This window comes from Streptomyces sp. NPDC050658 (assembly GCF_044457025.1).
In the GTDB taxonomy this organism is placed as follows: domain Bacteria; phylum Actinomycetota; class Actinomycetes; order Streptomycetales; family Streptomycetaceae; genus Streptomyces.
Map to the genome: position 1 here is coordinate 57,351 of NZ_JBITGM010000006.1, position 113,498 is coordinate 170,848.

The window sequence follows — 113,498 nt, forward strand, 5'->3', positions numbered from 1 at the left end:
CGGGCACTGTACAAAGGAATTGGCATTAGCCGATGCTTAGCGCAAAACAGTGCTCATAACAGCCGGACAGTCGGCATCACCGCACGTCAACGCGGTGCAGCCGCACGAAGGGACCGATATTCGTGGCGCAGCGTGTCGTAGTCACTCTCTTTGACGACATCGACGGCGGGGAAGCGGCGGAGACCATCGCTTTCGGTCTGGACGGCAAGTCGTACGAGATCGACCTCAATCAAACCAATGCCAAGAAACTGCGCACGGCGCTCGCCCCGTACCTGGACGCCGCCCGCAAGCAGTCGAAGTCCGGCAAGGCCTTCCGGCACACGGCGGTGACCCCCGACCCGGCGGCCGTCCGCGCCTGGGCCCGCTCAAACCAGATGGACGTGCCGCCGCGCGGCCGCATCCCGAAGAAGGTCTACGAGGCCTTCGAGGCGGCCAACTGAGCCTTGGCCCGTGGCCGCGCCGACCTGGTCCGACAGCCGGCCAGGAGGGCCCCTCGGCAACCGACTTGACCTGCACCCCCGCAGGTCGGCTAAAGTCTGGAGCACGCCGAGGGGCGAGGCCGAAAGGCTAGAACCTCACGGGGTCTTGCGGGTGTAGTTCAGTAGTAGAACATCCCCCTTCCAGGGGGAAGGCGCAGTGTGCAATTCCTGTCACCCGCTCTGCATCGCTTACCGACCACTCTTCTGGGTGCGGTAGGCTGGTGCTCGCACCGATCAGTGAGAGCTGGTCGGAGGCAATGCGAACGTAGCTCAGTTGGTAGAGCGCAACCTTGCCAAGGTTGAGGTCGCGAGTTCGAACCTCGTCGTTCGCTCCATTGAAGAAGGCCCCGGTCATCACGACCGGGGCCTTCTTCGTGCATCTGACGCGGTGATGTTTTCGTGGAGGTGGCTCAGGGGTGGTCGGCCGGGTGCGGGGGATGCGACGGGGCTGGCACGGGCTCAGCAAGATCGAGAAGGTCGAGCTGCAGAGCCTGGCCATGTGGCATGCGATGCCGTGGATCTTCTTCCTCAGCTGGGGTCTGCTTCCGCTGGGCGTCAGCATGCGGAACGATCCCCTGCCGCTGACGCTCGGCTGGACGCTGATCGTGGTGGCCGCGCTGCAGTGCCTGCACTGCAACCGCACCCTGCGGCGCTCCCTCGACCACTATCTGAAGCGGGCCGAGCTGCCGCGCCGCGACCTCGCCGTATCGCGCGGGCTCATGATCACCATGGTGGCGCTCGCCGTCGCCCTCCAGGCCGTCGACGGCGTCACGGAGGGGATGCTCGGCTTCGCGACGCTCTTCCTGGCCGTCCCCTACGGGCAGTCGCTCGCCTTCGCCGTGCCGGTCCGTTCCTTCTTCCTGCGCTTCGCGGTGCTCGACGCGGTGATGGTGGCGGCGTTCGCCGCCGCCGGAATGCGCGGCCCGCAGCTCGCCGGGCTCGCCGCGTTCATCGCCTTCGCCGCCGTCCTCGCCGCGCTCTCCTCGCGCTGCGGCGCCTGGAACCTCTCCGTGATGTGGGAGGCCGACCGGGCCCGCGAGATCGCCGACCGGGCCCGTGAGGTCGAGGCGCGGCTCGCGGTCGCCGAGGAACGGCTGCGGTTCGGGCGGGACCTGCACGACGTGATGGGGCGCAACCTCGCGGTCATCGCGCTGAAGAGCGAGCTGGCCGAGCAGTTGGCGCGGCGCGGGCGTGAGGAGGCGTTCGAGCAGCTGGCCGAGGTGCAGCGGATCGCGCGGGAGTCGCAGCGGGAGGTGCGGGAAGTGGTGCGGGGGTATCGCGACGCGGACCTCGCCGTCGAACTCGCGGGGGCGCAAGGGGTGCTGGCGGCCGCGGGCATCGACTGCCGGGTCGTCGGGGCGGGCGTGGCCGAGGGGTTGCCGGCGGCCGTGCAGTCCGCGTTCGGGTGGGTTGTGCGGGAGGCGGCGACGAACGTGTTGCGGCACGGGGACGCGGGGTGGTGTGTCGTCACGCTGGCCGGCGCCGAAGGGCGTACGACGTTGTCCGTGGAGAACGATGGGGTGCCAGAAGGTTCCGTCGCCCGGGCCGGGTCCGGGCTCGCGGGGCTTCGGGAGCGGTTGGCCGCGGTGGACGGAGTGCTGGACTTCGCGTCCGGCGGAGGGAAGTTCCGTCTGTCGGCGGAGGTTCGGCTGTTGTCTGCGGAGGTTCCGCCGTTGTCTGCGAAGGTTCCGCCGTCGTCGGCAGAGGTTTCGCTGGCCGGTGCACGGGGCCCTGAAGTGAAGCGTAGGACGGAGACCGCGGGATGACCCTTCGTGTACTGCTCGCCGACGACGAGCATCTGATCCGTGGCGCGCTCGCCGCGCTGCTCGCGCTCGAGGACGATCTCGTCGTGGTCGCCGAGGCCGCTTCCGGGCCCGAGGCGCTCGCCATGGCGCGTGCGCACCGGCCCGATGTGGCCGTGCTCGACCTGGAGATGCCCGGCGCCGACGGTGTGAGTGTGGCCACATCGCTGCGGGACGAACTGCCCGACTGCCGGACCATGATCGTGACGAGTCATGGCAGACCGGGACATCTCAAGCGGGCGCTCGCGGCGGGGGTGCGGGGCTTCGTGCCGAAGACCGTCAGCGCCCAGGACCTCGCCGAGATCATCCGCACCGTGCACGCCGGAAACCGTTATGTGGACCCGGAGTTGGCCGCCGACGCGATCGCCGCCGGGGACTCCCCGCTGACCGCCCGCGAGGCCGAGGTCCTCGAACTCGCCGCCGACGGGGCGCCCGTCGCGGAGATCGCCGAGCGGGCCGCGCTCTCCCAGGGGACGGTCCGGAACTATCTCTCCTCCGCGGCCAGCAAACTCGGTGCCGAGAACCGGCATGCCGCAGTGCGACTCGCACGCGCCCGAGGTTGGGTATAGTTGTCCTCGCGCTTCGGCGCAGCGCGGACGTAGCTCAGTTGGTAGAGCGCAACCTTGCCAAGGTTGAGGTCGCCAGTTCGAACCTGGTCGTCCGCTCCACGGAGAAAACCCCCGGTGCCTCTCGGCGCCGGGGGTTTCCTCATGTGCGGGGCGGCTACCAGGCGGTGCCCGTCAGACGCTCGTACGCCTCGATGTACTTGGCGCGCGTGGCGTCCACCACGTCCTGCGGGAGCGGGGGCGGCGGCTGCTCGCTCTTGCGGTCCCAGCCGGAAGCCGGGGACGTCAGCCAGTCGCGGACGAACTGCTTGTCGAAGGACGGCTGGGCGCGGCCCGGCTGCCACTGGTCGGCAGGCCAGAAGCGGGACGAGTCCGGGGTCAGGACCTCGTCGGCGATGATCAACTGCGTGCCCTCGTAGCCGAACTCGAACTTCGTGTCGGCGAGGATGACGCCCCGCTCACGGGCGATGTCACGCGCCCGGCCGTAGACCGCGAGGGTCGCCTGACGGAGCTGGGCCGCCGTGTCCGCGCCGACCTGGCGGGCGACTTCCTCGTACGACACGTTCTCGTCGTGCTCGCCGACCTCGGCCTTCGTGGCGGGCGTGAAGATCGGCGCGGGCAGCTCGGAGCCGTCGCTCAGGCCGTCGGGCAGCGCGAGGCCGCAGACGGTGCGGCTGGCGTTGTACTCGACCAGGCCGGAGCCGGTCAGATAGCCGCGGGCCACGCACTCGACCGGGACCATTTCGAGGGACTTGCAGACCGTCGTACGGCCTTCCCAGTCGGCGGGGGCGCCGGCCGGGACGTCCGTGGAGATGACATGGTTCGGGACGAGGTCGGCGAGCTGGTCGAACCACCACAGGGAGAGCCGCGTGAGGACCCTGCCCTTGTCGGGGATCTCCGTGGGCAGCACCCAGTCGTAGGCCGACATGCGGTCGCTCGCGACCATGACGAGGTCGCCCGCCTCGTTCCGGTACAGGTCGCGCACCTTGCCGGTGTGCACATGCACCAGGCCCGGGACCTCTACGGGCTCGGGCTTTTCTACGAATCCGGACACGGTTCCTCCCCGTGGTTCTGGCCAAGTCCTGTCGATTCTCCCGTATCGGGTGACGGGTTTTGGCCATGGGCTGCCGTGGGGGTGCGTGGGCTTGGCCTCAGTGGGAACGGAACCACCTCAGTGGGAACGGGACCACCTCAGTCCCGTTTGCAGATGCGGTCCAGGAGGTTGGCCGTCGCGCGCTGGACTCGGGAGTCCACATGGCCGGGGCGGTCGAGCGCCGGGGACCAGGCGAAGGTGCCCGACGCGAAGACCAGGGCGCCGGAGGGGGCGCGGTAGAGCGACGACTCCTGGTGGCGCGTGGCGCCCTCGCTGTCCTCGTACGGGGAGTGGGCCAGGAGGATGCGGCCCTGGTGCTCGGGCAGGGCGGTGCGCGGGAAGTAGCGGTCGGCCTCGCCGGCGACCAGGCCCTCGATCTCGTCGCCCTCGTGCGCGCCCGTCGCCTCCCAGAGCCAGTGGTCGGCATTGCGTACGACGAGGGGGGCGGGCTCCGGGACGCGGCCCGCGTACTGGATGCCGAGCAGCTCCTGCTCCGCCTTGTCCTGCTCGCGCCAGAGGGCGGGCCTGCCGGGGCCGTGCCGCTTGCGGCAGGTCAGCAGGCGGTCCTCGACGCCGGACGGGGACGGGCCCAACTCCACCTGCCAGTACATGGTGTTGGCGGAGAGGAAGACGAGGGATGTGCCGTGCTCGCGGGCCAGCTCCGTGGTGCGGCGCATGTTCGTCGACCAGTACTCGTCGTGGCCCGGGAAGACCAGGCCCCGGTAGCGCGTCGGGTCGATGCGGCCCGCGTGCAGGTCGCGGGTGTCGGCGTACGCGAGGTCGTAGCCGTACCGCTCGGCCCAGCGGATGAAGTCGTAGGCGTGGCCCACGTGCAGGGGCAGGCCCGCGCCCGCGTACGGGCGGTCGAAGGAGACCGTGTGCGCGGCCTCGCTCTCGCCGAGGAGGCGGCCCTTCTCGTCCCACGCGTGATAGAGGCTGGCGCCCGTGCGGCCGTCCTCCGGATAGAGGTTGTACGCCTGCCAGGTGATGTCCGGGAGCAGGAGCAGCAGATCGGCGGGGTGGCTGTCGCGGACCGTGAAAGGGACGTGCGAGCGGTAGCCGTCGGCGGTGGTGAGGACCGCCACGTACGCCCCGATGTTCCAGTAACTCGGGATCTGCAGCCGCCAGGAGAGCCACCAGTGGTGGCAGGAGACCGTGCGGTCGGCGGTGAGCGGGGGCGGCTGGACGATGCCGGAGAGACGGGGGCTCGTGGTGATCTTCGATGCCCCGTCGCCGCCGTAGTGCCCGATCCGGTAGATGTCGACGCTGAACTGCTGCGGCGGGTCCACCGTCACGTGGAAGTCGATCGCCTCGCCGGGGGCCGCGGCGCCGGTGGAGGTGAAGCCCTTGATCTGGCCGTGTACGTCGTCGGCGGTGCGCGGGCCGTTCGTCCGGGTGCGGTCGCGGGGCGCGGGGATGTTCCGCGCACCGGGGGCCGGGGCGTGGTCGATGTACCAGGGGACGACCTGGCCCGTGTCGTCGAAGTAGTGCTCGGCGCCGCGGAGCCACGGGAGCGGGCCCTGGCCGAAGGGGTCGGTCACGGCGTGCGCCAGGGCGCCCGATTCCCACCTGCGGATCTGCTCCGACCCCATGTGTGTACCCCTCCCTCACTCCCCCGAGACGGTGCTGCGCCGTGCTGGCTCTTTGCTGTGCGGTGCCGTGTTCCGTGCGGTGCTCTGTGCCGTGCGCCGGTGCTGGTGACAGGTGCTGCTGACATGTCCGGTCCGGCGGTCGGTCCCAGCACATCACATTACGCACGCACTCCGTCACCGTTCGTCGCTAATTGACGGGAACGGAACGAGGGGTTCCGGGTGGGGTGGAGAAGCGTGGCGAGGGAATGGAGGGGCCGGGCGTCCAGAGGGCCGGGCGTCCAGAGGGCCGGGCGTCCAGAGGGCCGGGCGTCCAGAGGGTCGGGCGGGGGGGCCGCCGGGTCAGACCAGGCGGACCGGCTTCTCCGGGCGGACGCCGAGGCGGGCCAGCCAGCCCTTCAGGGGCACCGGGTCGCCGTCCTCCACCAGGCTCAGGACATGCGGCGTCAGGTCCTTCGCGCGCTCGCCGTCGACCAGGAGGGATGGACCGTCCAGCCAGTCGAGGCCCGGCGCCGCGCCCGCGGTGTCCACGGCCGCGCAGCAGACCAGCGCCGTGACGTGGTCCGCGAGCAACTCGCGGCCCGAACGCGGCGGTTGGAGCGGGAAGAGGGGCAGCATCCCGTCGTCCCAGAGCGCGTCGTCCGGCCCCTGTCCCGCCGGGGCGGGGCGCGGCGGGGCGGTGGCTTCCTCGCGGGCCAGCTCGGCGGTGAGGCCGGCGGCGAGGAGGCTGCCGGGGGCTTCGGGGTTTTCGGAGGGTTCGGGGTGCTCGGGGCTCTCGGGGTGCTCGGAGATTCCGGGGATCTCAGCGGACTCGGAGGGTTCGGGGTGCTCGGCGGACTCGGAGGGTTCGGGGTGCTCGGCGGACTCGGAGGGTTCGGGGTGCTCGGCGGTGGCCTCTTCGGGATCGGCGGGGGCCGGTGCCTCCGTGCCCGGCTCCGTGCCGGCCGTCGTCAGGTGGTCCAAGACCCGGCCGAGGGTGGGGCCCTTGGCGTCGGTGGCCGTCGGGTCCGTGGCGTGGCCGACGCCCAGGGAGTCCAGGACTCGGTGCAGCCGGGCCGCGTCCGTACGCCATTTACGGTCGACGACCTCGTCCGGATACTCCTGCCAGGCCACCGGCGCCCAGCCGGGACCCGGCTCAGCGGGGCCGCCGTGGAAGAGGCGGGCGGCGAGCAGCGAAGCCGCCTCGTCCACCGAACCCGGCTCCTCCAGGAGGTCACAGGCGGGGCGCTCGCCCAGTCGGGACGCGAAGCCCTCGGCCAGGCGGTCCCTGCGGGACAGCTCGGTCAGCGCGGAGACGACTCCCGCGTCGAGCCGCGAGGGCCAGCGGCCCATTCGCCAGGCGGGCAGCGCGACCTTGGTGAGCAGGCGGTCCCAGCCCGCGTACGCGAGCCCCACCTGCTCCTGGGCGACGATCCGCACGCCATAGTCCACGGCCTGCGCGCGCTCGGCCGCCGCTGCCGCGACACCCCGCTCCATCTCGCTCGCATGCCCCCGGCAGCTGCGCAGGAGCAGCCGCGTCACCCAGCCGACACCGCCGAGGAGCCAGCGCACGAGGGGGCCGCGGCCGGGGGCGGAGGTGACCGCGACCGCCGCGTCGAGCCCGCGCACGAAGCGCCGGGCCGCGGCTATGTCGGGGTGCGCCGAAGGTCCCGTACCGGCCACGACCGGGGCGAGGACCGCGCGCAGCTCGCCGACCCGCATCCACCACAGGAAGGGGGAGCCGATGACCAGCACGGGGGCCTCGGGGGGCTGGCGGCGCGGGGCCGGGCGGCCGTCCCGCACGCCGTTGACCTCGGCCTCCGGTGGGCCCTGACTCTGCGCGGGTGGGCCGTGCGCGGGGTGGGTGCGGTCCTCCAGCCAGCTGTCGCAGTCCGGGGTGAGCGCTATCGCGGAGGGCGCGGGGACGTCGAGGCGGTCGGCCAGGTCCCGCACCAGCCTGTACAGATCGGGGGCCGAGCTCTCGGCGATCGGGACCGTGGGGCTGACGGCGGGCCTGGAGCGGGCGACGACGAGCGCGATGCCCGCGGCGGCGAGCAGCACGACGACGGCGACGGCCGTCACGATGCCGCGCGCGACGTCCCAACTCCCGCCGGTCAGCTGGCCCGTGACCCCGCCGGCGAGGAGCACGACGGCGACGGCCGCCGGCAGCAGTGCGACGGCGAGGGCCCTGCTGCGGATGCGCAGCACGGCCAGCGCCTGGGAACGCGCGGACTGCGCGCCCACCTCCACGCCCGTACCTGACACGACCTACGTCACCCCCTGCTGCCTCGTCCGCCTGCTGCCCGGCCGCCGGCGGGGACCGGGGCCGAGGGCGGACGGCAGCCGCCGATGGATTTGCTCACTCCCCCACTGTGGCACCCGCCACTGACATCGCAATGCCGGTGGTCTGTTTGGCTATGGGCACCTGAACCGCTTGCGCCGCACCCTAGTTGGGGTGTCGGGCATCGTCAGCCGGATGGGCCAGCGGTCACTCGATGGAATGGCTTTGGGTAAAGGTGGATGACGATCAGGCCCCGGATCCAGTGTCAGATCCGGGGCCTGTCGGGTGGTGTGCCGGGTGCGATCGGCGCCCTGCGGCTACGCCTCCGCTGCCGCCTTCGCCGCGATGTCCGTGCGGTGCTGGGAGCCGTCGAGGCGGATGCGGGACAGCGCGGTGTACGCGCGCTCGCGGGCCGCGGTCAGGTCCGTGCCGGTCGCTGTGACGGACAGCACACGGCCGCCCGCGCTGACGACCGCGTCGCCGTCGCGCTTCGTCCCGGCGTGCAGGACGTACGCGTCCGGGGCATCCTGCGCCACGACATCGGCGAGGCCCTCGATGGGGTCGCCGGTGCGCGGGGTCTCCGGGTAGTTGTGCGAGGCGATGACGACCGTGACCGCCGCGTCGTCGCTCCAGCGCAGCGCGGGCAAGTCGGCGAGGGTGCCGTTCGCCGAGGCGAGCAGGACGCCGGCCAGCGGAGTCTTCAGGCGGGCGAGGACGACCTGCGTCTCGGGGTCGCCGAAGCGGGCGTTGAACTCGATGACGCGTACGCCGCGCGTGGTGATCGCCAGGCCCGCGTAGAGCAGCCCGGAGAAGGGGGTGCCCCGGCGACGCAGTTCGTCGACGGTCGGCTGGAGCACGCTCTCCATGACCTCGTCGACCAGCTTCGGGTCGGCCCACGGGAGGGGCGAGTACGCGCCCATGCCGCCCGTGTTCGGCCCCTCGTCCCCGTCGAGCGCGCGCTTGAAGTCCTGGGCGGGCTGGAGCGGGACGACGGTGACGCCGTCCGTGATGGCGAAGAGGGAGACCTCGGGGCCGTCGAGGAACTCCTCGATGACCACGCGGTCGCAGGCGAGGGCGTGCGCGCGGGCCGCCTCGATGTCGCCGGTGACGACGACACCCTTGCCGGCGGCGAGACCGTCGTCCTTGACGACGTACGGAGCACCGAACGCGTCGAGGGCTTCGTCGATCTCCTCGGGGGTCGTGCAGACGTAGGACCGGGCGGTGGGCACCTGGGCGCCCGCCATCACGTCCTTGGCGAAGGCCTTGGAGCCCTCGAGCTGGGCGGCCTTTCCGGACGGCCCGAAGCAGGGGATGCCGGCGGCGCGTACGGCGTCGGCGACTCCGGCGACGAGGGGCGCCTCCGGGCCGACCACCACGAGCTCGGCACCGAGCTCGGTGGCGAGCGCGGCCACCGCGGCGCCGTCGAGGGCGTCGACCGGGTGCAGCTCGGCCACGTCCGCGATGCCGGCGTTGCCGGGGGCGCAGTGCAGGGCGGAGACGGCGGGGTCGAGGGACAGAGAGCGGCACAGGGCGTGTTCGCGGGCACCACTGCCGATGACGAGGACCTTCACGGCGCCAGCCTAACCGGGGCGGGGCCCCGTCTTTGTACGGGAGCCTGAGTGAGGGCTTCGGGGGCGGTTGTACGTTCCTCCAGAACCGGGGGTGAATCGCTTCCCGGCGTGCCGCCGTGTCAGGCGCACTGGCCCGCCCGGCCGATTGCCCGGCAGTGATCGAGCGATCGAGCCATCGGGGGTGGAGTCCGCGGAGTGCAGAGGGCGGACGGCCGTGAGGGCGTGGTGAACGTCCGCGGCGCGGCGCGCAGGGCAGGCAGGCAGGCTCCGGGCCACCAGCCAGCCGCCCGCCCGCCGAGGGCGCCTTACGGCTCGTTCGTGTACTCCTCGACGATCGTCGCGCCCAGTTCGCGGACGATCAGGTCGTGGCCCGAGAGGGCCGACTCGACCAGGTCGGGGTCGTCGTCGGCCGGGGTGTCGTCCTCCGGAGAGACATGCTCCGGGGCCGGACGGGAGGGTGCCGGGGACAGCGTGGGGGCCGGGGCCTGGGCCTGGGCGGGCTGGGGCTGGGCAGGGGCGGCCGGCTGCGGGGCCAGCTGCTGCGGGGCGGGGCGCGGTGCCGCGGGGGCGCCGCCTCCGAAGTTGGTCGCGGCGGGCGGCGGTGCCGAGCCGCCGGAGGGGTCGACGATCGCCTCGACCTTCCACTGCACCCCGAACTGCTCCGTCAGCGCCTGCCGCAGCACGTCCTCGCTGCCGCTGCTCGCGAAGTTGTCCCGCGCTCCGGCGTTGACGAAGCCGACCTGCAGGGTCGTCCCGTCGAACCCCGCCACCTGCGCGTTCTGGCTCAGCAGGATCCAGGTGAACCGGCGGCGGTTCTTCACCGCCTCCAGGATGTTGGGCCACAGGGTGCGCGGGTCCGGGCCGCCCGCGGGTGCGGGGGCGGCGGGCATCGGCGCGGGGGTCGCGGCGGGCGCGGGCGCGGGTGCGGCGGGGGAAGGCGTCGGAGTCGGGGCCGGGGCGCCGCTGCCCGCCGAAGCGGCCGTGGGCCAGCCGCCCGGACGCGGCGCCGCCGCCTCCGAAGGTGCGGGCGCGGCCGCCGGACCGCTGCCCGGGGCCGAGGCCGTCGGCCAGCCACCCGGCCGCCGCTCACCGGCCGGAGCGGCGGGAGCGGAAGCGGGTGCGGGCGCGGGTGCGGGCGCGGGAGCAGCGGGTGCGGGCTGGGCGGGAGCCACGGGTGCGGCCGGAGCAGCGGGAGCGGGAGCCTCCGGAGCAGCCCCCCGGACAGCCGCACGCGCGGCGGCGGGCCCGCCCCCCGGCGGAACCGGAGGAACCGGCGGCCCCGCGGGCGCACCGCCCCCGGGCATCGCCACGCCGGCCTGCTGCACGCCCGCATGGGCCTCGGGCCCGGGGACGTACCCCATGGCGGGCCCCTGACCGCCGCCCGCCATGAAGTTCCCGCCCCGCTCGAGGCGGTCGAGCCTGGCCATGACGGAGCGCTCGTCGTCGTACGCGGCCGGAAGCAGCACACGCGCACAGATCAATTCCAACTGGAGCCGGGGCGAGGTGGCCCCCCGCATCTCCGTGAGCCCTTCGTTCACGAGGTCCGCGGCGCGGCTCAGCTCGGCGCCTCCGAAGACGCCCGCCTGGGCCTGCATTCGCTCGACGACGTCGGCGGGGGCGTCGATGAGCCCCTTCTCGGCGGCGTCCGGCACCGCGGCGAGGATCACCAGGTCGCGCAGCCGCTCCAGGAGATCGGCGACGAACCGACGCGGGTCGTTGCCGCCCTCGATGACACGGTCGACGACCTCGAAGGCGGCCGCGCCGTCACCGGAGGCGAAGGCCTCGACCACGGAGTCGAGCAGCGAGCCGTCGGTGTACCCGAGAAGGGAGGTCGCCATGGCGTATGTCACACCTGCGTCACCGGCGCCGGCCAGCAGCTGGTCCATGACGGACATGGAGTCACGCACGGAACCGGCACCGGCCCGCACGACGAGCGGGAAGACCCCGTCCTCGACGGACATGGCCTCGCGCCCGCAGACCTCCGCGAGGTACTCCCGCAGCGTCCCCGGCGGCACCAGCCGGAACGGATAGTGATGCGTACGCGACCGGATGGTCCCGATGACCTTCTCGGGCTCGGTCGTCGCGAAGATGAACTTGAGGTGCTCCGGGGGCTCCTCGACCACCTTCAGCAGGGCGTTGAAGCCCGCCGAGGTGACCATGTGGGCCTCGTCGATGATGTAGATCTTGTAGCGACTGCTGGCCGGGCCGAAGAAGGCCTTCTCCCGCAGGTCACGCGCATCGTCCACACCACCGTGCGATGCGGCGTCGATCTCGATGACGTCGATGGACCCCGGCCCGTTCCTCGCCAGGTCGCGGCAGGACTGGCACTCGCCGCAGGGCGTCGGGGTGGGACCCTGCTCACAGTTCAGACAGCGCGCGAGGATGCGCGCGCTGGTCGTCTTGCCGCAGCCGCGCGGACCACTGAACAGGTACGCGTGATTGACCCGGTTGTTTCGCAGCGCCTGCTGCAGCGGGTCGGTTACATGCTCCTGCCCGATGACCTCGGCGAACGACTCCGGGCGATAACGGCGGTACAGCGCGAGAGACGACACGCATACGAGGTTAATGGCGACCACTGACAACCAGGACCGCCCCAACGCAAAGCGCCCCCCACGCACCCGCCAGAGCCAACCTACCCTTGCTGCCTTCCGGCCCTGGGGGAGTTCAGTCAGATAGCGCCACGTGAGGGGCTGGCCCCCACAGTAGCGGATCCCCCGCCCCGGAAGCGAAGCCGGTCCCGCCCGTGAACGCCCCCGACGACGATCACGACGCCCACCTCGGGATCGTGTTCGCGAGCACCCCTCAGCGTCTTGTATTGTTTGCGGCGGAGGATTCGCCTAGTGGCCTAGGGCGCACGCTTGGAAAGCGTGTTGGGGGCAACCCCTCACGAGTTCGAATCTCGTATCCTCCGCCAGTGCCTCGGCACGAATCGAAGGGCCCCACCGTTCGCGGTGGGGCCCTTCGACGTTCCCCGGCTTCGTTCCCCGGCTTCGTTCCCCGGCTTTCGTTCTTCGGCCTTCGTTCCTCGGCCTTCGTTCCTCGGCTACCTTCCTGCCGCCCTCGCCCGCGCCTCCGCCACCGTCTTCAGCTCGCTCAGCCACGCCTCCAGGCCCGTCGCAAGGATCTTGGTGGCCTCGGGGACGTTCGCTTCGACCTGGGGGCCCGTGTGGGTCTCCTCCGTGGTCACGCGTACGCCGCCGCCCTTGACCTTCGTGAAGTTCCATACGTGGATGCCGTCGATGTGCAGGCCCTCGCCGACTCCGGGGCCGGTCCAGCGGATGCAGGTGTTGTGCTTGAGCTGCTCGACGGTGGAGGTGATGTCGAGGCTCGTCGCGGGGGTCGAGGGGTTGGGCGGGATCGGGGTCGTCCAACGGAATGCCGAGCCCTTGCGGAACGGGCCGTCGTCGAGGCGTTCGGCCGACTGGACCGGGGTCTGCCAGGACGGCCAGCGCTCCACGTCCGTCTGGAGCTTCCAGATCGTGCTCAGCGGGGCGTGGATCACCTTCTCGGTGCGGTGGCGGACCTGGGCGTCGGGGTCCACGCCGGCGCCTCGGCAGGTGACCGGCTTGTGGTGCGGGGCCGGGGTGGCGGCCGCCTGGGGTGCCGTCGCGGCCAGGACTCCGGCCGTCAACGGGATCGTCAGCAGGGCGCTGGTGGTGCGGAACTTGGGCATGGCTGTCCCCTTTGCGGACATGGCTGTCCCCTTGTCGGTGGTCAGGTGAGGGTGGGTGCGCTGCTCGCACTCCGTGCACTTCTTGGCGCCACCGATGACGTTAGTGACGGTGCCGGAGATTTGGCAGTGTCAGAATTTCTTCACGGGGGGTCCCCTTTAGGGGCCTGCGTCGTACCGTCGGTCTGTGTCCGGAGACGAGCGGCCCAGCGCACCACTCCCCTTGCGCCAGCGGCGTCGCGCCGCCGCCACCCGGGAGATCCTTGACGCCGCCGAGGCGCAGATCGTCGCGCAGGGGCCCGCCGCCCTTTCCATGCGGGCCGTCGCGCGGCAGCTCGGGATGACCGTGCAGGCGCTCTATCACTACTTCCCCAGTCGGGACGCCCTCGTCACCGCGCTCGTCGCCAAGGCGTACGAAGACCTCGCCGACGCCGTGCAGGGGGCGCTCGAGGCCTTGCCGTCCGGAGGCTCCGCGCTGCCTCGACTCGTCGTCGCCGCCGAGGGGTATCGACAATGGGCCATCGGCCATCCCGAGCGGTTCCAGCTGCTCTACGGGACGCCGTTGCGGGGCTACGCGGCGCCCGTCGACGGTGCCACCACCACGGCCATGCGGCGGATGAGCGCGCTGTTCCAGCGGGAGTTGTTCGACGGGTTCAGCCAAGCGCAGCTCGCCGCGGCCGAGACTCCCGCGCTCTCGGCCGCGCTCCGGGCCCACTTCGAGCAGCTTCCGCCGGGAGGCGGCCTGGGTGATCTGCCGCCGCCCGCGACCGCGCTCCTGCTGAGCGCGTGGGGGCATCTGCACGGCCTGGTCGTTCTGGAGGTGTTCGGGCACACCTCGTTCATCGGCGACCACCAGGGCGAGGTCTTCCGCATCGCCATGCGGAATCTGCTGGAGGACGTCCGGCGGCGGGTCCCGCCACCGCCGCCGGACGAGGAGGAGGATTCCTGACCTCCAAAGGGCGTTATTCGCCCACGAAGAAGCTGTCGTGCTTCACCAGGAAGTCCGCGAACTCCTTGCCGCCCCGCTGGGCCATCTCCGCCACCTGCTCGAAGTACTCCTCACGCGGTGCGCCCGGCGAGAAGAGCATGATCATGGAGGCGGGTTCGTCGCTGTCGTTCTTGAAGGCGTGCAGTCCGCCCACGGGCACGTAGAGGAAGTCGCCGGCGCCCGCCTTGACCCAGCGTTCGCCGTCGTAGAGGTCGACGTGGCCGGAGAGGACGAAGAACGACTCCGAGATCGACTTGTGGAAGTGGGTGCTCGGGCCGGGGGCGTTCGCGCCCAGGTCCACTTTGTAGAGGCCGAATTCGCCTCCGGTGGAGGCGTGCGTCGCGAGGTAGTGGGTGCGGTTCCCGCCGGCCCCGACCAGCTCGGGCTCCTGGTCGGCGGACCTGAACACCGCGTTGACCTCGCCCTTTTCACCCAGATAGCGCGGCTCCGGATACGACATCTTTCCGCTCCTTCATTCACGAGGCAGGCAGCGGTGGGCAGTTGACCCCCCGCCGGGTGCCGACCCTATCCACCGCCCCCGCCCCGTCCCGTAAGCAGAACGCAAGGGATGGGCGGCGGAGTTAAGCTGGGCTGCATGCTTGATATCCGGCGCATGCAGGTGCTCAGGGCGGTCGTCACCAGCGGCTCCGTCACCGCCGCCGCGCGGAATCTGGGCTATACGCCCTCCGCGGTCAGCCAGCAGATGGCGGCCCTGGAGAAGGAGGCCGGCATCGCCCTCCTGGAGCGGACCGGCCGCGGGGTGCGGCCGACGGATGCCGGGCGGCTGCTCACCGAGTACGCCGTGGCGATCGGCAAGCACGTCGCCGAGGCGGAGACCGCCCTCGCCGAGCTGCGGGCCGGGCGGACGGGGCGGGTCTCCATGCGGTACTTCACCACCGCGGGCACGGCCCTGGTGGCGCCCGCGATCGCCGCGCTGCGGCGCGAACAGCCAGGGGTCACCGTCGAGTTGAAGCTCTCCGACCCCGACGACCCGATGCCGGACGTGCGGGACCGGCGGGCCGACCTCGCGCTCGTGGTCCGCCCCGGCGGCCAACTCGACGTGGACGGCGTGCGGTTCATCCATCTCCTGGACGACCGCTATGACGCCGTACTGCCCGCGGGGCACCGGCTCGCCGCCAAGCCCCTGCTCGAACTCACCGATCTCGCCGACGAACCCTGGGTCGCCAGCGAATCGCCGGGCCCCTGCCTCGACCCGATCCTCGAAGCGTGCGGATCGGCCGGGTACAGCCCGGACTTCGTGGTGGAGAGCGGGGACTACGCCACGGCTCAGGGCTTCGTCGCCGCCGGTCTGGGCGTCAGCCTCGTCCCCCGGCTCGGCCTCGACGCCCGGCACGCCGGAGTCGTCGTACGCCCGGTCCACAACCCGGTGCCGGTCCGCTCGATCTACGCGGCGGTACGCGGTGGAGCGCCCGGCAGCAGCCCGGTGCTGCGGGGTCTCGTCGGCGCCCTGCGGGACGCGGTCGCTCAGCTGGATCCGGCGGCGCGGGCAGATATCGGGGACGGCGCCGCGTAACACCGCACGGCGACACTCCGCTCCGGGCCCCACCACTGCTCGCCCGCGCCGAGGAAGCGCCAGCCCGCACGCTCGTACAGGGCGATGGCCGAAGTGCCGTACGCGACGACGTCCAGGACCGCGTGCAGCCCCAGCTCCCCGGCCTCCGCCGCCGCCCGCTCCAGGAGCCGCGCCCCGATCCCGTGCCCGCGGGCCTCCGGCGCGACGAAGAGACGGCTGACCATGGCGGTCGTCCCGCTCGGCCCACCGCCCCCGCTCCACAGACCCGGCGCCACGTCGTCCGACGCGCTGCGGCCGAGCACGACGTGCCCGGCGATCCGGCCGTCCAGCTCGGCGACCCAGGCCCCGACGGGGTCGGCCGTGACCAGCCAGTCGGCGGGCCGCTCGGGCCAGTCGGTCGGGTAGCCGTCGGCCACGTGCACCTCCGCGAGCGCGCGCACGCAGGCGTCGAGGTCCGACGTGCGGCGGGGGCGGACGGCGAGAACCGGGGTTCGACTCATCGACGTATGCAAGCACATGGCCGGTCCGGTTCAACTGTCGGCGTCGCGCGCTATGGTCAGGAACAGACAGAGCCTGCATGACACGGGGGAGGCGGCCGCGAAGTGGCGCCGGATGAGGCTGTGATCGGTTGTACCGGTGAACTCGTCATCGGTACGCGCGGATCCGCGGGCCCGGGTGAGGTCCTCGTACGGATCCGAGGGGGTTCCGAGACGTTCCTCGCCTGGTCCGACGAGCCGTTGCCGCACGGGGCGTCCGTGCTCGTCATCGAGTCGCGCGGCAGCCGCCAGGTCGATGTCATCAAGTGGGCGGACCCGTTGGAGGCGTTGACCGGCGACGGCGCCGGCGGCGCCGGTTGAGGAGTCGTTCCATGTTCGGTTACCGCGTGCCCGCCCCTGACCAGGCGATGCTGATCTCCGGTGGGAGAAGGGGACTTGGGGGCGCCCCGTTCCGGGTGGTGACGGGGCACGGCAAGTTCGTGCTTCCCATCTTCCGCAAGACACGCTTCCTTACGTTGTCGATGTGCGAGGCGGAGGTCGTCGAGAACTGCGTGACCCGGCAGGGCATCGCCCTGAGCGTGCGTGCCGTCATCGCCTTCAAGGTCGGCAACGACACGGAGAGCATCGTCAACGCCGGGCAGCGCTTCCTCTCCGACCAGGACCAGATGTCCGTCCTGACGGGCCGCATCTTCGCCGGTCATCTGCGGTCCATCATCGGCTCGATGACCGTCGAGGAGATCGTCACCGAGCGGCAGAAGCTGGCGACGGAGGTCCTGGACACCTCGAAGTCGGAGATGGCGAAGATCGGCCTGCACGTGGACTCGCTGCAGATCCAGTCGATCGACGACGGCGACACGGGCTACATCGACGCCATGTCGGCCCCGCACAAGGCGGCCATCCAGCGCCAGGCGCAGATCGCCCAGGCGCAGGCCACGCAGGCCGCGGCGGAGGCCGAGCAGGAGGCGGCGCGCAACCAGGCCCAGTACGCGCGGCAGACCGCGATCGTGCAGGCCGAGTACTCCGCCGAGGTCGAGCGCGCCCAGGCCAAGGCCGCCCAGGCGGGCCCCCTCGCGGAGGCGCACGCCCAGCAGGAGGTGCTCGACGCGCGGACCGAACTGGCCGAGCGCGCCGCCCAGTTGCGCCAGCAGCAGCTGGTCGCCGAGGTCGTGAAGCCGGCCGAGGCGGACGCCGAGCGCATCCGGGTGCTCGCCCTAGCCGAGGCCGAGCGGATGAAGATCCAGGCGGAGGCGGCGGCGTCGTACGACCGTGTCGCGCTCGACCGGATGCTGATCGACCAGCTGCCGCTGATCGTGAAGGAGGCGGCTGCGGGTCTCTCCGGCGCCAACGTCAACGTACTGAACGGGGCGGACGGGCTCGGCGAGATAGCGGCCGGACTCGTCGGCCAGGGACTGACGATCCTGGAGTCGGTGCGGAACAACCTGGGCTCACCCGCGTCCGGCCAGCCGGTCTCGCCCGGCCAGCTCGCCTCGCCCTCGTCCGACGGGCAGAGCGCGTCCAACGGACGCGGCGAGGGCCGCGTCGAGATCGAGTAGCCCTCGCCGTCCGCCGCTCGCGCTACGCGGCCTCGGCCTGCGCCGCCTTCACCGCTTCCCGCAGGTGGTCCTCGTCGGCCTGGCTGAGCGAGGTCTTCACCAGCTGGCCGCCGAAGGGGGTGAGCTGCGGGATCACCTTGTCCTCCGCGACCTGCTTGACCAGGACGAAGAGCGCGGCGGCGCCCGGCCGGAGATTCTCGGCGAGCTCCTTCATGAACTTGTCGTCCACGCCGGTGTCGGTGACCGCGCCACCGGCCGCGCCGGCCGCGGCGCCGACCGCCATGCCGACGAGCGGCACCAGGAAGAGCATGCCGATGAGGCCGCCCCACAGCGCGCCGCCCGTCGCACCGACCGCCGTGTGGTTGACGGCCTGGTGCAGCTTGATCTTGCCGTCGTCGCGGCGCTCCACGACGGCGGCGTCCTCCAGTTCGACGAGGTGTTCCTTGGAGAGGCTGAAGAGCTTCTCGCGGACCTGGTTGGCGGTGTCGAGGTCGTTGTAGGCGATGACGAACAGATTGCTCATGCGGAGGGCTCCCTGCGGACGACTCCCTGCGGACTGCAGACGGGCAATGCGGCTCGGCGCAACGTGACGCGACGCGGCGCGATGCGATGCGACGCGGCGCGATGCGACCGCATTGCCCGACTTTATGACGAATGACGGGACCCCGCCCGCTCAGCCTGGACCCGCCGCTCAGCCCGTGAGCTCGTCCACCGTGCCCAGCTGCTGCCAGCGGCCCTTCACCCTGCGGTCCACCCACACCGGCCGGTCCACCGCCTGGTTCGACTTGAAGGCGTACGACCCGAGGAGCCCGTCCACCTTCTGCCGGGACAGCGCCGCCCGGAGGTCCGCGCGGGCCCGGTCGGCGTCCGGCTTCGGGCCGAGCTTGCCCGCCAGGCCCTGCGCCACCAGCAGCGTCGCGTCGTACAGCTCGGCGGCGCCCCGCTCCTTGAGCAGCTCCTTCAGCTCCGGCGACTTGGGACAGAGCCCGGGGAACTCCTCGCAGTCCGGCTTCTGGCCCTCGTCGCGGTAGCTGCGGAACCGCACCGTGCCGTCCGGCAGCTGCCGGTCGTGCTTGGCGTACATCTCCCGCTCGTCCAGGACGTCGCAGGCGCTCGCGTAGGCGTCGTGCACCGCCAGGAACGTCCCCTGCCGCCGCAGGTCCGGCGCCCAGGACTCCTCGGGGCCGGTCCGCAGGTCCCTCAGGACGACCGCGTCCGGTCGCCGCTTCGCCACGTCGCGGTCGATCTCGTACGTCTCCAGGTCGCCGGGGTCGCTGTCGGTGGCGAGCGCCTTCACTCCCGCCGCGCGCAGCCCGTAGCCGAGGACGGGACGTTCCTTGCCCTCGTCCTGCCAGTAGTTGTCGTCGCCGATCAGCACCTTGCGCACGCCGTACGCGCCGGTGAGGTAGCGCCCGGCGGCCTTACCCACCGTGGCGTCGTCGGCGACCGTGTTGAACTCGGCGGTCGGGTCCGCCCAGCCGCCGTCGCAGGTGTCGACGACCGCCATCTGCTCCCGGTAGTCGGAGTAGTCGCCGATCGCGCCGACCAGCGCGAGCATGCCGGGCTGCTGGGTGAGCAGCTCTTCGGCGGGGGTGTCCTGATAGTCCTCGACCGGCACGACGCGGACGGGCAGCTTCTTGCCCGACCGCCGCTCGGCCTCCTCCAGGGCGGCCTCGACGATCCGCTTCCGCACCTTCGGGATCCGCCCCTTCTCGTCGTCGCCCCAGTCGTAGGCGACACCGATGCTGTACCCGCCCTCGGGCCCCTTCGCCGCAGGCGCGGGAGCGGCCCCCGCGGCCCCCGCGGCCCCCGCGTCGTCCGTGCCGGAGCCCTCCGAGTCCGAGCCGATCCCGATGCCCACGGGTACGCCGACGACGAGGAGGGCGGCGAGAGCGGCGAGGAGGGTGCGGCGGGGGACACGGGGGACACGGGGGCGGTCGCGCGTGGGGACGGGGGCGGAGGCGGGGGCGGGGGCTTTCGCGACGGCCGGGGAAGGCGGAGGCGGGACAGCGGCCTTGGAGACCGGGACGGCGCCTTCGGAGACCGGCACGGCGTCCTCGGGAGCGGGCCCCGCGGCCTCCTCACCTGCGGTGCGCGCCGCCATCGCCTCGATCCGCCCGACCACGGCACCCGCGTCCGCCGGCCGCCCGCCGACCTCCTTGGCCATCAGGCCGAGGATCAACCGGTCGATGTCCGGGCCGAGTTCGGCCCTGGCGCGGCTCGGGCGCAGGGGCTCGTCGTGCAGGTGGTTGTACATGACGCCGGCCGCGTCGCCGACGAACGGGGGCCGTCCGACGAGGAGTTCGTACAGCACGCACCCGACGGCGTACAGATCGGTGCGCCCGTCGCCCGGTTCCTGCCGGAACCGCTCGGGTGCCATGTAGAGAACGCTGCCGAAGGGGAGCTGTCCGGTCCGGGTGAGATCCGGGTCGGTGGCGCGGGCCTCGGTGAAGCGGGCGATGCCGAAGTCGACGACCTTGGCGACGGATTCCGGCCCTTCCCCGGTGACCATGATGTTGGCGGGCTTGATGTCCCGGTGGACGATGCCGGCCTCGTGCGCGGCGGCGAGGCCACGGCAGACGTCGGCGGTCCACCGCAGCGCGTCGTCGACACAGACCCGGCCGCGCTCGCGCAGCACCTCGCTCAGGGTGCGGCCCTCGACGAGGGTCATCACCAGATACGGGCTTCCCTCGTCCACGCCGTGGTCGTGCACGGCGGCGACGTACGGACTGTCCAGTGCGGCGGCGACGCGGGCCTCGCGGCGGAACCGGGCGACGAGTTCTTCCTGGTCGGGGCTCTGCGCACGCTCCGGAAGCAGCAGTTTGACCGCCACGTCGCGGCCGAGCCGCTCGTCCGTGGCACGCCAGACCTCGCCCATGCCGCCCGAACCGAGCAGTTCGATCAGTACGTATCTGTCGCTGAGCCGCCGCCCCCGCACCGCCGTACTCCCCTCCGCAGATCAGGGCCAGAGAGTACCCGGCAGACGTGCCGGGGCCGGGGCCTGTCGTGCGAAGCGCGGGCCCGCGCGGGATCATCGAGCCATGGACGTGACCCTTCACCTTGCCCAGCAGCCGGAAGCGGACGAACTGCTGGGGCGCAGTCCGCTGGCGGCGCTCGTCGGAATGCTGCTGGACCAGCAGGTGCCGATGGAGTGGGCGTTCTCGGGCCCGTACACGATCGCGCAGCGGCTCGGCGCCGATGATCTGGACGCGCACGAGATCGCGGCGTACGACCCCGAGGCGTTCGCGGCGCTGCTCTCCACCAAGCCGGCGGTGCACCGCTATCCCGGTTCGATGGCGAAGCGGGTGCAGCAGCTGTGCCAGTACCTCGTCGAGCACTACGACGGTGACCCCGCCGCCGTGTGGGAGGGCGTGGCCAGCGGCAAGGAACTCCTCAAGCGCCTGAACGAACTCCCCGGCTTCGGCAAGCAGAAGGCGCAGATCTTCCTGGCGCTGCTGGGCAAGCAGCTGGGCGTACGTCCCAGTGGCTGGCGGGAGGCGGCGGGGGCGTACGGCGAGGCGGGTTCGTACCGCTCGGTCGCCGACATCAAGGGTCCGGAGTCCCTGCAGAAGGTCCGCGCCCACAAGCAGGAGATGAAGGCGGCGGCGAAGGCGGCTGCCGCCAAGTAGCAGGTGCCCGCTAGCGGCGGCGCCGCGCCGTGCCGAAGACCGAGCGGGAGATCTCCCTGCCGATCTGCGTGCCCAGGGAGCGGGCCAGGGACTTGAACATCCCGCTGCCGACGACCTGTTCGACCATGGACCCGGACTCCTTCGGCTGCGCGCGCTGCTCCGGCTTCTGCGGCTTCCGCGCCGGCTCCTCGGCCTGCTCCGCCTCCGGCCTGGCCGCCAGCCTCTCGTACGCCGACTCCCGGTCCACCGCCTCCGCGTACGTCCCGTACAGCGGCGAGGCCTTCACGGCGGCCGCCAGGGCCTGTGCCGGGACCGGTCCCATCAGGGACTCCGGTGCCCGCAGCCGGGTCACGGCGACCGGTGTCGGCGCGCCCTTCTCGCTCATGACGGTGACGGCGGCCTCGCCGGTCCCCATCGAGGTGAGGGTCTCCTCCAGGTCGTACGCCGAATTCGGGAACGTCCGCACCGTCGCCTTCAACGCCTTCTGGTCGTCCGGCGTGAACGCCCGCAGCGCGTGCTGGACGCGGTTGCCGAGCTGGGCGAGGACGTCGCCGGGTACGTCCTTCGGGGTCTGCGTCACGAAGAAGACGCCGACGCCCTTGGAGCGGATCAGCCGCACCGTCTGCGTGATGGCCTCCAGGAAGGCCTTGGAGGCCCCGTTGAAGAGCAGATGTGCCTCGTCGAAGAAGAAGACCAGCTTCGGCTTGTCGAGGTCGCCCACCTCGGGCAGGTCGTTGTAGAGGTCGGCGAGGAGCCACATCAGGAACGTCGAGAAGAGCTGCGGCTTGTCCTGGACGGCCGGGAGTTCCAGCACCGACACGGTGCCCCGCCCGTCCTGCGCCATCCGCAGGAACTCGGCGGTGTCGAACTCCGGCTCCCCGAAGAACTCCCCCATGCCCTGCGCCTCGAAGGCGGTGAGCGCCCGCAGGATCACCCCTGCCGTGACCGTCGACAGGCCCCCGATGCCCTTCAGCTCCGGCTTGCCCTCGTCCGAGGTCAGGAAGGTGACCACGGCCCGCAGATCCTTCAGGTCGACGAGTTCGAGGCCCTTCTGGTCGGCGTAGTGGAAGATCAGGCCGAGCGACTGCTCCTGGGTCTGGTTGAGCTGCAGGACCTTCGAGAGCAGCACCGGACCGAAGCTGGTGATGGTCGACCGCACCGGAATCCCGGTGCCGATCCCGCCCAGCGCGTAGAACTCGCTCGGGAAGCCCGTCGCCTCCCAGGCCTGCCCCACCTCCCGCGCCCGCCCCGCGACCTTCTCGCCGGCCTCGCCGGGCGCCGAGATCCCCGACACATCGCCCTTGATGTCCGCGAGGAACACCGGGACGCCCTGCGCGGACAGCTGCTCCGCGATGAGCTGGAGGGTCTTGGTCTTGCCGGTGCCGGTCGCGCCCGCGACGAGCCCGTGCCGGTTGAGCATCGACAGGGGGATGCGGATCTGCGCGTCGCCCAGGCACCGCCCGTCCCACATCAGCGCGCCCAGATCGAGCGCGGGCCCGCTGAAGGCGTACCCGGAGACGATCTCCAGGGCCTCCTGGGGCAGGGCGCCACCCCCGGCCGGAGCGCCCCCACCGGAAGATCCAGTTCCGGATGTCACCCCCGTGACGGGCGAAGACTCGTTGGAGGGGTTCGCGACCCCCGTCGTGGACGGCGTCGGCTGGCTGTCGCTCACTTCGGCCCCTGTTCCCGGCTTGGGTGTTCCCGGTTTGCCCCGGTTTCCGGCGGCATTTCCCAGCGTCGCACTCCGTCGCCGAGGCTGCGCCCGGTGAGCCTTGCCCGGTAGGCTTTCCGTGTGATCTTCAAGCGCATCGGAAACGGCCGGCCGTACCCCGACCACGGCCGGGAAAGCACCCGGCAGTGGGCGGACGTCGCGCCGCGCCCGGTCCGCCTCGATCAGCTCGTGACGACCAAGGGCCAGCTGGACCTAGAGACGCTCCTCGCGGAGGACTCGACGTTCTACGGCGACCTCTTCGCGCACGTGGTGAAGTGGCAGGGCGACCTCTACCTGGAGGACGGGCTGCACCGCGCGGTGCGCGCGGCGCTCCAGCAGCGCCAGGTGCTGCACGCCCGCGTCCTCGAACTGGGCTGATCCCTGCCGGGGCGCCCCCGCGGCGTCCCGTATTGGCCCTTTCGGGTTGGACTGCGCCCGAGTCAATGATCATTTAGTAGGCATCACGGCGTCGCCGCACTACGCTGCGCCCATGAGCATGCTCACTCCCCCCGGCATGGGCGGCAAGTACCGCATCACGGGGGCCAAATATCCGCGTATGCGCCGGAACCGCGGCCGCCGCAGGATCGTGCTCGCGGTCGTCGCGTCCGTCGTCGCGGCCGGACTGATCGGCTGGGGAACGCTGCAGCTCATCGACGTCTTCACGGGCGGCGACAAGGCCACCGCCGCGGGCTCCCGCGCCGACTGCGACCCCAAGGCCGCGCCCTCGGCGAAGCCGCCCGCCCCCAAGCCGCTGCCCAAGCCCGGCCAGATCAAGGTCAACGTCTTCAACGCCACGCCCCGCGGCGGCCTCGCCAAGGACACCGCGGACGAGCTGAAGAAGCGCGGCTTCGCCATCGGCAAGGTGGGCAACGCGACCAAGGAGTTCGACAAGAAGGTCAAGGGCACCGGGATACTGCTCGGCGCCAAGACCGCCGCCCAGACCGCGATCCCGGTGCTCGGCACCCAGGTCGTCGGCGCCGCGCCGCGCACCGACGCCCGCAAGGGCGGCGAGATCGACCTCATCCTCGGTACGCAGTTCAAGGATCTGGCAAAGAAAGAGGACGCCGACAAGGCCCTGGCCGCACTGGCCAAGCCCAAGCCGACGCCCTCGACGTCCGGCGGCAAGAAGAACTGCTGAGCGGGATGCCCGGGAAGGACCGCTGAGCTACTCCGCGGTCCCGTACATCCGGTCGCCCGCGTCGCCGAGCCCCGGCACGATGTACCCGTTCTCGTTGAGCCGCTCGTCGACCGACGCCGTCACGACCGTGACCGGCGTGCCCGCGAGCTCGCGCTCCATGACCTCGACGCCCTCGGGCGCGGCGAGCAGCACCACGGCGGTGACATCGTCGGCGCCGCGCTTGATCAGCTCCTGGATCGCCGCGACGAGCGTGCCGCCCGTGGCCAGCATCGGGTCCAGGACATAGACCTGGCGCCCGGAGAGGTCCTCCGGCATCCGCGTCGCGTACGTGGACGCCTGCAGCGTCTCCTCGTCGCGGATCATCCCGAGAAAGCCCACCTCGGCGGTCGGAAGCAGCCGCACCATGCCGTCCAGCATGCCGAGCCCGGCCCGGAGGATCGGCACGACGAGGGGGCGGGGGTGGGACAGCTTGACGCCCGTCGTCGCCGTGACCGGGGTCTCGATGTCGACCTGCTCGGTGCGCACGTCCCTGGTGGCCTCGTACGCGAGCAGGGTGACCAGCTCGTCGGCGAGGCGCCGGAAGGTCGGGGAGTCGGTGCGCTTGTCGCGCAGCGTGGTGAGTTTGTGCGCCACCAGCGGGTGGTCGACGACGTGGATCCGCATGCCCTCAACAGTAACCGCGCCCCGCACCCCCCGGACTCCCCCGCGCTCCGACCGCCCCTCGGTGGCATCAAACCCGCCATCCGGGGGAAAGTGGACGTACGACCTGGGGTGGTGTGGCCTATGGCGGACCAAGAGCCGGAGCGCGCAGCCGACGGGACGTCGCGCGACGCCCCCGAGAGCGACCTCGAGACCGAGGCGGAGCGCCGGCGCCGCCGCGCCCAGTTCCTGAGCGAACTGGCCGAGGCGCGCGAACTCCGCGACCGCGTGAAGCCGCGCCGCGCCCGGGCGGCACGCATGCGTCAGCAGATGCGTATGCGTACGTTCCGCTGGTAGCCGCCGCCTCTCGGACAGGCATCCGGGAGCGGTCCGGGAAACGCGACGCGGACACAGCGGCCGGAAGACCTCTCCTCACGGCGTTGTTTCTGCCACGATTCCGAGTGGGCGGGGCATGGCACCGCACTCCCCCGCTCCCCGAACTCGCCGGGGGGACACCCAGACCGTCAACCGGCACTGTCTATGACCAGTGGGAGAGTCACGGTGTACTTCGCCGCACTGCTCGCGCGCACCGAAGACGGGTGGGAAGCGAGCGACACGGAGCTCGACGATGTGGAGACCCTGTCGGATCTGGCCGACCTGGCCCGTGAGGCAACGGTCGACCACGACGACGACACAGTGCTCGTCTTCATCGAACAGGAGGACGCGTGGTTCGGCGTCGTCCGCGTGGACGGTGAGGAGGACCCTCGTATCTACGTCTCGGACGCGGCCGCGGCCGCCCGCAGTTCGTACGGCGAGATCCTGCTCACCGACGAGATGCTCGGCCGCGACCCGGGCGACGACCCGGCCGACGAACTCGACGCCCTCGACCTCGACGGCACGGAGGACGGCGAGCCGGAGGCCTCCGCCGACCAGGACGGCGGCGAGGGGGACGGCGGCGACGCGGTGCCCTCGGGACCGCTCGGCGACACGGAGATCCTCGCCGACCTCGGCGTACCGAAGAAGGAGCTGCTCGCCCTGGAGAGCGGCGACGCGCTCGGCGAGATCGCCGAGATCCTCGGGGCGGCGGAGGTGCTGGAGACCGTCCGCTAGGTTCCCCGTGTGACCGACCCGATCCACCCTGTCCCTGATTCCGAGACCGACCCCGTACGCGCCCCCTGGCGGGCGCCCATGCGGCTCGCCCTCGCCGAGGCCGAGCTCGCCGTGCGGGGCGGCGACGTGCCCGTCGGCGCCGTCGTGCTGTCCCCGGACGGCACGACGGTGCTCGCGACGGGCCACAACGAACGCGAGGCGACCGGCGACCCGACGGCGCACGCGGAGGTGCTCGCCATCCGCGGGGCCGCGCGGGCTCTGAGAGATTCAGCGGCGCGCAGCGCCTCCGGCAAGGGCGGTGGCGGGAGACGGGTGGGCGAGTGGCGGCTGACCGGCTGCACGCTCGTCGTCACCCTGGAGCCCTGCACGATGTGCGCGGGCGCGCTCGTCCAGGCGCGCGTCGACCGCGTCGTCTACGGCGCGCGGGACGAGAAGGCCGGCGCCGTGGGATCGCTCTGGGACGTCGTACGCGATCGACGGCTCAACCACCGTCCCGAGGTGATCCACGGGGTGCTGGAGCAGGAGGCCGCCGGGCAGCTCACGCGGTTCTTCCGGGAGCGCTGAGGCGGTCCCCGGAGAACGGATTTCAGACCACGGGCACCTTTGGGCTAGAGTTCCTCTCGGTAGCGTGTCCGAGCGGCCGAAGGAGCTCGCCTCGAAAGCGAGTGTGGGGAAACTCACCGAGGGTTCAAATCCCTCCGCTACCGCTCTCGACACGAAGGGCCCCGTCCGATGGACGGGGCCCTTCGTCGTACGTGCGCAAGCCGGGCGGGGAAAGTCAGGCCGGGGGAAGCGGCATCGGGGGGACAAGCCGCTCCCCCCGATGAGGACTGGAACCCTCAAGTCAGCGCCGTCATCCGGGGGGAAGCCGACGGCGCCTGACCCCGCAGTGGGGCCAGTCCCGTGCCCGCGGATTCCTGCCAGATCCGCCGGGGCACATCACCCATCCTGCTCCGGTCCGAACCGGGACGGGCCGGGCAAAGGGCCTGTGCCATGGGGCCGTTGGTCCTTAAAGGCCCGGTGAAGACGGGCCGGGTTAGACTCTCGCCCGTCACAGAGGTCACACGGGGCGCGGGTAAGGGGAGGCCAGAAGCGTGGCGGTGCAGTGGAAAAAGGTCGGTCTCTTCGCGGTCGTCGTCTTCGTCCTGTACGTGATCATCACTGACCCGGCCAAGGCCGCCGACTACGTGCAGATAGGCTTCGAGGCGGTCTCTAGTGCCGCTCAGAGCATCGGCGACTTCATGACGTGGGTCGCCAACGGAGGCAAGGACTGAGCGGCCGGGGCCGCCGGTCCACCCCGTCTGCCCAGGAGCCCGCATGATCCGCCATCTGGTCCTCTTCAAGCTCAACGACGGCGTACAGCGCGACGAGCCGCGCGTCGTCGAGGGCGTCAAGGCCTTCCGCGCCCTGGGCGGGCAGATCCCCGAGCTGAAGTTCTGGGAGTGCGACTGGAACATCACCGACCGGCCCATCGCGTACGACTTCGCCATCAACTCGGCGGTCGAGGACACCGATGCGTTGAAGCGGTACATCGAACACCCGGCCCACCAGGCGGGCGTCGCCCAGTGGCGGGAGTTCGCCACGTGGGTGATCGCGGACTACGAGTTCTGATCCGACCGCCAATAAGTGGCCCCTCACCGGAACGGTGAGGGGCCACTTCGCGTCTTATGCCTCAACTTGCCCCTCAACACGTAGTTATCGGGTGCTTGCACACAGTGCACATGTCTTGTGATGCTATGACCGCTTTTGACGGATGAGTTGACCGAGGTCGACTGGGCTTGACCGAGAAGGGGTGGCGTTGACCGTGCCGGCCAGTACTGCGCCTGAAGCACCACCCATCACGACCACGCCGAGCACCCGCGGCGCCGACACCCGAGCCCTGACCCAGGTGCTCTTCGGCGAGCTCAAGGGGCTCGAACCGGGCAGCCCCGAGCACGGCCGCGTGCGCGGCGCGCTCATCGAGGCCAATCTGCCGCTGGTGCGGTACGCGGCGGCCCGCTTCCGCAGCCGCAACGAGCCGATGGAGGACGTCGTCCAGGTCGGCACGATCGGTCTGATCAACGCCATCGACCGCTTCGACCCCGAGCGCGGCGTGCAGTTCCCGACCTTCGCGATGCCCACCGTGGTCGGCGAGATCAAGCGGTACTTCCGGGACAACGTACGAACGGTCCACGTCCCGCGCCGTCTTCACGAGCTCTGGGTGCAGGTCACCGGGGCCACCGAGGACCTCACCACGGCGTTCGGGCGCTCGCCCACGACCGCCGAGATCGCCGAGCGGCTGCGCATCACCGAGGAGGAGGTCCTGGCCTGCATCGAGGCCGGACGCTCGTACCACGCAACGTCGTTGGAGGCGGCCCAGGAGGGCGACGGGCTGCCGGGACTGCTTGACCGGCTCGGCTACGAGGACCCCGCGCTCGACGGCGTCGAGCACCGCGACCTCGTCCGCCATCTCCTCGTCCAACTGCCCGAGCGCGAACAGCGGATCCTGCTGCTTCGCTACTACAGCAATCTGACGCAGTCACAGATCAGCGCCGAACTGGGCGTCTCCCAGATGCATGTGTCGCGGCTGCTCGCCAGGAGCTTCGCGCGGCTGCGGTCGGCGAATCGGATCGAGGCGTAGATCCGCATACCGGATCGAGGCGTAACCGGATCGGGTGGAGCGCGCTCCACCCGGTTCTCTGCGTTTTCGCGCCCCGAAATCCTCCGCACCCCCTCTCTCCTGCGGTGATGTCACCCTTCTTTGTCGACAAGTAACTACAGCGTGTTGCCGACATGTGACATTCTGCTGGAACCGCGTTTGCCGGAGCCCCACGACCGGTATTCAGGTGGAGGCTGCGTTCCTCCGACGGGAGCGTCGCCGTGACCGTCCGCGACCTCAAGGGGGTGGCATGTCCGCAGACCAGGGCAGCTCGAAGGTGCTCACGCTCACGAAGAGCGAATCCGCGCCCGACGCGCTTGTGGCCGAAGCCGTAGCCGGGGCTTCCGAAGTCATCGACACACGCACCCTGTCCCGCTCCCTCTTCCTGCGGCTCGCCGCACTCGACCAGGACAGCCCGGAGCGCGTCTATGTGCGCGACACGCTGATCGAGCTGAACCTCCCCCTCGTCCGGTACGCGGCGGCCCGCTTCCGCAGCCGCAACGAACCGATGGAGGACATCGTCCAGGTCGGCACGATCGGCCTGATCAAGGCGATCGACCGCTTCGACTGCGAACGCGGCGTGGAGTTCCCGACGTTCGCGATGCCGACCGTCGTCGGTGAGATCAAGCGCTTCTTCCGCGACACGAGTTGGTCGGTGCGCGTCCCGCGCCGTCTCCAGGAGCTGCGGCTCGCGCTCACCAAGACCAGCGACGAGCTGGCCCAGCGGCTCGACCGCTCCCCGACGGTGCCGGAGCTCGCCAAGGCGCTCGGGGTGTCCGAGGAGGACGTGGTCGACGGCCTGGCGGTGGGGAACGCGTACACCGCGTCCTCGCTGGACTCGCCGGCCCCCGAGGACGACGGCGGCGAGGGCTCCCTCGCGGACCGTCTCGGGTACGAGGACAGCGCCCTGGAAGGCGTCGAGTACCGCGAGTCGCTGAAGCCTCTGCTCGCCAAGCTGCCGCCGCGCGAGCGCCGCATCATCATGCTGCGGTTCTTCGCGAACATGACGCAGTCGCAGATCGGCGAGGAGGTCGGCATCTCCCAGATGCACGTCTCCCGGCTGCTCACCCGGACGCTCTCGCAGCTGCGGGAAGGGCTGATCGCCGACTGAGGCGCCGGACCGGGGTTCAATGCGCCACGGAGTGACCGGTGTTGCTGACGGGGTTCCTAAGTGACGGACCGTCAGCCACACTGGCGCGATGCGACGTGGCGTACGGAACGTAGCGGCTGCGCTGTGCCTGGGTGGTCTGGTGAGCGCCTGCGGCAGCGCGGGCGAGGGCCGGGTGGCCACCGGGGCGGCTGCGGCGAGCCCTGAGCGGGCGGCGGGAACTGGCGTGGCGCCCACCGGGGACGTGGAGATCGTCCCGCTGGACGAGGCTCCCGCGAAGTCGCCGGACCCCAAGGGCAGTGGCTCCGAAGCACCGGAGAAGGCCGACGGGCCCGATGGCGGCGCGCCGTCCGGCGCCAGGTCGTCAGGCGCCAAGTCGCCCGGCGGCAAGGACGGTTCGGGCAGCCCGGCCACGGCTGGCGGTTCGCCTCCGGCCAGTGGCGGCGACAACTCCAGTCGTACGGAAGGGCCTTCGGCGAGCCCTGATCCGTCCGCGCCCGGCAGCGCGGAGCCCTCGGGGCCCGCGAAACTGAGCTTCGGTGAGCCCGAGTTGAAGCCTGCCGACGAGCGGTGGTGCGAGAAGGTGGGCGTCACCTTTCGCAACACCGGTGGAACGGCGGTGCGTTCGGGGAGGGTCACCTTTGAGACGCACGTCATCGGGGCGCTCGGCGTCGACTGGGCGACGCTTGAATCCACGGAGAAGCTGCCGGCGCCCATCGGTGCCGGAAAGTCCGTGACGAAGAGCTGGAACGTGTGCGTGGACGCGTGGCGGGTGCCGCTGGGCATGCATGTGGAGACTCGGGACGTCTCCGTGGAGTGGAAGTAGGGGCCGGGCGGTTCTCGTGGCGCGGGCCGTCTGTGGTTGCTCGCGCCCACGCGGCGGAGCCGCACATGTCACAGCCCCGCGCCCCTAAAGGGGCGCCCCCGGCAGGGGCGCGGGCCCCTGCTGAAGCGGTGACGCTACTTGAGCGCCAGCCACGCCACTCCCGCCACCACCGCGATCGCCACCACGATTCCGATGATCAGGCCGATGCGCGGGCCCGCCGGTGCGGACGCCTGCTGCTGGCGGCGGCCCGCCGGCTCCTCGTCCACGAAAGCGCGGAACATCTGCGTGCTGCCGGCGGGGTCGGGGTTGCCCTGGGGACCCTGGGGGTTGTGTGCCATGGAGAAGGACCCTAGCGAATCCTCCGCTCCCGGCCCAACCCCCTCTGGCCAGGGACTTTACGAGCGGGGTCCCAGACCTTTGCCGACTCTTTAGGGCCTTGGTCCGATTTTAGTTTGCCTGCGGCAACCAACTGTCTCTATCGTTGCCCTAAGCAACAACATAGGAGGTGCCGTGGCCGCGCAGCGTCAGTACGAGGAGCTGGCCCGACAGCTCAGCGCCATCGGTGCCGTGAAGCGTGGCCTGGGACGGGAACTTCCGGCCGACTGCCCCGGCGGATCCGCCGCCGTACTCTTCCTGCTCGACCGGCACGGAGAGATGCGGATGAGCAGGCTCGCCGAGCTGCTCGCCGTGGACATGTCGGTGACCAGCCGCCATGTCGCGCACGTCGCGGAGAAGGAGTGGATCCACCGGGATCCCGACCCCGCCGACAAGCGCTCCCGGATCCTGCGCCTCACGCCCCGGGGCAAGGCCAAGGTCCATGAGCTGAACGATCTGTCGATCAAGACGCTCACCCACTACTTGCATGACTGGTCCGACGACGAGGTCGTCCAGCTCAGCACGCTGCTCGCGCGACTGCGCGACAGCTTCGGGGACTGCCGCGCGGCTTCGGCCCGGCTCCCCCAGGTCTCCGAAGAGACCCCCCGAGAGACCACCCGTACACCCGCGTAACGAAGAGGAAGCCCATGGCAACAACCACACCAACCGGTGTGCGGGGCAGCCACGCCAAGCACGGGGCGCAGGAGAGCGGCGCCCCCATGACGCACCGCCAGATCATGGAGGCCCTGTCCGGCCTGCTGCTCGGCATGTTCGTCGCGATCCTGTCGTCGACGATCGTGTCCAACGCCCTGCCCGAAATCATCGGCGACCTCGGCGGCGGCCAGTCCGCCTACACCTGGGTCGTCACCGCCTCGCTGCTCGCGATGACGGCGACCACGCCCCTGTGGGGCAAGCTCGCGGACCTCTTCAGCAAGAAGGCCCTGGTCCAGATAGCCCTGATCATCTACGTGCTCGGCTCGGTCGTCGCCGGTCTCTCGCAGAACGCCGGGATGCTGATCGCCTGCCGTGTCGTCCAGGGCATCGGCGTGGGCGGTCTCTCCGCCCTCGCGCAGATCGTGATGGCCGCGATGATCTCCCCGCGCGAGCGCGGGCGTTACTCCGGCTACCTCGGCGCGACCTTCGCCGTCGCCACCGTCGGCGGTCCGCTGCTCGGCGGTGTCATCACCGACACCGACTGGCTCGGCTGGCGCTGGTGCTTCTACGTCGGCGTGCCCTTCGCGATCATCGCGCTCATCGTCCTCCAGAAGACCCTGAAGCTCCCCGTCGTGAAGCGGGACGTCAAGGTCGACTGGGCCGGCGCCTTCTTCATCTCGGCCGCCGTCTCGCTGCTCCTGGTCTGGGTCACCTTCGCCGGTGACAAGTACGACTGGATGTCCTGGCAGACGGGCGCGATGGTCGGCGGTTCGGTCGTCCTCGGCCTGATCTTCCTGCTCGTCGAGTCCAAGGCGAGCGAGCCGATCATCCCGCTGCGGCTCTTCCGCAACCGCACCATCACCCTGGCCTCGCTCGCCTCGCTCTTCGTGGGTGTCGCGATGTTCGCGGGCACGGTGTTCTTCAGCCAGTACTTCCAGCTGGCGCGCGACAAGTCGCCGACGATGTCCGGCGTCATGACGATCCCGATGATCGGCGGTCTGTTCGTCTCCTCGACGGTCTCCGGCCAGATCATCACCAAGACCGGCAAGTGGAAGGCCTGGCTGGTCTCCGGCGGTGTGCTGCTGACCGCGGGTCTGGGTCTGCTCGGCACGATGCGGTACGACACCGAGTACTGGCACATCGCGATCTACATGGCGATCATGGGCCTCGGCGTCGGCATGATGATGCAGAACCTGGTCCTCGCCACGCAGAACCAGGTCGCTCCCGAGGACCTCGGCTCCGCGAGCTCCGTCGTCACCTTCTTCCGTTCCCTCGGCGGCGCCATCGGCGTCTCGGCGCTCGGCGCCGTGATGTCGACGCGCATCACCGACTACGTGAAGGACGGCCTGGAGGACCTCGGCCCGAAGGCCGCGGCCATGGGGCACGGCGGTACCGGTGGCGGCGGCATCCCGGACCTGGACGCCCTCCCCGCCCCCTTCCGCACGGTCATGGAGAGCGCCTACGGGCACGGCATCGCCGACGTCTTCCTGATCGCCGCGCCGATGGCGCTGATCGCCTTCCTGATCACGCTCTTCATCAAGGAGGTCCCGCTGCGTACGTCGGGTGCGCTGGCCCAGGCCGCCGAGTCCTCGGAGACCGAGGCCCCGGCCCCGGCCGCCGCCACCGGCGTCGAGCAGGAGCCGGTCCTCGCCTCCGTCGCCGCGCACACGGAGACGGGCCCCGAGGGCACGCAGAAGCTCGCCGCGGTCGCCTCGTCGGCCACGGATGACGCACCGCTCCAGACCACGGGCGGCGGAACTCCGGTACGCGGCTTCGTCCGGGGCGCGGAGAGCACTCCGGTGCCGCGGGCCGCGGTCACGCTGATCTCCCTCGGGGGACGGCAGCTGGGCCGTGCGGTGGCGCAGGGCGACGGTTCCTACGCCGTCGACGCGCCGGGAGCGGGTTCGTACGTACTGATCGCCTCTGCCGACGGCTTCCAGCCGCAGGCGTCGACGATCGTCGTGGCGGACGAGCCTCTCGCGTACGACATCCTGCTGAGCGGCACCAGCGGCCTGAGCGGTGTGGTGCGGGCGTCGGACGGGAAGCTGCCGGTGGCCGGCGCGATGGTCATCGTGACAGACGTCCGCGGCGATGTCCTCGCCACCGGACTCACCACCGACCAGGGCGAGTTCACCTTCGCCGAGCTGGTGCCCGGCCAGGTCACCATCGCGGTGAACGCCGCGGGCCACCGCCCGATGGCGCTGCCCGTCGAGGTCGGCGCGGTCGGTGTCACGCGGGTCGAGGTCGAGCTGAACGCCGGTTCGCAGGTGCTCGGCACCGTGCGGGCCAAGGGCGGTCCGCTGAACGACGCGCGGGTCACGCTGGTGGACGCGGCGGGCAACGTCGTCGCCACCGCCACCACGGGGTCGGACGGGGCGTACGCCTTCACCGACCTGGACAGCGGCGAGTACACGGTCATCGCGACCGGCTACCCGCCGGTGGCCACCGGCCTGACCGTCGCCGGTGAGGGTGTCGGCGATCACGACATCGAACTCGCCCACCCGGGCGAGTAGTTCAGACCCCGGCCGATGCGCGCGCCACGAGCGGGGCGCGCGCACCGGCCGGTGTGGAAAGGGCCCCCGGGTCGGCGGTGACGCACACGGCAGGGGACGGCCGTGTCACCGCCGCCGGGGGCCGCACCATTTCTTGAGGCTTGGCAAGGAGAAAAACGGGATGGGACTCACTGCGCGGATCCGGACGCGTGACGGCTGGGCGGTATCCCACGCCGTCGTCACGCTCACCGACATGACGGGTACGCAGGTGCTGCGGGCCGCGGCCGACGAGGAGGGCGCGGTGCGCGACGCCACGGCGCTTCCCCCCGGCCCCTACACGGTGATCGTCACCGCGGTCGGGTACGCCCCCGTGGCCTCGACCGCGCTGGTCACCGCGAGCGGCCGGGCGGAGGTCGGGGCGATCGTCCTGGCCCGGCAGGGCGGCACGGAGCTGCCGCCGCCGGGGCCGTGGGCCATCGACCCGGCGCACTCCACGGTGGGGGCGACGGCCCAGCACCTGGGGATCACGAGCGTGCACGGCCGGTTCACGGAGTTCTCGGGCCGGGTGGAGATCGCCGAGGACGTGGAGAAGTCACGGGTCGAGGCGACGATCCGCTCCTCCTCCATCGACACGGGCAACGGCATGCGGGACGGCCACCTGAAGTCCCCCGACTTCCTGGACGTCGACCAGTACCCCGAACTGACCTACCGCTCCACGGGTCTCACCCCCGCGGGTCCGGACCGCTGGACGGTCCACGGCGAGCTGACCATGCACGGCGTCGTACGCCCCGTCGACCTGGACCTGAGCTATCTCGGCACCGGGGCGGACCCCTGGGGCGGCACGCGGGCGGCGTTCCGCGCGACGGCGGAACTCCGCAGGGAGGACTTCGCGATGAACTACAACCAGGTGGTCCAGGCGGGCATCTCGGCGATCGGCACGACCCTCCGGGTGGAGCTGGACATCCAGACGGTGCAGGGCGAGTCGCTGCCGCAGGGGTAGTCGGAGCGGCCGGACCCGGCCGCCCGCTACAGCATCGCCTCGATGCCCGCGATCATCAGGTCGACGGCCACCGTGAAGTCCAGCTCCCACATCTCCTCGACCGTCTTGCCGCCCCGCGCCTCCATCAGGTCGGAGGAGCTGCGCAGGGTCTCCTCCAGCGCAGGGTCGGCGTACAGCGCGCCCATCGCCTCGTTGAAGTACTCCTCCGGGGTCATACCGGCCGCCGCGCACCGGGCGAGGTAGTGACCCTGGACGGTGCCGAAGCCGTACACGAACTGGAAGACCGCGGCGATCGCGCCGGCGTGCTTGGCGGGCGGCAGGCCGGTGCCCCGGACCACCGCCTGCACCGCCAGGGAGAACTTGATCCAGTTGGGCCCGATGTTCAGGAAGTTGCCGACCAGCGGCGACACCCAGGCGTGCCGGACCAGCAACGTCCGGTACTCCTGGGCCAGTTCCCGCAGCGTCTCGCGCCACCGCTCGGGGTCGACGGCCGCCGGGTCCGGAAGCCGCATCTCCCCCGCCGCCATGTCCAGGGCCAGCTCCAGCAGGTCGTCCTTGGTGTCGACGTACCAATAGACACTCATCGCCGTGACGTTGAGCTCGGCCGCCAGGCGCCGCATGGAGAACTTGGCCAGGCCCTCCTCGTCCAGGAGGCGGACCGTGGCCTCGGTGATGCGGTCACGGTCCAGGCCCGACGGCTGATCGCTCCTGCGGCCCGCGCCGTTCCGGGGGGCCTTGCCCGCCAGCCAGACGCTGGTCCGCGCGGGGTGCTTCGCGCGGTCGGCTGCCTTCACCATGGCGCACCTTCCTGGTCCTGAACTCTTCTGCCGGTGGTCCAAATGCGATGCTATGCGGACGCCGTCCCCGCAGAGTCTGCCCGCTCCGCCCGCCGGAGCAACGCGGCCGCGAGGACACCACCGGCGAAAACGGCCACCGCGCCCACCAGCTGGCTGGTCTCCAGGCCGGAGGAGAACGCGTCGGCGATCTCCGCCCGCTCACCCGCCGACGAGGCCGCCGCGAGCGCCGCCGGCAGCGAGGCCGCCGACACGGCCACGAGCGAGGCGAACTTGGAGTTGAGGACCGCGCCGAGGACGGCCACGCCCAGACCGTTGCCGAACTCCGCGAGCGTGCCGTTGATACCGGCGCCCACGCCCGCCTTCTCCGGCGGGATCGCGCTCATGATGGCGTTGGCCATGGCCGGCATGGCGAGCGCGATGCCCGCGCCCATCATGATGAGCCCGGCCAGCATCCCGGCGTAGTTGTCGCCGCCGAGCACGGCGATGGCGACGAGCCCCGCCGACAGCAGCGTCATGCCGATGAGAATGGTCGCGGGCGTGCTCGTCTTCTTCAGGAGCCGCGCGCCGAGCCCGGTGAAGTTGAGCGCGATGACGGTGACCGCGAGCGGCGCCGTCCGCAGGCCCGCCTCGAGCGGTTCGTATCCGAGGACGAACTGGAGGTGCTGGGTCAGCAGGAACAGCGAGCCGCCCATGCCGAACGCGACCAGGATCGCGCCCGCGACGGCACCGATGAAGCGCTGGTTGCGGAAGAAGTGCATGTCCAGCATCGGGTACGGGATGTGCAGCTCCCACCAGGCGAACACGGCGAGGACGACGACACCGACCGCGGCCGCGACCAGCACCTGCGACGACGACCAGCCGTGCTCCGGGCCGGAGATGATCGCGTACACGACCGACGCCATGCCGATGGTGGAGAGCAGTGCGCCGAGCAGGTCGGGCCGGTCGCCCTGTGGGTTCTTGGACTCGGGGACCAGCTTGAGGACGGCGACCAGGCCGATGACCGCGACCGGGATGTTGATCAGGAAGATCGCGCCCCACCAGAAGTGATTGAGCATGACGCCGCCGACCAGCGGTCCGATCGCGAAACCGAGGGAGTTGACGGTCGACCAGAGGCCGATCGCCTTCATCCGCTCGCTGTCGTCGAAGAGCTGCACGATGACGGCGAGCGTGGTGGTCATCAGGAGCGCGCCGCCGATGCCCATCCCGGCCCGCGCGGCGATGAGCTGCGTCGACGACTGGGCGAGCCCCGCGACCAGCGAGCCCACGCCGAACAGCGCGAGGCCCGCGGCCAGCATCTTCTTGCGGCCGTAGCGGTCGGCCGCGCTGCCCGCGGTGAGCAGCAGGCCGGACTGGACGAGCGAGTAGGCGTTGATCATCCACTGGATGTCCGACGTCGACGCGTCCAGCTCCTCGGTGAGGGAGGGGATCGCGACGTTCAGGACGGTGTTGTCCAGGAGAACGGTGAGCGTGGCGAGGCAGATGACGCCGAGGACGATCCAGCGCTGGGGGTGTGGCTGGGGGGTGGTGGGGGTCTCGGCGGCCGTCGTTGCCGTCATTCCCTCTCCTTCTGCTTATACGGCGTACGGGAAGTCGGTGATGTACACCGTAAAGCACTTCCCGTACGCCGTACAAGGGGATTTCCGGAGCGGGGCCGAGGTGGCGGAGGCGGGCCCGTCAGCTCTTGGGCTGCGTCAGGTCGTAGAACGTGGCGCTGCCGACCGTGACCTTCTCGAAGGTGTCCTCCACCCAGGAGCTGATCTTGGACGAGGTGCCGCTGTCGCCGCCCATGCCGCCTCCCATGCCGCCTCCCATGCCGCCTCCGCCGGAGATGAAGTAGTGGATCCTGCCGTCCTCCACGTACTGCTTGAACTGGGCGAGGGTCGGTGCCGGGTCGCTGCCGTTGAAGCCGCCGATCGCCATCACCGGTTCGCCGGTGGCCAGCTGGTAGCTCGCCGCGTTCTGCGAGCCGATCGCGGCCGCGGCCCAGGTGTAGTCGTCGGCGTCGGCCTCCAGGAGCCGCTGCGCCTTGGTGCTGACCTGGGCGCCGTTGAGGAGGCCGCCGATGCCGCCGCCTCCGCCGCGTTCGGCGGTGCCGCCACCGGGGAGGCCGCCCTGCTGGCCCTGCTGGCCCTGCTGGCCCGGGGGCTGGTTGCCGGTCTGGCCTCCCTGGCCGGGCGGCTGGCCCATGCCGCCGCCCTGCTGACCGCCCTGCTGACCGCCCTGGCCGTTCTGCCCCGGCGGCTGCATCCCGCCAGCGCCTCCGCCGGGGCCGCCGCCACCGGGCCGGCCGCCACCGCCGCCACCGGGACCACCCCCAGGTCCGCCCATGCCCCCCGCCGCGGCAGGCCCCGCCGTCACGATCGACCCGGTGTGCGCGCTGTTCACGGTGGAGAGCGTGTACGCCACCGGGCCCGCGACCGAAGCCGCGAAGCTCAACCCGATCGCGGCGACCGCAAGTTGACGCCCGAGCCGTGCGGCGAGCAGCAGCCCCAGCGCACCCGCGAGGCCGCCGATCAGCACAGCCCAGCGCAGCCACGGCAGATAGTCCGGGGTGCGGCCGAGAAGGACGTACCCCCAGACCGCCGTACCCGCCACGGCCGCGCCGAGCAGCGCGCCCGCCCACCACTTGGCCCGCTCCTCCCACAGGACCGTGGTGCCCATGCCGATCAGCGCCGCGATGTAGGGGGCGAGGGCGACCGTGTAGTACTGGTGGAAGATGCCCGCCATGAAGCTGAAGACGGCCGCCGTCATCAGGAGCGAGCCGCCCCACGCCACGAACGCCGAGCGCGTGGCGTCGGTCCTGCGGGCCTTCCAGGTGAGGACGATGCCGCCGACGAGCAGGATCAGCGCGGCGGGAAGCAGCCACGAGATCTGGCTGCCGATCTCGGAGTTGAACATCCGGCCGATGCCGGTCTCGCCCCACTGACCGCCACCGCCACCGCCTCCGCCGGGACCGCCCCCGCCGCCGACGCTGCCGGTCTCCTCGCCGTTGATGCGGCCGAGGCCGTTGTAGCCGAAGGTCAGCTCCAGGAAGGAGTTGTTCTGGGAGCCGCCGATGTACGGGCGTGACGAGGCGGGCCACAGCTCCACGATCGCGACCCACCAGCCGCCCGCGACGACCATCGCGAGCCCGGACAGGGCGAGTTGGCCCAGGCGCTTGCGCAGCCGCACCGGCGCGCACACCGCGTAGAGGACCGCGAGCGGCGGCAGGATCAGGAACGCCTGCAGCGTCTTGGCCAGGAACGCGAGGCCGACCGCGACGCCCGCCCAGACCAGCCACTTGGTGCGGCCGTGCTCCAGCGCGCGGAGCACGCAGTACACGGTGACGGTCATCAGGAGCGCGAGCAGCGCGTCCGGGTTGTTGAAGCGGAACATCAGCGCGGCGACGGGGGTCACCGCGAACACCGCGCCCGCGATCAGCCCGGCCGCCGGGCTGAAGCGACGGCGTACGGCGGCGTACAGGACCCCGACCGTCGCGACGCCCATCAGGACCTGCGGGGCGAGGATCGCCCAGGAGTTGAGCCCGAAGAGGCGTACGGAGAGGGCCATCGGCCAGAGCGATGCCGGGGGCTTGTCGACGGTGATCGCGTTGCCCGCGTCGAGCGACCCGAAGAACATCGCCTTCCAGCTCTGGCTGCCCGCCTGGACGGCCGCGGAGTAGAAGGAGTTGGCGTAACCGGAGGCGCTGAGGTTCCAGAAGTAGAGGACCGCGGTCGCGAGCAGCAGGCCGAGCAGCGCGGGGCGGGCCCAGCGCGGGTCGTCGGGGCGGCGGTGGCCGGGGAGGCGCCGGGCCGGCTCGTCCGATGCCGACTGAAGTGGCTCTACAGCCCCTACGGCATGGGGAGTTGTCGTCATCGTGCGTTCCTCGGGTCGGGAGCATGAGTGAGCTGGTACGGGACTTCGGAACGCCGCTCCGGGAACACCCAGGCCCGCAGGAGCAGAAAGCGCAGGACGGTCGCCGCGAGGTTCGCCGCGATGAGCACCGCGAGCTCCGTGGAGTGGGACGGGTCGCCGGAGGCCGCGTCGAGCGCGGCGAGCGAACCGCTGGTCAGGGCCAGTCCGATCGCGAAGACCACCAGGCCCTGTGCCTGATGCCGCATCGCCCGGTCGCGGCCGCGCACCCCGAAGGTCAGCCGCCGGTTGGCGGCGGTGTTGGCGACGGCCGACACGAGGAGGGCCAGCGCGTTCGCCGCCTGCGACCCCGTGAACGTACGGAAGCCGGAGTAGAGAAGGAGGTAGAAGAGCGTGGAGAGCGCGCCCACCACGCAGAAGCCGACCAGCTGGCGGGCGAGTCCGCCGGGTACGCCGGTCAGCTGCCGGTCGCGCGGATCGTCCCCGAAGGGGCGGGCGAGCCGGTCGAGCGGCAGCGCGCCGACGGCGAGGGCGCGGCCGACCCGCCACACGCCCTTGAGGTCGTCGGTGGCCGTCTTGACCAGGTGGACCGTCGAGTTCGGGTCGTCGACCCAGTCCACCGGGACCTCGTGGATGCGCAGTCCCGCGCGCTCGGCGAGCACCAGCATCTCCGTGTCGAAGAACCACCCGGTGTCCTCGACGAGCGGAAGCAGCACGCCTGCCACATCACCCCGGATCGCCTTGAACCCGCACTGGGCGTCGGAGAAGCGGGCGTGCAGGGAGCCGCGCAGGATGAGGTTGTACGTACGCGAGATGAACTCCCGCTTCGGGCCGCGCACCACCCGTGAACTGCGCGCGAGCCGGGAGCCGATCGCCAGGTCCGAGTGGCCGGAGATCAGCGGCGCCACCAGCGGGAGCAGCGCGTTGAGGTCGGTGGACAGGTCCACGTCCATATAGGCGAGGACGGGGGCGTCCGATGCCGACCAGACGGCGCGCAACGCCCGGCCGCGCCCCTTCTGCTCCAGCCGCCGGTACTCGACCTCGGGGCTGGCGGCGGCGAGGCCCGCGGCCACCTGGGGCGTGCGGTCCGTGGACGCGTTGTCCGCGACGGTGATGCGGAAGGGGTAGGGGAAGGTGCGGACGAGGTGGTCGTGCAGGCGCCGCACACACGGCCCGAGGTCCTTCTCCTCGTTGTAGACGGGAATCACGATGTCCAGGACAGGGGCGGGTACGGGCACATCGCGCCGGCCGGCGGGAAGGTGGGCCCGTGCCGGCAGAGTCACCTGGCAAGCGCCGCCCGGGGAAGAGTCGGTGGTTTGCATGCCACCGACGTTCGTCAACTGCTCTGTCAGGGCTGTGTGCTGAGGCTGTGGCCCGCCTGTGAGTCTGCTCCTGGGTCGCTGACGGGCTCGCTGACCTGGTGCGATACGGCGGGCAGCGTGACCGCGAACACCGTCCGCCCCGGCACGCTCTCCACCGTCACGTCCCCGCCGTGCGCCGTCACGATGGCCTGCACGAGGGCGAGGCCGAGCCCGGTGGACCCGGCGGTGCGGGACCGGGAGGCGTCGCCGCGGGCGAAGCGCTCGAAGGCGTGGGGGAGCAGGGCGGGTGCGATTCCGGGACCGTCGTCCTGGACTTCCAGGCGTACGCCGCTGTCGCTCGCGTCCCGCAGCACGCGGGCGGTGACCTTGGTGCCCGGCGGTGTGTGCGTGCGGGCGTTGCCGAGGAGGTTGACGACGACCTGGTGGAGCCGGGGCGGGTCGGCGAGCACGAGGACGGGCTCGTCCGGCAGTTCAAGGCTCCAGTGGTGGTCGAGTCCGGCGGCGCGGGCGTCGCTGACGGCATCCACGACGAGGGGTGAGAGATCGGTGCTCTCGTATGTGAGCGGCTGTCTCGCGGTTGCGGGGGCTCCGGCGCGCCCGGCGTCCCTGCCCTCGTCGAGCCGGGCCAGCAACAGCAGATCCTCCACGAGCCCCGTCATCCGCTGGGCCTCGGACTCGATCCGGCCGAGCGCGTGCCGGGTGTCGGGCCCGGTGGACTCCCGCCCCCGGCGGGTCAGTTCGGCATACCCGCGGATCGAGGCCAGCGGCGTACGCAGCTCATGGCTGGCGTCCGCCACGAACCGGCGTACCCGCATCTCGCTCTCCTGGCGCGCTTCCAGCGCGGAGTGCACATGGTCGAGCATCCGGTTGAGCGCGGCGCCCACCTGACCGACCTCGGTGTCCGCGTCGGCGTCGGGGACCCGCTCGTACAGCGTGACCTCGCCGCTGTGCAGCGGGAGTTCGGAGACGCGGGTCGCGGTCGCGGCGACGCGGCGCAGGGGCCGCAGCGCGACGCCGACCATGGCGGCACCGGCGAGCGAGGCGGCGACCAGGCCCGCGGCGGTGACACTGACCTCGACGATGATCAACGTACTGAGGGTGTTCTGCACCTTGGTGGTGGGGATGCCGACGAGGAAGTCCCCGTTGACGCCGGTCGCGTACTCCACGCGGTACTCGCCGAGGCCGGGGATGTCGACGTTGTGCGGCTGCCCGTCGCGCGGCACGGAGCGCAGCGCCCCGGACTGGTCCGCGTCGAGCCGCTCGGTCTGCGGCGCGGGGCTGCCGCTGTCGCTGTCCGGCTCGGTGCTGACGAGGGCCTGGCCGACCGCCCCGTCGTCCTCGACGACGGCACCTATGGTGCCGATCTCCTGCGGGCCCTTGTAGACGAACTGCAGCGGATCGCCGTCGTCGTCGGGCAGCCGGTGGCCGCCGGGCAGCTCGCCGACCGTGCCGGGTGGCCCGGAGGCGCGCATCGCGACCGTGTCGAGCGAGGCGTCCAGCTGCTCGTACAGATGTGAGTGCAGGGCGATGGTCGTCACCGTCGCGATCACCGCGCAGACCACGGCGATCAGGCCGACCGCCGAGACGACGAGCCGCGTCCGCAGCGACCGCGGCTGCCGTCTCCGCCTCATGAGGCGGCGGCCTCCACGGCCGTGGGTGCGGGCGCGGGCTTGATCAGATATCCGGCACCGCGCCGCGTGTGGATCATCGGCTCGCGTCCGGCGTCGATCTTCCTCCTCAGGTACGAGATGTAGAGCTCGACGACGTTGGCCTGGCCGCCGAAGTCATAGCTCCAGACCCGGTCGAGGATCTGCGCCTTGCTGAGCACGCGCCGCGGATTGCGCATGAGGTAGCGGAGCAGCTCGAACTCGGTGGCGGTGAGGTGGATGGAGTCCCCGCCCCGCGTGACCTCGTGGCTGTCCTCGTCGAGGGTGAGGTCACCGACGGCGAGCACGGACTCACTGCGCCGGTCCCCGGCCGCTCCCGCCCGCCGGATGAGGCCGCGCAACCGTGCCACGACCTCCTCCAGGCTGAAGGGCTTGGTCACATAGTCGTCGCCGCCGGCCGTGAGCCCGGCGATACGGTCCTCGACGGCGTCCTTCGCGGTCAGGAAGAGCACGGGCACATCGGGCAGCTCACGCCGCAGCCGCCCGAGCACGGCGAGGCCGTCCATGTCCGGCAGCATCATGTCGAGCACCACGGCGTCGGGCCTGAAGCTCCGCGCGGTGCGCACGGCGCCGGCCCCGTCGCCCGCGCTGCGGATCTGCCAGCCCTCGTAGCGCAGGGCCATGGAGAGCAGCTCGGTCAGCGACACCTCGTCGTCGACGACGAGGACACGTACGGGACTCCCGTCCGGCCTGAGCAGTTCGGTACGCCCCTGGGGCGAGGTCGTAGTCATGCCCCACAGCGTGCGGGGCGGCCCTGAGAGAGCTCTTGCCGGAACCTGTGAATTCCCTGAGAAAGCACGCTCGGAAAGCTCTACGCCGGGGGCAGCCCGAAGAGCCGCGCCCCATTGTCATGACACACGCCCCGCAGCCACGCATCGCCCAACCCGAGCCGCTCGAGCGCCTCCAGCTGATGGACGTACGCGTACGGAATATTGGGAAAGTCCGTACCCAGCAGGATCCGCTCCCCCAACTCCACGAGCCGCGGCAGCTCCGCGCGCGGAAAGGCGCTGAACCGCTCGGTGAAGTCGGTGAACGCCATGGTGGTGTCCAGCCGCACCTCCTCGTACCGCTCGGCGAGGTCGAGGAAGTCGGCGTGCTCCGGCATCCCCATGTGCGCCACGACCAGCCGCAGCCGGGGGTGGCGCGCGAGCAGCCGCCCGATGGGCTCGGGGCCGGTGTGCTTGCCGGGCGCGGGCCCGGACCCGCAGTGCGTCACAACAGGAATCCCGGCGTCGGCGAGCAGCCCCCACACGGCATCGAGCCGGTCGTCATTGGGGTCGTAACCCCCCACCTGCACATGCGCCTTGAAGATCCGGGCCCCGCCTTCGACGGCCTCCCGGACATACGCCTCGGCGCCGGGCTCGGGATAGAAGGTGGCCGTCCGCAGACAGTCGGGGGTCGCGGCGGCGAAGTCGGCGGCCCACCCGTTGAGCCAAGCGGCCATGCCGGCCTTGTGCGGATAGACCATCGACGTGAAGGCCCGCACCCCGAACTCCCGCAGGATCGCGATCCTGCGCTCCTCCTCGTGCCGGTAGGCGATGGGCCACCGCATCCCGACGAGCGGCCCGGCCGAGTCGAAGTACTGCCACACCTTGGCGAGCACCCGGTCGGGCATGAAGTGCGTGTGTACGTCGACGAGTCCGGGCAGGCCGAGCCGCTCCCAGAACCGCCGCACCCCCACGGCCTCGTCGCTAGGCACGTTCACGTCGCCGGCCCTTCTCGAACCCGTAGCTCCGCTCGACCTTGGCGACATGGACGGAGTACGACTCGTACCACTCCTCGCGCCCGCGCCGCTGGGCCGCCCGGTGCTCGGCGACGGCGCGCCACTCCTTGATGGCGTCCTCGTCACGGAAGTACCCGACGGTGATGCCGAGCCCGCCGGGCGTGCGCGCGCTCTCCATCCCCAGGAAGCCGGGAATCTTCTGGACCAGCTCGTCCATGTGCTCGGCGGTCTCGCCGTAGCCGTGGTCGCCCTCGGTGCGCAGCGAGCTGAACACGACGGTGTAGTAAGGCGGTTCAAAGGGCTGGACGGGCGGGACAGGCGCCACCGGCTGATCACTCATGTCCCTCAGGCTGGGTCAAGCGCCCCGCGCTGTCCACCCCTTCCCGTCCTTCATTGCCGTACGGGAAACGATCCTTGACCTTCCGGTCAGCCAGGCCCTGCGCCGAGGGCTGCGGCCTCAGAACAACCCGCCCTGCTCGACGGGCAACTCCCGCAGCGGAACAGTGGTGGTCCGCCCCGCACTCCCCTTGACGGCCTCGACCCGCCACCCCCGAAGCAACCGACTGTCGAGCACGACAAGCCGCCCGGAGTCGTCGAGACACAGATCGGGCCCGGCAACGGCAACAAGCACTCCGGACACGACGCCACCGTCGACGAGCTCGGTGACGGCGAAGCCCCGAACCCCCGCAAGCCGCTCGACCCCGAACACCGCCCCGTGGTCCACGACATCCCCGGGCAAGGGCTCCAGGGACTCAGGCCACCCCTCAAGCCCGACCGCGAAGCGATGCATCCGCTCAACCTCCCGCCGCCGCTCATCGACGCCCGGCAGCGCACTCCGCACGGCCCGCTTCCTCCCGTACGAGACCCGATCCGGCACCCCGAGCGCCACCTTCAGCAGCTCCTCGGCCCGCCGAGCCGCCATCAACGGCCCCCGCCCCAGCCAGCCGAACGCGACGGCCCCCTGCTCAAGCAGCCGCGCGGCCCCCCGCTCCTCCCGGGTGATCCCGACTTTCACCATCCCCGGCCCGAACCAGGCCAGATACACCCGATAGGTACGCGGATCATCGGCGATGGTGTCGGCGGCGACGGAATGCGCCCGATCAAGCCGAGCACACTCGGCACACCGCGCCTGCGTGGCCCGCCCCGGCACGACACACCCCTCGGGACACGGATTCCCCCGGGCCCCCACACACCGCCGCTCCCCACAGACCCGAAACCCGACATGCCGCCCCACGACCAACGGACTGACGGCCCCCCGCTCCCACCCGAGCACAGGCACCCCACCCGCCCAGCTCAACCCCGCACTGCGCCACTCCATCCGCCCAGTCTTCACCAGCACGGCGCCCGGCTCCCACGCCGCGCGACAAGGAGGGACAACGCGAAAGGCCCCCGGATGATCTCCGGGGGCCTTTCGTCTGTGTGCACTCGGCAGGATTCGAACCTGCAACCTTCTGATCCGTAGTCAGATGCTCTATCCGTTAAGCTACGAGTGCTTGATTTTTCTTTTGTCTGTCTCCGCTCCCCGGCCTTGCGGCCCGCTCGCGGCGACAGGAAGAACATTACATGACCGCCGCCGTCATGTGAAATCCGTTTGCCTCACCCCTTGTGACCTGCGAAAACGCGTCTCACGGTGGTGCGTGGGGAGGAAGCGCCGAAGCCCCGGTCCAGGGGACCGGGGCTTCGGGTCTTGAAGCGGAGGCGGAGGGATTTGAACCCTCGATGGGATTTAAGTCCCAAACCGCATTAGCAGTGCGGCGCCATAGACCGGACTAGGCGACGCCTCCAGCTTGCACACCTGCGCGGACGCGAGGGGTGCGTGCAGATGATGACACAGCCGGGCGGCGTGTCACCAATCGCGGCCTCCACGGTACTAGTGGTCCGGCCCACAGGGCAAAGCGTCCCGTGCGCCCGCAACGTCACGCGCCGGGCGGCGTTAGAGGCGGTAGAGCCGTTACGTGTTCGCGTACCCGGTACCCCGCACCCAGTGGAGCCCCGTCATGTTGCGCCGCATCGCCCTCACCGCCGCCGCGTCCGCCGCCGCGCTCTGCGCCGTGCCCGTCACCGCCGCCCATGCCGACATGGGTCCGCTGCGCCTGTCGACCCCGATCACCGAGCCGACCCCCGACCACCTCACCGTGACGGTCGAGGAATCAGGCGGCTCGGGGGACGGGACGTACGAACTGGAATGTCACCCGACGGGCGGCACGCACCCGAACGCGCAGGAGGCCTGCTCGAAGCTCGACGAGGGGACATGGGGGAGCGACACCTTCGCGCCCGTGCCCAAGGACTCCATGTGCACCATGCAGTACGGCGGTCCCGCCACCGCGCACATCACCGGGACCTGGAACGGGCGGCCCGTCGACGCGACCTTCGACCGCAGCAACGGATGCGAGATCTCCCGGTGGGACGGGCTCGTGCCGGTGCTCCCCGACGTCACCGCCTAGCCCCGTCGAAACCGCCTGGCCGCGACCTCGTCGTGACCAGGCGGTACGGAAGCCTCACATGTTCTGCGTGCGACCTCCCTCTCATCCGGCGTCGCGCGCGCAACCACTCCCCGTAGACTCCCTCCCGTGACACGCCACGGGCCGAGGGGCAAGATGGCCTGAGCGGGTCGGCAAGCAGCAGTAACCAGGGAGGAAGCGTCGTCGTGAGCAGCAGGCCATCCCGAGGCGCTGCTCGCCTCGCAGCCATACTCGACGCGCTCCCGGACGCGCTGGTCCTCGTCAACGCGAACGGGACCGTCGTGAACGCGAACGCGATCGCGCTCGAGGCGTTCGAAGCGCCGGGCACCGCCCTCGTGGGGCGCGGACTGCTCGATCTGCTGCCGGAGTTCGACTCCCGGCTCATTCCCGGATCGATGCGCAGGCCCGATTCCATCGACGAGCGCGGCCGGACCAAGCCGAAGCGCATGGTCGCGCGGCGCACCGACGGCGGCGAGTTCCCCGTCGAGGTCACCAGCTCGAACCTGGAAGACATCCGGGACGCGTACGACAATTACGGGTACACCGGCGACGAGTTGCTCATGCTCGTCGTACGCGACCTTTCGGGCGCCGTGGACACCGAGGCCGAACTCGCCCGTTCCCAGCGGCAGACCGAGATGATCCTGCGGGCCGCCGCCGAGGGTGTCGTCGGGACGGACACGGAGGGGCGGGTTGTTCTCGTCAATCCCGCCGCCGCGCAGATACTGGGGTTCCGGGCCAGTGATCTGGGCGGGCAGGAGCTGCATCAGCTGGTCCTGCATTCGCGGGCCGACGGTGAGCCTTTTCCGTACGACGAGTCTCCGCTCGCCGACACTCTTCGCTCCGGGCGCAAGCACCGCGTGCGCGGGCAGGTCCTGTGGTCCAAGAGTGGGGAGCGGGTCGCCGTCGACCTGACGACCGCTCCCGTGCGCGACGGCGATCAGCTCGTCGGCGCCGTCATGACCTTCACCGACCGGCGGCCCTACGACGCCCTCGCCGAGGAGCACGAGGCCGCCCTCGCCCAGCACGCCGAGGAGATGCGCGCGGCCGGCGAGCGGCGCGCGGAGGAGCTGGCAGCCGCCACCGAGCGGCACGCCGCCGAACTCGCCGCCGCCGCCGAGCAGCGCGCCGAGGAGGCCGCCGCCGAACAGGAGCGGTACGCGGCGCTCGCCGAGCGCGAGAAGGACCGCTTCGAGGCGCTTGCCGAGAGCGAGAAGGAGCGGTACGACGCGCTGGCCGCTCGGCATGAGCAGCTGCTCGCCGTGCTCGGTTCGTCGTTGCGGGGGCCGATCGACGAGCTTCGGCGTGAGCTTTCGGCTCTGGCCGCCGATGACGCCGGGCAGTTGTGGCCCGAGGCGAATCAGGTCCTGCATCATCTTTCCGCCGGGTATGCGCGGATCACCACGCTTGTCGACAACGTCCTCGGGTTCCAGTCGCTCGACTCGGGTGCGCAGACGCTTTCCTGCGCCAAGGTCATGCTCGATGCCGTCGTCGCCAGTGGTGTCGAGGGCGCGGTCGAGCTGATCGGGCCCGGGCGCGCGCAGTTCGCCGTGCACGCGCCGCCGATCGAGGTCGAGGTCGACCCCGCGCGGCTCGCCACCGCGCTGGCCCATCTCGTCGCGGACGTCGCCGGGATCGATGCCACGGGGAACGCGCGGGGCGGTGCGGGTGCCGCGGCTCCGGCCGCCGGTGGCTACGTGGACTCGACGATCGTCGTGGCCGCCGCCCAGCGCGGCGAGGTCGTCCGCATCGAGGTGCGGGGGCCGTACTCCGGGGGCGATCCGGTCCACGAGCCGATCGTGCGGGGCATCGTGCGGGCGCACGGAGGCGTGCTGCAGACGCATGAGGTGCCGGGGATGAGCGGCAGTGCGTTTGTGCTTGAGGTGCCTATTGGGGGTGGGGCGGGGGCTGGGGCTGGGGCTGGGGTTGGTGCGGCTGCCGGGTCCGGGGCTGAGGTGAGTGTCGGGGATTCCGCTTCTGGTGGTTCTTCCGGTGCGGCTGGTTCCGGTGGTCCTGCTTCCGGTGGTCCTGCTTCCGGTGCGGCTGGTTCCGGTGGTCCTGCTTCCGGCGCTTCTGGTGCCTCGTCCGTCGGGGCCTCTGTAGTCGTGCCCGAGCAGGCCTCCGCCACCACCGGTGGCGGGCGGCGGCGGGCCCGGCGGGCTTCCGGGCCCTCGGTCGACGCGTTCCTGGAGAGCGCGGTGTCTGGCGGTGGCACCGCCGGGGACGGGATTTCGGGAGTTTCGGGGGCTTCCGCCACCGGGACCGGGACCGGGACCGGGCGGCGTCGGGGACGGCGGGCCGCTGAGGCCGAGGGTGTCGAAGCTGCCGCTGACTCGACGATCGGTACGGATGCTTCGGGGATGGCCGCCGCTGCTGCCGCCGCCGCGGCCTCCGAAAGCTCGCAGACTTCCGGCGGTACCGGGCGACGGCGTGGCCGGCCCAGCGCCGCCGAGGGTGCCGTGGAAGGTGCCGTCGGCTCCGTGGTGACCGCCGCCGAGCACGCGGCCGGGTCCGCCGCGCTGGGGGAGACGGTGCCGCCGCAGGGCGTGCCCGTTCCCGCGGGGGCGGCTGCTCCGGGAGCCGCCGGGACTTCGGGGCGGCGTGCCCGGCGTAACAGTGATCAGTTGGCGCTGCCCGCGCTGCCTTCGAGCGGCGGGCAGGAGGCCGGAGGTCCGGCGGCTGCCGGTGAGTCCGGCGAGGCTGCCGCGGCCCGGCCGACCGGGCGTCGGCGGCGTGCGCTGGCCGCGGCGAAGGAGCGGGCCGCCGCCGACGAGGCGCCCAGCGGGCGCGTCTTCGCGCTGCCGCCCGCCGCGGCGGACCAGGACGAAACGGGGCAGCACGAGGCCGCGCTGCACGATCCGGGGAACGATCACACTCCGCCGCAGCCGCATCCGGCCGATGTGCCTACGGGGCGTCGGCGGTCGCGGGGCGCTGCGGCTCCGGTTCCTTCTCCGGCGCCAGTCCCCTCTTCGGCTTCGGCTCCGGCTTCGGCTTCGGCTCCGGCTGCGGCTTCGGGTTCAGCTGCGGCTCCGACCCCTGATGCAGCTTCCGACTCGGCTCCCGCGCCGGTCCCGGCCGAGGCTTCGTCGCCCGCCGCCGGGGCCTCGCAGAGCACCCCGCCCGCCGGTGTGCCCGCGCAGCCGACGACGTACGGCGAAGGCATCGCAACCCCCGCCAAGGGCGTGCCCACGCCGAGCCGGGGCGTCGCGCTGCCGCCCGAGCGCGGACCGCAGGCGCGGGCCGCGCAGCCGCTGCCCGCCGAGGCCGCGCCCGGCGACCCCAACTCGACGCAGGGGCGCGCGATCAGCGTGCGGACGCTCGGGCAGGGCGTGCCGTTCGGTCAGCAGATCGCCGAGCAGCAGCGTGCGCTCGCCGAGCGGAACCAGCCGACCCCGGCGCAGACAGCGCAGTCGGCTCAGACAGCGCTGGCCCCGCAGAATCCGCGTATCCCGCAGGCGCCGCAGGCGCCGCAACCGCCGCTGCCTCCGCAGGCCGGGCAGGCCGGGCAGGCCGCGCAGACCCCGCCGTCTTCGCGGACGCCCGAGCCGGTGAAGACCGGCGGGACCGTCGGAGGTGCCGGGCCGCTGCCGCCGCAGGCTCCGGCTCCCGGTGCGACTCCGGCTCCCGCTCCGGCCGCCGCCGATGCCAAGCCCGCCTCCGCGCCGCTCCCCGAGCAGGCACCGCCCGCGCCCGTCGCGGCAGCCGCGGCAGCCGCGGCCCAGGGGCAGACGCTCGGGGGTTCCGGGCGTCGCCGCAGGCTCTCCACGCCTCCCGAGCCCGCCGCCGAGGAGCGCCCCGAGACGGCCGCCCGTCCGCACCCGCAGGCCTCAGCGACCGCCGCGGCGCAGCCGCAGTCCCGCATCTCGGCCGCCACCGAGGGCACAGGACGTGCGTACGCGATCGGCGCACCGGACGAGGACGCCGACGAGGGCCCGGAGCCGCTTGACGGTCCCGGCGGCGCGGTCGAGGTCGCCAACCGGCCCCAGCCGCAGCCCATGGACGACGAACTGCCGCCCGAGCCGCTGGACAACCCGCGCCGGCTGCTCGTCTGGCCCGCGCCCGACGTCACCACCCAGCAGGCGCTGAGCGACCGCGGCTACCGTCCGGTCATCGTCAACTCCCGCGAGGAGGTCGACGCCCAGATCGCCGCGTTCCCCGCGGCGCTCTTCGTCGACCCGCTGACCGGGCCCATCACGCGTACGGCGCTGCAGTCGCTGCGCACGGCGGCCGTCGCCGCCGAGGTTCCCGTACTCGTCACGGCGGGACTCGGCCAGGCGACCCGCGAGGCCGCCTATGGCGCCGACCCCGCCGTACTCCTGAAGGCACTCGCACCCCGCGACAGCGAGCAGCACCCGCCGCGCGTCCTGCTCATCGAGGAGCACGAGGAGATCGCGCTCGCCCTCACCGCGACGCTTGAGCGGCGCGGGATGCAGGTCGCGCGGGCCGAGAGCGACGCGGACGCGGTGACGCTCGCGGCGCAGATGCGGCCGAACCTGGTCGTGATGGACCTGATGCAGGTACGCCGCCGGCGCGCCGGAATCATCGACTGGCTGCGCGCGAACGGCCAGTTGAACCGCACCCCGCTCGTCGTCTACACCGCCGCCGTCGACGAGACGGAACTGCCGCGGCTCGCGGCGGGCGAGACGGTGCTGTTCCTCGCGGAGCGGTCGACGAGCGGCGAGGTGCAGGGCCGCATCGTGGATCTGCTGGCGAAGATCGGTACGAACTAAGGCTCCAGGTACGGCGATACGCCGCTCCCGGGTTGTCGGGAACGGCGTATCGCGAACCTGCCGTCAGAGCTTGGTGACGTCCAGCTCTCCGTCCGCGTACTGCCTGCGCAGCACCTTCTTGTCGAACTTGCCGACGCTCGTCTTGGGTACGGCGGGCACGATCGCCCAGCGCTCGGGCAGCTGCCACTTGGCGATGGTGCCCGCGAGGAAGTCGCGCAGGTCCGTGTATTCGAGGGTCGCGCCCTCCTTCAGTACGACCGTGGCGAGCGGGCGTTCGCCCCACTTGTCGTCGGGGACGGCGACGACCGCGGCCTCCGCGACGTCCGGGTGGGACATGATCGCGTTCTCCAGCTCGACGCTGGAGATCCACTCGCCGCCCGACTTGATGACGTCCTTGGCCCGGTCGGTGAGGGTCAGGAATCCGTCGGGGGTGATGACACCGACGTCGCCGGTCTTCAGCCAGCCGTCCGCGCTGAACTTGTCCTCGGGCTTGAGCGGCTCCTCGCCCGCCCCGCCGTAGTACGCGCCCGCGATCCACGGGCCGCGCACCTCAAGCTCGCCCGCCGACTCGCCGTCCCAGGGCAGGTGTTCGCCGCCGGGGCCGACCAGGCGGGCCTCGACGCCGGTCGGGAAACGGCCCTGGGTGAGGCGGTAGCCGAACTCCTCGTCGGTGCCGATGGCCTTGGCCGGGGGACGGGCGACCGTGCCGAGCGGGGAGGTCTCCGTCATGCCCCAGGCGTGACAGACCCGCATGCCCAGCTCGTCGAAGGCCGCCATCAGCGAGGGCGGGCAGGCCGAGCCGCCGATGGTGACCTGGCCGAGGGAGCTGACGTCGCGGGGCTTCGTGGTGAGTTCGGCGAGCAGGCCCTGCCAGATGGTGGGGACGGCGGCCGCGTGCGTGGGCCGCTCCGTCTCGATCATCTCGGCGAGCGGGGCGGGCTGCAGGAAACGGTCCGGCATCAGCATGTTCACGCCCGCCATGAGCGTGGCGTGCGGCAGGCCCCAGGCGTTGACGTGGAACTGCGGGACGACCACGAGGGTCGTGTCCGCGTCCGTCAGCCCCATCGACTCGCTCATGTTGACCTGCATCGAGTGCAGGTAGATGGAACGGTGCGAGTACACGACGCCCTTCGGGTCGCCGGTGGTGCCGGAGGTGTAGCACATGGCGGCGGCGGTGCGCTCGTCGAGCTCGGGCCAGTCGTACGCCGTGGGCTTTCCGGCGAGCAGGTCCTCGTACTCGTGTACTTGTGCGGTGGCTCCGGCCAGCGGCGCGCGGTCGCCGGGACCGGTGACGACGAGGTGCTCGACGGTCGGCAGCTGCGGGAGCAGGGGCGCGAGCAGCGGGATGAGGGAACCGTTGACGATGATGACGCGGTCGGCCGCGTGGTTCACGATCCAGGTCAACTGGTCGGCGGGCAGCCGCAGGTTGAGGGTGTGCAGGACGGCGCCCATACAGGGGACGGCGAAGTAGGCCTCGACGTGCTCGGCGTTGTTCCACATGAACGTGGCCACGCGCTCGTCGCCGGTGACCCCGAGATCGTCGCGCAGCGCGTGCGCGAGCTGGGCCGTGCGTTCACCGATCTCGCGGAAGCTGCGGCGCTGCGGCGCCTCACCGGTCCATGTGGTGACCTGCGACGTCCCGTGCACGGTCGTCCCGTGCCGAAGGATGCGGGTGACAGTCAGCGGTACGTCCTGCATCGTGCTCAGCACGGCGTCCTCCCGGTGGGCGCGCGGCATTCATCCGGGGCGGCTCCCGAATGGTCTACCTGGCAGTAGGGCTCGCCAGATTCTTGCCGCATACCGCACGGTATGTCACTACTCCCGGGGAAGAAAGCTTCGCTCGACCGACGGTGATTACGGTCACCGGGGTGGGAGGGGTTTGGGGGGGGAGGGGGGCGAGAGGGGGGCCGGGTTCCGGGGAAGGCGCGGCGCGGATCGCCGGAGGGGGTGAGGGGTCCGGGGAACAGGGCGGCGCGCATCGGCCGAGGGGCCACCCGGGGTTCCGGCGCGGCACAGGCGGCGCGCATCGACCGAGGGGCCAGCCGAGGTTCCGGCGCGGCACAGGCGGCGCGCATCGACCGAGGGGCCAGCCGAGGTTCCGGCGCGGCACAGGCGGCGCGCATCGGCCGAGGGGCCAGCCGAGGTTCCGGCGCGGCACAGGCGGCGCGGATCGCCCGGAGGGCCGAGGCGCCGGGCCCGCGGGGATCAGCGGACCGGCGTCAGCTCCGGGTCCTCGCGGAGCTTGCCGAGCGCACGCGACACCGCGCTCTTCACCGTACCGATGGACACCCCCAGCACCTCAGCCGTCTGCGCCTCGCTCAGATCCTCGTAGTACCGCAGCACGACCATCGCCCGCTGCCGCGCCGGCAGCTTCATGATGGCGCGCCACATGGCGTCCCGGAGCACCTGCTGCTCGGCCGGATCCCCGGCCGGCACCACCTCGGGCTCGGGCAGTTCGTCGCACGCGAACTCATCGACCTTGCGCTTGCGCCACTGCGAAGTCCTGGTGTTCAGCAGGGCCCTGCGCACATAGCCGTCGAGGGCACGGTGGTCCTCGATGCGGTCCCATGCGACATAGGTCTTGGTGAGAGCGGTCTGCAGCAGATCCTCTGCATCGCTCGGGTTAGCCGTCAGCGAGCGCGCGGTGCGCAGCAACACAGGCTGACGTGCCCGTACGTAGGACGCGAACGACGGATACGCCGAAGGACTCGCCGTCCGCGTCGCGGCCTTCGATGCGCCGGTGCACACAGGCACCATGGATACGGTCATGGCTCCACGCTAGAAGCGCCCCCTACTTCAGCGGATCGGCCGCAGGTCCCGAAGCGGTGTCCGCCTCAGGTTGTACGAGGGGTGGTAGCCCCACCTCCTGAAGGTGGAGGAGGCGGAGCACACCCCTGAGGGTTCATCCCTGAGGTTCATCCCTGGGACAGGGCTCGGCTCATCCCGGAAACGGGCCTCAGCCGAACCGCGCGACCGGTGCGTGGACAAGGTTCCGGTCGATCAGCAGCGTGCGCCCGCCGTGCCGCTCCTTCACGTTCCCCGCGTACTGGTGGATGCGCCGCGCGGGGTGCCAGGCGTTCCGCCGCAGGGCGGACTCACGGTACAGATGCGGCCGCGTGTGCCAGCGCGCGAACCACATCACCTGCGGCAGATCCCGCACCCCCGCCCGCCGCGCCGCCTCCATGTGCCGCACCCCGGAGTCCGCACTGCTGTAGAACCCCGGTACGTACCCCTGCCTGCGCACCGTCCGGTCCCACGCCCGCACGAACGCCAGCGTCGTCCGCCCGCACCGCTCCTTCCGATAGCCGTACGCCTCCATGTCCAGATAGAGGGGGCTGCCCCGCCTCATCCCCAGCTTCCTCGCCTTGCCTACCGCGTCCCGCCCCTCCCTCGTCCCCTGCTTCCAGGGGTGCCGCCCCATGCGTACGTCCTGCTTGTTCTTCGCCACGACGCACGGCGACTGCGACCCGACGTACAGCGGCAGCACCCGCCAGCCCATCGCGCGCACAGCCCGCAACCACTCCAGGCTCAGATTCGGCTGCCGCTTGCACGCCCTCCCTCGGCCCCCGTAATAGACGCCCACCGCCTGGTAGTCGGAACTCGTCCAGCGCCGCATCGTCCCCACGGCCGGCGCGTTGCAGGTGTCGAACGCCCATCCGTGGAAGGTCGACACCGGCGCGGCCCCGGCACCGGCGGGGTCTGCGGCCCTCCCAGCAGTTCTGCCCGTGGCGCCCGTCGGCACCGCGCACAAGGCCAGCGTGGTCAGAGCGAGAGCGAGGACAAGTCCCGCGATCGGTGCACGACGGGTGATCCGCGTTCGACGGATGATCGGCTTTCGGCAGCGCATACGCCGAGTGAAAGGCCCCTCGCCCCCGCCCCGCCGGGGACACGCGCCGCGTTCAGCCGTCCGACCCCAGAATCAGCCCCGATGTGGGGACCCCGGTGCCCGCGGTGACCAGGGTGTGCGCCGCCCCCGATATCTGGTTCACGGACGTGCCCCGCAGCTGTCGTACTGCCTCCGCTATGCCATTCATCCCGTGCAGATACGCCTCCCCGAGCTGCCCCCCGTGTGTGTTCAGCGGAAGCCGCTCCTCCGCCACGAACCCGGCCGCCTCCCCCGGCCCGCAGAAACCGAACTCCTCCAGTTGCATCAGCACGAACGGGGTGAAGTGGTCGTAGAGAATCCCCACGTCGATGTCGCCCGGCCGAAGCCCGGAACTGCGCCACAACTGCCGTGCCACCACGCTCATTTCGGGCAGCCCGCTCAGGTCGTCGCGGTAGAAGCTGGTCATCTGCTCCTGCGCCCGCCCCGCGCCCTGGGCCGCCGCCGTGATCACCGCCGGCGGGTGCGGCAGATCGCGGGCCCGCTCCACGCTCGTCACGACGATCGCCTGGCCCCCGTCGGTCTCCTGGCAGCAGTCCAGAAGCCGCAGCGGCTCGACGATCCAGCGGGACGCGGCATGGTCGGCGAGGGTGATCGGCTTTCCGTGGAAATACGCCGCCGGGTTCTTCGCCGCGTACTTCCGGTCGGTGACCGCGACATGGCCGAAGGCGTCCGGCGTGAGCCCGTACGTATGGAGGTAGCGCTGTGCCGCCATCGCCACCCATGACGCGGGGGTCAGCAGGCCGAACGGAAGCGACCAGCCGAGCGCCGCGCCCTCCGCCGACGGCTCCCGGTGCTGCACCCCGGAGCCGAACCTCCGCCCCGACCGTTCGTTGAACGCCCGGTAGCAGACGACCACTTCGGCCACTCCGCTCGCCACCGCGAGGGCCGCCTGCTGGACCGTCGCACAGGCCGCGCCTCCCCCGTAGTGGACCCGGGAGAAGAACGAGAGATCCCCTATCCCGGCCGCCTGGGCGACCGTGATCTCCGGGTTGGTGTCCATCGTGAAAGTGACCATGCCGTCGACATCGGCAGGGCTCAGCCCCGCGTCGTCGAGCGCCGCGCCCACCGCCTCCACGGCGAGCCTGAGCTCACTGCGGCCCGAGTCCTTGGAGAACTCGGTGGCCCCGATGCCGACGACGGCCGCCTTCCCGCCGAGCCGGTCCCGCGTCCGGACACTCATGCGGCACCTCCGGTGGGCGTTCCGTCCCGTCCCGGCCCCGCAGCCGCATCAGCCGCGCCCTCAGTCCCGGCCTCAGCCACGGCCTCAGCTGGACTCGCCGATGGACCCGCACCCGGAACCGTCACCATGACCGTCCCCGTGACGTGCTTCCCGATCCCGTTCGCCCCGAGGACCTTGACCGTCGCCGTGTCGCCGTCGACCCGCTCTATCGATCCGGTCAACACCATGGTGTCCCCCGGATAGTTGGGCGCCCCCAGCCTGATCGCCACCTTGCGGAGCACGGCGGCGGAACCGAAGTGATCCGTCACGTACCGGCCGACCAGACCGTTCGTGGTCAGGATGTTCATGAAGATGTCGGGGGAGCCCTTCTCCTGTGCCGCCACCGCGTCGTGGTGCACGTCCTGGTAGTCCCGCGACGCGATCGCCCCGGAGACGATCAGTGTCCGAGTGACCGGAACAGTGAGCTCCGGCAGTTTGTCGCCCGCCCTCATGCCGCCTCCTCCTCAGCGATCAAGTCGCCCAGTTCCGCGAGGACTTCACTCCCGCATCCCAGATACGCGTCCAGCTGCCGCCCCCACAGGAAGTGCCGGTGCACGGGATGGTCGAGGTCCGCGCCCATGCCGCCGTGCAGATGCTGGCCCGCGTGCACGACCCGCTTGCCCGCCTCCGACGCCCACCACGCGGCGGTCAGCGCATGCACGTCGTACGCGAGGCCCTCGTCGCGCCGCCAGGCCGCCTCGTACGCCGTGACCCGGATCGCCTCGGTGTCCATATGGGCGTCCGCCGCCCGGAGTTGTACCCCCTGCTTGGCCGCGAGCGGGCGCCCGAACTGCTCCCGCTCATTCGTGTAGGCGACCGCGCGGGCCAGCGATCCGGCACACACCCCGGCCTGCAGCCCTGCGAAGGCCGTCCGCGCGGTGGCCAGCACATCCGCGCAGGCCCCCGCACCGCCGATCCGCTCCGCCGGCGTCCCGTCCAGCACCAGTCGCCCGGCCGACCAGGGCGCCGTCAGCTCCACCGGCTCCGTCTCCGCGTCGGCCACCCGCACCATCCACAGACCCGGCCCGTCCCGCCGGGCGCGATCCGGCACGGCCACCAGGACATGCGTGGCATCCCGCAGCCAGGGCACCCACCGCACCGTTCCGGACAGCTTCCCCGTCAGCCCGTCCGGCGATTCCGTGGCGGCGGCCGTCACCCCGCCCTGGGCCGGAAACGCCCCGGTCGCGACAGCCGTACCGTCCCGCAGGCCCGGCAGCAGCCGCTCCCGCTGCTCCTCCGTGCCATGGGCGGCCACGGCCAGCAGGCCATGGACGCAGCTCGCCGCCAGCGGCACCTGTGCCGTCGTCCGTCCCTGCTCCTCGAGCAGCAGGACCAGGCCCAGCAGCCCGATGTCCTCCACCGCACCCGGCAGCCCCGCCGCGCACAGCGCCTTCCACAGCTCGGCGTCCGAACCCGTCCCCGCCGCCGCGAGCCGCTCGGGCGTGGACAGATCGCCGAAGATCTCCGCCGCGAGATCCCGCGCGGCCGTCTGCTCCTCCGTGGGCGTGAAGTCCATGTCAGACCCCACCTCCCGAAACGCCGTCCACGGGACGGAACACCGGGAGCTCCAACTCCTCGTCCACCCGCTGGAATTCGAGCCGCACGGGCTGTCCGATCCGCACCTTGTCGCTGGGCACGCCCACCACATTGCTGACGATGCGCACTCCCTCCGCCAGGTCGACGAGCGCGACCGCGTACGGGGGATCGAAGGCGGGGAACGGCGGGTGGTGCATGACGACGTACGAGTACACGGTGCCCTCGCCGCTCGCCTCGACCGTGTCCCATTCCAGCGATCCACAGCCGTTGCACCCCGGCAGCCAGGGGAAGCGCAGTGCCCCGCAGCCGCCGCAGCGCTGGATCAGGAGCTGGTGGCGCGCCACGCCCTCCCAGAACCCGGCGTTGTCCCTGTTGATCACCGGGCGGGGCCTCCTGGCCTCGGCCGCCGCCTTGCCGGCCCCCAGGTCCATTCCCTTGCCGGCCCCCTGGTCCGCTCCCTTGCCTGCGCCTTTGTCCGCTCCCTGTGGCCTGCGTCGCGCGGGTGCGTATTTGAGGATCCGGAAGCGATGGATCCCGACCGGTTCGCCGCCCGCCCTGACGTCCATCCGCGTCGTGACGAAGTGCCCCGTCCCCAGCTTCGTCGTCTTGCGCTCCGAGACCGTTTCGATCACCGCGTCGAAGGTGATCTCGTCGCCGGGCCGCAGCGCCCGCAGATACTCCTGCTCGCAGTCGGTGGCGACGATCGAGGTGTACCCCGCGGCGTCCAGCAGGGCGAACAGCTCCTCGTGCGCGGCCGAGTGCCCCTGGTGGCCGGAGAGTCCGCCCATCGTCCAGGCCTGGAGCATGGTGGGCGGTGCGATCGGATCCCCGCCCGCGTAAGCGGAGTTGGTGTCGCCCATCGCCTCGCACCAGTGCCGGATCATCGGCACGTTGACCGGGTCCTTGCCCACGCCCGCCGTCGCGGCCGCCCGGCCCTCGAACACCTTCAACGCCTCGTACGGGATATCGGTCGTCGCCGCATCCGTCGTCGCCGCATCCGTCGTCGCCGTACCGGTCATCGCCGCCCCCTCCGCATGCCGAGCCGCATCGTCGCGACGATCTCCCGCTGCACCTCGCTCACCCCGCCCCCGAACGTATTGATCTGTGCCGCCCTGTTCATCCGCTCCAGCTCCCCCTCACCGCCCGTGCCGAGCGCCAGGGCCCCGGGCGACCCGGCCCGCACCAGACCCGCATCGCCCGCGACTTCCTGACATATTCGGTACACCTCGACGGCCGATTCGGTTCCCACGAACTTCACGCCGCTCGCGTCTCCAGGCGCCAGCCGGCCCGCCCCCACATCACCCACCAAACGCCAGTTGAGCAGGCGCGTTGCCGCGAGTCGGACCCGCGCTTCGGCCAGTCTCGAACGGACCCACGGGGCGTCAATCCGACGTTCGCCCGTCACTGGATCGGGTGTACGCGCGACGTCGAGTGCCGCCGCGTAGAAATCCTCGGCCTGCATTCCGATCGCGGCGAGCGCCACCCGCTCGTGGTTGAGCTGGTTGGTGATGAGCCCCCAGCCGCCGTTCTCCTCGCCGACGAGGTTCGTGGCGGGGACGCGTATCCCGTCGTAATACGTCGCCGTCGTGGTCAGCCCGCCCACGGTCTCGATCGGAGTCCAGGAGAATCCGGGCGCTCCGGTCGGCACGAGGATGATCGAGATGCCCTGGTGCTTGGGGGCTTCGGGGTCGGTGCGGCAGGCGAGCCAGATCCAGTCGGCGTTCTGGGCGTTCGAGGTGAAGATCTTCTGCCCGTCGATGACCCAGACGTCGTCGCGCCCGTCCGCGACGGACCCGTCCGGACCGACCGACCCCTCTGCCGCATGCCGCACCGCCCTCGTACGCAGCGACGCGAGGTCCGTCCCCGCCGATGGCTCGCTGTAGCCGATCGCGAAGACGAGATCGCCGCTGAGGATGCGCGGCAGGAAGCAGGCCTTCTGCTCCTCCGTTCCGTATTTCATGAGCGTCGGGCCGACGGTGTTCAGGGTGACCATCGAGACGGGTGCGCCCGCGCGATAGGCCTCGTCGAAGAAGACGAACTGCTCGTCGGCGCCGCGCCCTTGACCGCCGTACTCGACCGGCCAGCCCAGGCCGAGCATGCGGTCGGCCCCGATGCGGCGCAGCAGCCGGCGCTGCCCCTCCAGATCGGTGGCCGCGGGCGGCCCTTGCGGCATCAGGTCGCGGAAGTAGCCGCGCAGTTCGGAGCGGAGCCGCTCCTGTCGTTCGGTGGGGGCGAGGTGCACGGCGGCGGCCTCTCCTTCGCGTACGGGCGTCGCACCGACAAGGGTTTCTGACTGTCCGTCAGAAACTGTGCGAGTGTCAAGAGATCACGCGGCGCGAGCATCGACACAGCACGCGGAACACGGCTGCGCGGCCGTACGCGGAAGCACCCCGAACACGGCTGCGCGGCGGTGCTTTCGCACCGCCGCGCAGACCGTCACACACCCCATCGAGCAGGCCCAAGGAGCAACCCCAGAAGGCCGCTAGCTCACCAGAGGTTGGTGAAGTTGACGGCGATGTTCTCGTTCGACTGGTCGATCGCCGTGAACGCGGAGCCGTTCACCTGAGCGGTGTTGCTCTGGTTCGAGGCACCGTTACCGACCGCCTGCTGCTGCGTCGTCGACGAGTTGCCGCTGTTGTTGCCGCCGACGCCACTGCCGTTGACGGTGGCCACGCCGGCATTCGATCCGTCGTTCGCGAAGGAGCCGTTGTCCGCCATCGCGACACCGGAGAAGAGCGCCGCAGCCAAGGGCAGGGCCGCGGCGGCGGCGATGACGCGGGCGGTACGGATGCTTGCCATGTCAATTCCTCCAGAACGGGAGGTACGCACCGGCTGTGTACCGGGAGCACCAGAAGTACGGCTTGATCCAAGGCAGTTGGCCGACCGCCCCGGTTTCTGCTTCTGCACGACGTCGCGAGTCCAGAGTTGCCCACCGAATCCCCGGCGAACCACCCCGGAAGACCCGATTCCCCCGCAAGCGTGAGTACAAGTCGATAAACACGCTTCACTTCCCCAAAGCCCCAGATCAGCCCGGTGCGACCCACCTGAACCCAGTCGCCCCAAGCGCTGAAGCGTTCCGGCATCGCGCGAAGAAGAGGGGCGCCTCACGCGCGCCCGTCGCGTGTCGTGGCCGCTCCCTCTTCCCTTCTTCGAACATACGTACGAAAATGAAGGCATGGCCACCATCGACCGCCATGCCACCGCACTCGCCCTGGCGCACGCCTTGTCCGCCGCCGAGCGCGGTCTCGCCGTCATCCCGCTCTCCCGCACCAAGCTGCCGGCCCTCCGTTCGCCCCATCACGAGCAGCCCGGAACACCGCCCTGCCACGGCGAATGCGGCCGCCCCGGACACGGCGTGTACGACGCGTCGACCGATCCGCGCCGCATCCGCCGGCTCTTCGCCGCCGCCCCCTGGGCCAGCGGCTACGGCATCGCCTGCGGGCTGCCCCCGCACCATCTGATCGGCATCGACCTCGACACCAAGTCCGGTACGGACGCCTCGGCGGCGCTGCGCGAACTGGCGCTGCGGCATCTCTTCACCATCCCGGCCACGGTCGTCGTGGTGACCCCGAGCGGCGGCCGGCACATCTGGCTCTCGGGTCCGCCCGACGCCGTCATCCCCAACTCCGCGGGCAGGCTGGCCCCCGGAATCGACATCCGGGGTGCGGGCGGCTACCTCGTAGGACCCGGTTCACGTACGGAGCACGGCGTCTACAGCACCGTGCCCGGAACGGCCCAACTCCCGCCGGGCACTTGTCCGCCCGCACTGCTCCGGCTGCTGATGCCGCCTCCCCGCACGCACCACGCCACTTCCACGAAACCGTCGGCATCCGCCCAACAGGGGCAGGGCCTGGTCCAGTTCGTGCTCGCCGCGCACGAAGGCCAGCGCAACACCCGCCTCTTCTGGGCTGCTTGCCGTGCCTACGAGAACGGCATCGGCGCGTCCCTGGCCGATGAGCTGGTCACCGCCGCGATCCGAGTCGGCCTCACGGAACGCGAGGCGCGCTCGACCATCGCGTCGGCGGCGCGGCTGACGGGGCATGCGTAGAAGGCACTCCTGGAGAGGCGTGCGTAAGGGGCGCCCGCAATGGCGAACGCCCCTTACGCACAGACCGCTTACGCACAAACCCACTAACCCAGCAGCGAACGCACCGCGGCACGGTCGATGTTGGTCAGCGCCCGCACCAGCTTCGGGGTGAGGAAGACGATGGCGAGGCCGAGCAGGGCCCCTCCGGCGATCTGCCACGGCGACTCCAGGTAGTACGCGTGGTGCTCGCCGCCCGAGGTGTAGTCGAACACCCGGTAGCCCGGCCAGTCGAGGTAGTGCGGGAACACCCAGGCGTACGCCGGGAGGAGCGCGACCACCCACCCCGTGACCAGGAAGGTCACGGTGAGGACGAACGACACCACCCGCGCGGGGAACATCACGACCTGGAAGAGCAACGCCCGCCAGCCGGCCGCGTCCACGAGCCGCGCCCGCATCCCGGCCCACGCGCCCGCCTCCGGAGCGGTCCGCACGGGCCCCGGCCCGGCGACCTCAAGCCCGAGGCGTGCCCGCGCCCGCCCCCGCTCGGCGGCACCGAGCCCCCGCGCGCCGGCCAACGCGGCCGCCAGCACCGGCAGTCCGAGCACGGTGACGAAGAGACCGGCCCCGAGCGAGAACATCGTCACGGCGAACGTGAAGCCGACGACGGCGATGGGCAGCGAGCCGACCGCGTAGCCGATCTCCCGGTAGGTGGCGGCGGCGAACGGCGCCCGCCAGAAGCCCGGGGCCCGGAACTCCTCCGGCTGAGCGCCCGAGGGAGCAGCGGCACTCGAGGGGACGGCGGAAGCGGCTGCGTACGGCAGTGTGCTGGTGCTCATGGCGGGCCTCGAATCTTCGGGGTGAGGGCGGTGGGGACGTGCCGTGCTGACGTCCTCCACGTTCGCGAATCCCCGCGCCCACCGACATCCGGCGACCCGGCCTCTCGGGGGTGTCACCAGCGCCACCCCCTACGCGGCGAAAGGACCACCTCCGGACAGCAAGACGGCCCCCGACCAAACTCAGGTCGGGGGCCGTTCTCACTGTTCGACGAGCGGTTCAAACAAGCCGCTCAACAAGCGGTGGGTGTGGGATTTGAACCCACGGTGGCTCGCACCACGACGGTTTTCAAGACCGTTCCCTTAGGCCGCTCGGGCAACCCACCCCGCACCGCCGGTCCCGGCGGTGCGGGGTCAAGAGTAGCGGGTCAGCTCTCGCCCTTGCGCTCGCCCAGGATCACGTCGACCGTGCGCTCCTTGCCGTCGCGCTCGAACGTGATCTTGACCTTGTCCCCCGGCTTGTGGGTCCAGATCTGGCCGATCAGCGTCGGACCGCTGTCGATCACCGTGTCGTCCAGCTTCGTGATGACATCACCGGGCTTGAGGCCCGCCTTGGCCGCCGGGCCGTTCGGGGTGACCGCTTCCGAGCCGCCCGCGCCTTCGCTGGAGATCGTGGCGCCGCCCGTGTCCTCGCCCAGCGAGACCGAGGCACCGATCACCGGGTAGACGGCCTGGCCGGTCTTGATCAGCTGTCCGGCGACGTACTTGGCCTGGTTGACCGGGATCGCGAAGCCCAGGCCGATGGAACCGGACTGACCGCCGCCGCCGAGGCCGCCGCCGCTCTCGGCGGGCTTGATCGCGGAGTTGATGCCGATGACGTTGCCCCGCGAGTCGAGCAGCGGGCCACCGGAGTTGCCGGGGTTGATGGAGGCGTCGGTCTGCAGGGCGCTCATGTACGAGCTCTTGCTGCTCGCGCCGTCGCTGGAGGTGACCGGGCGGTCCTTGGCGCTGACGATGCCGGTCGTGACCGTGTTCGACAGGCCGAAGGGGGCGCCGATGGCGATCGTCGAGTCGCCGACGGCCACCCGGTCCGAGTTGCCGAGGGTGAGCGGCCGCAGGTCCGCCGGCGGGTTCTTGAGTTTGATGACCGCCACGTCGTACCCCTCGGCGCGGCCGACCACCTCGGCGTCGTACTTCTTGCCGTTGGAGAACGTCGCCGCGAGCTTCCCGCCCTCGGCCGCGGACGCCACCACGTGGTTGTTGGTGAGGATGTGGCCCTGCTTGTCGTAGACGAAGCCGGTGCCCGTGCCGCCCTCTCCGTTGCCGCCCTGCGCCTCGATGGTGACGACGCTGGGGAGCGCCTTGTTGGCGATGTCGGCGACCGAGCCGGGCTCACGCTTGAGGTCGGCCGGGGTGTCGGACGCGGAGACCGTGGTCGAGCCCGTGCTGTCGTCGTTGCGGTCGGCCGCCCAGAAGCCGATACCGCCACCGACACCACCCGCCACCAGAGCGGCCACCAGCACCGCGGCGATCAGACCGCCGCGCCGCCCCGCGGGCTTCGGCCCCTCAGGGTGCTGCGCCGCATAGGAGGCGCCCCACGCGGAGCCCGATCCTCCGCCTTGTGCGTACGACGGAACAGCGGGCGGCGGCGGAGGCGGCCAGGCCCCGGCGGCGGCACCCGGCGCGGTCGGGGCACCCGGACCACCAGGTGCGCCCGGTACGCCCGGTGGGGTCGACGCGGGCGGCGGAGTCGCCGGCGCGGACGGAGTACCAACGGCGGGCACGGGATGGGTGGAAGCCTCGGGAGTGTCCACCGGCACAGGAGGCGCGGACGGGGCCTGGGGTACCTCGTTGCCCTCGTTCTCGGTGTTCACAGCTCTCTCCTCGGTCCACGCTGTCGTTCTCGGTCACGGCCCGGCTGTGGCCAACTGAGCATCTGTCTGCAGTCAGCTTTTCCCATGGGCTGTCAGGGCACCATAAGCCGATCCTGTGGATCCGGCGCAGTGTGCGCCGGGCTCGGGCGAGCCTGCGGGTACCCCGTGATGGCACGATGACGCGGTGACCCTCGCACGACAGCAGCAGATCCAGGTCGTCGCCCACCGCGGAGCCTCCGAAGACGCCCCCGAGCACACACTGGCCGCGTACAGGAAGGCCGTCGAGGACGGGGCCGACGCCCTGGAGTGCGATGTGCGCCTGACGGCCGACGGGCATCTCGTCTGTGTCCACGACCGGCGCGTCAACCGCACCTCGAACGGCCGCGGGGCCGTCTCCGCCCTGGAACTCGCCGATCTCGCCACGCTGGACTTCGGCTCCTGGAAGAGCAACCACGGGGAGGCCGACGAGGGCCCCGACTGGGCGGACACCTCCGTCCTCACCCTGGAGCGGCTCCTGGAGCTGGTGGCCGAGAGCAACGCATCGGGACGCCAGGTCCAGCTGGCCGTCGAGACGAAGCACCCCACGCGCTGGGCGGGCCAGGTCGAGGAAAGGCTGCTTCTTCTACTGAAGCGCTTCGGTTTGGATTCCCCACCCGCACAAGGGCCCTCCCCTGTGCGCGTCATGAGCTTCTCGGCGCGCTCCCTGCACCGGGTGCGCGCCGCGTCGCCCACCCTGCCGACGGTCTATCTGATGCAGTTCGTCTCGCCGCGCCACCGCGACGGCCGTCTCCCCGAGGGCGTACGGATCGCGGGACCCGGCATGCGGATCGTGCGCAACAACCCCGGTTACGTGGCCAAGCTGAAGCGCGCGGGTCACCAGGTGCACGTGTGGACCGTGAACGAGCCAGAGGACGTCGAGCTCTGCGCCGAACTCGGCGTCGACGCCATCATCACCAACCGCCCCAAGCAGGTGCTGTCCCAGCTGGGCCGTGGTTAACCGATTCCTCATCGGTTACAGGGTGTGCACCGGCGCGTTCGGTCCGTATTCGATCGTTACGAGTGCGTCACCGCACAAGGATTGGCCGGTTTCCGGTCCAGTCCATTGGGGCATTCACACCGTGGCGTGGGGCGAAGGAGGTCTCGGGGGTGGCGTTGGTGGTGGCACGGGAGGTGCCCGCGTCGTCGAGCATGGCCGTACCCCATGGCCCTGCGGGCGTGGGGGAAGCAAGACACCGGATGCGCGATCAGTTGCGCAGGAGCGGGGTGTCGGATTCGGTCGTCGACGACGCGGTACTGATCCTTTCGGAACTGCTCAGCAATGCCTGTCGGCACGGCAGGCCGCTGGGCGAAGGACTGGTCGGCGACGGTGACGTACGGGCGGCCTGGCGCGTGGACGCCACGGGCCGGCTGACGGTCGAGGTGACGGACGGCGGAGGCCCTACCCGCCCCGTTCCGGCCACTCCCTCGGTCACCGCGCACGGCGGCCGCGGGCTCAACATCATCACGGCCCTGGCCGAGGCCTGGGGCGTGCGCGACGACACCCACGGCGAGGTCACCGTGTGGGTCGTCATGCGTGCCGGGCACCGCCATGACGATTTCGCTACGCGCGTCGCGGCCCCCTCGGCCGCCGCGATACCGGACCTCGCGTACGCGGACCCCTTCGACGACCTCGACTGACGAACCCTCCCGACAGCGCACCGAGGACTTGTCCCGACGCCCCCTGGGCGAGCGGCTAGGCTCGCGCCCGTACGCCCCAGACGTACGAAGAGCCACGCAAGAGAGCCGCATCCGGGAGACACCCAAGATGGCCAAGAAGCGCCCTCAGACCAAGGGCAAGCAGCAGCCGCAGCTGAAGGACGGAGAGGTCCCCGTCGTCGGCGCCCGCGAACCCTGCCCCTGCGGTTCGGGCCGCCGCTACAAGGCCTGTCACGGCCGGGCCGCCGCGCACGCGGTGACCGAGCTGGTGCAGCGCCCCTTCGAGGGCCTGGCCGGCGAGGGCGACTGGGTGGCGCTGCGCGAGCTGGTCCCCGCGGCGACCGTCGAACTGCCCCTCAAGGGCGGGCTGCCCGACGGCGTGCCCGCCGTCTCCCTTGCGACCGTGCTGCCGATGGCGTGGCCCGCGCTGCGCCGCGACGACGGCTCGGTCCTGCTCGGCCTGCAGAACGACACGTCGTCCGGCGACATCAGCCGCGACCTCGCCGACACCCTCCAGCGGGCGCTCGCGGCCGAGCCGGGCACTCCGGTCCAGGCCCGGCGCGCGCCCGCGGACGGCCCCCGGCTGCAGGACATCCTCGACCCCGAGGGCACCTTCGAGCCGGTCGTGCACGAGGGCTTCGAGTTCTGGGTGCCGGATTCGGAGAACGCCAGCCCGGAGGTCTCCGCCTCCCTGGAGCGGGCGAACGCGGCCGCCATCCCGACCGTGAAGCTCTCCGGAGTGGAGTCCGCGTACTGGTGCGAGACCCCGGAGAAGAACCACCTGCGCTGGGTCATGCCGCACCCCGAGGAGCAGCTCCTCGACGCGCTCGCCCGGCTGCACGCGGCCGGTGCGTCGAGCCTCGGCGAGGGCACCCGCCTGGTCGGCTCCTTCCGGGCGCACGGTCTGACGGTCCCGGTGTGGGACCTGCCGACCGGCATGGGCGCCGAGGACATCGAGAAGCCGGCCGCCGAGTTCGCCGAGCGGCTCGCGGCGGCGCTTGCCACGGACGCCCCGCTGACCCCGGAGGAGCGCAGGGCCCGCGGTGGTCTCACCAACCGCCAGGTGACCTTGAGCTGACCCGCCAGTCAGCCGTCGGGGAATGGGTGACTCCTGTCACAACTCCCCGACATCGCAGGTAAATCCCTGTCCGGATAACCGAGATCGAATTTGCCAAGAGCAGATCTCTTGTTACCGTTCAGGTAGCCCGGTTGCTGGTGCATCCCCCGTCGCCAGCAACCGGGCGCTTCCATGTCCGGCCCCACATCGGGTCTGACCTGCGACCTCAACTGGCCTTCGGCCGCGCCGAGTTGCTCCCCGAGCGCAAGAGCAACGGTCCGCCACTCCCGTCAGCGAACTCCACCACCGCCGAATACGCCGCCGCGTCCCCGGCCGTGCGCTCGCGTGGCGTCTCGCACACTTCCGGCTCGTCCTCCGCGCTCACCACGCAGTGCATCTGGACGGTGCGTCCGCCCGGTCCCATAACGGTCAGTACGGCGCTCAGCTCATCACCTGTGGCGTTGCGGTAGTACGTACGCGCCCAGGTGTCGTGCCGCTGGGTGAGCACACAGGTCTGCGCCTCGACGCCTTCCGGAGAGGTCAGTTCGGGGCCGCACCGGGCAGTGCCGGTGAGTCCGAGCTCCGAGAGGAGGGACGGCCGCTCCGTAACCGCCCCCTCCGTAGTGGGCCGCTGCGAAGTCGGCCTCTCCTTGGAGGGCTGTTTCGCGTCAGGACTTGGCGGCGGATCCGTCGGCCGCTCCACCGGCCTCGCGCCGGCCTCGTCGTCGCCCACCGGCCCCGCGGACGCGCCGGCGAACGGCAGGAGAACCGTGATGGCCACAACTCCCATGAGCGCGATCAGGCGGGGGTTCATGGGCCCTGACATTAACGACGATTGATGGGCGTGCGGCTCGCCGCACGCCCATTTCCCCTACAACTCGGGCGCGCTCACACCCGTACGAGTGAGCGCGTCGACCACGGCGTCCACCACGGCCTCGACGTCGGGCACCCACGGCGCCGCGGATCCGGGCAGCGGAGCCCGCTCCCAGCGCACCGGTCCCTGCCCGGTCTCGGAGGGGGGCAGCGCGAGATATCCGCCCGCCCCGTGGAAGCGCAGCGAGCCGGGCACCCAGTCCTTGGCGTACAGCAGCTCGCCCAACTGCTCCATGGAGTACGGCGCGACGAGCAGGAAGAGCCGGGCCGGGGTCGCCACGACCGGTCCGAGCCTGATGCCCGCCTCGTCGAGTGCGGCCAGGGCGCGCGCGCCCGCGAGCGCGGGAAGGCTGACGGCGCACGGGGCGCCGGCGCCGGTGGCGAGCACGATGGGCGCGTCCGGACGGTTCGTCCACCACCAGCGCACCATGCGCGCGTCGGTGGTCGCGGCCAGCAGGCCGGGGTCGAGGGGATGCGCTCCTGGCACCGTGCAGTCGGGGTCGGGACAGGCACAGCGGGTGCCGTCCCGCCGGTCGAGACCGACGCCCGGCACCACGGGCCACTGCCATGCCGTCGCAAAGGTCAGGGCCGCGCCGATCAGACCGGGACTCCGGGTGGATTTCCTGCCGCTGAGCCCGGTGCGTCCGGACAGCTCAGAGAGCCTGGACAGGAGCCTGCGTCGCCTTCCGAGGATCTCGCGCATGAGCGCTCGTTCCTTTCCGTTTACACGCCGAGGAACACGGCGGGCCACATCACACCATGTGTGGATCACTTCGCTGTGCGTACAACTGGCGCATCACACCCCAGCCTGCGGCATGGGGATCCCCTATGGGCCGAGCGTTAACGTGGCGTGGGGTGGCGGTGCCTGGCGATTGCTGTCCCGCGTACTTATTCGCCGCCTCCCCCACGGGAGGATGGGGCACGGTCGTCATGAGTTAAGACGCCCGGGTCCGTCGCCAGGTTCCGGGCGGATCTCAACTGCCCCTGGTCATCACCGAGTACGTACCCAACACGGCCGCTGTGACGCGCCTCCCGAGCCTGCGGGCCGGGAGGTACCCCTTGCCGAACAACGTCAGTCGATCGCAATATGCCGTCGCCTCAGGCACTTTTGAGCCAAGTTACCAAGATCGCCGAAACGCCACAGAATGCCCACGGACACCAGGAATCCCGGCTGGACAATGCTGGACATCCCCTCTCCAGTGCGTGTAGATGTGGAGAACATTGCTAGCGGCGCAGAATGACATGGGGGTTTGCGATGCTATTGAGCAATACGCACCAGCCGGAAAGCCGTCAGCCATGACCGCCCCGCACCTCCCGAAAGTGGCCGGAATCGATTCAACTGTTCCGCCACCAGCCCACACTGTCGCGCCCGCACCACAGGTCCAAGGTGCCCCGGCCGCCCCCGCCGTCATGATCCAGGACCGTCTCGCGGGCTGGATCTCCGATCTGACGACACTCCACGAACTCACCGAGCGCCTCGGGCGCACGGCCACCCTCGACGAGGCCCTGCACGAGCTTCTGCGCGCCGGAGCGGCCCTCGTGGGCGCCCGGCGCGGACTCCTCGTCCTCGAGCCCTCAGACAGCCTCGGGCCGGACACCACGGTCGGCCTCGGCCTCGCCCGCGCCGACCTCGGCCACATCGAGACGGTGCCCCGCGCCGCCACCTCCTTCGGGCGGCTGCTCGACGCCCCGCCCGCGCCGTCCGGCACCCAGACCGAGATCGTCGACGCCGACCTGTTCGCCGACGACGCCCTCGACCCCCGCCACCGCGAGGTCGCCACCCGGCTCGGGTACGCCGCCAGCTACGCCCTGCCGCTGACCACCGAGGCCGCGGGCCTGGTCGGCGCCGCCGTGTGGCTGTACGACGAGCCCGCCGCCCCCGTGGAGCGCCAGCGGCACCTCATCGGCCTCTACACCCGGCACGCCGCCGAGCACCTGGCACGTCTCATCGAGCTGGAGCGCGCCCGCTCGACGGAGGCCACCCTGCGCGAGGAGCTGCTGCCCTCGCGGCTGCCGCGGGTCGCCGGAGTGCAGCTCGCCGCCCGGCACCGGACCTCCGCGCGCGGAGGCGGCGACTGGTTCGACGCGCTGCCGCTGCCCGATGCCGCGCTCGGCCTCGCGGTCGGCTCCGTCACCGGGTCCGGACCCAGCGCCGTCGCCGCGATGGGGCGGCTGCGGGCGAGCCTTCGGGCGTACGCCGTGATGGAGGGCGAGGACCCCGTCGCCGTACTCTCCGATCTGGAGCTGCTCCTTCGGCTGACCGAGCCCGCGCGGTCCGCGACGGCCCTCTTCGCGTTCTGCGAACCGGCCCTGCGCAAGATCGTCCTGGCCGGGGCCGGACACAGCCCGCCGCTCGTGATCGGCGAGCGGCGCACGGAGTTCGTGGAGACCTCCCTCTCGGCGCCGCTGGGGATGCTCGCGTGCTGGGAGGCGCCCAGCGTGGAGATCCAGCCGGAGCCCGGAGAAACGGTGCTTCTTTATACGGATGGGCTGCTGCACCGCACCGGAGACCCCATGGACCGGGCCTTCGCGCGGCTGCACGCGGCCGCCGCGAGCGTGCCGAAATCCGTCCGCGACGACCCGGACGCGCTCGTCGACCACGTGCTGCGGACCGTCCTTCCCGACGGTCTCGACGCGGTCGAGAGCGAGGAGGACGTCGTCCTGCTCGCGGCCCGCTTCGAGTGAGGTCTCACGGCCTGTCCGCAGTGCCGTCCGAGCCGTCGTCCGAGTGACCCGCGCACTACGGGATGTAACAGGCCTTCCGGCCCTGGGACCCCTTCCGTACGCCCGTACGATGGGGAGGGCCCAGTGTCGTACATAGGAGGCAGATCGTGTCGGAGGAGCTCATTCCGGAGTACCCGGAGACCCCGGAAACCCTGGAGATCGAGTCCGAAGAAGAGCCGATCAAGCAGCGCAAGAACGGTCTGTACCCGGGCGTCTCCGACGAGCTCGCCGACAACATGAAGTCCGGCTGGGCCGACACCGAGCTGCACGACCTGCAGCCGGTCGCCCAGGCCTCGCACACCGCGTCCCGCCGTGCCGCGCTCTCCGCGCGCTTCCCGGGCGAGCGCCTGGTGATCCCCGCGGGCAACCTGAAGACCCGCTCCAACGACACGGAGTACGCCTTCCGCGCCTCCGTGGAGTACGCCTACCTGACCGGCAACCAGACCGAGGACGGCGTCCTCGTCATGGAGCCCGCCGACTTCGCGGACGGCACGAGCGGCCACGAGGCCACCATCTACCTGCTGCCGCGCTCCAACCGCGAGAACGGCGAGTTCTGGCTGGACGGCCAGGGCGAGCTGTGGGTCGGCCGCCGGCACTCCCTCACCGAGGCCGAGACGCTGTACGGCATCCCCGCCTCCGACGTGCGCGAGCTCGCCGACAAGCTGCGCGAGGCCACGGGGCCCGTCCGTGTCGTCCGCGGCCACGACGCCGGCATCCAGGCCGCCCTGACCGACAAGGTCACGGCCGAGCGCGACGAGGAGCTGCGCGTCTTCCTCTCCGAGGCCCGTCTGGTCAAGGACGAGTTCGAGGTCGGCGAGCTGCAGAACGCGTGCGACGCGACGGCCCGCGGCTTCGAGGACGTCGTCCGGGTCCTGGACAAGGCCGAGGCGACCAGCGAGCGCTACATCGAGGGCACGTTCTTCCTGCGCGCCCGCGTCGACGGCAACGACATCGGCTACGGCTCGATCTGCGCCGCCGGCCCGCACGCCACCACCCTGCACTGGGTGCGCAACGACGGCCCGGTGCGCTCCGGAGAGCTGCTCCTGCTCGACGCCGGTGTGGAGACCCACACGTACTACACCGCCGACGTGACCCGGACGCTGCCGATCAACGGCCGCTTCGACGAGCTGCAGCGCAAGATCTACGACGCCGTGTACGAGGCCCAGGAGGCCGGAATCGCGGCCGTCAGGCCCGGCGCCAAGTACCGCGACTTCCACGACGCCGCGCAGCGCGTGCTCGCCGAGAAGCTGGTGGAGTGGGGCCTCGTCGAGGGCCCGGTCGAGCGCGTCCTGGAGCTGGGTCTGCAGCGCCGCTGGACCCTGCACGGCACCGGTCACATGCTCGGCATGGACGTCCACGACTGCGCGGTCGCGCGCACCGAGACGTACGTGGACGGCGTCCTGGAGCCCGGCATGTGCCTGACCGTCGAGCCCGGCCTGTACTTCCAGGCGGACGACCTGACGGTGCCGGAGGAGTACCGCGGCATCGGCGTGCGCATCGAGGACGACATCCTCGTGACGGCCGACGGCAACAGGAACCTGTCGGCGGCGCTGCCGCGGCGGGCCGATGACGTCGAGGCGTGGATGGCCGAGCTCAAGGGCTGAGTCCTCGCGCAAGGGCTGGGTCTTCTTTTCCAACTGAGGGTCTTCTTTAAGAAGGGGCCGGGCATCTCACGGGATGCCCGGCCCCTTCGCGCGCGCTCCGGAAGCTCAGCGCTCATCCTCGCCCGCGACCTTGGCGGTGCTCAGGGCGATGCGGTTCCAGGTGTTGATCGTGAAGATCAGGGCCAGGACGCGGGCGAGTTCCTCCTCGTCGAAGTGTTCGGCCGCGCGGGCGTAGACGTCGTCCGGTACGCCGCCCCGGTCGACGAGCGTGACGGCCTCGGTCAGGGCGAGCGCCGCCTGCTCCTTCTCCGTGAAGAAGTTCCGGGCCTCGCGCCAGACGCCGACCATGTGCAGGCGTGCCTCGTCCTCGCCGGCCTTGCGGGCGTCGGACGTGTGCATGTGGAGGCAGTAGGCGCAGCCGTTCAGGAGCGAGGCGCGGATCTGGATCAGCTCGACCAGGGCCGGGTCGAGGCCGTCACGGGCTGCCGCGTCGAAGCCGATCAGGGCCTTGAAGGCCTTGGGGGCGGCCTTGGCGAAGTTGATGCGGGGGGCCTGCGTGCGGGTCTTGGCGGCGGTCTGCGTGGCGTTCTCGTTGTTCGTCATGACCATGAATCTACGGCCCCGATAGACCTTGGATAGGGTGCACTTCTATGCCGGAATCATGGGTCAATTTGGCGGAGCGCATCGGGAGTGACCTGCACCTGGAGCTCTCCGGGTCGGGTGGCCGCCGCGCCGCTCTCATCCGTGCCCTGCGGGACGCCGTGCGCGAGGGACGGCTCGCTCCGGGGACGCGGCTTCCGCCCTACCGCTCCCTCGCCGCCGATCTCGGCATCGCCCGCAACACCGTCGCCGACGCCTACGCCGAGCTGGTCGCCGAGGGCTGGCTGACCGCGCGGCAGGGGTCCGGGACGCGGGTGGCCGACCGCGCGGCGCCGCCTTCCCGTACGCGCGTCCCCAAGCGGGCGCCCACCCGCCCCGCGACGCCCGCGGCCCCCGCGTACGACCTGCGCCAGGGCACGCCGGACGCCGCCTCGTTCCCGCGCACCGCGTGGCTCGCCGCCGCCCGGCGGGCGCTGGGTGCGGCGCCGAACGAGGCGTTCGGGCCCGGTGACCCGCGGGGGCGCATTGAGCTGCGCCGCGCGCTCGCCGGCTATCTGGGGCGCGCGCGTGGGGTGCGCGCCGATCCGGAGCGGATCGTGGTCTGCTCCGGGTTCGCGCACGCCCTGCGGCTGCTCTTCGGCGCCGGGGCGGGCGGCATGCTCCGGGGACCGCTGGCGGTGGAGTCGTACGGCCTCGGCTTCCATCGCTCGATCCTCGCGACCGCCGGCGTCCGCACGGTGCCGCTCGGCCTCGACGAACGGGGCGCCCGGATCGAGGAGCTGACGGAGGAGCGGCGGATCCGCGGCGTGCTGCTCACGCCCGCCCACCAGTTCCCCACCGGCGGCCCGCTGCACCCGACCCGGCGCACGGCGGTCGTCGAGTGGGCGCGCACCCGTGGCGGTCTCGTCCTGGAGGACGACTACGACGGGGAGTTCCGTTACGACCGCGAGCCGGTGGGCGCCGTACAGGGTTTGGATTCCGAACGCGTCATCTACATGGGCTCGGTCAGCAAAAGCCTCTCTCCGGGGGTGCGCATCGGGTGGCTCGTCCTGCCGGAGCACCTCGTCGACGCCGTACTCGCGGCGAAGGGCGAGCGGGAGGCGTGGGCCAGTGTCATCGACCAGCTGACGCTCGCCGAGTTCATCGAGTCGGGCCACTACGACCGGCACGTCCGGCGGATGCGGCAGCGCTACCGGAACCGCCGCGACCAGCTCGTCGCCGCCCTCGCCGCGCATGCCCCGCACATCAGCCCGACCGGTGTCGCCGCGGGCCTGCACGCCGTCCTGCGGCTGCCGCCCGGCACCGAACAGTCGACCACGAAGGCAGCCGCCTGGCAGGGCCTCGCGCTGGAGGGCCTGGCCGACTTCCGCCACCCGGACGCCACGATGCCCGCGCCCGACGGCCTGGTGGTCGGCTACTCGACGCCTCCGGAGCATGCCTACGGAGCGGCGTTGGAGGCGTTGTGCAGGGCGCTGCCGCCCGGCTGAGGCGACCGGCGGAGGTCCAGGTAGGCCTCCGGAGACCCAGGAAGCTCAGGCCGTGACCAGCGGTTGGCTCAGGCCGTCACCAGCGGCGTGTCCTCGCGCCACTTGAGGATCTTGTCGAAGCTGATCACCGCTCCGCCCCGGCCGGGCTTGTTCCCGAAGTACACATGATCGGCGAGCTCCTGGATCAGGTACAGGCCCCTGCCGTGCTCCGCGGTGTCCGCGGCGGGTACCGCCACCGGGACGAATCCCGGGCCGGAATCGGCCACTTCGATACGGCACTTCTCGCCGTCCAGATAGGCCGTGACCCGATACGCCCCGGCCTGCCCCTCGGGGGCCCGCGCCCCGCCGTGCTCCACCGCGTTGGCACAGGCCTCGCTCAGGGCCACCGACAGGTCGTAGGAGACGTCCGGATCGACGCCCGCGGTCTCCATCGTGCCGATCAGGAGCCGACGGGCCAGCGGGACGCTCGCAGCCTCGCGCCGCAAATGGAGAGACCACCACATGCTCATGCTCCAGCCTCCTGGCCGCGGCTCGACATACCGATACGTATTGCCGCAAGCGCCCGTCAATAAGCGCGTAGTTGAAGTGATGCCGCCCATACGGCCGACGCGCGGACCGCGCGCAACGGTGTAGCCGGGTCACCCAAAGGTGCGCATTTCACCTCGCACAGCCATCCACCGGAACTGATCGGTGCCGATCGCCATCCATGGGAGCTTGCGGACCTGCCGTGTGCCGCGGGTGGGCCCAGTGCGATGATGGGCCCCGCCATGACTGCCCCCCACCAGCGCGAGGCGCGCACCGGAGCGGACCTCCGGCTGCTGAGAGCCGCGGTGTTCGCCGTGCTCTGCGTCGTGCTGTCCGCCGGGGGCCATGTGCTCGCTTCCTGCGCCTCCGTCCCGCTGTGGACGCTCGGCGTGGGGTTCCTCGCCGTCCTCGCCGTCGCGGCGCCGCTCGCCGGCCGGGAGCGTTCGCTGCCCGGCATCGCCGCCGCGCTCGCGGCGGGGCAGGTGGGGCTGCACGCGCTCTTCGGGGCCGGCCAGCACGGCGGCACCGCGGTGTCGTCCGCCGACGCCTCCCTGGTGGAACGCGCCGCCCGCCTGGTGTGCGGCGCGGGCACGGCCACGATCAGCCCCGCGCAGGCCCAGCGGATCCTGACGTCCGCCGGTCTCGAGCCGGGCGGCGCGGGCGCCACGGGCGGCGAGCACGCCATGCATCACGGCAGCGGGGCCATGGCCGCGGACTCCGCGATGGACTCGATGTCGCTGCTTCCCTCGCTGCCGATGCTGCTCGGGCACGTGCTCGCAGCGGTCGCGGCCGGCTGGCTGCTGCGCCGCGGCGACATCGCGCTGCTCCGGCTCGTCCGGCTCTCGGCCCACGGAGCGTACGGAGTCGCCGAAGGGGCGCTCGTACGTTCCCTGCGCGGCGCCCTCGCTCTCGTGCGCGCCCTGCGGGCCGGTCTTCCGGGTGCCCCCGACACGCGTTCCAGGACCCCGCGCACCGGACATCTCGTACCGCTGAAGCCGGACACCGTCACCCTCCAGCACACCGTGATCAGGCGCGGCCCGCCGACGGCCGACGCACTCGGACTCGCCGCCTGACGCGACGCCGCACTCCACGTTTTTCAGCTCTACGGAGAGGCATCGCGGCCGGTGGCCGCCACGCGCGCGTGCCCGCTCGGTTCGTCGCCGCGCGCCCTCCCCAACTGATCACCACCGCTGAAAGTGGAGTGTTCCGCCATGTCTGCTCTGTCTGCCCTGTCCTGCGTGAAGGCCTCCCGCGTCTCCGTCGTCGGCGGCATCGCCGCCTCGGCCGTCCTGCTGCTCTCCGTCCCCGCCTTCGCGCACGTGAGCGTCACGGCCGAGGGCGAGGCCGCCAAGGGCGGGTACGCCACGGTCAACTTCAAGGTGCCGAACGAGATGGACGACGCCTCGACCAACAAGCTCGAGATCTCCTTCCCGAAGGAGCACCCCCTCGCGTCCGTCATGACGCAGCCCGTCCCCGGCTGGACCGCGAAGGTCACCAAGACCAAGCTCGACAAGCCTCTGGAGATGCACGGCGAGAAGATCGACGAGGCCGTCTCCAAGGTCACCTGGACCGCCGACGGCAAGGGCGTCGAGCCGGGCTCCTTCCAGAAGTTCCCGCTCTCCATCGGCGCGCTCCCCGAGGACGCCGACGAACTCGTCTTCAAGGCCGTCCAGACGTACGACAACAAGGAAGTCGTCCGCTGGATCGAGCCCCAGCAGAAGGGCCAGGAGGAGCCGGAGCACCCGGCACCGGCCCTGCCGCTGGTCGCCGCGTCCGAGGGCGGGCACGGCGCCGCGGCCTCCCACGACGACAAGGCCGAGGCCAAGGACGACAAGAGCGAGTCCGCGTCCGCCGACAGCAGCGACTCGACCGCGCGCGTCCTCGGCATCGTCGGCATCGTCGTCGGCGCCGCCGGCGTGGCCTTCGGGGTCCTCGCCGGCCGCCGGCGCGCCAACAGCTGACCCACCTTCCGGGCCGCACCGGGGTCGTTCACCCGCCCCCGGTGCGCCCGGGCCCCCTCACATCTGGGACATTTTCGTATGCGCAAGAAGAAGCTGCTCGCCGCCGCCATGCTGGCCGCGGCCGCCCTCACACTGTCCGCCTGCGGCGGCGGTGACGACGGCAAGAAGCCCGTCGCGGACGTCTCCGTCGAGTCCGACGGAGACAAGGCCGCGACCGTCCTCGACAAGCCCTTCGAGAAGCCGGACCTCGTCCTCACGGACACCAACGGCAAGAAGTACGACCTGCGCGCGCAGACCAAGGGCAAGCCGACGCTCATCTACTTCGGCTACACCAACTGCCCCGACGTCTGCCCCCTGACGATGAGCAACATCGCCGTCGCCAAGAAGCAGCTGCCCAAGGCCGAGCAGGACAAGCTCCAGGTCGTCTTCGTCACGACCGACCCCGAGCGCGACACGCCCAAGCCCCTCGGCAAGTGGCTCAAGGCCCAGGACACCGACTTCATCGGCCTGACCGGCGACTTCGACACCATCCAGGGCAGCGCCCGCACCCTCGGCATCAGCATCGAGCCCTCCAAGAAGGTGAAGGGCAAGATCGAGTCGATGCACGGCACGCAGGTCATCGCGTTCTCCCCGAAGAACGACGAGGGGTACGTCCTGTACGGCGAGGACGCCACCGTGGACGACTACACCAAGGACCTCCCCAAGCTGATCAAGGGAGAGACTCCGTGAACCGCCGCACTCTGATCAGCGGGGCCGTGGCGCTGACGGCGGGGCTCGCCCTCGCGGGCTGCTCGGACTCGTCCGGCGACAAGGACTCGTCGGCCTCCGCCAAGCCCGAACTGAAGGTCAGCGGGGCCTTCATGCCCGAACCGACCATGGACACCATGGCCTCCGGCTTCTTCACCGTCACGAACAAGGGCGGCGCCGACAAGCTCACCTCGGTGACCAGCCCGGTCGCCGAGAAGGTCACGCTGCACAGCACCAAGGGCGGCGCGATGAAGGAGCAGAAGTCGTTCGCCGTGCCCGCGAACGGCGAGCTCGACTTCGCCCGCGGCGGCAACCACCTCATGTTCGAGAAGCTCAAGAACAAGCCGAAGTCGGGCGACAAGGTGTCCGTGACGCTGCACTTCGCGAAATCGGAGCCCATAGAACTTGAGGTTCCGGTGAAGGCCGCCACGTACAACCCCGAGCACGGCAAGCACACGTCGCACTGAGGGACTGATCGTTGATGCGGACCATCGCTCCCCGCTTCGGAGCCCACTCCGGAGCCGCCGCGCGCCTCGGGATCACTCCCGGCGTCGGACGGCTCCTGCTCGTCGTCGTCGCCTTCCTGGGCGCCCTGCTGGCCTCCGCGGCGCCCGTCTCCGCGCATGCCGCGCTGACGGGCAGCGACCCGAAGCAGGGGGCGGTGGTCGACAAGGCACCCGGCCAGGTGTCGCTGACCTTCTCCGAGAAGGTCGCCATGTCCGACGGCTCGGTACGGGTGCTCGACCCGGCCGGCAAGCGCGTCGACTCGGGCAAGACCAGTGACCTCGGGTCCAACACGTACGGCGTGAAACTGCACAAGGGGCTGCCCGACGGCACGTTCACCGTCGCCTACCAGGTCGTCTCCGCGGACAGCCATCCCATCTCCGGGGCGTTCACCTTCTCCGTGGGCGCGCCGTCCGACACCAAGGTCGCACTGCCGGACCAAGAGGTGGGCGGCGGATTCGTCGGCGGCCTCTACGGCTTCGCCCGCTACCTCTCGTACGCCGGGTTCATCCTCGTCGTCGGCGGGGCGGCGTTCGTGCTCGGCTGCTGGCCGCGCGGTGCCGGGGTGCGTCCCGTGCAGCGCCTCGTGGTCTCCGGCTGGGTCACGCTCACCGCGTCGACGCTCGTCATGCTGCTGCTCCGCGCGCCCTACACGGGGTCGGGGAAAATCGCCGACGCCTTCGACATGGCCGAGCTCGGTGACGTACTCCAGACGAAGACGGGCGCCGCGCTGGTCTCCCGGCTGCTGCTGCTCGCCGCGGCCGCCCTCTTCATCGCCGTGCTCTTCGGTGCGTACGAAAAGCGAACCGACCCCAAGGAGCGCAAGGACCTCACATTCGGGCTCGCGATCGGCGGCACGGTCGTCGCCATCGGCCTCGCCGCGACCTGGGCCATGGCCGAGCACGCCTCGACCGGCATCCAGGCGGGGCTCGCCATGCCCGTCGACGTGCTGCATCTGCTCGCCGTCGCCGCCTGGCTCGGCGGTCTCGCGGCACTGGTGACCGCCCTCTACTTCGCGCCCTCGGTGGAGGGGACGGCCGTGCGGCGCTTCTCCCGCGTCGCGTTCTGCAGCGTCGTCGCGCTGGCCGCGACCGGGCTCTACCAGTCGTGGCGGCAGGTCGGTTCGTGGTCGGCGCTCACCGGTACGTCGTACGGACAGCTGCTTCTCGTCAAGGTCGGCCTGGTCGTCGTCCTCGTCGGCATCGCCTGGATCTCGCGGCGCTGGACGGCCCGTATCGCGGAGGCGACAGGCGGGATGGCGCCCGAGGCGGCCGCCGCGGCGGTGGTCGAGAAGCGGGCGAAGCAGGCCGAGAAGAAGCCGGTGACGGTGCCTTCCGGAAGCGCCGGTGGCTCCTCCGGAGCTGACTCCAAGGCCAAGGGCCCGAAGGACGCCAAGCGTGCCGCCCAGCTCGCCCGCCAGCAGACGGCCATGAACACCGCCCGCGAGAAGCGGATCCGCGACGCCGATCCGCTCCGGTCGGGCCTGCGCCGCTCCGTGCTCGCCGAGGCGGGCGTCGCCGTCGTCCTGCTCGCCGTCACGACGATCCTCACCTCCACCGAGCCCGGCCGTACGGAGGAGGAGGCCGCCGCCTCGAAGACGGCCGCCGAGGCCGCACAGCGGTCCGGCCCGCTCAGCCTGAAGCTCCCCTTCGACACGGGCGGCGAGGACGGCAAGGGCACGGTCCAGCTCGACCTGGATCCGGGCCGCACCGGCAGCAATGACCTGCACCTCTATGTGAAGCGGCCGAACGGCAGCGCCTTCGACGTCCCCGAGGTGAAGGTCTCCCTGACCCTCAAGTCGAAGGACCTCGGCCCGCTGCCGGTCGCCCCCGACCACATCGCCACCGGACACTGGAGCGCGAGCGGCGTACAGATCCCGATGGCGGGCAACTGGAAGATCGCGGTGACCGTGCGGACCTCCGACATCGACCAAGTGACCGTGAACAAGAACGCGCAGATCGGCTGAACGACCATGGCGGACAACGGGATTTCGAGGCGCCGGCTGCTCGGCACGGCCGGTGCCACCGGTCTCGCACTCGGTGCGGCGGGCGGTGCGGCCGGGTATGCGGCGGCGTCCTCGGACGAAGCGCCGCAGTCGGTCGCCCTGACCTCGCTGGGCGCCGAACGGGTGATGTTTCACGGGAAACATCAGCCGGGCATCACGACACCCGTCCAGTCCCAGGGCCACCTCATCGCCTTCGACCTTGCGGCGGGCGCGGGCCGCAAGGAAGCGGCGGCGCTGCTGCGCCGCTGGTCGGCGACGGCCGAGCAGCTGATGGCGGGCGAGACCGCCACGGGCGACGACACGGCTGTCGCACGGGACGCGGGCCCGTCGTCCCTGACCGTCACCTTCGGCTTCGGCCGCAGCTTCTTCGGGCGTACGGGCCTGGAGAAGCAGCGCCCGGTCGCACTGGACCCGCTGCCTGACTTCTCCTCCGACCGCCTCGACAAGGCACGCGGCGAAGGCGACCTGTGGGTGCAGATCGGCGCGAACGACTCGCTGGTCGCCTTCCACGCGCTGCGCGCGATCCAGCGGGACGCGGGCGAGGCGGCGAGGGTCCGCTGGCAGATGAACGGCTTCAACCGATCGCCGGGTGCGACCGCGCACCCGATGACGAGCCGCAATCTGATGGGCCAGATCGACGGGACGAACAACCCGAAGCCCTCGGAGAAGGACTTCGACCGGCGCATCTATGTGCCGGCCGAGGGCGACCCGGCGTGGATGGCGGGCGGCTCCTATGCCGTCGTACGCCGTATCCGGATGCTCCTCGACGACTGGGAGAAGCTGGGCCTGAAGGACCAGGAGGCGGTCATCGGGCGGCACAAGTCCGACGGTTCGCCGCTGACAGGCGGCACGGAGACGACCGAGCCGAAGCTGGAGAAGGCCGGCTCCGACGGCGATTACGTCATCGCCCTCAACGCGCACGCGCGCATCACGCGGCCCGACCAGAACGACGGCGCCGCGATGCTGCGCCGGCCCTTCTCGTACCACGACGGCTTCGACAAGGACGGGGAGCCGGACGCCGGGCTGCTCTTCATCTGCTGGCAGGCCGACCCGCTCCGCGGCTTCGTGCCGGTGCAGCGCAAGCTCGACCGGGGGGACGCACTGTCGGAGTTCATCCGGCACGAGTCGAGCGGTCTCTTCGCGGTGCCGGGCGGTGCCGCCAAGGGCGAGTACGTGGGACAGCGGCTGCTGGAGGGCTGAGCCCGGGGGCAACTCGGGGTAGCCGGTACGGGTGCCGCTCCTTGAGACACGTGAGCCCTGCCACGTACTGGCCATTAGGGTGACGGTATGTCGGCGATGCGCTACACCTATCTCGGCCCCGAAGGCACCTTCACCGAGGCCGCCCTCCGTACGCTCCCGGAAGCGGCCACCCGGGAGCTCGTCCCGATGGTGTCCGTCCCGGCCGCCCTCGACGCGGTCCGGAGCGGTGAGGCGGCGGCGGCGCTGGTGCCGATCGAGAACTCGGTGGAGGGCGGCGTCACCACGACCGTCGACGAACTCGCCAAGGGCGAGCCGCTGATGATCTACCGCGAGGTGGTCCTGCCGATCGCCTTCGCCCTGCTCGTCCGCCCCGGCACGCAGCTGACGGACATCAAGACGGTCACCGGCCACCCGGTCGCCCAGCCGCAGGTACGCAACTGGCTCGGGACGCACCTCCCCGACGCCCTGTGGGAGTCGGCGGCCTCCAACGCGGACGGCGCCCGGCTGGTCCAGGAGGGCCGTTTCGACGCGGCCTTCGCGGGCGAGTTCGCCGCGGCGACGTACGGACTCGAACCGCTTGTCAGCGAGATCCACGACGCGGCGAACGCGGAGACCCGGTTCGTCCTGGTCGGCCGCCCCGCCCGGCCTGCGGCGCCGACCGGCGCCGACAAGACCTCGGTGGTCATCTGGCTCGGCGACGACCACCCCGGCGCGCTGCTCGAACTGCTCCAGGAATTCGCCGTACGCGGGGTCAACCTGATGCGGATCGAATCGCGGCCGACCGGTCAGGGCATCGGCAACTACTGCTTCTCCGTGGACGCCGAGGGGCACATCACCGACCGCCGCGTGGGCGAGGCCCTGATGGGCCTGAAGCGGATCTGTCCGCAGGTGCGCTTCCTCGGCTCGTACCCACGTGCGGGCGTCACGCCCGACGACGTACGGAAGCTGCGGCGCGGGACGTCCGACGGTGAGTTCCTGGCGGCGTCGGACTGGTTGACGCAGTGCCAGGACGGCCGGTTCTGACCGGTCGCCCGGTCTTCTCACGGCAGGACCCAGGCGCGAATCCAGCCGGGCTCCGGCCCGCATCCAGCTGGGCTCAGGCCCGCACCCGGCCGGTCTTACCTGCAGATTTACGTTGTCCACAAAGTTATCCACAGGCTGGGCTCTCGACCTGGGGACAAGTCGACAACGAAGCGCGACATGGTCGACAAATCGTCCTACACCCCACAAGTCCGTCCACAGTCGCTCACGTCACCCCTCGTCCACCCTTTTCCTTTGATCAACTCTTTGGAGCGAACCATTTCCACTCGAAAGTGGGTGTGAAGATGGTTTGGGACGGGAATCCTTCGTCGCACATGCGGCTTTCGGAATGATCACTTCCGGCATCCACAGATCTTTCGCACACCCTGTGGATAACTTTTCCGGAGGGCTCATTCCTGTGGACAACGGCACCTCCAAGTCCCGTTCTCCACAAGGGGATCAGGTCAAGACGGAGCGTCTCCTCTGCCCCGTTTCGGGGAATGGCGCCCCTTTTATTGACGTACCCCCCGCCGTCGATCCGGCGGAATTCACAGTCCGGCAAATGGGACATAACGCTTCACAGGGGAATATCGAGTCGTGGGCCGGAACCGGGCACCGGTAGCCTTGAGGGGTGATTGACCTTCGCCTGCTCCGTGAGGACCCCGACCGTGTTCGCGCCTCCCAGCGCGCCCGTGGAGAGGACGTCGCGCTCGTCGACGCCCTGCTCTCCGCCGACGAGCGGCGCAGGTCGTCCGGGCTCCGCTTCGACGAGCTGCGTTCCGAGCAGAAGGCGCTCGGCAAGCTCATCCCCAAGGCCTCGGGTGACGAGAAGGCCGACCTCCTGAAGAAGGCCGGCGAGCTCTCCGCCGCCGTCAAGGCGGCCGACGCCGCGCAGGACGAGGCCGACGAGGAGACCAAGCGCCTCCTCCTCCAGCTGGGGAACATCGTCCACGAGGACGTCCCGGTCGGCGGCGAGGAGGACTTCGTCGTCCTCGACACCATCGGCACCCCGCGCGACTTCGCGGCCGAGGGCTTCGAGCCCAAGGACCACCTGGAGCTCGGCGAGGCGCTCGGCGCGATCGACGTCGAGCGCGGCGCGAAGGTCTCCGGCTCGCGCTTCTACTACCTGACGGGTGTCGGCGCCCTGCTGGAGCTGGCCCTGGTCAACGCGGCGATCGCGCAGGCGACGGAGGCCGGGTTCATCCCGATGCTGACGCCGGCGCTGGTGCGCCCGCGCGCCATGGAGGGCACGGGCTTCCTCGGCCAGGCCGCCGAGAACGTGTACCACCTGGAGAAGGACGACTACTACCTGGTCGGCACCTCCGAGGTCCCCCTCGCCGCTTACCACATGGACGAGATCATCGAGGCCGACAAGCTGCCCCTGCGGTACGCCGGCTTCTCGCCCTGCTTCCGCCGCGAGGCGGGCACGTACGGCAAGGACACCCGCGGCATCTTCCGCGTGCACCAGTTCGACAAGGTCGAGATGTTCTCGTACGTCGACCCGGCGGACGCGGAGAACGAGCACAAGCGGCTCCTGGAGTGGGAGAAGCAGTGGCTGACCGGCCTCGGGCTGCCCTTCCAGGTGATCGACGTCGCCACCGGTGACCTCGGCTCCTCGGCCTCGCGCAAGTTCGACTGCGAGGCGTGGATCCCCACCCAGGGCAAGTACCGCGAGCTGACCTCGGCCTCCAACTGCGACGGCTTCCAGGCCCGCCGCCTGTCGGTCCGCATGCGCGAGGGCAAGAAGGTCCAGCCGCTGGCGACGCTGAACGGCACGCTCTGCGCCGTCCCCCGCACGATCGTCGCCATCCTGGAGAATCACCAGCAGGCCGACGGCTCCGTGTGGGTGCCCGAGGTGCTGCGTCCGTACCTGGGGGGACGAGAGATCTTGGAGCCCATCAACAAGTGAGCCACCCTGCTCCCGACGCCCCGTCCTTCCCGTACAAGCTCGTCGCGACCGACCTCGACGGAACGCTCCTGCGCGCCGACGACACGGTCTCGGCGCGTACGCGCGACGCGCTCACCGCGGCCACCGCGGCGGGCGCCGCGCACATCATTGTCACCGGCCGTGCCGTGCCGTGGACCCGGCACATCCTCGACGACCTCGGCTATGAGGGCCTGGCGGTGTGCGGGCAGGGCGCGCAGGTCTATCACGCGGGCGAGCACCGGCTGCTCACGTCGGTCACGCTCGACCGGCAGCTGGCCGGGATCGCCCTCGCCAAGATAGAGGCGGAGATCGGCCCGCTGGCGCTGGCCGCGAGCCGTGACGGCATCGACGGCGAGGTGCTCGTGGGTCCCGGGTACGCGGTCCAGGACGGCCCGCTGCCCGCCGTCCCGTTCACGGATGTCGCCGAGCTGTGGGCCGCTCCGCTGAACAAGGTGTACGTCCAGCATCCGGGCCTGAGCGACGACGAGTTGGCCTCGGTCGCGCGAGAGGTGGCCGGCGGTCTGGTCGGCGTGACGATGGCCGGCGAGGGCATCGTCGAGCTGCTTCCCCTCGGCCTCTCCAAGGCGACCGGCCTCTCCCTGGCGGCCCGCCGCCTGGGCGCGAAGGCCGCGGACACGATCGCGTTCGGCGACATGCCCAACGACATCCCGATGTTCGGCTGGTCCGCCCATGGCGTCGCCATGGCCAACGCTCACGACGAGCTGAAGGCGGTGGCGGACGAGGTGACGGATTCCAACGAGGAGGACGGGATCGCGTCGGTGCTGGAACGGATGCTGGGCTGACTCGGGCTGGCAGAAATCCAGCCCATCGTCCGGCGTTTGAGGACGAACTCGGCGATACGTCTCGCGGAGGATGCGCGGATCGAACGCGCGCAGGGCGTCAACCCTGACGACGGCTTAGCAAGCCGCTGCCTTACCACTCGGCCAATCCTCCGGGTGGGCGGCCCGCGCAGCGAAGTGCGCGCTCGAAGCGGCCGCCCCGGGCAACTCCCCCGTGGGCGGGGCTCTACGGAGTGAGTGACTACTCCGAAGCCTGCCGCGGGCTGCCCTGCTGGGAACTCGACGGACTACTGCTGATGGACACGTCGGCTCCTCTCCCAGTAGGCGGGCGCCACGGTGGTGGCGCGGTGACACAACTACTGTGCCCGCGCCCCCCGTTGCCCGCCACCGAATTAATTACTCCTCCCCGGCCAGCTTCAGCGAGCGCAGCTTCTGTCCCGCGTACCAGGTCGCGAGCACCGTGACGCCGACGAGCAGGACTGTGGCGACGGGCAGGCCGACGTCCGAGGTGACCAGATCGCCCTCCGCGGTCTTCTGCGCGACGGCGAGGGACCACTGCTGGACGCTGAGCGTGCGCGCCCCTGCCACCAGCGACCCGAAGAGCGCCTCCCAGACGAGGGCGTAGACGAGCCCGAAGACCACCGCGTGCCGGGTGACCGTGCCGAGGAGCAGGAAGATCGCGGCGTACGCGATGGAGGCGACCAGGGCGGCGATGGTGTACGCCACCGCGATCTGCTGGCCGTTGCCGTTCAGGATCATGCCCGCGATGAAGGTCGGGATCGCGGAGAAGGCCATGGTCACGGCGATGGCGACGATCAGCTTGGTGAAGATGATCGTCGGCCGCTTGACCGGCTTGGAGAGCAGATAGACGACGGAGCCGTCGTCGATCTCGGGGCCGATCGCGCCGGTGCCGGCGATGACGCCGATGATCGGCACCATCGTGGCGAGCGCGAAGCCGCCCAGGAGGTCGACGGCGACCTGGTCGTCGGCGCCGCTGAATCCGCGTACCGCCGCGGCGATGACGACGAGCAGCAGGGGCAGGGCGAAGAGGATCAGAGCCCGGCGGCGGCCGAGCAGGGCCCGGTAGGTGAGCCGGGCGACAGTGGGGTCGTACACGGTGGCTCCCTTCAGGCCGCGACGAGGTAGGAGAAGACCGACTCGAGCGACTCGTCCGAGGGCGAGACCGTGAGGAGCCGGATGTCGTGATCGCGGGCGATGCGTGGCAACAACGTGGTGAAGCGGCCGAAGTCGACGGCCTGGATGCGCAACGCGCCTTCCTTGAGGTCGACTTCGATGCCGGCCGTCGACTGATCGGCGATCAGCGCGGCGGCAAGCGCCCGGTCGTCGCTGGAACGGACCAGGTAGCGGTGCGGGCGGTCCGTCATCAGGCGGCGGATCTTGCGGAAGTCACCGCTCGCCGCGTGCCGTCCGGCCACGATCACCTCGATGTGCGAGGCCAGTTGCTCGACCTCTTCGAGGATGTGCGAGGAGAACAGGACCGTGCGGCCCTCGTCCCCCATGCGCCGCAGGAGGTCCATCAGCTGCATGCGCTGGCGGGGGTCCATGCCGTTGAACGGCTCGTCGAGCAGCAGCACGGACGGCTCGTGGACGAGGGCGGACGCCATCTTCACGCGCTGGCGCATGCCCTTGCTGTACGTCGAGATCTTGCGGTCCTGCGCGTACTCCATCTCGACCGTGGCGAGCGCCCTGTGGGCGGCCCGCTCGTCGAGGCCGTGCAACTCGGCGTTGGCGACGACGAATTCGCGGCCCGTGAGGAAGTCGTACATCGCCTCGCGCTCGGGGACGATGCCGATGTCCTTGTAGATCTGTTCGTTGCGCCAGATCGGCCTGGCGTCGAGTGTGACGCTGCCGGTGGAGGGGGCGAGGAAGCCGCCCATCATGTTGATGAGGGTGGACTTCCCCGCGCCGTTCGGGCCGAGGAGGCCGGTGACGCCGGGGCCCACGTTCATCGTGATGTCGTTGACCGCCACCACGTTGCCGAACCAGCGTGAGGTGTGATCGATGTTGATGGTGGTCACAGTCCGACCTTCCGGTAGCGGCGCATGAGGGCGCCGTAGCAGCCCGCGATGAGGGCGAGGACGACGATCACGAAGACCACGCCCGTGCCGGTCGAGGGGCCTGCCCCTCCGGGGTAGGCGGAGCTCGCGCCGAGGAAGGCCGTCTGTACGCCGTCGATGAGGGTGATCGGCGAGAAGAGGCCGAGCCAGGGGATGGCGTCCAGGCTGCCCTGTTCGTGGGCGATCGCCTGGACCGAGGAGACCGCTCCGAAGGAGATCGTCAGGACGGCGATGACGGCGGCGATCCCGAAGCCCCTGCGGGGTGTGATCGCCGAGATGACCAGGGCGATGCCGGCGAAGAGGACCGATAGCAGTGCCACGGAGACGAGGCCCTGGGCGAAGCCCTTCGTCTGCTCCAGGAAGTCGAGCTTGGCGAGCAGCGCCCCTACGTAGAGCACGAGGAGGGGTGCGGCGGTGAGGATGAAGAGGGCCGATGCCATGGCCGCGTACTTGGCGCGTACGTAGTCGGCGCGCTCGATGGGGCGGGAGAAGTAGAGCGGCACGGTCTTGAAGCGCAGGTCGCGGGAGACGGTCTGCGGGGCCTGGGCAGCGAGGTAGAGGCTGATGACGGCCTGCAGCACGATCGCGTAGCGCGTGTAGTCGAGGGGGAGGTCGTTCGCCTTCGTCGTCACGGCGACCGCCACCATGATCGCGGCGGGGACGCACATCACCGCGAAGAGGATCATGGGGAGGACCTTGGACTTGGCCGAGCGGCCGAGGCCGTACGCGCCGCGCAGGCTCTGGGAGAAGAGCGAGCGGCGGGCGTAGGAGCGGCCGAGGCGGGGTCCGTCGTAATTGCGATACCCGATGTTGTGGATCTGGGTCTGTTCACCGGCGTGTGCCGGGGTCTGCTCAACCGCCATGGCGGACCGCCTCCTTCCCCTCTGCTCCGTGTTCGGAGTTCTCGGACTGCTCGGACTGCTCGGACTGCTCCGAGCGGAAGACCTCCGCGATGTGGTGCCTGCGCTGTTCCATCCGGACCAGGCCGAGGCCGAGGTCCGCGACGAGGTCGCGCACCAGGTCGTACGTCCCCTCGCCCTCCGCTTCGAGCAGCACCGTGTGGCCCGCGCCCGGGAGGTTGCCGCCCTCGTGGGTGGAGATCCCCCGGTCCTTCAGGGCCGCGCGGAACGCGGCGGTGCCGTCCGGGCGTTCGTCGGTGTCCGTCACCTCTACGGCCAGCGTCGTGGTCGTCTGGGTGAAGTCGGTGGTGGAGCTGGAGCGGAGCAGTTTGCCGCCGTCGATGACGACGACGTGGTCACAGGTGCGCTCCAGCTCGCCGAGGAGGTGGGAGGTGACCAGGACGGAGATGCCGAAGTCCGTGTGGACCCGGCGGATCAGTCCCAGCATCTCGTCACGGCCGACCGGGTCGAGGCCGTTGGTCGGCTCGTCGAGGAAGACCAGGTCGGGGTCGTGCACCAGGGCCTGGGCGAGCTTCACCCGTTGCTTCATGCCCGTGGAATAGCCGCCGATGGGGCGGTAGCGCTCCTCGTACAGGCCGACGTGGCGCAGGGTGTCCGCCGTGCGCTCACGGGCCGCGGTGGGCGGGAGGCCCGACATGCGCGCCATGTGGACGACGAACTCGGTGGCCGACACGTCGGGCGGCAGGCAGTCGTGCTCGGGCATGTACCCGACGCGCTCACGGATCTGGCCGCCGCTGGTCGCGACGTCGAGGCCGAGCACGGCGGCCGTGCCCTCCGTGGCGGGGGACAGACCCAGCAGGATCTTGATCAGCGTGGACTTGCCGGCCCCGTTGGCTCCGACGAGTCCGGTCACGCCGGGCCCGATGTCCATGGTGAGCCGGTCAAGCGCGGTCACCCTCGGGAACCGCTTGCTCAGACTTTCGGTCGCGATCACATTCACAGTTCGAAGGTAGTGGCGCAGACCACACTGCACGTCAGACCAGGGTGCTGTCCCCGCATCACTCTCGGGTATTACGGGCCCGTAAGGGTCGTCCTGAAGTCGACCCTTGGGGGATGCCCCGCAGCTTCCCCTTGAGTCCGGTCCGGCTCGTGCACAGCTATTGACGTAGCCGTCGAGCATTGTCACATTCATCAGTGTCAAGTTACGGACGCGTACGGCGATGAGCCGGACACGGGATGGACCGGACTCGGGACGGACGGTGGCATGACCTCAGCAGTGGCAGGCGAACTCTCGGCGGAACTGCGGGGGTTCAGGGAAGTTCAGACCCTCGCGTATGAATGCGCGGAGGCCGTCGCGGCGCAGCTCAAGCCGGGGGTGACCGAGCGCGAGGCGGCGCGGATGCAGCGTGAGTGGCTGCGCGAGCGCGGGGTGCGCGACTGGTTCCACCTGCCCTTCGCCTGGTTCGGGGATCGCACGGCGTTCGTGAACTTCCGGATACCCCTGCAGTTCTTCCCCACCAACCGCAAGCTGGAGCCGGGGATGCCCTTCATCCTCGACATGGCCCCGGTATATAAGGGATATACGGCAGATATCGGGTACTCGGGCTGCCTGGGTCTCAACCCCGTGCACGACAAGCTGCTCTCTGACCTGGAGGCGCACCGCGAGCTGATCCTGCGCGAAGTCCGCGAGCGGCGCCCGCTGCGCGAGATCTATGAGGACGTGGACCGGCTCATGGTCCGCCAGGGCTATGCCAACCGCCACCGCGCCTATCCCTTCGGCGTCATCGCGCACAAGGTCGACCGCGTGAAGGAGCGCCGCCTGACGCCGCACGTCTTCGGCTTCGGCACGCAGTCCCTGAAGGGCCTGGCGAGCGACGCACTGCACGGTCACCGGGACGGCTGGTCACCGCTCTGGTCGCCGTACAAATTCTCCGACCACCCGCCCCAGAAGGGGCTGTGGGCGGTCGAACCGCACCTCGGATTCCGGGGTACGGGCGCGAAGTTCGAGGAGATCCTGGTCGTCACCGACTCCAAGGACCCCGAACAGAGCGCGTTCTGGCTGGACGACGATCTGCCGCACGTGCGGCGCTGGGCTGAGGAAAGGGCCGTCGCATGAGCGCGGGGGGATTCACCAAGGAGATCAAGAACGCGCGCGAGCGCTGGGTGCGCACGGGCGGGGTGGAGCTGTGCGTCGCCGAACTGGGCGACCCGCAGCAGCCCACGGTGCTGCTCGTGCACGGCTACCCGGACTCCAAGGAGGTGTGGTCGGAGGTCGCCGAGCGCCTCGCCGACCGCTTCCACGTGGTCCTGTACGACGTGCGCGGGCACGGCAGGTCGACGGCGCCCAAGCCGCTGCGCGGCGGCTTCACCCTGGAGAAGCTGACCGACGACTTCCTGGCCGTCGCCGACGCGGTGAGCCCGGACAAGCCGGTGCACCTGGTCGGGCACGACTGGGGCTCGGTGCAGTCCTGGGAGTTCGTCACGGTCAAGCGCACGGAGGGGCGGATCGCGTCCTTCACCTCGATGTCGGGACCCTCGCTCGACCACTTCGGGCACTGGATCAAGAAGCGGATGTCCCGGCCCACGCCGCGCAAGGTCGGCCAGCTGCTCGGGCAGGGCGCCAAGTCCTGGTACGTGTACATGCTGCACACGCCGGTCCTCCCCGAGCTGGCCTGGCGGGGTCCGCTCGGCAAGCGCTGGCCCAAGATCCTTGAGCGTGTGGAGAAGGTCCCGGCGGGCGACTATCCGACGCCGTCGCTGCCCTCGGACGCCGCCCACGGCGCCTGGCTCTACCGGGACAACGTCCGCGCCCGGTTGCGCAGGCCCCGCGCGGACGCCTACGCGCACGCGCCCGTGCAGCTCATCACGCCGTCCGGCGACATCTTCCTGTCGGAGCGGCTCTATGACGAACTGGAGCTGTGGGCCCCGCAGTTGGTGCGGCGCAGTCTGCCGGCCAAGCACTGGGTGCCGCGCACCCGGCCCGACCAACTGGCCGGGTGGATCACCGAGTTCGTGACGACCAACGAGGACGGCGTGCCCGCGAACGACAGCGTCGCCACGGGGAAGCACGCCGACCGCTTCGGCGGCCAGCTGGTCCTGGTCACGGGCGCGGGCAGCGGCATCGGCCGGGCCACCGCCTTCGCGTTCGCCGAGGCGGGGGCGAGGATCGTGGCCGTCGACCGGGACGCGGAGAGCGCGGCGCGCACCGCGGAGATGTCCCGTCTCGTCGGTGCCCCCGAGGCCTGGGGCGAGACGGTCGACGTAACGGACGAGCAGGCCATGGAGAAGCTCGCGGAGAAGGTCGCCGGGGAGTACGGCATCGTCGACGTCCTGGTGAACAACGCGGGCATCGGCATGGCCGGCTCGTTCCTCGAGACGAGCAGCGAGGACTGGAAGAAGGTCCTCGACGTCAATCTGTGGGGCGTGATCCACGGCTGCCGGCTCTTCGGGAAGCAGATGGCCGAGCGCGGCCAGGGCGGTCACATCGTCAACACCGCTTCCGCCGCGGCGTATCAGCCCTCCAAGGCGCTGCCCGCCTACAGCACGTCCAAGGCGGCCGTCCTGATGCTCAGCGAGTGCCTGCGCGCCGAGCTCGCGGGCCAGGGCATCGGGGTCTCGGCGATATGCCCGGGCCTGGTGAACACGAACATCACGTCGACCTCCCGCTTCGTCGGTGTCGACGCCGACGAGGAGAAGCGCCGCCAGAAGAAGTCCTCGCGCCTGTACGGCCTGCGCAACTACCCGCCGGAGAAGGTCGCCGACGCGGTCCTGCGCGCGGTGGTCAGGAACCAGGCGGTGGTCCCGGTCACCCCGGAGGCCCGCGGCGCCCACCTCATGTCCCGCTTCACCCCCAAGGCCCTGCGTGCGATAGCCCGATTGGAGCCGCCGTTGTGAGCACGGAGAAGCACGCCGAGACGAACACCGAGGAGCACTACACGATCGTTCCGCGCCGGGTCTCGTTCGACTGGGACGAGACGCCGCTGCACTGGATACCGGACGAGCCCACCGCCACCCACGTCATCAATGTGCTGCATCTGCTTCTGCCGGCGGGGGAGCGGTGGTTCGTGAAGGTCTTCAAGGAAGGCCTGCCCCTGGTCACCGATCCGGTGCTGCTGAAGGACGTCAAGGGGTTCATGGGCCAGGAGGCCACGCACAGCGTGCAGCACGCGTATGTGCTCGACCACCTGGCGGCGCAGCGGCTCGACACCGCGGCGTTCACCAAGTACGTCGACCTCCTCTTCGAGAAACTCCTCGGCGAGAAGCCGCCGTTGGGGGCGCCCATCCCGACGCAGGAGTGGCTGCGCTTCCGCCTTTCGGTGGTCGCCGCGATCGAGCAGTTCACGGCGGTCCTGGGGAACTGGGTGCTGCACGCCGAGGGCCTGGACCGCGCGGAGGCCGACAAGGTCATGCTCGACCTGCTGCGCTGGCACGGCGCGGAGGAGGTCGAACACCGCTCGGTCGCCTTCGACATGTACCAGCACTGCGGCGGCGACGGCCTGCCCCGCTATGCCCGGAGGATCGCGGGCATGACGGTCACGGCTCCCGTGATGCTGTACCTGTGGGTGTGGGGCACGGCGTATCTGATGCACCGCGATCCGCAGCTCGCGGGGCGTCTGCGCTACTCCCTGGGCGAGCACAACAGGGCGGTCCGCAAGGGTCTGCTGCCCGCCTGGCGGGAGCTCGGTGCGGCGATACCCCGCTATCTGCGGCGGTCGTACCATCCCTCCCAGGAGGGCTCCCTGCGCAAGGCCGTGGAGTATCTGGCCCAGTCGCCCGCGGCGCGGGCCGCGGCGGCGGCCGTCGGCAGGGCGGCCATCGCCTAGCAAGAGTTCATGGAGGGGCGGGGAGCGTGGACGAGCAGTCGGGCGCCGGGCAGGGGCCGGCGGGGCAGGCCGGCACCGGGCACAGACCGGTGGAGTACCGCATCGAGGACCTGGCGCATCACAGCGGTGCCACGGTGCGCACGATCCGCGCCTATCAGGACCGCGGGCTGCTCCCCCGGCCCGAGCGGCGCGGCCGGTCCAATGTGTACGGCGACGCGCATCTGGCGCGGCTGCGGCAGATAGCGGATCTGCTGGACCGGGGGTACACCCTGGCCTCCATCAAGGAGCTGCTGGAGGCCTGGGACGCGGGCCGGGGTCTGGGCGGTGTGCTGGGGCTCGCCGCCGAGGTCGAGGGTCCGTGGACGGACGAGAAGGCGGACCGGATCACCCGCGCGGAGCTGGACGCGGCGTTCGGCGGCGATCCGGACGAGGCGGCGCTCTCCGACGCGATCGCGCTCGGCGTGCTCGAGCCGATGCCGGGCCGGGACGACGAGTATCTGGTGCCGAGTCCCCAAGAGCTGGCGGTTGCCGTCGAGTTGCACGCTGCGGGCGTTCCACTGGCGGCGATCTCGGGGCACCTAAGGGAGTTGAGGGGGCAGGTCGAGCACATAGCCTCCCGTTTCCTGGAGTTCACGACCGAGCATGTCTTCGCGCGCTATCTCGACCATCACCCGCCGACCGAGACGGACGCGGCGGAAGCAGCCTCGCTCGTCCGCAGGCTGCGGCCGCTGGCCCAGCAGTCGGTGGACGCCGAACTGGCCCGCGCCATGCGCCTGTTCGCCACGCGTCACCTCCAGCAACACCTGGCATCCGGGCAGCCCGCGTCTCGTACCGATGAGCCGCTCGCTGTCGCACTGCCCGCTGCAACAACCAGGGCGGTGGAGGCCCTGGTTGGTCAGGCGAACGTCGCGGCGTTCATCGCGGCGGCCACTGAACGTGAGCTACAGGCAAGGACATTGGACTCACTTGCATCAAGTCAGGGCAATACAGACTCTGTTGCCCAAAGCTCCTAAATAGCCTGCCTGTTGTCCACAGAATCGCCAATTCCCCTGTGGATAACTGGACTTGGCTGTGGATCAAACCTGTCGACGCAATAAGAGCGATGAAAAGTCGGTGGACGAAAATCAAGTGCGGGGAGAACGTCCGGGGCGCGACTCTGAGGAGATGAGTACGTCCGAATGGATGATTGGAGAACCCCCCATCGACGAACGACGCACCGTGAAGGTGTCGAAATACCTGTCGAAGCACCTGCGCCATCAGCCCGAGCGGATCGGGCTCACGCTCGACGAGAGCGGCTGGGTGGAGATCGACGCCCTGATCGCAGCGGCCGCGCGGCACGGATTCCGGTTCACCCGCGCCGAACTCGACCACGTGGTGGCCGCCAACGACAAACAGCGGTTCGCCGTCGAGAACAACCGGATCCGCGCCAGCCAGGGCCACTCCGTCGACGTCGACCTCAAACTGCCCGAGGCGACGCCGCCCCCCTTTCTTTTCCACGGCACGGTGGCCCGCAATGTCGCCGCGATCCGCGCCGAAGGCCTGCGGCCGATGAACCGCCATGCCGTGCATCTCTCGCCCGACCGCGAGACCGCCACCCGCGTCGGCGCCCGCCGCGGCCGCCCCGTCGTGCTCTCCGTGGACGCGGGCGCGATGCACCGGGACGGCCATGTCTTCCAGGTCAGCGCCAACGGCGTCTGGCTCACCGCGGCCGTGCCGCCGGCCTATCTCCGCTTCCCTGACCGGCACTGAGGCGCGGACCGTCCCGGACTGACGCACGGCTCGTCCCGGACTGACGCACGGCTCGTCCCGGACTGACGCACGGCTCGTCCGGCCGGCACTGACCCGGCACATTCCGAAGGGAAGACGGCAGGGCCCGGGGCATACGCTCTGATACATGAGTTTGCGTCTGAGCACCGTGATCCTGCCCGTCCGCCGTTGGCACGAGGGCGGCAAGGAGCGCTGGCAGCGGGCCGAGCAGCTGGGCTTCCACACCGCGTACACCTACGACCACCTCTCCTGGCGGACCTTCCGCGACGGACCCTGGTTCGGGGCGGTGCCGACCCTGACCGCGGCGGCGGCCGCCACCGACCGGCTGCGCCTCGGCACGCTCGTCACCTCGCCGAACTTCCGGCACCCGGTGACCCTCGCCAAGGACCTGATCACGCTGGACGACGTGTCCGACGGCCGGATCACCCTCGGCATCGGGGCGGGCGGCAACGGCTTCGACGCCACCGCGCTGCGCAGGACGGGCAAGGAGCCGTGGACCCCGCGCGAGCGCGCCGACCACTTCGGGGAGTTCCTGCCGCTGCTCGACCGCCTTCTTACAGAAGACGTCGTTTCGTACGACGGTGAGTACTACTCGGCGTCCGAGGTCCGCAACATCCCCGGCTGTGTGCAGCGCCCCCGGCTGCCCTTCGCGGTGGCCGCCACCGGTCCGCGCGGGATGAAGCTCGCCGCGCGCCACGGGCAGGCGTGGGTGACGACGGGCGACCCGAAGCTCTTCGAGAACGGCACTCCGGAGCAGTCACTTCAAGCCATTCGCGGACAGGCCGAGAAGCTCGGTGCGGCCTGCGAGGCCATCGGCCGCGACGCCGCCGAGCTCGACAAGATCCTTCTCACCGGCTTCACCCCGGACCGCCCCCTCGACTCCTTCGACGCCTTCGTCGATTTCGCGGGACGCCACGCTGAGCTGGGCTTCAACGAGATCGTGCTGCACTGGCCGCTGCCGGGGACCGACTTCGCGGCGGACGAGAAGGTCTTCGAGCGGATCGCCACAGAGGCGCTGGTCCAGCTCGGCGGTGGCACAGTAGGGGCGTAAAGGCACTCAAATGTGCGCCCCAGCGCACGCCCGTGCACGCAGATGCGGGACAATCGATGGCGTGACCTCAGCTACCCCACGGCCCCAGTCCCCGACCGCCCCCGTCCCGCACCGGCCCAAGGCTCGGCTGATCGCCACGGACCTGGACGGCACACTGCTGCGCGACGACAAGTCCGTGTCGGACCGCACGGTGGCCGCGCTCGCCGCCGCCGAGGAGGCCGGCATCGAGGTGTTCTTCGTGACCGGCCGCCCGGCCCGCTGGATGGACGTCGTCAGCGACCATGTGCACGGCCATGGCCTCGCCATCTGCGGCAACGGCGCGGCCGTCGTCGACCTGCACGACGGCTCGGGCGGCCACCGCTTCGTGAAGGTGCGGGAGCTGCGGCGCGAGGACGCGCTCGGCGTCGTCCAGATCCTGCGCGCGGCGGCCCCCGGCACGTCCTTCGCGGTCGAGCGCACCGGCGGGCTGCACATCGAGCCGACGTACCCCCCGCTGCATCTGGAGCCGGGGGAGAGCGTCGCGCCCGCGGAGAAGCTCCTCGCGGAGGAGTCCGACGCCGCGAACCAGCCCATCCTGAAGGTCCTCGCCTTCCACCCCGAGCTCGCGCCCGACGAGTTCCTCGCCGTGGCCCGCGCGGCCGTGGACGGCAAGGCCGAGATCACCCGCTCCAGCCCGAGCGCCCTCCTGGAGATCAGCGGCCCCGGCGTCTCCAAGGCCAGCACCCTGGCGCTGTGCTGCGCCGAGCGCGGCATCACGCCGGACGAGGTCGTCGCCTTCGGAGACATGCCGAACGACATCGAGATGCTGTCCTGGGCGGGCACGTCGTACGCGATGGGCAACGCCCACCCGGACGTGATCGCCGCTGCCTCGGGGCGCACGGTGGCCAACAACGAGGACGGCGTCGCGGTCGTCATCGAGCAGCTCCTGGGCGAACGCCGGGGCTGACAGCTCCTCTGGGCGACCACCGGGGGCCGACACTCCAAGGGAACCGCGCCCTAGAGCTGCACTCCCCGCTCGGCCAGCCACTTCTCCGGGTTCACCCCGGACCCCAGATACGGAGTGAGCCGCACCTCGAAGTGGAGGTGCGGCCCCGTCGAGTTGCCGGTCGTCCCCGCCTGGCCGAGCCACTGCCCCGGAGCCACCCGCTCCCCCTGGTCGACGGCGGCGGCGGCCAGATGCGCGTACTGCGTGTAGTAGCCGCCCTCGTGCGCGACCACGACCTCGATGCCGAAGGCGCCGCCGCAGGACACGCTCACCACGCGGCCCGCGCCGACCGACCGCACCGGCGCCCCGATGTCGACCGCGAAGTCCTGCCCCGTGTGCCGCCGGGACCAGCGAGCGCCCGCGCTGCCGAAGCCCGCCGACAGCTCGTACGTCTCCACAGGCGTCGTCCACGCGCGCGTGGAGGGCGTCTCCGGCTGATCGAGCCGTACGGCACCACGGCACTGCCCGGCCGCGACCGACCGGTCCGCCTCGCCCTGGAGGGTCCACTGCGCCGACGCCAGCTTCGCCTCGATGCCGCGCTTCAGCTCCGCCAGGTGCTCGTTGCGCTGGTCGAGGGTGCGCTTGGCCCGGTCCGCGGTGCGCTTGGCCTCGGCGAGCCTGGCAGCCGCGCGCTGGGTCTTGGTGACGGCGTTGGTGACGGCCAGATCCGCCTGCCACAGGGCCCGCTGACCGCGCATCAGGTCCTCGGGGCTGTCCGCGAGCAGCAGTTGGGCGGTCTGGGGGAGTCCGCCACCGGTGCGGTACTGGGCGCTGGCCATCCGGCCGAGGTCCCCGTGCAGCACCTCGACCGCGCGCCGCTCCTTCCGGAGGAGTCGGTCCAGTTTCCGGACGTGCGCCCGCTGCACCTTGGCGGCCCGCTTGCCCTCTTCGTAGTGCAGCGTCGCCGTGGACGCCTCTTCGTAGAGGCGCGCCACCTCGGCGCCGGCGCTCGGCCCTTCGGAGGCGCCGGCCGGCGCGGGAACGAGGAGCGCGCACAGCAGTACCGACACGGTGACGAGCGGATGGCTACCGCGGTGGCTCAGGCGCATGTCACGGAACGTTGCCCGGCCGCCGACGCCGTGGCCTGCCGTGCTCGTACACCCGGGGCACCCGGTGCCCCGAACAGCCCACTGCCGTACGGCCGAACAGGGGCCTACGGAGAGGCCGGGTTCGCTGACGCCCCACCTGTAGAAGCGGATCAGCACCCCCGTAGCGGCCCGTTCAGTACGGCGCCTGCCACACCACCGCTCCAGTACGGCGCCTGCCACCCACCACCTCAATACGGCGCCTGCCACACCACCGACGTGCCGCCGCCGTCCGCCCCGATGCCGGGCCCGTACCAACTGTCCCCGCCCAGCGACTCCGCGCGCCTCTTGAGGTTCTTCAGGCCACTGCGCCGGCCGCCCTCCGCGATGCCCACCCCGTCGTCCGAGACGGTCAGGCGCACGCCCTGCTGCCCGTCGGGGAGGATCACCGTCGAGTCGACGACGACCTCGATGCGGTCGGCGCCCGCGTGCCGGAACGCGTTGGACAGCGCCTCGCGCAGGGCCGCGATGAGGTTCTTGCCGGTGAGCTCGCCGACCACCGTGTCCACGGGCCCCACGAAGTGGTGCGAGGGCTTGAACCCGAGAGGAACGGCCGCCATGTTGATCTCGCGCAGGACGCGCGTACGCAGCCCCGAAGGCGCCTCCGCAGGACCCTGCTGCAAGGCGAAGATCGCCGTACGGATCTCCTGGATCGTCACGTCCAGCTCGTCGACGGCCTTGCCCACACCGGTCTGCACCTCGGGCACGACGGACCTGCGCTGCGCGCTCTCCAGCATCATCCCGGTGGCGAAGAGCCGCTGGATGACGAGGTCGTGCAGGTCCCGCGCGATGCGGTCCCGGTCCTCGTACACGGCGAGCCGCTCCCGGTCGCGCTGTGCCTCGGCCATCATCAGCGCGAGCGCGGCCTGCGAGGCGAACTGGGTGGCGAGGGTCCGCTCGGTCTCGGTGAACGGCCGTGCGCCACGCGCGCGTGGCGTCACGAGCGTCCCCAGGACGCGGCCGTCGCTCTGCAGCGGCAGCATCATCACCGGCCCGTAGCCGCGGGCGAGATCGGTCAGGATGCGCGGGTCCGTTGCCGCGTCGTCGAGGAACACGGACTCCCCGGCGAGCAGATCGGCGATGATCCGGCTCTCCGCGGGGATGACCACGCCGAGCGCCCCGGAGGGTTCCTCGGAGGAGACGGCGACGATCTCCATGCCGCCCTCGTCGTCGGGCAGGAGCACGATCCCGGCGGCCGAGTCCGCCAGGTGCCGGGCCTGTTCGGCGACTACGGAGAGGGCCTCTTCGGCGTCGCTGCCCGAGAGGAGAGCCGTGGTGACGGCCACGGAGCCGTCGATCCAGCGCTCCCGTTGCGTGGCCGCTTCGTAGAGGCGGGCGTTGCCGATGGCGATGCCCGCCTCCGTGGCGAGCACGCGGACCATGTGCGCGTCGTACTCGTTGAACTCGGCGCCGCCTCGCTTCTCGGTGAGGTAGAGGTTGCCGAAGATCTCGCCCTGGACACGGATGGGGACGCCGAGGAAGGTCCGCATCGGCGGGTGGTTCGCCGGGAATCCGCAGGAGCGCGGGTCGGCGGAGAGGTCCGCGAGGCGGAGGGTCTCGGGCTGGTGGATGAGGGCGCCGAGCAGCCCCTTGTGTCCGTCGGGAAGGTGCCCGATCCGCTCGGCGGTCTCCTCGTCGACGCCGAAGTAGACGAAGTCCGAGAGCCCCGTGCCGTCCTCGGAGACGACGCCGATGGCCGCGTAGTGGGCGTCCGCGAGCTCGGCCGCCGTCTCGCAGATGCGGTCCAGCGTGCTGTGCAGCTCAAGGCCGGCGCCGACCGACCGCATCGCCTCCAGGAGCTGCGGCAGCCGCGCGGTCAGCTCGGGGGAGAGGCCCTGCAGGCTGCGGGTCGCCCGCGTCGCCGCCGCCACGGGATCCATCGGCTCCGGAGTGCCGTCGGGGCGCGGCGAGGCGGCGGGGGACGAGGCGGCTGACATGCCTTGAGGGTAGTTAGTCCTATTTGGCGAGGAAAGTCGGGGCTGCTCTCCGGACACGACGGACCTTCCCTCGCCCCTCAGCAGCACGTCAGCACGTCACGCGACCGCCGGCCCCACCGTCAGCCCGCCGCCATCAGCCCGCCACCGTCAGCAGCAGATCCGCCGCGCTCTCCCGCTCCCGCATACGCCGCAGCGGACCGTCGACCGCCGCCAGCTCCGCGTAGCCGCCGCGCTGCACGACCCGCCCCTCGTCGAGGACGATCACCTCATCGACCGCCTCAAGACCGGCGAGCCGGTGCGTGATGAGCAGCGTCGTACGCCCCTCGGTGGCGGCAAGGAGGTCGTCGGTGAGGGCGTCGGCGGTCGGCAGGTCGAGATGCTCGGCGGGCTCGTCGAGGACGAGGACGGGGAAGTCGGCGAGCAGCGCGCGGGCCAGGGCGATGCGCTGTCGCTGTCCTCCGGAGAGGCGCGCCCCGTGCTCGCCGACCAAGGTGTCGAGCCCGTCGGGCAGCGAGTCGGTCCACTCCGTGAGCCGGGCCCGCGCCAGCGCGTCGCGCAGTTCGCCGTCGCTCGCGTCCCTCCGCGCGATGAGCAGGTTCTCCCGTACGGAGCTGTCGAAGATGTGCGCGTCCTGGGCGCAGAGCCCGACCAGCTCACGCACGGTGTCACCGTCGAGGGAGGCGGCGTCCGTGCCGCCCAAGGTGTAGGTCCCCTCGCTCGTCCCGAGGAAGCGCAGCAGCACCTGGGCGAGCGTCGTCTTGCCGGAGCCCGAGGGACCGACGACGGCGATCCGCCGGCCCTGCTCCAGCGTCAGGCCGACACCGGCGAGCGCGTCGCGGCCCTGACCCTCGTGGCGGGCGTGCAGACCTTCGACATGGAGCGGGAAAGGCGTCTGCGGGCGCTCTGCGGGCTCGCTGGGCTCGGGGACGGGTTCGGGGGCGTCGAGGACCTCGTAGACCCGCTCAGCGCTCTTCCTGACGCGCTGGCGGTACTGCACGGCGAGCGGCAGCCCGAGCACCGCCTCGAACGCGGCGAGCGGCGTCAGGACGACGACGGCGAGCGCGACCCCGCTCAGCCTGCCGTCGTGCACCGCCTGTACGCCGACGAGGGCGGCGGCGGCCACGGTGAGCCCGGACGCGAGCGCGCCGAGCCCGTCGCCGAGCGCGGTGGCCGCGGCGGTCCTGGACGCGATCCGGGTCAGCTCGGCATCGGCTTCCTTCGCCGCGGCGGTACGCCGGGGCAGCGCGCCGGCGACCGTCAACTCGGCGGTCCCGGTGAGCAGATCGGCGACCCGCGTGGCGAGCACCCCGCGCGCGGGGGCGAGCCTGCGCTCCGCGCGGCGGGCGACCGCTCCGGAGAGCAGCGGTACGCCCACGCCCGCGAGGAGCAGGCCCACGGCGAGGACGGCGCCCGCCTCGGGGAGCAGCCAGGCGGTGAAGCCGACGGCTCCGGCGCCGACGGCCGCGGCGGCCGACGCGGGCAGCAGCCAGCGCAGCCAGTAGTCCTGCAAGGCGTCGACATCGGCGACGAGACGGGAGAGGAGGTCGCCGCGGCGGCTCTTCCTGAGCCCGGCCGGGGCGAGGCGTTCCAGGCGCCGGTAGACCGCGACGCGGGTGTCGGCCAGCATCCGCAGCACGGCGTCGTGCGAGACGAGGCGCTCGGCGTAGCGGAAGACGGCGCGGCCCATGCCGAAGGCGCGGGTCGCCGTCACGGCGATCATCAGGTACATCACCGGCGGCTGCTCGGACGCCCGGCTGATCAGCCATCCCGAGGTGGCCATCAGCCCGACGGAACTGCCGATCGCAAGGGACCCCAGCAGCAGCGCCAGGGCGAGCTTGCCCTTCCGCTGCTGAGCCATCCCCCGCAGCCGGGCCAGCACCCCGGCGGCCGAGCGGGACTCCGCGGATGTCGACGTCGATGTCGATGTCGATGCCGACGCAGCCACCGAATCGCTCTGCTCGCCCCCCGTGTCGGCAGACGCTCCGCTCGGCGCAACAGCCGGGGACAAGCCCCCCTGCCGGGCACCGACATGAGCGGCGTCCAGCCGAACGACCCGGTCGGCAACGCCCAGCAGCGCCGGCCGATGCACCACCAGCAACACAGTCCGCCCGACAGCGAGCAGCCGGACCGCCTCGACGACCCCCGCCTCGGTCTCTCCGTCCAACGCGGCCGTCGGCTCATCGAGGAGCACCACAGGCCGATCGGCGAGGAACGCCCGCGCCAGCGCGAGCCGCTGCCGCTGCCCGGCGGAAAGCCCGGCCCCGTCCTCCCCCAGCAAGGTCTCCACGCCACCCGGCAGCTCCGACACGAACTCCCAGGCCCCCGCCGCCCGCAGGGCCTCCCGCACCGCGTCGTCCCCCGCGTCGGGGCGCGCGAGCCGCACGTTCTCCGCGATGGAACCGGCGTACAGATGAGGCCGTTGCGGAACCCAGGAGATCCGCTCGCGCCACCGCTCGGGCGAGACGTCCGCGAGGTCGACGCCCCCGACACGTACCCGCCCCTCGGCGGGCTCGACAAAGCCGAGGACGACATCGAGGAGCGTCGACTTGCCCACCCCGCTGGGCCCGACCAGAGCCACCGTCTCGCCCGGCTCCACCGTGAACGACACCCCGGAGACCGCGTCCGCCGCCCGCCCCGGATACCGGACCGTCACGCCCTCCACGCTCAGCGTCCCCGAAGGGGCCGCCGCCTCCCCCGTGGCCCGCACCGGGGTCTCCAGGACCTCGAAGATCTCTTCGGCGGCCGAGAGTCCCTCCGCCGCCGCGTGGTACTGCGCCCCGACCTGACGCAGCGGCAGATAGGCCTCGGGCGCGAGGACGAGGATGACGATCCCGACGTACAGATCCATGTCCCCATGGACGAGCCGCATCCCGATGGTCACCGCGACCAGCGCCACCGACAGCGTCGCCAGCAGCTCCAGTGCGAATGACGACAGGAAGGCGATGCGCAGCGTACGCATCGTGGCCTGCCGGTACTCGCCCGTGATCCGCCGGATCGACTCCGCCTGTGCCTTGGCCCGGCCGAAGACCTTGAGCGTCGGGAGGCCCGCCACCACGTCCAGGAAGTGGCCCGAAAGCCGGGAGAGGAGCCGCCACTGACGGTCCATCCGGTTCTGGGTCGCCCAGCCGATAAGGATCATGAAGACCGGGATCAGCGGCAGGGTCACGACGATGATCGCCGCCGACACCCAGTCCTCGGTGACGATGCGGGCGAGCACCGCCACCGGCACCACGACCGCGAGCCCCAACTGGGGCAGATAGCGCGAGAAGTAGTCGTCGAGCGCGTCGACGCCCCGCGTGGCCAACGAGACGAGCGAGCCCGTCCGCTGACTGCTCAGCCAACCGGGGCCCAACTGCCCGGCCCGTTCCAGCAACCGTCGCCGCAGCTCCGACTTGACCACCGCGCTCGCCCGGTGCGCCGCGAGCTCGGTGAGCCAGGCGACGAGCGCCCGTCCCGCCGCGACCACCGCGAGCAGGACGAGCGGCGTCCCCAGGTCGCCGAGGGCAAGCCCCTCCTGGAAGGCGCCCACCACGACCTCGGCGACGAGCATCGCCTGGGCGATGACCAGGCCCGCCCCGGCGACGCCGAGGACCACCACCGCGATCAGGAAGAACCGGGTGGCACGGGCGTACCGGAGCAGACGCGGGTCGATCGGTTTCACGTGAAACACACCCTCCGAAGGACGGAGAACTGGACTACGGCCAGGACGGTCGGAACGGACTCAGTGCGCGGCGTCGGTGATCTCGGTACGCAGCGTCGGTGATCTCAGTGCGCAGCGTCAGCGATGTGCTGCGTACCGATCCGCTTGCGGAACACCCAGTAGGTCCACGACTGGTAGAGCAGCACGACCGGCGTCGCGATGGCCGCACACCAGGTCATGATCTTCAGGGTGTAGGGGCTCGACGAGGCGTTGGTGACCGTGAGGCTCCACTCGTCGTTCAGCGACGACGGCATGACGTTCGGGAAGAGCGTCAGGAAGAGCATCGCGACGGCCGCGGCGATCGTGATGCCGGAGAGCGCGAACGACCAGCCCTCGCGTCCCACCTTGATCGCCCCGATGGCACCGACGAGCGCGACCACGGCCACGATCATCGCGACCAGGCTCTTGCCGTCGCCCTTGTCGGCCTGCGTCCAGATCAGGAAGCCGAGCGCGAGCACGGCCGTGACCAGCCCAAGACCGAGCGCCATCTTCCGTGCCCGCACCCGGATGTCGCCCACCGTCTTGAGCGAGGCGAACACCGCGCCGTGGAAGGTGAAGAGCGTCAGCGTGACGAGCCCGCCGAGGATCCCGTACGGGTTGAGCAGATCCCAGAAGTTGCCCACGTACTCCTTGTGGGCGTCGATCTTCACGCCCCGCACGATGTTGGCGAAGGCCACGCCCCACAGGAACGCCGGGACCAGCGAGGTCCAGAAGATCGCGTGCTCCCAGTTGGTCTGCCACTTCTCCTCGGGCCGCTTCGCGCGGTACTCGAAGGCGACACCGCGCACGATCAGGCAGAGCAGGATGATCAGCAGCGGCAGATAGAAGCCGGAGAACAGCGTCGCGTACCACTCGGGGAAGGCGGCGAAGGTCGCGCCGCCCGCCGTGAGCAGCCACACCTCGTTGCCGTCCCAGACGGGGCCGATGGTGTTGATCAGGACCCGCTTCTCCACCCGGTCACGGGCGAGCAGCTTGGTCAGGACCCCGATCCCGAAGTCGAAGCCCTCCAGGAAGAAGTAGCCGATCCACAGGACGGCGATCAGCACGAACCAGACGTCGTGAAGTTCCATGTCGATCAACTCCCTCAGTACGAGAAGGCCATGGGCCGGTCGGCATCGTCATCGGCGTCGGAACCCTTGCCCGATCCCGGGCCGCCGATCTTGGTCGGCGGGTTGAGGTCCGCCTCGGTCAGTTCGGGCGGCCCCTGCCTGACGTACTTGAGCAGCAGCTTCACCTCGATCACGGCGAGGATCGCGTAGATGGCCGTGAACACGATCAGCGAGGTGAGCACCTCACCCTGCGAGACGCCCGGCGAGACCGCGTCCTTGGTGCGCAGCACTCCGTAGACCACCCAGGGCTGACGCCCGGTCTCGGTGAAGATCCAGCCCCAGGCCGTACCGATGAGGGGGAAGATCAGCGTCCACTGGGAGAGCAGCCACCACCACTTGCCGAGCTTCGGCGCCAGCTCCTTGTTCTTGGTGAGCATCAGCTTCGGGATCTCGTCGCCGCCGGTGCGGTGCTCCGGGGCGAGCCAGAACTTCTTCCGCGTGAGCCAGAGGCCGGCGGTGCACAGGGCCATCGAGACCCCGCCGAAGCCGATCATCCAGCGGTAGGACCAGTACGCGGTGGGGATGTTGGGCCGGTAGTCGCCGGGTCCGAACTTCTCCTGCGACTCCCTGTTGAGGTCGTTGATGCCGGGGATCTCGGCACTGAAGTTGTTCTTGGCGAGGAAGGACAGTATCCCGGGGATCTCGATGGCGACGTCGTTGTGCCCCTTGGAGACATCGCCGTACGCGAAGAGCGAGAACGGCGCCGGCTTCTCCGTCTCCCACAGGGCCTCGGCGGCCGACATCTTCATCGGCTGCTGCTCGTACATGACCTTGCCGAGGGTGTCGGCGCTGACGACGGTGAGCAGGGTGCCGACGAAGGCGGTGACCAGGCCGAGCCGCATCGACATCCGCATGGTGCGGATGTGCTGCTTCTTGCGCAGGTGGAAGATCGCGATGCCGGTCATGAAGGCGCCGCCGACCAGGATCGCCGCCGAGATGACGTGGAAGAAGTTGACGAGGGTCGTCTCCTGGAAGAGCACCTTCGAGAAGTCGGTGAGCTCCGCGCGCTTGGCGCCGTCCCGCTCCACGATCTTGTAGCCGACCGGGTGCTGCATAAACGCGTTCGCGGCGATGATGAAGTACGCCGACAGGACGGTCCCGATGGAGACGATCCAGATCGTGGCGCAGTGCAGCTTCTTCGGGAGCTTGTCCCAGCCGAAGATCCACAGCCCGATGAAGGTCGACTCGAAGAAGAACGCGATGAGGGCTTCGAAGGCGAGCGGGGCCCCGAAGACATCACCGACGAAGCGCGAGTAGTCGGACCAGTTCATGCCGAACTGGAACTCCTGGACGATGCCGGTGACGACACCCATCGCGATGTTGATCAGGAACAGCTTTCCCCAGAACTTGGTCGCCCGGAGGTAGTGCTCCTTGCCCGTGCGGACCCAGGCCGTCTCGAGGATCGCCGTGAGGGCGGCCAGCGAGATCGTCAGGGGGACGAACAGGAAGTGGTAGACGGTCGTGATGCCGAACTGCCATCGCGCCAGAGTCTCGGGCGCCAGAGCCAGGTCCACGCGTCTTCTCCTTACGTGTCGTGGTCACATCGGCAGTTTGCCCCTTTAATCCCACCTATTTGGGACTAACAGGACACGCTTGTGAACGCGTTCACATTCACAAGCATTATGGCGTACGGCCTGCCGGCGCATGCAAGGGGGGTCCCCTTACTGCAGGGAACCGAAGGGAACGGGGCTGAAGCCCCGAGGAAAGTGCGACGGAAACGCGACGAAGGCCTTGGAACCCTCCCCCGAGGACTCCAAGGCCTTCCCAATCGCTTCAACATATTGTTGAATCCGCGCCATGCAGACGCAGCAGACGCAGACACAGATACGCATCATCTGGCCCGCAGGACACCTGACCGCGACGATCGAGGACACCCCGACCGCCCAGGCCCTGAGCAAGGTCCTGCCGCTCTCCGCCACCGCCAACACCTGGGGCGAGGAGGTCTACTTCGACACGGGCGTGAGCGTCCCGCTCGAGGACGGCGCCCGGCAGGTCGTCGAGCCCGGCACGGTCGCCTTCTGGACCGACGGCGACGCGCTCGCCCTCCCCTACGGGCCCACCCCGATCTCGCGGGGCGACGAATGCCGCCTCGCGAGCCCGTGCAACGTCCTCGGCCGGATCGACGGCGACCCCAGGCTGCTCGCCACCGTCCGCTCCGGCGACCCCATCCGCGTCGAGACCGCCTAGGAGCCGTCGAGACCGCCTGGGAGCCGTCGAAATCGTCTGGGGCTACAGCTCCTTGCGGAACGCCTGCGCCGCCTGGAGGAAGATGTCGTTGGCCTCGGTCTCGCCGATCGTGGCCCGCATCCCCTCGCCGGCGAACGGCCGCACGACCACGCCGGCCTTCTCGCAGGCCGCCGCGAAGTCCGTCGTCCGCTCCCCGAGCCGCAGCCAGACGAAGTTCGCCTGCGTCTCGGGCACCGTCCAGCCCTGCGCCCGCAGCGTCTCGACCACGCGCGTGCGCTCGGCGACCAACGAGCCGACCCGGCCCATCAGTTCGTCCTCGGCCCGCAGCGAGGCCACCGCCGCGTCCTGCGCGAGCTGGCTCACGCCGAACGGCACCGCCGTCTTGCGCAGCGCCGCGGCCACCGGCTCATGGGCGATCGCGAAGCCGACGCGGAGGCCCGCGAGGCCGTACGCCTTGGAGAACGTACGCAGCACGGCGACATTCGGCCGGTCCCGGTAGAGCTCGATGCCGTCCGGCACCTCGACATCACGGATGAACTCGCGATAGGCCTCGTCGAGCACCACGAGCACATCGCCCGGCACCCGGTCCAGGAACCGCTCCAGCTCGGCCCGGCGCACCACCGTGCCGGTCGGGTTGTTCGGGTTGCAGACGAAGATCAGCCGCGTCCGGTCGGTGATCGCGTCGGCCATCGCGTCCAGGTCGTGCACGTCCCCGGCCGTCAGCGGCACCTTCACCGACGTCGCACCGCTCACCTGCGTGATGATCGGGTACGCCTCGAAGGACCGCCAGGCGTAGATGACCTCGTCGCCGGGGCCGCAGGTGGCCTGGAGCAGCTGCTGCGCGACGCCGACGGAACCGGTGCCCGTCGCGACGTGCGACACCGGCACCCCGAAGCGGTCGGCGAGTTCACTCATCAGGCCGGTGCAGGCCATGTCCGGGTAGCGGTTGAAGGAACCGGCCGCGGCGAGCGCGCTCTCCATGACGCCGGGGAGCGGCGGATACGGGTTCTCGTTCGAGGACAGCTTGTACGCCACCGGACCATCGGCCGCGGCGGGCTTGCCGGGCTTATAGGTGGGGATACCCTCCAGCTCGGCACGCAGCCTCGGGCTCGTCTCGCTCACCGCAGTCCTCCTCTGAAACGCCTGAACATCTGTACGCCTGAAATCCCTGACTTCAATACTCCTCACCTTATGAGGATTCAGCCCGGCTGCGAATGGGTCGGCGGCATCGATGTAGACACCCCCGGGGCATCGAAGGACGAAGGCGTACGAAGAGGGGGGAGCGCTCCCTGTTGTGCCGTGCGCCGGTGGCTCACTCCGTGGCGCGCATCACCCGTGAAGGTGAGTTGAGACCTCTTCGAAACATCGCTCATTTGGCAGGCGTGCACGCGACGACAAGGGACCGACTCCCCTGAATCCCGCCAACTCCCTTGCAATCCAAGGTCATTGACCCGCTTCCGCCATGCAGAAACGTGCCTGTCAACGAGTGAATATGCGCCCGCGCTACCCACCCTCATGAGCCCTACTATCGGCTCGCCATGACAGCAGCAGGGAACCACCAGGTGAGCCGAGCGGAGACCGCCCGCCGGGGCAACCGGCAGAGCCGAGCGGGCATCAGAGACGTCGCCGCCGCCGCCGGTGTCTCCATCACGACTGTCTCCGACGCTCTTAACGGCAAGGGGCGGCTCCCGGACGCCACCCGACGCCATGTCCGCGAGGTCGCAGAACGGCTGGGCTATCGCCCTTCCGCGGCGGCCCGCACGCTCCGTACCGGCAAGTCAGGACTCATCGGCCTGACCGTGACGACGTACGGGGATGAACCTTTCACCTTCACCGAATTCGCGTACTTCGCGGAGATGGCCAGAGCCGCGACCTCGGCCGCGCTCGCCCGCGGCTACGCCCTCGTCATCCTGCCCGCCACCTCGCGGCGCAGCCCGGTCGACGTGTGGTCGAACGTCGCGCTCGACGGCACCGTCGTCGTCGATCCGTCCGATCACGACCCCGTCGTGAGCGAACTGGTCCGCCAGGGCCTCCCGGTGGTCTCCGACGGCCGCCCGGCCGGGTCGCTGCCGGTCACCGCCTGGGTCGACAACGACCACGAGGCCGCCGTACTGGAGATCCTCGACCATCTGGCGGCGGCCGGCGCCCGCCGGATCGGCCTGCTCACCGGGACCACCACGGACACGTACACCCATCTGTCCACGACGGCCTATCTGCGCTGGTGCGAGCGCGTCGGCCAGGACCCCGTGTACGAGTCCTACCCGGCCCACGACCCCTGCGCGGGCGCCGTCGCCGCCGACCGGCTGCTCGCCCGCCCCGACCGTCCCGACGCCGTCTACGGCCTCTTCGACCCGAACGGCACCGACCTCCTCGCGGCGGCCCGCCGCTACGGACTGCGCGTACCGGACGACCTGCTGCTGGTGTGCTGCAGCGAGTCGACCGTCTACGCCACCACCGAGCCGCCCATCACCACGCTCTCGCTGAAGCCGCGGCGGATCGGCACGGCCGTCGTCCAGCTGCTCATCGACGCCATCGAAGGGCTCGATTCGGGCCGCCCGGTCGAGCAGGTGATACCGACGGAGCTGATCGTGCGCACCTCGTCCGAGCGACGTCCGCCGCGTACGACGGTCAGCCCGCCCCGCTCGCCCGGCACCGGCTGAGCGGACGGCGTATCCAGAAGGGCCCGACCGGGCAGGTTGCGGGGGCCGATCGGCGGGGAGGACATCCCTGCCGATCGGTGCTGCCTGGCGCCGACCGGTACGGCCCGGTCGTGATCTGTGGGGAAACCTCTGCCCAATTCGGGAGAAAACCTCGGTGAACTGGGGTCCAGCACTGATTCACCACCCCTGGTGCACCACACAGCGCGAGTCGCATTCCTATGATGGGCGGACGACACCGCGGGCCGCTGCGACCAGGCAGTCCGATCTCGGTGCAGATGCGGCGCAATGGTGGTGGAGGGGTCGATGACTCAGGGGGCCGGTCAGGGACCCGATGTGCGGACGGCGACGCTGCGCGACTTCCGCGTACCGGCGTACGTCCATGAGACCGGTCCGGTCGACGGAAGTGCGAGGGACGCGGCGGCTGTGGGCGGCTCCGGGGACCTTCCCGGCGTACCGGACGACGGCTACACCCCCACCCAGCGCGATCTCCCCGTCATCAACCGCGGCGACACCGTGCAGGTGAACGTGCAGGCCATGCCGGAGCCCCCGCAGGCACCGGCCGGCGACGGGCACGGCCCGCTGTATGTCGTCGGCGATGTGCACGGCTACCTGGACGAGCTGCTCACGGCACTGCACGAGCAGGGCCTCATCGACGGCGAGGGCGACTGGTCCGCGGGCAACGCCCGCCTCTGGTTCCTCGGCGACTTCACCGACCGCGGCCCCGACGGCATCGGCGTCATCGACCTCGTGATGCGCCTGTCCGCCCAGGCTGCGGCCGCGGGCGGCTACTGCAAGGCGCTGATGGGCAACCACGAACTGCTGCTGCTCGGCGCGAAGCGGTTCGGCGACACCCCGGTCAACTCGGGCGCGGGCACCGCCACCTTCCAGGCCGCCTGGCTCCTGAACGGCGGCCAGAAGACCGACATGGAGCGTCTGGAGGACCACCATCTGCAGTGGATGGCCCGCCTGGACGCGATCGAGGCGGAGGACGGGCATCTGCTCATGCACTCCGACACAACCGCCTATCTGGATTACGGCGACTCGATCGAGGCCGTGAACGACACCGTCCGCGAGACACTCACGCGCAACGACGCGGACGAATGCTGGGACCTCTTCCGGAAGTTCACCAAGCGCTTCGCCTTCCGCGACGAGTCGGGCCCCGCTGCCGTACGCGAACTCCTCGACATGTACGGGGGCAGTCGCATCGTCCATGGCCACAGCCCCATCCCGTATCTGCTCGGCGATGTCGGCTCGGAGGATGACTCGGACGGCGGCGGCCCCGTCATCGAGGGACCACATATCTACGCAGACGGCCTGGCCATCGCCATGGACGGCGGAGTGACCATGGCCGGAAAGCTGCTGGTCTGCCAACTCCCCCTGGATAGCTGAGCGTTCGCTGGGCAAGCGCACCACTACAGGATCACGCTGGCCAGGGGGCCTATTTCTGGAAACCCCCTGTCACCGCGTGCCGTCACGGCTCTACCATCGGCTTATCCGTAGCAGGCTCCCCTCCGTTTCTGCCCGACGGCTCGTACCCATGCGAGTCACCAAGCCCTACGGAGCATCGGGGGATGCACATGAACAGCGCTCCACACCTGCTCAATGAGGACCGCCCCGAGTTCGAGCGGATCCTCGATGAGGCGCTGCGCACCGCACCGAATCGTCCGGATCTTGCCGCAGTGGGCCAGCGGCTCAACACCGAGCAGCTGCGCACCATGGCCCTGAACGCCACTGCGCTGATCACGGCCGCCGCCACGACCGAGTACACGCACTATGTGAAGGTCCGCGAGCAACTGCGCGAGAGCGGATCTGCCGCACCATCGATACGGGAACGGAGCAGCCAGAGCGAGGCGGAAGCCGGTTCGGGCGGCCTCGGACTCGCCACCACGATGGGGGAGGTGACCGCCGAGACCTCAGGGGCGGGGGCGATCGCCGTCGTCGCGGTGCTCGCACCCGTGCTCGCCGGGGCGGCCGCCGCGATCTTCCTGCTGGTGGGCTACATCCTGAAGATGCTCAACCCCGAGCCCGCCTTCGCGGACACCCTGCTCACCGCGGGATGGCTGTTCGGCGCGCTCACCGCGGGAGGCATCCTGGTCGCCGCGATCGGGCTGCTCCTGACCGCTCTGCGCAACGGCTCCACCTCGCTCCAGGCGGACTCGCACGGAGAACGGAACGAGGAGGTGGTCCGCGCCAGGGAAGCCTGGGGCGAGGCACTCCTGGAGCGCGGCGTCCTGCCGTTCCTGCGGGAGGCGCTCGCGGATCCGGGGGCGGCGCACGTGGCCCGTACGCCGTCGGCGGACCCGAGCAGCCGCATGCCTCAACTGGGCTACCACCGGCCCGGGTTCAGCAGCCCTGACGGCGGGCCCTCCGCGGGCCCGCGGCCGAGCTACTCGAGCCCGGACTTCTCGAGCCCGGACTTCGGCGGGCCCGACCACAAGCCGGAGTAGCGGGGCGCCGCGAGCGGGCACGGCTGTGGGTCCCCCAACGGCTGTTGGGAGACCCACAGATTCGCGCTGTCCGGATGCCTCCGGGGATTCGGCGGCTCAGTCGGCGATCGGCAGGTACACGCGGTTTCCGGCTGCCGCGAACTCCTTGGACTTCTGCTCCATGCCCGCGGCGATCTCGTCCTGGTCCAGGTCGCCGCCGTGCTGCCTGCGGATGTCCTGGGAGATCTTCATGCTGCAGAACTTCGGCCCGCACATCGAGCAGAAGTGCGCCGTCTTCGCGGGCTCGGCCGGCAGCGTCTCGTCGTGGAACTCCCGCGCGGTGACCGGGTCGAGGGCCAGATTGAACTGGTCCTCCCAGCGGAACTCGAAGCGCGCGTCCGAGAGCGCGTCGTCCCAGTCCTGCGCGCCCGGGTGCCCCTTGGCGAGGTCGGCTGCGTGGGCCGCGATCTTGTACGTGATGACACCGGTCTTCACGTCGTCACGGTTGGGCAGGCCCAGGTGCTCCTTGGGCGTGACGTAGCAGAGCATCGCCGTGCCCCACCAGCCGATCATCGCGGCGCCGATGCCGGAGGTGATGTGGTCGTAGGCGGGGGCGATGTCCGTGGTGAGCGGGCCGAGCGTGTAGAACGGCGCCTCCTCGCAGATCTCCTGCTGGAGGTCGATGTTCTCCTTGATCTTGTGCATCGGGACGTGACCGGGGCCCTCGATCATCGTCTGTACGTTGTGACGCTTGGCGATCGTGTTGAGTTCCCCGAGCGTCTTCAACTCGGCGAACTGCGCCTCGTCGTTGGCGTCCGCGATCGATCCGGGCCGCAGGCCGTCGCCGAGCGAGTACGTCACGTCGTACGCCGCGAGGATCTCGCAGAGCTCCTCGAAGTGCTCGTAGAGGAAGCTCTCCTTGTGGTGCGCCAGACACCAGGCGGCCATGATCGAGCCACCGCGCGAGACGATGCCGGTCTTGCGGCGCGCGGTGAGCGGGACATACGGAAGGCGCACGCCCGCGTGCACCGTCATGTAGTCCACGCCCTGCTCGGCCTGCTCGATGACCGTGTCCTTGTAGATCTCCCAGGTCAGCGCCTCGGCCTGGCCGTCGACCTTCTCCAGGGCCTGGTAGAGCGGCACGGTGCCGATGGGGACGGGGGAGTTGCGCAGGACCCACTCGCGGGTGGTGTGGATGTTGCGCCCTGTGGAGAGGTCCATGACCGTGTCGGCGCCCCACTTGGTCGCCCAGGTCATCTTGTCCACCTCCTCCTCGATGGAGGAGGTGACCGCGGAGTTGCCGATGTTGGCGTT

General features: G+C 70.9%; 98 protein-coding genes, 9 tRNA genes and 1 other RNA gene (1 of these 108 only partly in view). 55 read left to right on the forward strand and 53 right to left on the reverse strand.

The window, feature by feature from the left end; genetic code table 11:
* Nucleotides 1-122 precede the first annotated feature (122 nt).
* The 6 genes from ACIBKX_RS21505 to ACIBKX_RS21530 all read left to right on the forward strand — a co-directional run bounded on the left by ACIBKX_RS21505 (nucleotide 123) and on the right by ACIBKX_RS21530 (nucleotide 2,949).
* Nucleotides 123-440, forward strand: a complete 318-nt coding sequence (locus ACIBKX_RS21505) for an Lsr2 family protein (protein WP_363270454.1) — start codon at nucleotides 123-125, stop codon at nucleotides 438-440.
* Nucleotides 441-587: 147 nt separating this feature from the next.
* A tRNA-Gly gene (locus ACIBKX_RS21510) sits at nucleotides 588-659 on the forward strand.
* 79 nt (nucleotides 660-738) lie between these two features.
* A tRNA-Gly gene (locus ACIBKX_RS21515) sits at nucleotides 739-814 on the forward strand.
* Nucleotides 815-916: 102 nt separating this feature from the next.
* Nucleotides 917-2,245 carry a histidine kinase gene (locus ACIBKX_RS21520; RefSeq protein ID WP_363270453.1) on the forward strand — a complete coding sequence of 443 codons (1,329 nt, stop codon included), beginning with the start codon at nucleotides 917-919 and terminating at the stop codon, nucleotides 2,243-2,245.
* Nucleotides 2,242-2,850, forward strand: coding sequence for a response regulator transcription factor (locus ACIBKX_RS21525; RefSeq protein WP_363270452.1), 609 nt, complete (start codon nucleotides 2,242-2,244; stop codon nucleotides 2,848-2,850). The genes ACIBKX_RS21520 and ACIBKX_RS21525 overlap by 4 nt, the downstream gene beginning before the upstream one ends.
* 23 nt (nucleotides 2,851-2,873) lie before the next feature.
* A tRNA-Gly gene (locus tag ACIBKX_RS21530) sits at nucleotides 2,874-2,949 on the forward strand.
* Between the two features lie 55 nt (nucleotides 2,950-3,004).
* Here ACIBKX_RS21530 and ACIBKX_RS21535 read toward each other — a convergent pair.
* From ACIBKX_RS21535 to ffs, 6 genes are all read right to left on the reverse strand, one after another.
* Nucleotides 3,005-3,901 (reverse strand): phosphoribosylaminoimidazolesuccinocarboxamide synthase, encoded by an 897-nt coding sequence (locus ACIBKX_RS21535; protein ID WP_363270451.1) that lies wholly within the window; start codon nucleotides 3,899-3,901, stop codon nucleotides 3,005-3,007.
* 137 nt (nucleotides 3,902-4,038) lie between these two features.
* Nucleotides 4,039-5,532 carry a N,N-dimethylformamidase beta subunit family domain-containing protein gene (locus ACIBKX_RS21540; RefSeq protein ID WP_363270450.1) on the reverse strand — a complete coding sequence of 498 codons (1,494 nt, stop codon included), beginning with the start codon at nucleotides 5,530-5,532 and terminating at the stop codon, nucleotides 4,039-4,041.
* A gap of 339 nt (nucleotides 5,533-5,871) precedes the next feature.
* The gene (locus ACIBKX_RS21545; protein ID WP_363270449.1) at nucleotides 5,872-7,773 is read right to left on the reverse strand and encodes a hypothetical protein; all 1,902 of its coding nucleotides are present in this window, start codon (nucleotides 7,771-7,773) and stop codon (nucleotides 5,872-5,874) included.
* Between the two features lie 333 nt (nucleotides 7,774-8,106).
* Nucleotides 8,107-9,360, reverse strand: coding sequence for a phosphoribosylamine--glycine ligase (gene purD / locus ACIBKX_RS21550; protein WP_363270448.1), 1,254 nt, complete (start codon nucleotides 9,358-9,360; stop codon nucleotides 8,107-8,109).
* 305 nt (nucleotides 9,361-9,665) lie between these two features.
* On the reverse strand, nucleotides 9,666-11,912 hold the full coding sequence (locus ACIBKX_RS21555) for a DNA polymerase III subunit gamma and tau (RefSeq protein ID WP_363270447.1): 2,247 nt from the start codon (nucleotides 11,910-11,912) through the stop codon (nucleotides 9,666-9,668).
* Between the two features lie 44 nt (nucleotides 11,913-11,956).
* Nucleotides 11,957-12,055: signal recognition particle sRNA small type (ffs, locus tag ACIBKX_RS21560), an RNA gene on the reverse strand.
* Between the two features lie 131 nt (nucleotides 12,056-12,186).
* Here ffs and ACIBKX_RS21565 point away from each other — a divergent pair.
* Nucleotides 12,187-12,274 (forward strand) — tRNA-Ser (locus ACIBKX_RS21565).
* A 129-nt stretch (nucleotides 12,275-12,403) separates the two neighbouring features.
* Here ACIBKX_RS21565 and ACIBKX_RS21570 read toward each other — a convergent pair.
* A complete protein-coding gene (locus ACIBKX_RS21570; RefSeq protein WP_363270446.1) occupies nucleotides 12,404-13,033 on the reverse strand; it encodes an SRPBCC family protein in 630 nt (209 codons plus the stop codon).
* Nucleotides 13,034-13,217: 184 nt separating this feature from the next.
* Here ACIBKX_RS21570 and ACIBKX_RS21575 point away from each other — a divergent pair, with 184 nt between their 5' ends.
* Complete coding sequence (locus tag ACIBKX_RS21575) at nucleotides 13,218-13,979, forward strand: TetR/AcrR family transcriptional regulator (RefSeq protein WP_363270445.1); 762 nt, start codon at nucleotides 13,218-13,220, stop codon at nucleotides 13,977-13,979.
* 13 nt (nucleotides 13,980-13,992) lie between these two features.
* Here the strand turns inward: ACIBKX_RS21575 and ACIBKX_RS21580 are convergent, their stop codons facing one another.
* A complete protein-coding gene (locus ACIBKX_RS21580; protein WP_363270444.1) occupies nucleotides 13,993-14,478 on the reverse strand; it encodes a cupin domain-containing protein in 486 nt (161 codons plus the stop codon).
* Between the two features lie 135 nt (nucleotides 14,479-14,613).
* Here ACIBKX_RS21580 and ACIBKX_RS21585 point away from each other — a divergent pair, with 135 nt between their 5' ends.
* Complete coding sequence (locus ACIBKX_RS21585) at nucleotides 14,614-15,552, forward strand: LysR family transcriptional regulator (protein WP_363270443.1); 939 nt, start codon at nucleotides 14,614-14,616, stop codon at nucleotides 15,550-15,552.
* Here the strand turns inward: ACIBKX_RS21585 and ACIBKX_RS21590 are convergent.
* The gene (locus tag ACIBKX_RS21590) at nucleotides 15,504-16,052 is read right to left on the reverse strand and encodes a GNAT family N-acetyltransferase (protein ID WP_363270442.1); all 549 of its coding nucleotides are present in this window, start codon (nucleotides 16,050-16,052) and stop codon (nucleotides 15,504-15,506) included. The two genes, ACIBKX_RS21585 and ACIBKX_RS21590, sit on opposite strands and share 49 nt — an antisense overlap.
* 102 nt (nucleotides 16,053-16,154) lie before the next feature.
* Between ACIBKX_RS21590 and ACIBKX_RS21595 the strand changes: the two genes are divergently transcribed.
* Entirely contained in the window at nucleotides 16,155-16,409 is a 255-nt protein-coding gene (locus tag ACIBKX_RS21595) for a hypothetical protein (RefSeq protein ID WP_363270441.1), read from the forward strand.
* A gap of 11 nt (nucleotides 16,410-16,420) precedes the next feature.
* Nucleotides 16,421-17,602, forward strand: coding sequence for an SPFH domain-containing protein (locus ACIBKX_RS21600; RefSeq protein WP_363270440.1), 1,182 nt, complete (start codon nucleotides 16,421-16,423; stop codon nucleotides 17,600-17,602).
* 22 nt (nucleotides 17,603-17,624) lie between these two features.
* Here ACIBKX_RS21600 and ACIBKX_RS21605 read toward each other — a convergent pair whose 3' ends face one another.
* Entirely contained in the window at nucleotides 17,625-18,125 is a 501-nt protein-coding gene (locus ACIBKX_RS21605) for a DUF1269 domain-containing protein (protein WP_363270439.1), read from the reverse strand.
* Between the two features lie 168 nt (nucleotides 18,126-18,293).
* Complete coding sequence (locus ACIBKX_RS21610) at nucleotides 18,294-20,540, reverse strand: bifunctional serine/threonine-protein kinase/ABC transporter substrate-binding protein (protein WP_363270438.1); 2,247 nt, start codon at nucleotides 20,538-20,540, stop codon at nucleotides 18,294-18,296.
* Between the two features lie 103 nt (nucleotides 20,541-20,643).
* Between ACIBKX_RS21610 and ACIBKX_RS21615 the strand changes: the two genes are divergently transcribed.
* On the forward strand, nucleotides 20,644-21,231 hold the full coding sequence (locus ACIBKX_RS21615) for an HhH-GPD-type base excision DNA repair protein (protein WP_363270437.1): 588 nt from the start codon (nucleotides 20,644-20,646) through the stop codon (nucleotides 21,229-21,231).
* Between the two features lie 10 nt (nucleotides 21,232-21,241).
* On the opposite strand, the gene ACIBKX_RS21620 is transcribed toward ACIBKX_RS21615, so the two are convergent.
* The gene (locus tag ACIBKX_RS21620) at nucleotides 21,242-22,828 is read right to left on the reverse strand and encodes a helicase HerA-like domain-containing protein (protein ID WP_399375994.1); all 1,587 of its coding nucleotides are present in this window, start codon (nucleotides 22,826-22,828) and stop codon (nucleotides 21,242-21,244) included.
* A gap of 195 nt (nucleotides 22,829-23,023) precedes the next feature.
* Between ACIBKX_RS21620 and ACIBKX_RS21625 the strand changes: the two genes are divergently transcribed.
* Nucleotides 23,024-23,320 (forward strand): type II toxin-antitoxin system VapB family antitoxin, encoded by a 297-nt coding sequence (locus tag ACIBKX_RS21625; protein ID WP_003955420.1) that lies wholly within the window; start codon nucleotides 23,024-23,026, stop codon nucleotides 23,318-23,320.
* 112 nt (nucleotides 23,321-23,432) lie between these two features.
* On the forward strand, nucleotides 23,433-24,080 hold the full coding sequence (locus ACIBKX_RS21630; protein WP_363270436.1) for a LytR C-terminal domain-containing protein: 648 nt from the start codon (nucleotides 23,433-23,435) through the stop codon (nucleotides 24,078-24,080).
* 27 nt (nucleotides 24,081-24,107) lie between these two features.
* Here the strand turns inward: ACIBKX_RS21630 and upp are convergent, their stop codons facing one another.
* Nucleotides 24,108-24,743, reverse strand: a complete 636-nt coding sequence (gene upp, locus ACIBKX_RS21635; protein ID WP_363270435.1) for a uracil phosphoribosyltransferase — start codon at nucleotides 24,741-24,743, stop codon at nucleotides 24,108-24,110.
* Between the two features lie 120 nt (nucleotides 24,744-24,863).
* On the opposite strand from upp, the gene ACIBKX_RS21640 reads away from it, so the two are divergent.
* The 9 genes from ACIBKX_RS21640 (at nucleotide 24,864) to ACIBKX_RS21680 (ending at nucleotide 30,401) form a co-directional block, all read left to right on the forward strand.
* Complete coding sequence (locus tag ACIBKX_RS21640; protein ID WP_363270434.1) at nucleotides 24,864-25,076, forward strand: hypothetical protein; 213 nt, start codon at nucleotides 24,864-24,866, stop codon at nucleotides 25,074-25,076.
* Nucleotides 25,077-25,280: 204 nt separating this feature from the next.
* Nucleotides 25,281-25,829 (forward strand): hypothetical protein, encoded by a 549-nt coding sequence (locus ACIBKX_RS21645; protein ID WP_363270433.1) that lies wholly within the window; start codon nucleotides 25,281-25,283, stop codon nucleotides 25,827-25,829.
* A gap of 78 nt (nucleotides 25,830-25,907) precedes the next feature.
* A complete protein-coding gene (locus ACIBKX_RS21650; RefSeq protein WP_363270524.1) occupies nucleotides 25,908-26,393 on the forward strand; it encodes a nucleoside deaminase in 486 nt (161 codons plus the stop codon).
* Between the two features lie 58 nt (nucleotides 26,394-26,451).
* Nucleotides 26,452-26,536: transfer RNA gene (locus ACIBKX_RS21655), tRNA-Ser, on the forward strand.
* 387 nt (nucleotides 26,537-26,923) lie between these two features.
* Nucleotides 26,924-27,103 carry a hypothetical protein gene (locus tag ACIBKX_RS21660; RefSeq protein ID WP_363270432.1) on the forward strand — a complete coding sequence of 60 codons (180 nt, stop codon included), beginning with the start codon at nucleotides 26,924-26,926 and terminating at the stop codon, nucleotides 27,101-27,103.
* Between the two features lie 43 nt (nucleotides 27,104-27,146).
* On the forward strand, nucleotides 27,147-27,440 hold the full coding sequence (locus ACIBKX_RS21665) for a Dabb family protein (RefSeq protein WP_363270431.1): 294 nt from the start codon (nucleotides 27,147-27,149) through the stop codon (nucleotides 27,438-27,440).
* 181 nt (nucleotides 27,441-27,621) lie between these two features.
* On the forward strand, nucleotides 27,622-28,449 hold the full coding sequence (locus ACIBKX_RS21670; protein ID WP_363270430.1) for an RNA polymerase sigma factor SigF: 828 nt from the start codon (nucleotides 27,622-27,624) through the stop codon (nucleotides 28,447-28,449).
* Nucleotides 28,450-28,717: 268 nt separating this feature from the next.
* Nucleotides 28,718-29,578 (forward strand): RNA polymerase sigma factor SigF, encoded by an 861-nt coding sequence (locus ACIBKX_RS21675; RefSeq protein ID WP_363270429.1) that lies wholly within the window; start codon nucleotides 28,718-28,720, stop codon nucleotides 29,576-29,578.
* Nucleotides 29,579-29,666: 88 nt separating this feature from the next.
* Complete coding sequence (locus ACIBKX_RS21680; protein ID WP_363270428.1) at nucleotides 29,667-30,401, forward strand: hypothetical protein; 735 nt, start codon at nucleotides 29,667-29,669, stop codon at nucleotides 30,399-30,401.
* Nucleotides 30,402-30,535: 134 nt separating this feature from the next.
* Here the strand turns inward: ACIBKX_RS21680 and ACIBKX_RS21685 are convergent, their stop codons facing one another.
* A complete protein-coding gene (locus tag ACIBKX_RS21685; RefSeq protein WP_363270427.1) occupies nucleotides 30,536-30,739 on the reverse strand; it encodes a hypothetical protein in 204 nt (67 codons plus the stop codon).
* Nucleotides 30,740-30,911: 172 nt separating this feature from the next.
* Between ACIBKX_RS21685 and ACIBKX_RS21690 the strand changes: the two genes are divergently transcribed.
* The 3 genes from ACIBKX_RS21690 to ACIBKX_RS21700 all read left to right on the forward strand — a co-directional run bounded on the left by ACIBKX_RS21690 (nucleotide 30,912) and on the right by ACIBKX_RS21700 (nucleotide 34,922).
* Nucleotides 30,912-31,409 (forward strand): MarR family transcriptional regulator, encoded by a 498-nt coding sequence (locus tag ACIBKX_RS21690; protein WP_363270426.1) that lies wholly within the window; start codon nucleotides 30,912-30,914, stop codon nucleotides 31,407-31,409.
* 14 nt (nucleotides 31,410-31,423) lie between these two features.
* A complete protein-coding gene (locus ACIBKX_RS21695; protein WP_363270424.1) occupies nucleotides 31,424-33,943 on the forward strand; it encodes a DHA2 family efflux MFS transporter permease subunit in 2,520 nt (839 codons plus the stop codon).
* Nucleotides 33,944-34,103: 160 nt separating this feature from the next.
* Entirely contained in the window at nucleotides 34,104-34,922 is an 819-nt protein-coding gene (locus ACIBKX_RS21700; protein ID WP_363270423.1) for a YceI family protein, read from the forward strand.
* 26 nt (nucleotides 34,923-34,948) lie between these two features.
* Here the strand turns inward: ACIBKX_RS21700 and ACIBKX_RS21705 are convergent, their stop codons facing one another.
* The 11 genes from ACIBKX_RS21705 to ACIBKX_RS21755 form a co-directional block, all read right to left on the reverse strand.
* Nucleotides 34,949-35,719, reverse strand: a complete 771-nt coding sequence (locus tag ACIBKX_RS21705) for a TetR/AcrR family transcriptional regulator C-terminal domain-containing protein (RefSeq protein WP_363270422.1) — start codon at nucleotides 35,717-35,719, stop codon at nucleotides 34,949-34,951.
* 50 nt (nucleotides 35,720-35,769) lie between these two features.
* Nucleotides 35,770-37,275 carry an MFS transporter gene (locus ACIBKX_RS21710; protein WP_363270421.1) on the reverse strand — a complete coding sequence of 502 codons (1,506 nt, stop codon included), beginning with the start codon at nucleotides 37,273-37,275 and terminating at the stop codon, nucleotides 35,770-35,772.
* Between the two features lie 118 nt (nucleotides 37,276-37,393).
* Entirely contained in the window at nucleotides 37,394-39,574 is a 2,181-nt protein-coding gene (locus tag ACIBKX_RS21715) for a glycosyltransferase family 39 protein (protein ID WP_363270420.1), read from the reverse strand.
* Nucleotides 39,571-40,893, reverse strand: a complete 1,323-nt coding sequence (locus ACIBKX_RS21720) for a bifunctional glycosyltransferase family 2/GtrA family protein (protein WP_363270419.1) — start codon at nucleotides 40,891-40,893, stop codon at nucleotides 39,571-39,573. The genes ACIBKX_RS21715 and ACIBKX_RS21720 overlap by 4 nt, the downstream gene beginning before the upstream one ends.
* Before the next feature lie 26 nt (nucleotides 40,894-40,919).
* Nucleotides 40,920-42,524 (reverse strand): HAMP domain-containing sensor histidine kinase, encoded by a 1,605-nt coding sequence (locus ACIBKX_RS21725; protein WP_363270418.1) that lies wholly within the window; start codon nucleotides 42,522-42,524, stop codon nucleotides 40,920-40,922.
* Nucleotides 42,521-43,291: a response regulator transcription factor gene (locus ACIBKX_RS21730; RefSeq protein WP_363270416.1), complete on the reverse strand. Its 771-nt coding sequence runs from the start codon at nucleotides 43,289-43,291 to the stop codon at nucleotides 42,521-42,523. The genes ACIBKX_RS21725 and ACIBKX_RS21730 overlap by 4 nt, the downstream gene beginning before the upstream one ends.
* A gap of 80 nt (nucleotides 43,292-43,371) precedes the next feature.
* A complete protein-coding gene (locus ACIBKX_RS21735; RefSeq protein WP_399375858.1) occupies nucleotides 43,372-44,313 on the reverse strand; it encodes an amidohydrolase family protein in 942 nt (313 codons plus the stop codon).
* Nucleotides 44,252-44,623 carry an antibiotic biosynthesis monooxygenase gene (locus tag ACIBKX_RS21740; protein ID WP_363270415.1) on the reverse strand — a complete coding sequence of 124 codons (372 nt, stop codon included), beginning with the start codon at nucleotides 44,621-44,623 and terminating at the stop codon, nucleotides 44,252-44,254. Before ACIBKX_RS21740 ends, ACIBKX_RS21735 begins: the two co-directional genes overlap by 62 nt.
* A gap of 117 nt (nucleotides 44,624-44,740) precedes the next feature.
* Nucleotides 44,741-45,601, reverse strand: coding sequence for a DUF2797 domain-containing protein (locus ACIBKX_RS21745; protein ID WP_363270522.1), 861 nt, complete (start codon nucleotides 45,599-45,601; stop codon nucleotides 44,741-44,743).
* A gap of 102 nt (nucleotides 45,602-45,703) precedes the next feature.
* Nucleotides 45,704-45,776: transfer RNA gene (locus tag ACIBKX_RS21750), tRNA-Arg, on the reverse strand.
* A 200-nt stretch (nucleotides 45,777-45,976) separates the two neighbouring features.
* Nucleotides 45,977-46,067 (reverse strand) — tRNA-Ser (locus tag ACIBKX_RS21755).
* A gap of 213 nt (nucleotides 46,068-46,280) precedes the next feature.
* Between ACIBKX_RS21755 and ACIBKX_RS21760 the strand changes: the two genes are divergently transcribed.
* Nucleotides 46,281-46,727: an SSI family serine proteinase inhibitor gene (locus tag ACIBKX_RS21760; protein WP_363270414.1), complete on the forward strand. Its 447-nt coding sequence runs from the start codon at nucleotides 46,281-46,283 to the stop codon at nucleotides 46,725-46,727.
* Between the two features lie 203 nt (nucleotides 46,728-46,930).
* Nucleotides 46,931-51,472, forward strand: coding sequence for a PAS domain-containing protein (locus ACIBKX_RS21765; RefSeq protein ID WP_363270413.1), 4,542 nt, complete (start codon nucleotides 46,931-46,933; stop codon nucleotides 51,470-51,472).
* Between the two features lie 63 nt (nucleotides 51,473-51,535).
* Here ACIBKX_RS21765 and ACIBKX_RS21770 read toward each other — a convergent pair whose 3' ends face one another.
* The 9 genes from ACIBKX_RS21770 to ACIBKX_RS21810 all read right to left on the reverse strand — a co-directional run bounded on the left by ACIBKX_RS21770 (nucleotide 51,536) and on the right by ACIBKX_RS21810 (nucleotide 60,912).
* Nucleotides 51,536-53,182: a long-chain fatty acid--CoA ligase gene (locus ACIBKX_RS21770; RefSeq protein WP_363270412.1), complete on the reverse strand. Its 1,647-nt coding sequence runs from the start codon at nucleotides 53,180-53,182 to the stop codon at nucleotides 51,536-51,538.
* A gap of 495 nt (nucleotides 53,183-53,677) precedes the next feature.
* Entirely contained in the window at nucleotides 53,678-54,241 is a 564-nt protein-coding gene (locus tag ACIBKX_RS21775) for a SigE family RNA polymerase sigma factor (RefSeq protein ID WP_399375859.1), read from the reverse strand.
* Between the two features lie 187 nt (nucleotides 54,242-54,428).
* Entirely contained in the window at nucleotides 54,429-55,319 is an 891-nt protein-coding gene (locus ACIBKX_RS21780; protein WP_399375860.1) for a glycoside hydrolase domain-containing protein, read from the reverse strand.
* Between the two features lie 52 nt (nucleotides 55,320-55,371).
* Entirely contained in the window at nucleotides 55,372-56,538 is a 1,167-nt protein-coding gene (locus ACIBKX_RS21785) for a lipid-transfer protein (RefSeq protein ID WP_363270410.1), read from the reverse strand.
* A complete protein-coding gene (locus ACIBKX_RS21790) occupies nucleotides 56,535-57,029 on the reverse strand; it encodes a MaoC/PaaZ C-terminal domain-containing protein (protein WP_363270409.1) in 495 nt (164 codons plus the stop codon). The genes ACIBKX_RS21785 and ACIBKX_RS21790 overlap by 4 nt, the downstream gene beginning before the upstream one ends.
* A complete protein-coding gene (locus ACIBKX_RS21795; protein WP_363270408.1) occupies nucleotides 57,026-58,093 on the reverse strand; it encodes an acyl-CoA dehydrogenase family protein in 1,068 nt (355 codons plus the stop codon). The genes ACIBKX_RS21790 and ACIBKX_RS21795 overlap by 4 nt, the downstream gene beginning before the upstream one ends.
* Nucleotide 58,094: 1 nt before the next feature.
* Nucleotides 58,095-59,132: a bifunctional MaoC family dehydratase N-terminal/OB-fold nucleic acid binding domain-containing protein gene (locus ACIBKX_RS21800; RefSeq protein ID WP_363270406.1), complete on the reverse strand. Its 1,038-nt coding sequence runs from the start codon at nucleotides 59,130-59,132 to the stop codon at nucleotides 58,095-58,097.
* Nucleotides 59,129-60,355 (reverse strand): acyl-CoA dehydrogenase family protein, encoded by a 1,227-nt coding sequence (locus ACIBKX_RS21805; RefSeq protein ID WP_363270405.1) that lies wholly within the window; start codon nucleotides 60,353-60,355, stop codon nucleotides 59,129-59,131. The genes ACIBKX_RS21800 and ACIBKX_RS21805 overlap by 4 nt, the downstream gene beginning before the upstream one ends.
* 245 nt (nucleotides 60,356-60,600) lie before the next feature.
* Nucleotides 60,601-60,912 (reverse strand): hypothetical protein, encoded by a 312-nt coding sequence (locus ACIBKX_RS21810; RefSeq protein WP_363270404.1) that lies wholly within the window; start codon nucleotides 60,910-60,912, stop codon nucleotides 60,601-60,603.
* 376 nt (nucleotides 60,913-61,288) lie between these two features.
* Here ACIBKX_RS21810 and ACIBKX_RS21815 point away from each other — a divergent pair, with 376 nt between their 5' ends.
* Nucleotides 61,289-62,161, forward strand: coding sequence for a bifunctional DNA primase/polymerase (locus ACIBKX_RS21815; protein ID WP_363270403.1), 873 nt, complete (start codon nucleotides 61,289-61,291; stop codon nucleotides 62,159-62,161).
* 83 nt (nucleotides 62,162-62,244) lie between these two features.
* On the opposite strand, the gene ACIBKX_RS21820 is transcribed toward ACIBKX_RS21815, so the two are convergent.
* From ACIBKX_RS21820 to ACIBKX_RS21830, 3 genes are all read right to left on the reverse strand, one after another.
* Nucleotides 62,245-62,976 (reverse strand): sensor domain-containing protein, encoded by a 732-nt coding sequence (locus tag ACIBKX_RS21820; protein ID WP_363270402.1) that lies wholly within the window; start codon nucleotides 62,974-62,976, stop codon nucleotides 62,245-62,247.
* Between the two features lie 238 nt (nucleotides 62,977-63,214).
* Nucleotides 63,215-63,299, reverse strand: a tRNA-Ser gene (locus ACIBKX_RS21825).
* Nucleotides 63,300-63,341: 42 nt separating this feature from the next.
* On the reverse strand, nucleotides 63,342-64,787 hold the full coding sequence (locus ACIBKX_RS21830) for a trypsin-like peptidase domain-containing protein (protein ID WP_363270401.1): 1,446 nt from the start codon (nucleotides 64,785-64,787) through the stop codon (nucleotides 63,342-63,344).
* A 184-nt stretch (nucleotides 64,788-64,971) separates the two neighbouring features.
* Here ACIBKX_RS21830 and ACIBKX_RS21835 point away from each other — a divergent pair, with 184 nt between their 5' ends.
* The 3 genes from ACIBKX_RS21835 (at nucleotide 64,972) to ACIBKX_RS21845 (ending at nucleotide 67,560) form a co-directional block, all read left to right on the forward strand.
* A complete protein-coding gene (locus ACIBKX_RS21835) occupies nucleotides 64,972-65,784 on the forward strand; it encodes a glycerophosphodiester phosphodiesterase (protein ID WP_363270400.1) in 813 nt (270 codons plus the stop codon).
* A 62-nt stretch (nucleotides 65,785-65,846) separates the two neighbouring features.
* Complete coding sequence (locus ACIBKX_RS21840) at nucleotides 65,847-66,464, forward strand: ATP-binding protein (RefSeq protein WP_363270399.1); 618 nt, start codon at nucleotides 65,847-65,849, stop codon at nucleotides 66,462-66,464.
* A gap of 127 nt (nucleotides 66,465-66,591) precedes the next feature.
* Nucleotides 66,592-67,560, forward strand: coding sequence for a DUF5926 family protein (locus ACIBKX_RS21845; RefSeq protein ID WP_363270398.1), 969 nt, complete (start codon nucleotides 66,592-66,594; stop codon nucleotides 67,558-67,560).
* 205 nt (nucleotides 67,561-67,765) lie between these two features.
* Here the strand turns inward: ACIBKX_RS21845 and ACIBKX_RS21850 are convergent, their stop codons facing one another.
* Both ACIBKX_RS21850 and ACIBKX_RS21855 read right to left on the reverse strand, forming a co-directional pair.
* Nucleotides 67,766-68,353: a hypothetical protein gene (locus tag ACIBKX_RS21850; RefSeq protein WP_363270397.1), complete on the reverse strand. Its 588-nt coding sequence runs from the start codon at nucleotides 68,351-68,353 to the stop codon at nucleotides 67,766-67,768.
* A gap of 57 nt (nucleotides 68,354-68,410) precedes the next feature.
* Nucleotides 68,411-69,115 (reverse strand): bifunctional DNA primase/polymerase, encoded by a 705-nt coding sequence (locus ACIBKX_RS21855; protein ID WP_363270396.1) that lies wholly within the window; start codon nucleotides 69,113-69,115, stop codon nucleotides 68,411-68,413.
* A 539-nt stretch (nucleotides 69,116-69,654) separates the two neighbouring features.
* Here ACIBKX_RS21855 and ACIBKX_RS21860 point away from each other — a divergent pair.
* Both ACIBKX_RS21860 and ACIBKX_RS21865 read left to right on the forward strand, forming a co-directional pair.
* Complete coding sequence (locus tag ACIBKX_RS21860; protein ID WP_363270395.1) at nucleotides 69,655-71,097, forward strand: PP2C family protein-serine/threonine phosphatase; 1,443 nt, start codon at nucleotides 69,655-69,657, stop codon at nucleotides 71,095-71,097.
* A 146-nt stretch (nucleotides 71,098-71,243) separates the two neighbouring features.
* Nucleotides 71,244-72,740: an aminopeptidase P family protein gene (locus tag ACIBKX_RS21865; RefSeq protein ID WP_363270394.1), complete on the forward strand. Its 1,497-nt coding sequence runs from the start codon at nucleotides 71,244-71,246 to the stop codon at nucleotides 72,738-72,740.
* Between the two features lie 105 nt (nucleotides 72,741-72,845).
* Here the strand turns inward: ACIBKX_RS21865 and ACIBKX_RS21870 are convergent, their stop codons facing one another.
* A complete protein-coding gene (locus tag ACIBKX_RS21870; protein ID WP_363270393.1) occupies nucleotides 72,846-73,343 on the reverse strand; it encodes a carboxymuconolactone decarboxylase family protein in 498 nt (165 codons plus the stop codon).
* A gap of 47 nt (nucleotides 73,344-73,390) precedes the next feature.
* Between ACIBKX_RS21870 and ACIBKX_RS21875 the strand changes: the two genes are divergently transcribed.
* Nucleotides 73,391-74,827: a PLP-dependent aminotransferase family protein gene (locus ACIBKX_RS21875; protein ID WP_363270392.1), complete on the forward strand. Its 1,437-nt coding sequence runs from the start codon at nucleotides 73,391-73,393 to the stop codon at nucleotides 74,825-74,827.
* A 68-nt stretch (nucleotides 74,828-74,895) separates the two neighbouring features.
* Here ACIBKX_RS21875 and ACIBKX_RS21880 read toward each other — a convergent pair whose 3' ends face one another.
* Nucleotides 74,896-75,336 carry an ATP-binding protein gene (locus ACIBKX_RS21880; RefSeq protein WP_363270391.1) on the reverse strand — a complete coding sequence of 147 codons (441 nt, stop codon included), beginning with the start codon at nucleotides 75,334-75,336 and terminating at the stop codon, nucleotides 74,896-74,898.
* Nucleotides 75,337-75,594: 258 nt separating this feature from the next.
* On the opposite strand from ACIBKX_RS21880, the gene ACIBKX_RS21885 reads away from it, so the two are divergent.
* From ACIBKX_RS21885 to ACIBKX_RS21925, 9 genes are all read left to right on the forward strand, one after another.
* Nucleotides 75,595-76,425 carry a hypothetical protein gene (locus tag ACIBKX_RS21885; RefSeq protein ID WP_363270390.1) on the forward strand — a complete coding sequence of 277 codons (831 nt, stop codon included), beginning with the start codon at nucleotides 75,595-75,597 and terminating at the stop codon, nucleotides 76,423-76,425.
* A gap of 165 nt (nucleotides 76,426-76,590) precedes the next feature.
* Nucleotides 76,591-77,313 carry a YcnI family protein gene (locus tag ACIBKX_RS21890; RefSeq protein ID WP_363270520.1) on the forward strand — a complete coding sequence of 241 codons (723 nt, stop codon included), beginning with the start codon at nucleotides 76,591-76,593 and terminating at the stop codon, nucleotides 77,311-77,313.
* Nucleotides 77,314-77,391: 78 nt separating this feature from the next.
* On the forward strand, nucleotides 77,392-78,042 hold the full coding sequence (locus tag ACIBKX_RS21895; RefSeq protein ID WP_363270389.1) for an SCO family protein: 651 nt from the start codon (nucleotides 77,392-77,394) through the stop codon (nucleotides 78,040-78,042).
* Nucleotides 78,039-78,527 carry a copper chaperone PCu(A)C gene (locus ACIBKX_RS21900; RefSeq protein WP_363270388.1) on the forward strand — a complete coding sequence of 163 codons (489 nt, stop codon included), beginning with the start codon at nucleotides 78,039-78,041 and terminating at the stop codon, nucleotides 78,525-78,527. The genes ACIBKX_RS21895 and ACIBKX_RS21900 overlap by 4 nt, the downstream gene beginning before the upstream one ends.
* A gap of 14 nt (nucleotides 78,528-78,541) precedes the next feature.
* Entirely contained in the window at nucleotides 78,542-80,530 is a 1,989-nt protein-coding gene (locus ACIBKX_RS21905) for a copper resistance protein CopC (protein WP_363270387.1), read from the forward strand.
* 6 nt (nucleotides 80,531-80,536) lie between these two features.
* On the forward strand, nucleotides 80,537-81,769 hold the full coding sequence (gene efeB, locus ACIBKX_RS21910) for an iron uptake transporter deferrochelatase/peroxidase subunit (RefSeq protein WP_363270386.1): 1,233 nt from the start codon (nucleotides 80,537-80,539) through the stop codon (nucleotides 81,767-81,769).
* An 87-nt stretch (nucleotides 81,770-81,856) separates the two neighbouring features.
* Complete coding sequence (gene pheA, locus ACIBKX_RS21915; RefSeq protein WP_363270385.1) at nucleotides 81,857-82,792, forward strand: prephenate dehydratase; 936 nt, start codon at nucleotides 81,857-81,859, stop codon at nucleotides 82,790-82,792.
* 628 nt (nucleotides 82,793-83,420) lie between these two features.
* Entirely contained in the window at nucleotides 83,421-84,698 is a 1,278-nt protein-coding gene (gene serS / locus ACIBKX_RS21920) for a serine--tRNA ligase (RefSeq protein WP_363270384.1), read from the forward strand.
* Nucleotides 84,695-85,519 (forward strand): HAD family hydrolase, encoded by an 825-nt coding sequence (locus ACIBKX_RS21925; RefSeq protein WP_363270383.1) that lies wholly within the window; start codon nucleotides 84,695-84,697, stop codon nucleotides 85,517-85,519. Before serS ends, ACIBKX_RS21925 begins: the two co-directional genes overlap by 4 nt.
* A 64-nt stretch (nucleotides 85,520-85,583) precedes the next feature.
* On the opposite strand, the gene ACIBKX_RS21930 is transcribed toward ACIBKX_RS21925, so the two are convergent.
* The 5 genes from ACIBKX_RS21930 to ACIBKX_RS21950 all read right to left on the reverse strand — a co-directional run bounded on the left by ACIBKX_RS21930 (nucleotide 85,584) and on the right by ACIBKX_RS21950 (nucleotide 89,409).
* Nucleotides 85,584-85,670: transfer RNA gene (locus ACIBKX_RS21930), tRNA-Ser, on the reverse strand.
* Nucleotides 85,671-85,912: 242 nt separating this feature from the next.
* A complete protein-coding gene (locus ACIBKX_RS21935) occupies nucleotides 85,913-86,632 on the reverse strand; it encodes an ABC transporter permease (protein ID WP_363270382.1) in 720 nt (239 codons plus the stop codon).
* A gap of 11 nt (nucleotides 86,633-86,643) precedes the next feature.
* A complete protein-coding gene (locus tag ACIBKX_RS21940; RefSeq protein ID WP_363270381.1) occupies nucleotides 86,644-87,555 on the reverse strand; it encodes an ABC transporter ATP-binding protein in 912 nt (303 codons plus the stop codon).
* A complete protein-coding gene (locus ACIBKX_RS21945) occupies nucleotides 87,552-88,457 on the reverse strand; it encodes an ABC transporter permease (protein WP_363270380.1) in 906 nt (301 codons plus the stop codon). The genes ACIBKX_RS21940 and ACIBKX_RS21945 overlap by 4 nt, the downstream gene beginning before the upstream one ends.
* A complete protein-coding gene (locus ACIBKX_RS21950) occupies nucleotides 88,447-89,409 on the reverse strand; it encodes an ABC transporter ATP-binding protein (RefSeq protein WP_399375861.1) in 963 nt (320 codons plus the stop codon). Before ACIBKX_RS21950 ends, ACIBKX_RS21945 begins: the two co-directional genes overlap by 11 nt.
* 309 nt (nucleotides 89,410-89,718) lie before the next feature.
* Here ACIBKX_RS21950 and ACIBKX_RS21955 point away from each other — a divergent pair, with 309 nt between their 5' ends.
* The 7 genes from ACIBKX_RS21955 (at nucleotide 89,719) to ACIBKX_RS21985 (ending at nucleotide 97,041) form a co-directional block, all read left to right on the forward strand.
* A complete protein-coding gene (locus ACIBKX_RS21955; protein WP_363270378.1) occupies nucleotides 89,719-90,570 on the forward strand; it encodes a M24 family metallopeptidase in 852 nt (283 codons plus the stop codon).
* Nucleotides 90,567-92,348, forward strand: coding sequence for an SDR family oxidoreductase (locus ACIBKX_RS21960; protein WP_363270377.1), 1,782 nt, complete (start codon nucleotides 90,567-90,569; stop codon nucleotides 92,346-92,348). Before ACIBKX_RS21955 ends, ACIBKX_RS21960 begins: the two co-directional genes overlap by 4 nt.
* On the forward strand, nucleotides 92,345-93,277 hold the full coding sequence (locus tag ACIBKX_RS21965) for a metal-dependent hydrolase (RefSeq protein ID WP_363270376.1): 933 nt from the start codon (nucleotides 92,345-92,347) through the stop codon (nucleotides 93,275-93,277). Before ACIBKX_RS21960 ends, ACIBKX_RS21965 begins: the two co-directional genes overlap by 4 nt.
* A gap of 89 nt (nucleotides 93,278-93,366) precedes the next feature.
* Complete coding sequence (locus tag ACIBKX_RS21970) at nucleotides 93,367-94,290, forward strand: MerR family transcriptional regulator (RefSeq protein ID WP_363270519.1); 924 nt, start codon at nucleotides 93,367-93,369, stop codon at nucleotides 94,288-94,290.
* 169 nt (nucleotides 94,291-94,459) lie between these two features.
* Nucleotides 94,460-95,026, forward strand: coding sequence for an RNA 2'-phosphotransferase (locus tag ACIBKX_RS21975; protein ID WP_363270375.1), 567 nt, complete (start codon nucleotides 94,460-94,462; stop codon nucleotides 95,024-95,026).
* Nucleotides 95,027-95,171: 145 nt separating this feature from the next.
* Nucleotides 95,172-96,095 (forward strand): LLM class flavin-dependent oxidoreductase, encoded by a 924-nt coding sequence (locus tag ACIBKX_RS21980; protein WP_363270374.1) that lies wholly within the window; start codon nucleotides 95,172-95,174, stop codon nucleotides 96,093-96,095.
* Nucleotides 96,096-96,156: 61 nt separating this feature from the next.
* Nucleotides 96,157-97,041, forward strand: a complete 885-nt coding sequence (locus ACIBKX_RS21985; RefSeq protein WP_363270373.1) for a Cof-type HAD-IIB family hydrolase — start codon at nucleotides 96,157-96,159, stop codon at nucleotides 97,039-97,041.
* Nucleotides 97,042-97,091: 50 nt separating this feature from the next.
* Here ACIBKX_RS21985 and ACIBKX_RS21990 read toward each other — a convergent pair whose 3' ends face one another.
* The 5 genes from ACIBKX_RS21990 to ACIBKX_RS22010 all read right to left on the reverse strand — a co-directional run bounded on the left by ACIBKX_RS21990 (nucleotide 97,092) and on the right by ACIBKX_RS22010 (nucleotide 106,425).
* Nucleotides 97,092-98,129, reverse strand: a complete 1,038-nt coding sequence (locus ACIBKX_RS21990) for a peptidoglycan DD-metalloendopeptidase family protein (RefSeq protein WP_363270372.1) — start codon at nucleotides 98,127-98,129, stop codon at nucleotides 97,092-97,094.
* A 227-nt stretch (nucleotides 98,130-98,356) separates the two neighbouring features.
* On the reverse strand, nucleotides 98,357-100,102 hold the full coding sequence (locus ACIBKX_RS21995) for a GAF domain-containing sensor histidine kinase (RefSeq protein ID WP_399375862.1): 1,746 nt from the start codon (nucleotides 100,100-100,102) through the stop codon (nucleotides 98,357-98,359).
* A gap of 133 nt (nucleotides 100,103-100,235) precedes the next feature.
* A complete protein-coding gene (gene cydD, locus ACIBKX_RS22000) occupies nucleotides 100,236-103,763 on the reverse strand; it encodes a thiol reductant ABC exporter subunit CydD (RefSeq protein WP_363270371.1) in 3,528 nt (1,175 codons plus the stop codon).
* A gap of 104 nt (nucleotides 103,764-103,867) precedes the next feature.
* Nucleotides 103,868-104,872, reverse strand: a complete 1,005-nt coding sequence (gene cydB, locus ACIBKX_RS22005; RefSeq protein WP_363270370.1) for a cytochrome d ubiquinol oxidase subunit II — start codon at nucleotides 104,870-104,872, stop codon at nucleotides 103,868-103,870.
* A gap of 14 nt (nucleotides 104,873-104,886) precedes the next feature.
* Entirely contained in the window at nucleotides 104,887-106,425 is a 1,539-nt protein-coding gene (locus ACIBKX_RS22010) for a cytochrome ubiquinol oxidase subunit I (protein ID WP_363270369.1), read from the reverse strand.
* A 283-nt stretch (nucleotides 106,426-106,708) separates the two neighbouring features.
* Here ACIBKX_RS22010 and ACIBKX_RS22015 point away from each other — a divergent pair, with 283 nt between their 5' ends.
* Nucleotides 106,709-107,098, forward strand: a complete 390-nt coding sequence (locus ACIBKX_RS22015; protein WP_363270368.1) for a cyclophilin-like fold protein — start codon at nucleotides 106,709-106,711, stop codon at nucleotides 107,096-107,098.
* 42 nt (nucleotides 107,099-107,140) lie between these two features.
* Here the strand turns inward: ACIBKX_RS22015 and hisC are convergent, their stop codons facing one another.
* Nucleotides 107,141-108,220, reverse strand: a complete 1,080-nt coding sequence (hisC, locus tag ACIBKX_RS22020) for a histidinol-phosphate transaminase (protein ID WP_363270367.1) — start codon at nucleotides 108,218-108,220, stop codon at nucleotides 107,141-107,143.
* Between the two features lie 416 nt (nucleotides 108,221-108,636).
* On the opposite strand from hisC, the gene ACIBKX_RS22025 reads away from it, so the two are divergent.
* From ACIBKX_RS22025 to ACIBKX_RS22035, 3 genes are all read left to right on the forward strand, one after another.
* The gene (locus tag ACIBKX_RS22025; RefSeq protein ID WP_160506062.1) at nucleotides 108,637-109,758 is read left to right on the forward strand and encodes a LacI family DNA-binding transcriptional regulator; all 1,122 of its coding nucleotides are present in this window, start codon (nucleotides 108,637-108,639) and stop codon (nucleotides 109,756-109,758) included.
* A 288-nt stretch (nucleotides 109,759-110,046) separates the two neighbouring features.
* On the forward strand, nucleotides 110,047-111,147 hold the full coding sequence (locus tag ACIBKX_RS22030) for a metallophosphoesterase (protein ID WP_399375998.1): 1,101 nt from the start codon (nucleotides 110,047-110,049) through the stop codon (nucleotides 111,145-111,147).
* 182 nt (nucleotides 111,148-111,329) lie between these two features.
* A complete protein-coding gene (locus ACIBKX_RS22035; protein WP_363270365.1) occupies nucleotides 111,330-112,205 on the forward strand; it encodes a hypothetical protein in 876 nt (291 codons plus the stop codon).
* Between the two features lie 96 nt (nucleotides 112,206-112,301).
* On the opposite strand, the gene thiC is transcribed toward ACIBKX_RS22035, so the two are convergent.
* A protein-coding gene (gene thiC, locus ACIBKX_RS22040; RefSeq protein ID WP_363270364.1) for a phosphomethylpyrimidine synthase ThiC crosses the window boundary here: on the reverse strand, nucleotides 112,302-113,498 show its 3' portion. The gene runs 591 nt beyond the window's last position; the window shows 1,197 of its 1,788 coding nt (coding positions 592-1,788); the start codon falls outside the window, past its right edge; the stop codon is at nucleotides 112,302-112,304.

What these genes read in the sequence shown, in the direction of transcription:
- ACIBKX_RS21580 (WP_363270444.1), bottom strand. Translation starts at nt 14,478, where the DNA reads ATGTCGTATCCGGAGCCGCGCTATCTGGGTGAAAAGGGCGAGGTCAAC.
- ACIBKX_RS21695 (WP_363270424.1), top strand. Translation starts at nt 31,424, where the DNA reads ATGGCAACAACCACACCAACCGGTGTGCGGGGCAGCCACGCCAAGCAC.
- ACIBKX_RS21735 (WP_399375858.1), bottom strand. Translation starts at nt 44,313, where the DNA reads ATGTCGCCAAGGTCGAGCGGAGCTACGGGTTCGAGAAGGGCCGGCGAC.
- ACIBKX_RS21705 (WP_363270422.1), bottom strand. Translation starts at nt 35,719, where the DNA reads ATGGTGAAGGCAGCCGACCGCGCGAAGCACCCCGCGCGGACCAGCGTC.
- ACIBKX_RS21520 (WP_363270453.1), top strand. Translation starts at nt 917, where the DNA reads ATGCGACGGGGCTGGCACGGGCTCAGCAAGATCGAGAAGGTCGAGCTG.
- ACIBKX_RS21630 (WP_363270436.1), top strand. Translation starts at nt 23,433, where the DNA reads ATGAGCATGCTCACTCCCCCCGGCATGGGCGGCAAGTACCGCATCACG.
- ACIBKX_RS21525 (WP_363270452.1), top strand. Translation starts at nt 2,242, where the DNA reads ATGACCCTTCGTGTACTGCTCGCCGACGACGAGCATCTGATCCGTGGC.
- pheA (WP_363270385.1), top strand. Translation starts at nt 81,857, where the DNA reads ATGTCGGCGATGCGCTACACCTATCTCGGCCCCGAAGGCACCTTCACC.
- ACIBKX_RS22035 (WP_363270365.1), top strand. Translation starts at nt 111,330, where the DNA reads ATGCACATGAACAGCGCTCCACACCTGCTCAATGAGGACCGCCCCGAG.
- ACIBKX_RS22025 (WP_160506062.1), top strand. Translation starts at nt 108,637, where the DNA reads ATGACAGCAGCAGGGAACCACCAGGTGAGCCGAGCGGAGACCGCCCGC.
- ACIBKX_RS21715 (WP_363270420.1), bottom strand. Translation starts at nt 39,574, where the DNA reads ATGACGACAACTCCCCATGCCGTAGGGGCTGTAGAGCCACTTCAGTCG.
- ACIBKX_RS21540 (WP_363270450.1), bottom strand. Translation starts at nt 5,532, where the DNA reads ATGGGGTCGGAGCAGATCCGCAGGTGGGAATCGGGCGCCCTGGCGCAC.
- ACIBKX_RS21590 (WP_363270442.1), bottom strand. Translation starts at nt 16,052, where the DNA reads ATGAGTCGAACCCCGGTTCTCGCCGTCCGCCCCCGCCGCACGTCGGAC.
- ACIBKX_RS21895 (WP_363270389.1), top strand. Translation starts at nt 77,392, where the DNA reads ATGCGCAAGAAGAAGCTGCTCGCCGCCGCCATGCTGGCCGCGGCCGCC.
- ACIBKX_RS21725 (WP_363270418.1), bottom strand. Translation starts at nt 42,524, where the DNA reads ATGAGGCGGAGACGGCAGCCGCGGTCGCTGCGGACGCGGCTCGTCGTC.
- ACIBKX_RS21860 (WP_363270395.1), top strand. Translation starts at nt 69,655, where the DNA reads ATGGGGGTTTGCGATGCTATTGAGCAATACGCACCAGCCGGAAAGCCG.
- ACIBKX_RS21680 (WP_363270428.1), top strand. Translation starts at nt 29,667, where the DNA reads ATGCGACGTGGCGTACGGAACGTAGCGGCTGCGCTGTGCCTGGGTGGT.
- ACIBKX_RS21905 (WP_363270387.1), top strand. Translation starts at nt 78,542, where the DNA reads ATGCGGACCATCGCTCCCCGCTTCGGAGCCCACTCCGGAGCCGCCGCG.
- ACIBKX_RS22015 (WP_363270368.1), top strand. Translation starts at nt 106,709, where the DNA reads ATGCAGACGCAGCAGACGCAGACACAGATACGCATCATCTGGCCCGCA.
- ACIBKX_RS21585 (WP_363270443.1), top strand. Translation starts at nt 14,614, where the DNA reads ATGCTTGATATCCGGCGCATGCAGGTGCTCAGGGCGGTCGTCACCAGC.
- ACIBKX_RS21855 (WP_363270396.1), bottom strand. Translation starts at nt 69,115, where the DNA reads ATGCGCGAGATCCTCGGAAGGCGACGCAGGCTCCTGTCCAGGCTCTCT.
- ACIBKX_RS21740 (WP_363270415.1), bottom strand. Translation starts at nt 44,623, where the DNA reads ATGAGTGATCAGCCGGTGGCGCCTGTCCCGCCCGTCCAGCCCTTTGAA.
- ACIBKX_RS21975 (WP_363270375.1), top strand. Translation starts at nt 94,460, where the DNA reads ATGATTGGAGAACCCCCCATCGACGAACGACGCACCGTGAAGGTGTCG.
- ACIBKX_RS21815 (WP_363270403.1), top strand. Translation starts at nt 61,289, where the DNA reads ATGGCCACCATCGACCGCCATGCCACCGCACTCGCCCTGGCGCACGCC.
- ACIBKX_RS21685 (WP_363270427.1), bottom strand. Translation starts at nt 30,739, where the DNA reads ATGGCACACAACCCCCAGGGTCCCCAGGGCAACCCCGACCCCGCCGGC.
- ACIBKX_RS21880 (WP_363270391.1), bottom strand. Translation starts at nt 75,336, where the DNA reads ATGAGCATGTGGTGGTCTCTCCATTTGCGGCGCGAGGCTGCGAGCGTC.
- ACIBKX_RS21845 (WP_363270398.1), top strand. Translation starts at nt 66,592, where the DNA reads ATGGCCAAGAAGCGCCCTCAGACCAAGGGCAAGCAGCAGCCGCAGCTG.
- upp (WP_363270435.1), bottom strand. Translation starts at nt 24,743, where the DNA reads ATGCGGATCCACGTCGTCGACCACCCGCTGGTGGCGCACAAACTCACC.
- ACIBKX_RS21650 (WP_363270524.1), top strand. Translation starts at nt 25,908, where the DNA reads ATGCGGCTCGCCCTCGCCGAGGCCGAGCTCGCCGTGCGGGGCGGCGAC.
- ACIBKX_RS21885 (WP_363270390.1), top strand. Translation starts at nt 75,595, where the DNA reads ATGACTGCCCCCCACCAGCGCGAGGCGCGCACCGGAGCGGACCTCCGG.
- ACIBKX_RS21775 (WP_399375859.1), bottom strand. Translation starts at nt 54,241, where the DNA reads ATGACCGTATCCATGGTGCCTGTGTGCACCGGCGCATCGAAGGCCGCG.
- ACIBKX_RS21675 (WP_363270429.1), top strand. Translation starts at nt 28,718, where the DNA reads ATGTCCGCAGACCAGGGCAGCTCGAAGGTGCTCACGCTCACGAAGAGC.
- ACIBKX_RS21605 (WP_363270439.1), bottom strand. Translation starts at nt 18,125, where the DNA reads ATGAGCAATCTGTTCGTCATCGCCTACAACGACCTCGACACCGCCAAC.
- ACIBKX_RS21850 (WP_363270397.1), bottom strand. Translation starts at nt 68,353, where the DNA reads ATGAACCCCCGCCTGATCGCGCTCATGGGAGTTGTGGCCATCACGGTT.
- ACIBKX_RS21955 (WP_363270378.1), top strand. Translation starts at nt 89,719, where the DNA reads ATGACCTCAGCAGTGGCAGGCGAACTCTCGGCGGAACTGCGGGGGTTC.
- ACIBKX_RS21760 (WP_363270414.1), top strand. Translation starts at nt 46,281, where the DNA reads ATGTTGCGCCGCATCGCCCTCACCGCCGCCGCGTCCGCCGCCGCGCTC.
- ACIBKX_RS21785 (WP_363270410.1), bottom strand. Translation starts at nt 56,538, where the DNA reads ATGAGTGTCCGGACGCGGGACCGGCTCGGCGGGAAGGCGGCCGTCGTC.
- ACIBKX_RS21870 (WP_363270393.1), bottom strand. Translation starts at nt 73,343, where the DNA reads ATGACGAACAACGAGAACGCCACGCAGACCGCCGCCAAGACCCGCACG.
- efeB (WP_363270386.1), top strand. Translation starts at nt 80,537, where the DNA reads ATGGCGGACAACGGGATTTCGAGGCGCCGGCTGCTCGGCACGGCCGGT.
- ACIBKX_RS21745 (WP_363270522.1), bottom strand. Translation starts at nt 45,601, where the DNA reads ATGGAGTGGCGCAGTGCGGGGTTGAGCTGGGCGGGTGGGGTGCCTGTG.
- ACIBKX_RS21730 (WP_363270416.1), bottom strand. Translation starts at nt 43,291, where the DNA reads ATGACTACGACCTCGCCCCAGGGGCGTACCGAACTGCTCAGGCCGGAC.
- ACIBKX_RS21600 (WP_363270440.1), top strand. Translation starts at nt 16,421, where the DNA reads ATGTTCGGTTACCGCGTGCCCGCCCCTGACCAGGCGATGCTGATCTCC.
- ACIBKX_RS21780 (WP_399375860.1), bottom strand. Translation starts at nt 55,319, where the DNA reads ATGCGCTGCCGAAAGCCGATCATCCGTCGAACGCGGATCACCCGTCGT.
- ACIBKX_RS21945 (WP_363270380.1), bottom strand. Translation starts at nt 88,457, where the DNA reads ATGGCGGTTGAGCAGACCCCGGCACACGCCGGTGAACAGACCCAGATC.
- ACIBKX_RS21570 (WP_363270446.1), bottom strand. Translation starts at nt 13,033, where the DNA reads ATGCCCAAGTTCCGCACCACCAGCGCCCTGCTGACGATCCCGTTGACG.
- ACIBKX_RS21795 (WP_363270408.1), bottom strand. Translation starts at nt 58,093, where the DNA reads ATGGACTTCACGCCCACGGAGGAGCAGACGGCCGCGCGGGATCTCGCG.
- ACIBKX_RS21790 (WP_363270409.1), bottom strand. Translation starts at nt 57,029, where the DNA reads ATGAGGGCGGGCGACAAACTGCCGGAGCTCACTGTTCCGGTCACTCGG.
- ACIBKX_RS21700 (WP_363270423.1), top strand. Translation starts at nt 34,104, where the DNA reads ATGGGACTCACTGCGCGGATCCGGACGCGTGACGGCTGGGCGGTATCC.
- ACIBKX_RS21665 (WP_363270431.1), top strand. Translation starts at nt 27,147, where the DNA reads ATGATCCGCCATCTGGTCCTCTTCAAGCTCAACGACGGCGTACAGCGC.
- ACIBKX_RS21980 (WP_363270374.1), top strand. Translation starts at nt 95,172, where the DNA reads ATGAGTTTGCGTCTGAGCACCGTGATCCTGCCCGTCCGCCGTTGGCAC.
- ACIBKX_RS21615 (WP_363270437.1), top strand. Translation starts at nt 20,644, where the DNA reads ATGGACGTGACCCTTCACCTTGCCCAGCAGCCGGAAGCGGACGAACTG.
- ACIBKX_RS21990 (WP_363270372.1), bottom strand. Translation starts at nt 98,129, where the DNA reads ATGCGCCTGAGCCACCGCGGTAGCCATCCGCTCGTCACCGTGTCGGTA.
- ACIBKX_RS21810 (WP_363270404.1), bottom strand. Translation starts at nt 60,912, where the DNA reads ATGGCAAGCATCCGTACCGCCCGCGTCATCGCCGCCGCCGCGGCCCTG.
- ACIBKX_RS21875 (WP_363270392.1), top strand. Translation starts at nt 73,391, where the DNA reads ATGCCGGAATCATGGGTCAATTTGGCGGAGCGCATCGGGAGTGACCTG.
- ACIBKX_RS21995 (WP_399375862.1), bottom strand. Translation starts at nt 100,102, where the DNA reads ATGTCAGCCGCCTCGTCCCCCGCCGCCTCGCCGCGCCCCGACGGCACT.
- ACIBKX_RS21720 (WP_363270419.1), bottom strand. Translation starts at nt 40,893, where the DNA reads ATGCAAACCACCGACTCTTCCCCGGGCGGCGCTTGCCAGGTGACTCTG.
- ACIBKX_RS21960 (WP_363270377.1), top strand. Translation starts at nt 90,567, where the DNA reads ATGAGCGCGGGGGGATTCACCAAGGAGATCAAGAACGCGCGCGAGCGC.
- ACIBKX_RS21640 (WP_363270434.1), top strand. Translation starts at nt 24,864, where the DNA reads ATGGCGGACCAAGAGCCGGAGCGCGCAGCCGACGGGACGTCGCGCGAC.
- ACIBKX_RS21820 (WP_363270402.1), bottom strand. Translation starts at nt 62,976, where the DNA reads ATGAGCACCAGCACACTGCCGTACGCAGCCGCTTCCGCCGTCCCCTCG.
- ACIBKX_RS21800 (WP_363270406.1), bottom strand. Translation starts at nt 59,132, where the DNA reads ATGACCGGTACGGCGACGACGGATGCGGCGACGACGGATGCGGCGACG.
- ACIBKX_RS21710 (WP_363270421.1), bottom strand. Translation starts at nt 37,275, where the DNA reads ATGACGGCAACGACGGCCGCCGAGACCCCCACCACCCCCCAGCCACAC.
- cydB (WP_363270370.1), bottom strand. Translation starts at nt 104,872, where the DNA reads ATGGAACTTCACGACGTCTGGTTCGTGCTGATCGCCGTCCTGTGGATC.